Annotated in this window: 72 protein-coding genes, 1 tRNA gene and 1 pseudogene; 32 read left to right on the forward strand and 42 right to left on the reverse strand. The window is 60.6% G+C overall.

All coding sequences use genetic code 11. The features are described 5' to 3' along the window. Both MOV61_RS04900 and MOV61_RS04905 read right to left on the reverse strand, forming a co-directional pair. Positions 1-365 (reverse strand): SDR family NAD(P)-dependent oxidoreductase (locus tag MOV61_RS04900; RefSeq protein ID WP_247135782.1); only part of this gene is annotated, 365 nt, incomplete at its 3' end. Positions 366-375: 10 nt separating this feature from the next. Next, a complete protein-coding gene (locus MOV61_RS04905) occupies positions 376-1,506 on the reverse strand; it encodes an acyl-CoA dehydrogenase family protein (RefSeq protein ID WP_247135783.1) in 1,131 nt (376 codons plus the stop codon). Positions 1,507-1,692: 186 nt separating this feature from the next. Here MOV61_RS04905 and treZ point away from each other — a divergent pair, with 186 nt between their 5' ends. The 4 genes from treZ (at position 1,693) to MOV61_RS04925 (ending at position 8,007) form a co-directional block, all read left to right on the forward strand. Next, positions 1,693-3,504 carry a malto-oligosyltrehalose trehalohydrolase gene (treZ, locus tag MOV61_RS04910; protein WP_247135784.1) on the forward strand — a complete coding sequence of 604 codons (1,812 nt, stop codon included), beginning with the start codon at positions 1,693-1,695 and terminating at the stop codon, positions 3,502-3,504. Then, positions 3,501-6,044, forward strand: a complete 2,544-nt coding sequence (gene treY, locus MOV61_RS04915; protein WP_247135785.1) for a malto-oligosyltrehalose synthase — start codon at positions 3,501-3,503, stop codon at positions 6,042-6,044. The genes treZ and treY overlap by 4 nt, the downstream gene beginning before the upstream one ends. A 353-nt stretch (positions 6,045-6,397) precedes the next feature. Continuing rightward, positions 6,398-7,726, forward strand: coding sequence for an NAD(P)/FAD-dependent oxidoreductase (locus MOV61_RS04920; protein WP_247135786.1), 1,329 nt, complete (start codon positions 6,398-6,400; stop codon positions 7,724-7,726). Beyond that, positions 7,723-8,007: a hypothetical protein gene (locus MOV61_RS04925; protein ID WP_247135787.1), complete on the forward strand. Its 285-nt coding sequence runs from the start codon at positions 7,723-7,725 to the stop codon at positions 8,005-8,007. The genes MOV61_RS04920 and MOV61_RS04925 overlap by 4 nt, the downstream gene beginning before the upstream one ends. A 73-nt stretch (positions 8,008-8,080) precedes the next feature. Here MOV61_RS04925 and MOV61_RS04930 read toward each other — a convergent pair whose 3' ends face one another. From MOV61_RS04930 to MOV61_RS04940, 3 genes are all read right to left on the reverse strand, one after another. Next, positions 8,081-8,938: an SDR family oxidoreductase gene (locus MOV61_RS04930; RefSeq protein ID WP_247135788.1), complete on the reverse strand. Its 858-nt coding sequence runs from the start codon at positions 8,936-8,938 to the stop codon at positions 8,081-8,083. A 121-nt stretch (positions 8,939-9,059) separates the two neighbouring features. Beyond that, positions 9,060-9,308 (reverse strand): hypothetical protein, encoded by a 249-nt coding sequence (locus MOV61_RS04935; RefSeq protein WP_038544728.1) that lies wholly within the window; start codon positions 9,306-9,308, stop codon positions 9,060-9,062. Positions 9,309-9,409: 101 nt separating this feature from the next. Then, entirely contained in the window at positions 9,410-9,823 is a 414-nt protein-coding gene (locus tag MOV61_RS04940) for a DUF983 domain-containing protein (protein WP_247135789.1), read from the reverse strand. 205 nt (positions 9,824-10,028) lie between these two features. Here MOV61_RS04940 and MOV61_RS04945 point away from each other — a divergent pair, with 205 nt between their 5' ends. Beyond that, a complete protein-coding gene (locus MOV61_RS04945) occupies positions 10,029-10,883 on the forward strand; it encodes a glycerophosphodiester phosphodiesterase family protein (RefSeq protein ID WP_247135790.1) in 855 nt (284 codons plus the stop codon). 6 nt (positions 10,884-10,889) lie between these two features. Here MOV61_RS04945 and MOV61_RS04950 read toward each other — a convergent pair whose 3' ends face one another. Beyond that, positions 10,890-11,192, reverse strand: a complete 303-nt coding sequence (locus MOV61_RS04950; RefSeq protein WP_247135791.1) for a hypothetical protein — start codon at positions 11,190-11,192, stop codon at positions 10,890-10,892. 164 nt (positions 11,193-11,356) lie between these two features. Here MOV61_RS04950 and MOV61_RS04955 point away from each other — a divergent pair, with 164 nt between their 5' ends. The 6 genes from MOV61_RS04955 to MOV61_RS04980 all read left to right on the forward strand — a co-directional run bounded on the left by MOV61_RS04955 (position 11,357) and on the right by MOV61_RS04980 (position 17,052). Continuing rightward, positions 11,357-12,718 carry an amidase gene (locus MOV61_RS04955; RefSeq protein WP_247135792.1) on the forward strand — a complete coding sequence of 454 codons (1,362 nt, stop codon included), beginning with the start codon at positions 11,357-11,359 and terminating at the stop codon, positions 12,716-12,718. A gap of 204 nt (positions 12,719-12,922) precedes the next feature. After that, positions 12,923-13,699 (forward strand): SDR family oxidoreductase, encoded by a 777-nt coding sequence (locus MOV61_RS04960; RefSeq protein ID WP_247135793.1) that lies wholly within the window; start codon positions 12,923-12,925, stop codon positions 13,697-13,699. Between the two features lie 87 nt (positions 13,700-13,786). Further along, positions 13,787-14,857 (forward strand): LLM class flavin-dependent oxidoreductase, encoded by a 1,071-nt coding sequence (locus MOV61_RS04965; RefSeq protein WP_247135794.1) that lies wholly within the window; start codon positions 13,787-13,789, stop codon positions 14,855-14,857. Positions 14,858-15,262: 405 nt separating this feature from the next. Then, entirely contained in the window at positions 15,263-15,814 is a 552-nt protein-coding gene (locus tag MOV61_RS04970) for an AraC family transcriptional regulator (RefSeq protein WP_247135795.1), read from the forward strand. Positions 15,815-15,901: 87 nt separating this feature from the next. Then, positions 15,902-16,093: a hypothetical protein gene (locus tag MOV61_RS04975; RefSeq protein WP_247032353.1), complete on the forward strand. Its 192-nt coding sequence runs from the start codon at positions 15,902-15,904 to the stop codon at positions 16,091-16,093. A gap of 200 nt (positions 16,094-16,293) precedes the next feature. After that, a complete protein-coding gene (locus MOV61_RS04980; protein ID WP_247135796.1) occupies positions 16,294-17,052 on the forward strand; it encodes a GGDEF domain-containing protein in 759 nt (252 codons plus the stop codon). Between the two features lie 55 nt (positions 17,053-17,107). Here MOV61_RS04980 and MOV61_RS04985 read toward each other — a convergent pair whose 3' ends face one another. The 7 genes from MOV61_RS04985 to MOV61_RS05015 form a co-directional block, all read right to left on the reverse strand. Beyond that, the gene (locus MOV61_RS04985) at positions 17,108-18,214 is read right to left on the reverse strand and encodes a glycoside hydrolase (RefSeq protein WP_247135797.1); all 1,107 of its coding nucleotides are present in this window, start codon (positions 18,212-18,214) and stop codon (positions 17,108-17,110) included. Positions 18,215-18,236: 22 nt separating this feature from the next. Beyond that, positions 18,237-19,409: a polysaccharide pyruvyl transferase family protein gene (locus MOV61_RS04990; RefSeq protein ID WP_038544743.1), complete on the reverse strand. Its 1,173-nt coding sequence runs from the start codon at positions 19,407-19,409 to the stop codon at positions 18,237-18,239. Positions 19,410-19,462: 53 nt separating this feature from the next. Beyond that, a complete protein-coding gene (locus MOV61_RS04995) occupies positions 19,463-20,641 on the reverse strand; it encodes a polysaccharide pyruvyl transferase family protein (protein WP_038544745.1) in 1,179 nt (392 codons plus the stop codon). 39 nt (positions 20,642-20,680) lie between these two features. After that, positions 20,681-23,359 (reverse strand): glycosyltransferase, encoded by a 2,679-nt coding sequence (locus MOV61_RS05000; protein ID WP_247135798.1) that lies wholly within the window; start codon positions 23,357-23,359, stop codon positions 20,681-20,683. Next, entirely contained in the window at positions 23,349-24,830 is a 1,482-nt protein-coding gene (locus MOV61_RS05005) for a DUF6212 domain-containing protein (protein ID WP_247135799.1), read from the reverse strand. Before MOV61_RS05005 ends, MOV61_RS05000 begins: the two co-directional genes overlap by 11 nt. Positions 24,831-25,035: 205 nt before the next feature. Next, positions 25,036-26,259, reverse strand: a complete 1,224-nt coding sequence (locus MOV61_RS05010) for a glycosyltransferase family 4 protein (protein ID WP_247135800.1) — start codon at positions 26,257-26,259, stop codon at positions 25,036-25,038. 44 nt (positions 26,260-26,303) lie between these two features. Next, entirely contained in the window at positions 26,304-26,816 is a 513-nt protein-coding gene (locus MOV61_RS05015; protein WP_046600977.1) for a MarR family transcriptional regulator, read from the reverse strand. Positions 26,817-27,072: 256 nt separating this feature from the next. Here MOV61_RS05015 and MOV61_RS05020 point away from each other — a divergent pair, with 256 nt between their 5' ends. The 9 genes from MOV61_RS05020 (at position 27,073) to MOV61_RS05060 (ending at position 39,936) form a co-directional block, all read left to right on the forward strand. Continuing rightward, positions 27,073-28,833, forward strand: a complete 1,761-nt coding sequence (locus MOV61_RS05020; protein ID WP_038544756.1) for a type I secretion system permease/ATPase — start codon at positions 27,073-27,075, stop codon at positions 28,831-28,833. Positions 28,834-28,850: 17 nt separating this feature from the next. Next, complete coding sequence (locus tag MOV61_RS05025; RefSeq protein ID WP_247135801.1) at positions 28,851-30,251, forward strand: HlyD family type I secretion periplasmic adaptor subunit; 1,401 nt, start codon at positions 28,851-28,853, stop codon at positions 30,249-30,251. Positions 30,252-30,522: 271 nt separating this feature from the next. Continuing rightward, on the forward strand, positions 30,523-31,182 hold the full coding sequence (locus MOV61_RS05030) for a calcium-binding protein (protein WP_038544758.1): 660 nt from the start codon (positions 30,523-30,525) through the stop codon (positions 31,180-31,182). Positions 31,183-31,247: 65 nt separating this feature from the next. After that, the gene (locus tag MOV61_RS05035; protein ID WP_247135802.1) at positions 31,248-33,503 is read left to right on the forward strand and encodes a glycosyltransferase family 2 protein; all 2,256 of its coding nucleotides are present in this window, start codon (positions 31,248-31,250) and stop codon (positions 33,501-33,503) included. Then, on the forward strand, positions 33,500-34,339 hold the full coding sequence (locus MOV61_RS05040; protein ID WP_247135803.1) for a class I SAM-dependent methyltransferase: 840 nt from the start codon (positions 33,500-33,502) through the stop codon (positions 34,337-34,339). The genes MOV61_RS05035 and MOV61_RS05040 overlap by 4 nt, the downstream gene beginning before the upstream one ends. Further along, on the forward strand, positions 34,336-35,598 hold the full coding sequence (locus tag MOV61_RS05045) for a glycosyltransferase family 4 protein (RefSeq protein ID WP_247135804.1): 1,263 nt from the start codon (positions 34,336-34,338) through the stop codon (positions 35,596-35,598). Before MOV61_RS05040 ends, MOV61_RS05045 begins: the two co-directional genes overlap by 4 nt. Continuing rightward, the gene (locus tag MOV61_RS05050; protein WP_247135805.1) at positions 35,595-36,326 is read left to right on the forward strand and encodes a hypothetical protein; all 732 of its coding nucleotides are present in this window, start codon (positions 35,595-35,597) and stop codon (positions 36,324-36,326) included. Before MOV61_RS05045 ends, MOV61_RS05050 begins: the two co-directional genes overlap by 4 nt. A 17-nt stretch (positions 36,327-36,343) precedes the next feature. Beyond that, on the forward strand, positions 36,344-38,620 hold the full coding sequence (locus MOV61_RS05055) for a hypothetical protein (protein WP_408962352.1): 2,277 nt from the start codon (positions 36,344-36,346) through the stop codon (positions 38,618-38,620). Continuing rightward, the gene (locus MOV61_RS05060; protein WP_247135806.1) at positions 38,617-39,936 is read left to right on the forward strand and encodes a glycosyltransferase family 4 protein; all 1,320 of its coding nucleotides are present in this window, start codon (positions 38,617-38,619) and stop codon (positions 39,934-39,936) included. The genes MOV61_RS05055 and MOV61_RS05060 overlap by 4 nt, the downstream gene beginning before the upstream one ends. 81 nt (positions 39,937-40,017) lie before the next feature. On the opposite strand, the gene MOV61_RS05065 is transcribed toward MOV61_RS05060, so the two are convergent. Further along, the gene (locus tag MOV61_RS05065) at positions 40,018-40,971 is read right to left on the reverse strand and encodes a hypothetical protein (RefSeq protein WP_247135807.1); all 954 of its coding nucleotides are present in this window, start codon (positions 40,969-40,971) and stop codon (positions 40,018-40,020) included. 376 nt (positions 40,972-41,347) lie between these two features. Between MOV61_RS05065 and rfbC the strand changes: the two genes are divergently transcribed. From rfbC to rfbA, 3 genes are read left to right on the forward strand one after another with little or no spacing between them, the layout of a single operon-like run. Beyond that, positions 41,348-41,914 (forward strand): dTDP-4-dehydrorhamnose 3,5-epimerase, encoded by a 567-nt coding sequence (rfbC, locus tag MOV61_RS05070; RefSeq protein ID WP_247135808.1) that lies wholly within the window; start codon positions 41,348-41,350, stop codon positions 41,912-41,914. A gap of 7 nt (positions 41,915-41,921) precedes the next feature. Beyond that, on the forward strand, positions 41,922-42,869 hold the full coding sequence (gene rfbD / locus MOV61_RS05075) for a dTDP-4-dehydrorhamnose reductase (protein ID WP_247135809.1): 948 nt from the start codon (positions 41,922-41,924) through the stop codon (positions 42,867-42,869). Continuing rightward, positions 42,866-43,729: a glucose-1-phosphate thymidylyltransferase RfbA gene (gene rfbA, locus MOV61_RS05080; RefSeq protein ID WP_038544776.1), complete on the forward strand. Its 864-nt coding sequence runs from the start codon at positions 42,866-42,868 to the stop codon at positions 43,727-43,729. Before rfbD ends, rfbA begins: the two co-directional genes overlap by 4 nt. 57 nt (positions 43,730-43,786) lie before the next feature. Here the strand turns inward: rfbA and MOV61_RS05085 are convergent, their stop codons facing one another. The 17 genes and pseudogenes from MOV61_RS05085 to MOV61_RS05160 all read right to left on the reverse strand — a co-directional run bounded on the left by MOV61_RS05085 (position 43,787) and on the right by MOV61_RS05160 (position 61,517). Further along, positions 43,787-44,788 (reverse strand): GlxA family transcriptional regulator, encoded by a 1,002-nt coding sequence (locus MOV61_RS05085; protein WP_247135810.1) that lies wholly within the window; start codon positions 44,786-44,788, stop codon positions 43,787-43,789. Next, positions 44,785-45,348 (reverse strand): isochorismatase family protein, encoded by a 564-nt coding sequence (locus tag MOV61_RS05090; protein WP_247135811.1) that lies wholly within the window; start codon positions 45,346-45,348, stop codon positions 44,785-44,787. Before MOV61_RS05090 ends, MOV61_RS05085 begins: the two co-directional genes overlap by 4 nt. Before the next feature lie 130 nt (positions 45,349-45,478). Then, positions 45,479-45,583: pseudogene (locus MOV61_RS30565) on the reverse strand (LysR family transcriptional regulator); the annotation flags it as partial. Positions 45,584-45,715: 132 nt separating this feature from the next. After that, positions 45,716-47,818 (reverse strand): SUMF1/EgtB/PvdO family nonheme iron enzyme, encoded by a 2,103-nt coding sequence (locus MOV61_RS05095; RefSeq protein ID WP_247135812.1) that lies wholly within the window; start codon positions 47,816-47,818, stop codon positions 45,716-45,718. Positions 47,819-47,832: 14 nt separating this feature from the next. Further along, positions 47,833-48,213, reverse strand: a complete 381-nt coding sequence (locus MOV61_RS05100; protein ID WP_247135813.1) for a VOC family protein — start codon at positions 48,211-48,213, stop codon at positions 47,833-47,835. 32 nt (positions 48,214-48,245) lie between these two features. Further along, positions 48,246-49,631 carry an ABC transporter substrate-binding protein gene (locus MOV61_RS05105; RefSeq protein ID WP_247135814.1) on the reverse strand — a complete coding sequence of 462 codons (1,386 nt, stop codon included), beginning with the start codon at positions 49,629-49,631 and terminating at the stop codon, positions 48,246-48,248. 8 nt (positions 49,632-49,639) lie between these two features. Then, on the reverse strand, positions 49,640-50,479 hold the full coding sequence (locus MOV61_RS05110; RefSeq protein WP_247135835.1) for an ABC transporter permease: 840 nt from the start codon (positions 50,477-50,479) through the stop codon (positions 49,640-49,642). Positions 50,480-50,481: 2 nt separating this feature from the next. Beyond that, the gene (locus MOV61_RS05115) at positions 50,482-51,492 is read right to left on the reverse strand and encodes an ABC transporter permease (RefSeq protein ID WP_038544787.1); all 1,011 of its coding nucleotides are present in this window, start codon (positions 51,490-51,492) and stop codon (positions 50,482-50,484) included. Between the two features lie 124 nt (positions 51,493-51,616). Beyond that, positions 51,617-53,179: an ABC transporter substrate-binding protein gene (locus MOV61_RS05120; protein ID WP_247135815.1), complete on the reverse strand. Its 1,563-nt coding sequence runs from the start codon at positions 53,177-53,179 to the stop codon at positions 51,617-51,619. 250 nt (positions 53,180-53,429) lie between these two features. Beyond that, a complete protein-coding gene (locus MOV61_RS05125) occupies positions 53,430-54,287 on the reverse strand; it encodes a sulfurtransferase (protein ID WP_247032272.1) in 858 nt (285 codons plus the stop codon). A 303-nt stretch (positions 54,288-54,590) separates the two neighbouring features. Then, positions 54,591-55,292 carry a GntR family transcriptional regulator gene (locus tag MOV61_RS05130; RefSeq protein WP_244447431.1) on the reverse strand — a complete coding sequence of 234 codons (702 nt, stop codon included), beginning with the start codon at positions 55,290-55,292 and terminating at the stop codon, positions 54,591-54,593. A gap of 225 nt (positions 55,293-55,517) precedes the next feature. Further along, positions 55,518-56,636 carry a Gfo/Idh/MocA family protein gene (locus tag MOV61_RS05135; RefSeq protein ID WP_247135816.1) on the reverse strand — a complete coding sequence of 373 codons (1,119 nt, stop codon included), beginning with the start codon at positions 56,634-56,636 and terminating at the stop codon, positions 55,518-55,520. Between the two features lie 13 nt (positions 56,637-56,649). Continuing rightward, positions 56,650-57,648, reverse strand: coding sequence for an inositol 2-dehydrogenase (iolG, locus tag MOV61_RS05140; protein ID WP_247135817.1), 999 nt, complete (start codon positions 57,646-57,648; stop codon positions 56,650-56,652). Positions 57,649-57,710: 62 nt separating this feature from the next. Then, a complete protein-coding gene (locus MOV61_RS05145; RefSeq protein ID WP_173426755.1) occupies positions 57,711-58,514 on the reverse strand; it encodes a TIM barrel protein in 804 nt (267 codons plus the stop codon). Positions 58,515-58,533: 19 nt separating this feature from the next. After that, a complete protein-coding gene (locus MOV61_RS05150) occupies positions 58,534-59,334 on the reverse strand; it encodes an ATP-binding cassette domain-containing protein (protein ID WP_038544798.1) in 801 nt (266 codons plus the stop codon). A gap of 2 nt (positions 59,335-59,336) precedes the next feature. Next, complete coding sequence (locus MOV61_RS05155) at positions 59,337-60,458, reverse strand: ABC transporter permease (RefSeq protein ID WP_247135818.1); 1,122 nt, start codon at positions 60,456-60,458, stop codon at positions 59,337-59,339. A gap of 111 nt (positions 60,459-60,569) precedes the next feature. Beyond that, on the reverse strand, positions 60,570-61,517 hold the full coding sequence (locus MOV61_RS05160) for a sugar ABC transporter substrate-binding protein (protein WP_038544801.1): 948 nt from the start codon (positions 61,515-61,517) through the stop codon (positions 60,570-60,572). A gap of 214 nt (positions 61,518-61,731) precedes the next feature. Here MOV61_RS05160 and MOV61_RS05165 point away from each other — a divergent pair, with 214 nt between their 5' ends. Next, positions 61,732-62,724 carry a LacI family DNA-binding transcriptional regulator gene (locus MOV61_RS05165; protein WP_247135819.1) on the forward strand — a complete coding sequence of 331 codons (993 nt, stop codon included), beginning with the start codon at positions 61,732-61,734 and terminating at the stop codon, positions 62,722-62,724. Between the two features lie 113 nt (positions 62,725-62,837). Here the strand turns inward: MOV61_RS05165 and MOV61_RS05170 are convergent, their stop codons facing one another. The 4 genes from MOV61_RS05170 to MOV61_RS05185 all read right to left on the reverse strand — a co-directional run bounded on the left by MOV61_RS05170 (position 62,838) and on the right by MOV61_RS05185 (position 67,414). Further along, positions 62,838-64,037: a mandelate racemase/muconate lactonizing enzyme family protein gene (locus tag MOV61_RS05170; protein WP_247135820.1), complete on the reverse strand. Its 1,200-nt coding sequence runs from the start codon at positions 64,035-64,037 to the stop codon at positions 62,838-62,840. Between the two features lie 17 nt (positions 64,038-64,054). After that, complete coding sequence (locus MOV61_RS05175) at positions 64,055-65,416, reverse strand: mandelate racemase/muconate lactonizing enzyme family protein (protein WP_247135821.1); 1,362 nt, start codon at positions 65,414-65,416, stop codon at positions 64,055-64,057. Between the two features lie 66 nt (positions 65,417-65,482). After that, positions 65,483-66,649 carry a mandelate racemase/muconate lactonizing enzyme family protein gene (locus MOV61_RS05180; RefSeq protein WP_247135822.1) on the reverse strand — a complete coding sequence of 389 codons (1,167 nt, stop codon included), beginning with the start codon at positions 66,647-66,649 and terminating at the stop codon, positions 65,483-65,485. Positions 66,650-66,703: 54 nt separating this feature from the next. Continuing rightward, positions 66,704-67,414: a GntR family transcriptional regulator gene (locus MOV61_RS05185; protein ID WP_247135823.1), complete on the reverse strand. Its 711-nt coding sequence runs from the start codon at positions 67,412-67,414 to the stop codon at positions 66,704-66,706. A gap of 207 nt (positions 67,415-67,621) precedes the next feature. On the opposite strand from MOV61_RS05185, the gene MOV61_RS05190 reads away from it, so the two are divergent. From MOV61_RS05190 to MOV61_RS05220, 7 genes are all read left to right on the forward strand, one after another. Continuing rightward, positions 67,622-69,100, forward strand: coding sequence for a sugar ABC transporter substrate-binding protein (locus MOV61_RS05190; RefSeq protein WP_247135824.1), 1,479 nt, complete (start codon positions 67,622-67,624; stop codon positions 69,098-69,100). A 73-nt stretch (positions 69,101-69,173) separates the two neighbouring features. Further along, a complete protein-coding gene (locus MOV61_RS05195) occupies positions 69,174-70,133 on the forward strand; it encodes a carbohydrate ABC transporter permease (protein WP_247135825.1) in 960 nt (319 codons plus the stop codon). Further along, positions 70,130-71,020 (forward strand): carbohydrate ABC transporter permease, encoded by an 891-nt coding sequence (locus MOV61_RS05200; RefSeq protein WP_038544815.1) that lies wholly within the window; start codon positions 70,130-70,132, stop codon positions 71,018-71,020. The genes MOV61_RS05195 and MOV61_RS05200 overlap by 4 nt, the downstream gene beginning before the upstream one ends. 10 nt (positions 71,021-71,030) lie before the next feature. Next, the gene (locus MOV61_RS05205; protein ID WP_247135826.1) at positions 71,031-72,128 is read left to right on the forward strand and encodes an ABC transporter ATP-binding protein; all 1,098 of its coding nucleotides are present in this window, start codon (positions 71,031-71,033) and stop codon (positions 72,126-72,128) included. 32 nt (positions 72,129-72,160) lie between these two features. Next, positions 72,161-73,324 carry a mandelate racemase/muconate lactonizing enzyme family protein gene (locus MOV61_RS05210; RefSeq protein WP_247135827.1) on the forward strand — a complete coding sequence of 388 codons (1,164 nt, stop codon included), beginning with the start codon at positions 72,161-72,163 and terminating at the stop codon, positions 73,322-73,324. Between the two features lie 21 nt (positions 73,325-73,345). Then, entirely contained in the window at positions 73,346-74,092 is a 747-nt protein-coding gene (locus MOV61_RS05215; RefSeq protein WP_247135828.1) for a ribonuclease activity regulator RraA, read from the forward strand. 294 nt (positions 74,093-74,386) lie between these two features. Beyond that, a complete protein-coding gene (locus MOV61_RS05220; protein WP_038544821.1) occupies positions 74,387-74,599 on the forward strand; it encodes a hypothetical protein in 213 nt (70 codons plus the stop codon). A 183-nt stretch (positions 74,600-74,782) separates the two neighbouring features. Here the strand turns inward: MOV61_RS05220 and MOV61_RS30290 are convergent, their stop codons facing one another. From MOV61_RS30290 to MOV61_RS05255, 6 genes are all read right to left on the reverse strand, one after another. Then, positions 74,783-75,421: a 4'-phosphopantetheinyl transferase superfamily protein gene (locus tag MOV61_RS30290; RefSeq protein ID WP_309493763.1), complete on the reverse strand. Its 639-nt coding sequence runs from the start codon at positions 75,419-75,421 to the stop codon at positions 74,783-74,785. Continuing rightward, positions 75,418-79,458, reverse strand: a complete 4,041-nt coding sequence (locus tag MOV61_RS05235) for a Pls/PosA family non-ribosomal peptide synthetase (RefSeq protein ID WP_247135829.1) — start codon at positions 79,456-79,458, stop codon at positions 75,418-75,420. Before MOV61_RS05235 ends, MOV61_RS30290 begins: the two co-directional genes overlap by 4 nt. Before the next feature lie 511 nt (positions 79,459-79,969). Then, positions 79,970-80,046, reverse strand: a tRNA-Met gene (locus MOV61_RS05240). A 135-nt stretch (positions 80,047-80,181) separates the two neighbouring features. Continuing rightward, complete coding sequence (gene mnmA, locus MOV61_RS05245) at positions 80,182-81,378, reverse strand: tRNA 2-thiouridine(34) synthase MnmA (protein ID WP_247032229.1); 1,197 nt, start codon at positions 81,376-81,378, stop codon at positions 80,182-80,184. A gap of 144 nt (positions 81,379-81,522) precedes the next feature. Continuing rightward, positions 81,523-81,801, reverse strand: coding sequence for a hypothetical protein (locus MOV61_RS05250; RefSeq protein WP_247135830.1), 279 nt, complete (start codon positions 81,799-81,801; stop codon positions 81,523-81,525). A gap of 68 nt (positions 81,802-81,869) precedes the next feature. Next, the gene (locus MOV61_RS05255; protein WP_247135831.1) at positions 81,870-82,991 is read right to left on the reverse strand and encodes a mechanosensitive ion channel family protein; all 1,122 of its coding nucleotides are present in this window, start codon (positions 82,989-82,991) and stop codon (positions 81,870-81,872) included. 119 nt (positions 82,992-83,110) lie between these two features. Between MOV61_RS05255 and MOV61_RS05260 the strand changes: the two genes are divergently transcribed. Beyond that, the gene (locus MOV61_RS05260) at positions 83,111-83,530 is read left to right on the forward strand and encodes a DUF1810 domain-containing protein (protein ID WP_247135832.1); all 420 of its coding nucleotides are present in this window, start codon (positions 83,111-83,113) and stop codon (positions 83,528-83,530) included. Here MOV61_RS05260 and MOV61_RS05265 read toward each other — a convergent pair. Further along, positions 83,527-84,311: Tim44 domain-containing protein (locus MOV61_RS05265; protein WP_247135833.1), on the reverse strand; the 785-nt coding region annotated here is incomplete at its 5' end. The two genes, MOV61_RS05260 and MOV61_RS05265, sit on opposite strands and share 4 nt — an antisense overlap.

The following is an 84,311-nucleotide window of genomic DNA, read 5'->3' on the forward strand; positions in this document are numbered from 1 at the left end:
ATCACGTTGAACGTTCCGATCGTGTTGATCTCCAACGCGCGGGCAAAATTTTCGAGCGCATGGACGCCTTGCTTTCCAAGCACTTTTTCCGACGGCGCGATGCCGGCGCAGCAGACAGCCCCGCGGATCGGCCCGTTGGCGGCCTCCGCCCTGGCGACCGCGTTCTCGACCGCCTCGCCGCTGCGCACATCCGTCTTCACGAAGATCGTGCCGCGGCCGAGCTCTTCGGCTCTCGCCTGACCGCCGGCCTCATCGAGGTCGAGCAAAGCCACGCAACCGCCAGCTTCGGCAAGCATTTTAGCTGTCGCGAGCCCAAGGCCGGAAGCGGCACCGGTCACCAGAAAATTTCCGCCTTCGATCCACATCCCGTTCTCCTCAGTTCGCCAGGCCGCGGGCGATAATGATCTTCTGGATGTCGGATGTGCCCTCGTAGATCTGGCAGACGCGGACATCGCGATAGATCCGCTCGACCGGGAAATCGGAAATGTAGCCGTAGCCGCCGAGCGTCTGGATCGCCGCGGAACAGACCTTTTCAGCCATCTCGGACGCGAACAGTTTCGCCATGCAGGCTTCGTCGAGACACGGCGCGGCGCGATCCTTCAGCCGCGCCGCATGCAGGACCAGTTGCCGGGCCGCTTCGATCTGGGTTTTCGCATCCGCCAGCCGGAAGGCGACCGCCTGGTGGTCGAGCAGCAGCTTCCCGAAGGTCTTGCGTTCCTTGGCATAGGTGAGCGCCACGTCGAACGCTGCCTGCGCCATGCCGACGCATTGGGCGGCGATGCCGATCCGGCCCGCTTCCAATCCCGACAGCGCGATCTTCAAACCGGCGCCTTCCGCCCCGATCCGCTGGCTTTCCGGAATGCGCAGGTTGTCGAACATCAGCGCCGCGGTATCGGACGCCTTCTGGCCGAGCTTGTCCTCGATCTTGGAAATCGAAAATCCGGGCACATCGGTCGAGGTGACGAAGGCGGAGATGCCGCGTTTTCCGGCGCTCGGATCGGTAACCGCAAAAATGATCACCGTGCCGGCGATCTTGCCGGATGTGATGAACATCTTGGAGCCGTTGACGACATAGTCGCTGCCGTCTCTCACGGCGCGGGTGCGGATGGCCGCGGCATCCGAGCCGGTATCGGCCTCGGTCAGCGCAAAGGCGCCGATATGACGGCCCTCGGCGAGCGGCCTGAGAAACCGTTCCTTCTGGTCGTCGGACGCGTGCATGTCGAGGAGGGAGCAGACCGGGGAATTGTGGACGCTGACCAGCGTCGAGACCGCGCCGTCGCCGGCAGCGATCTCCATCAGCGCGCTGGCATAGGCGACATAGGAACAGCCGACGCCGCCCCATTCCTCCGCCGTGTGCATGCCGAGAAACCCGAGTTCGCCGAGTTGTTTCAGAACGTCCGGCTCGATCGCGTGCGACTTGTCGCGCGCGGCAGCTCCGGGCTTCAGCACCTCCCGGGAAAACTCCGCGGCAGTCGAGCGGATAAGCTCTTCTTCCTCAGTTAGCATGCACTGATCTCCTCCCCGAAACCGCCTGCATGAGTGCTAAATTAGGACCGAACCGGCCCGGCGACTACTCCTTTGAACTTGTTATTTGTTACTCGCGCGCGCAATTTTATTGCGCCTGTGCCCCACAATGGAACTCGAAGCCTCTTCGGCCGTTTGCCGGTCTCTCTCAACCAGGGGCTGGTCAGCATGCCGGAACTGAATGCCGTCACCGAGTTTCGCGCGTTTCCAAAGACGTGGGGCGCCGAATATGTCGCCGCCGGCGAAGTGCGGTTCCGGCTTTGGGCACCCGGCCAGGAGACCGTGACGCTGAGGCTGAACGGCGAAGATACCGAGATGAGCCGCAGCGAAGACGGCTGGTTCGAACTGCTCGCAACCGGCATCACCCCGGGCGCCGAATATGCCTATGTGCTCGCCGATGGCATGGTCGTGCCCGATCCCGCCTCGCGCGGCCAGAAGGACAGCGTCAACGGCCCGTCGCTGGTGATCGACCCGACCAGCTACACTTGGCAGCATCCGGAATGGCAGGGCCGGCCCTGGGAAGAAACGGTCGTCTATGAAATCCATATCGGCACGTTTACGGAAGAAGGCACCTTCCGCGCCGCGATCGACAAGCTGCCTTACCTCGCCGATCTCGGCATCACCATGATCGAGGTCATGCCCGTCGCCCATTTCGGCGGAACCCGAGGTTGGGGGTATGACGGCGTGCTCCTCTATGCGCCTCATGCCGCCTACGGTCCGCCAGAGGATTTCAAGGCCTTCATTGATGCCGCCCACGGGCACGGGCTGACGGTGGTGCTCGACATCGTGCTCAACCATTTCGGCCCGGAGGGTAATTACCTGCCGCTTCTGGCACCCGCCTTCTTTCACAGGCAAAAGATGACGCCCTGGGGCGCCGCGATCGCCTATGACGTCGAGCCGGTGCGGCGCTACATCACGGAATGCGCGCTCTACTGGCTGGAGGAATTCCATCTCGACGGACTGCGTTTCGACGCCATCGACCAGATCAACGACCCGTCCGAAAAACACGTACTGATCGAGATCGCCGAACGTATCCGCGCCGAGATCCCCGAGCGCGCCATCCACCTGACCACCGAGGACAGCCGCAACGTCACGTTCCTGCATCCCCGCGACGAGCAGGGCAAGGCGCCGCTCTTCACCGCGGAATGGAACGACGACCTCCACAATGCCGCCCATGTGCTGGCGACCGGCGAGACGCATGCCTATTACAAGGACTTCGCCAGGGAGCCGGAAATGCTGGTGGCGCGGGTGCTGGCGGAAGGTTTCGCCTATCAGGGCGAGGTCTCGCCGCAGACCGGTAAAAAGCGCGGCGTTTCCAGCCGCGATCAGCCGCCGGTCGCCTTCGTGGATTTCATCCAGAACCACGACCAGGTCGGCAATCGCGCCCAGGGCGAGAGGTTGATCGAGCTTGCAGGCCCCGACAAGGTGAAGCCGCTGCTCGCCATGCTTCTCCTCTCGCCGCATATCCCGCTTCTCTTCATGGGTGAGGAATATGGCGAGACCAACCCTTTCCTGTTCTTCACCGATTTCCATGGCGATCTTGCCAAGGCGGTGCGGGACGGGCGCCGCAAGGAGTTCGAAGGGCATGCGGGCCACGAGGGAGAGACCGTCCCCGACCCCAATGCCAGAAAGACCTTCGATGCCTGCAGGCTCGACTGGAAGAAGCTGAAATCGGCGGACGGCAAGGACTGGCTGGAATTTACCAAGACGTTGCTGAAGCTGCGGCGGGAGATCGTGATGCCCCTGCTCGGCTCAGCAGGCGGGCGCACCGGCAAGGTGCTGAGGACCGACAAGGGCTTCCTCGCGGTCTCCTGGGTCTTCCCGAAAGGCACGCTCTCGATGGCGCTCAACCTTGGCGAAAAGGCGCAGGCGCTGCCGGACATGCCAGGCAGCGTGATCTTTGCATGGCCGGAACAGGCGAAGGACCTGCACCCAAACTCCGTCCTTGTCCGTTTCGAAGCCGTCGGAGACGCCGCATGATGATCCCGACCGCCACCTATCGGATCCAGTTTCGCAACGGCATGACCTTCGATCGCGCCAGCGGACTGGTGCCCTATCTGAAGCGGCTCGGCATCAGCCACCTCTACGCCTCCCCCATCTTCACCGCCACGACCGGCTCCACCCACGGCTATGATGTGACCGACGCCAATGAGATCGACCCCGCGATCGGCGGCCGCGACGGTTTCGAACGCATGGTGAAGGCGTTGAAGGCCGAGGGCCTTGGCCTGATCCTCGATATCGTCCCGAACCACATGGCGGCGTCGCTTGAAAATCCCTGGTGGCGCGATGTCGTCGAAAACGGCGAGAACAGCCGATATGCCTGCCATTTCGATATCGACTGGACCAGGCGCCTGACATTGCCCTTCCTCGGCGATACGTTGGAGAAGGTGCTGAAAGCCGGGGAGATTTCCCTCAAAACCGATCCGAAAACCGGCAACCCGGCCTTGGCTTACTACGACACGTTTTATCCGCTGGCCCCGGCGAATTACGCCGGCCGCGAGACGGAAGTGCTGAAGATCACCGATCGCGCCGCGATTGCCAGACTGCACGACCAGCAGCCCTACCGGCTGACGTCCTGGCGGGACGCACCGCGCGACCTCTCCTATCGCCGTTTTTTCGAGATTACCGGGCTTGCCGGCGTGCGGGTGGAGGATGGCGCCGTGTTCGACGATACGCACCGGCTGATCCTCGAACTCGTCCATAGCGGCATGGTCGACGGTCTGCGCGTCGACCACGTCGACGGCCTCGCCGACCCCAAGGGCTATCTCGAACGACTACGACAGGAGGCCGGGCCGGATTGCTACATCACCGTCGAAAAGATCCTCGGAGAAGGCGAGCAGATCCCGGCAGACTGGCCGATCTCCGGCACGACCGGTTACGAGTTCATCGCAGCCGTCAGCGATGCCCTGGTCGACGGCCGCAAACTGGACGAACTGCGTAGCGCCTATGAAAGGATCGCCGGCCAACCGGTCGACATGGAAGCCGAACTGCGCGCCGCAAAGCTCCTGATGGCCGACAACAATTTCGCCGGCGAGGTTTCGACGCTGCTGAATATCGCCATGCAGATCCAGCCTACCGAGGACCGCGAATCCGCTCTGTCGGAAACAGCCGTGAAGTCAGCGCTGCGGGAACTGCTCGTCGCCTTTCCGGTCTACCGCACCTATGGCACGAAGCAGGGGCTTCCGAGAGAAGGCCGGGAGATGCTGGACAAAGTTCTGGCCAAGGTGCGCAGCGACTTGAACCCGCCGGACGACGCGGCGCTCGCCTTCGTGGAACGCATCCTGATCGGCGATGTCGAGCAGGCCGCAGCGAGCAGCGCGTCGATCTTCCGCACCCGTTTCCAGCAGCTCACCGGTCCGCTGATGGCGAAATCCGTGGAGGACACGCTGTTCTTCCGGCAGCACATGGCGCTGGCGCTGAACGAGGTCGGAGCCGAGCCCCTACCCCGCCCCTTCTCGCTCGATCGTTTCCACGCGGAAATGCAGACGCGGCTGGAAAGGCAGCCCGACGCCCTGTCTGGCACCTCGACCCATGATACCAAGCGCGGCGAGGATGCCCGCGCTCGACTTTATGCGATCACCGAGGCCCCGGACCTCTGGGCCGATGCCGTGGATCGCTGGCGCAGGATCAACAGCCAAGCCGTCCGCGCGCTGGACGACGGACCCGCTCCGGAACCTGCGGTCGAATGGATGCTCTACCAGGTGCTCGCCGGCGCCTGGCGAAACGATCTCCACACCGAAGAAGCAACAGGCCTCAAGGCGCTGGAGACACGTTTCCTCGGCTATGTCGAAAAGGCACTGCGCGAGGCGAAGCTGCGCACCAATTGGGGCGATCCAAATGAGACCTACGAGAAGGCGGTCCTGGAGTACGCCCGCACGCTTCTGTCACCCAGCAATCAGGCTTTTCTGACTGACTTCACCAACACGCTGCGCCCCTTCATCCGCGCAGGCCTGGTAAACAGCATCACCCAGACGATCATCAAGCTGACGGCGCCGGGCGTACCCGACATCTATCAGGGCAGCGAGGGCCTCGACCTCAGCCTCGTCGATCCGGACAACCGCCGCGAGCCGGATTTCGCCACGCTGCAGCGACGGTTGACGGAGAAGGAAAAACTCGCCTCCACCGAGGAGGACGAATGGCAGACCGGCCGGCTGAAACAGCATGTCATCGCCACCCTGCTGCGCGTTCGCCAAGAGGCGCCGACCTTGTTTCGCCGGGGGGAATATCTGCCTCTTAGAGCGTCGGGCAAGCGCGCCGACAACGTCGTCGCCTTCGCCCGCGCCGACATGGACGACGCCTTCATCGTCATCGCCCCGCGGCTTGTATTCAGCGCGCTGCATGCGGGCCTTGCTCCGTCTCGATCCGAACGCTGGGCGGAAACGGAGATAATTCTGCCCGAAAGGCTGGGACACCGCCGCTATCGCGATGTCTGCACCGGCAAGGCAATCGATCCCAAGGATCGCATCGCCGTCAACTTGGTGTTCGCAGACCATCCCTTCGCGCTTCTCCTTGCGGAATGACCCGCTCGCACCCTCGAACCGGCCTTTTACAAAGCGAAGACGCCGATCCTTGGGGGACGGCGCCTTATCAATATTCTTCAGCTTGGGGTTCACGGATACCGGTGGAAGCAAGGCTTCCGATTGGATTCATTGAAAAATCAAGCAAACCCGACAAGATTAAGCACAGCGATGACGATGACCACCGCGCCGACCAACCAAACGATGCTGTTCATGACTTTCTCCTTTTGATGTCGTGAAATTGAACGACGACAGGCTTAAAAGGTTCCGGTAAAAACATGCCCGGAACAAACGGGCCTGACGTGGGTTGAACGAACGTCTAGCGGGGTCCTGCCCCGCCAAATGGGTGGGGCAATATGGTCGATGAAACTTTGCAGAACGGCATGACGGGCGGAGAAACAAAACCACCGCGCGTCGTCATTGTCGGCGCCGGTTTCGGCGGGCTTGCGACGGCCGGAGCGCTCGGCAACAGCCCCATCGACGTGACCGTCATCGACCGGCGCAACCATAATCTCTTCCAGCCGCTTCTCTATCAGGTCGCGACCGCCGCACTGTCTCCCGCCGACATATCGGAACCGATCCGCCGCACGCTGGGGCGCTTCAAGAACATCAACGTCATGCTGGCGGAAGTCACCGGCGTCGATGCGGCCGCCAGGACCGTGATGCTCGACAACGGCACCTCGGTCCCCTACGACCGCCTCGTCATCGCCACCGGCTCGGACTACAACTATTTCGGCCATGACGACTGGCGCGCCTGGGCGCCTGGCTTGAAAACCATCCACGAAGCAAGGCTGATCCGCCAGCGCCTGCTGCTCGCCTTCGAGAAGGCCGAGCTGTCCCATGATCCGGAAGAAAAAAAGGCGCTGCTCACCAGCGTCATCATCGGCGGCGGCCCGACCGGCGTCGAAATGGCCGGCGCGATCGCCGAGCTCGGCCACTTCATGATCACCCGCGATTTCCGCAAGCTCGAGCCGGATCACATGCGGGTCATCCTCATCGAAGCCGGCCCGAAGATCCTCGCCACCTTTCCCGACAACCTCACCCAATACGCCCTGAAGGCCCTGGAAAAGGCCGGCGTCGAGGTGATGACCAATCTGGCAGTGGAATCCGTCACCAGGGACCAGGTCATCGCCGGCTCGCAGCGTTTCCGCACCAGCTGCGTCATCTGGGGTGCGGGTGTCAAAGCCTCGCCCGCAGCCAGATGGCTCGGCATCGAAGGCAAGGCGGGAGGGCGCATTCCGGTCGAACCGGACCTCTCCATCACCGGCTTTCCGGATATCTTTGCGATCGGCGACACGGCGCTGGGGCTTGCGGAAGATGGCAAGCCGCTGCCGGCGCTCGCCCAGGTCGCCAAGCAGCAGGGGCAATATCTCGGCAAGGCGCTGCGGGCGAGACTGCTGGACGGCAAGGCGCCCCAGCCTTTCCGGTTCCACAATCGCGGCAACACCGCCGTCATCGGCCGCGATGCCGCGATCTTCGACTTCGGCAAGTGGACGCTGAAGGGTCGGGTCGCCTGGTTCCTCTGGGCGCTCGTCCACGTCTACCTGCTCGTCAATTTTGAAAAACGCCTGCTGGTTAGCGTACAATGGATCTGGCGTTACTTGACCCAGCAGCGCGGAGCGCGGCTGATCGATGAAAACGCCGCCACCTCGGTTCCGTCTTCCACGCAAAGGACAGAGACATGAACACCGCCAATCCGCAGCTCGAAGGCCTCTATCTCGCCGTTGCCGCAATCAACCGGCTTCTGGTCGAAAAGGGTGTCGTCTCCCATGCCGACATTCAGAGCGCCCTGCAGGCGGCCGAACGCACCGTGCTTGCCGACGACAAGCCGCTCGCAGTCTCGACGTCCCATCAGAAGGCGATCGCATTTCCGATCCGGCTGCTGCTTCTGGCAAACGAAGCGAACGAGCAAGGCACCAAAATCTGTTTTGAGGATCTGGCACGGGAAGTCGGCCGCCGCACCTGAGAAAATGTACCCGCCAAACATGAACGGCGGCGTGAGCCCACGCCGCCGCTGTTTTCGTGGGAGGAGAGCTTAACTACAGGATGGGCTTGCCGCCGGTGACGGCGATCGTCGTGCCGGAAACGTAGCTGGAGAGCGGATCGGCGAGCATCACATAGGCCGTCGCAAGCTCGGCCGGCTGGCCGGGACGTTTCATCGGCACCTGCTTGCCGAATTCCTTCACCCGGTCTTCCGTCATGGTGGAGGGAATGAGCGGCGTCCAGATCGGCCCGGGTGCGACCGCATTGGCGCGTATGCCCTTTTCGGCCAGCAGCTGTGCGAGGCCTGCCGTGAAATTCTGGATCGCGCCCTTGGTGGTCGCATAGGCGAGCAGCGTCGGGCTCGGACTGTCGGAATTGATCGATGCCGTGTTGATGATCGCACTACCCGGCTTCATGTGGGGAACTGCCGCCTTGGTGAGATAGAACATCGCATGGATGTTGACCTGGAAAGTCAGTTCCCATTCCTCGTCGCTGATGTCGCCGATGTCGGAAAACGTCGCCTGATGAGCGGCGTTGTTGACGAGGATATCGATCCCGCCGAATTCCTGGACCGCCTTGTCGATGATCGCCCGGCAATGCGCCGCGGTCTTGATGTCGCCCGGCACCAGAACCGCCTTGCGGCCGGCCTCCTCGACCAGGCGCTTGGTATCCTCGGCATCCTCGTCTTCATCCAGATAGGAAATCAAGAGATCGGCGCCCTCGCGCGCGTAAGCGATCGCCACGGCCCGGCCGATGCCGCTGTCGCCGCCTGTGATCACCGCCTTCTTGCCGGCCAGCCGGCCGGAACCGCGGTAGGAACGCTCGCCGTGATCCGGAACCGGATCCATGCGCCCGGTAAAGCCCGGCATCGGCTGCTGCTGTTCGGGAAACGGCGGAGTGGGATACTGGGCCATCAAAATCTTCCTTGTTGTCGAGGTCGCGAACTGATCGCCCCAACTGGCCTCGTCTGGAGTTGTTCCCAATCAAAATGCACAATCAAAAAAGAGAAAATGCGACGCGACCCCACCTTTCGGCTCACGCCCCAGGGGTGATTGCTCCGTCGCCCCGCCGCAGGCGTTTCAGCTGATTGACGATCCGCAGCGAGCTTGCAGCCCGCGCCGCCGAAAAATCCGAGCTCTTCGACAGGATTTGCAACATGTCCTCCGCCTCGTCTGCCGAGATGGTGCCCCGGGCGGCCAGACCGTCAATCAGCATCAGCATCGCTCCCTCGACCGCGAGCGACCTTCGGCGCGTTTCCATTTCGATTTCATCGGCATCGGACATTGCAGGCTCCTTGAACTGTCACCTGCCGAATGGTTTGCGGAGAAGATTGTTCCTCATCTTCCGGCTCGGTTTTAACGCGAGCCCCGAAGTCCTTCCGTCGGTCAGCCGCCGTTCTCGCCGTCAACAGGCGATGATGGCTCCCGGTCGACCTTGCCGGGGCCTGCCTTGTAAAAATACTGGCTCGCGACCAGCCAGCCCTTCAGCGGCCGCATCGGCGCAAGGCAGGTGAGGAGCAGGAAGGGAAGCGAGATCAGCAGATGCACCCAGAATGGCGGCTGGAAACTGGTCTCGATCCAGACAGCAAGCGCAATGCTCGGAATGCAGCCGAAGCACATCACGAAAAAGGCGGGACCGTCTCCGGGATCAGCGAAGGAATAATCGAGGCCGCAGACCTCGCAGGCCGGCCGCATCGACAGGAACCCGTTGAACAGATGCCCCTGGCCGCAACGCGGGCAACGGCCACGCGGGCCGGTGCTATAGGGAGGAAGAGGCGCCCAGTTCGCGTCATGGGACATGGAAATCTGCCTTTCGTGACAGGAGACAAAATGTGTTTTCCGGATAGTTATCCGGCAGACCTTTATAACAAGTCGTTCCCTGCCGGGCACAATCTCGGCTTTTGAGGCTCGGCACGAAACTTCTGTCATCGATCTATGGCAGGCAGCTCCAAAACAATAGTCTGGCGTCGATCGAATCGTTGCCCTTCACCTTAGACGGAATTTCATGGCTTCAGAATTTTCAGGCCTCGGCATCGCCCATCAGGGTCATTTCACCCGGTTGAAGTGGCATCGCCTGCGCCGCAGCTTCAAGGACCCGCTGTTTTCCGCGCGCGTCATGGTGGAAGGTTTTCGCCTTGGAGCATCGACCGAACTCGACCTGCGCGTCCGCGCCGATGGCGGCTTTGTCGTGCTGCACGACGAGGAGCTCGACGGTGAAACCACCGGCCACGGCCTCATCCGTGATGCTTTGCCCGAAACTATCCGCGGCCTGTCGCTTCTGCAGGGCGGCCATCCGCCGATCCTCAGCGAGGATCTCGCGACAATGCTTGAAACGGCTCATCCGGACGCACTGCTGCAGTTCGACATGAAGGACGGACTTGAGGCGATCGGCGCACGCGGCATGGACCACCTCGCCGATCATTTCGGCAATGACGGCTCCTCGATCATCGTCAGCGGTGCCGATCTCGATCTTGTCGTCGCCATCAAGCAGAGACTGCCGGGCCTCAAGCGCGGCATCGACCCGACCGGCAAGCTCATGGAGATCTATCACCACCAGGGCCTCAAGGCCGTCGAAACGGATCTGCGCGCCGATATCGCCGGCCCGACCGAGCCTGACACCATCTATCTGCACTGGCCGCTGGTGCTGCAGGCAGCCAAAGACGGGCTCGACCTGATCGGCCTCTGCCATGATGCCGGCAGGCTGGTGGATGCCTGGACCTTCAATCTCAAGAACCCGGACGCCGGTTTCGACGAGACCGAAGCCCGCAGCTTCTCCGCCCTGATGGAGCTGAAGCCGGATCAGATCACCACCGACGAACCGGTGGCTACCGAACGTGCCTGGGCGGCGATTTCCGGTTGAAGTTCATCAATCGTCCAACCCGAACGGATCGCGAAACACCCGCCGGTTGACCAGCTTGAGACTGCGGTCCGGCTGGATGATGTAATTTTCCTCGACCCGCTGGCCAAGTTCGTTGCGGAACTCGTGCGGCACGACGCTGCCGATCGGCGCCTTGGTGAGCTTGGTGCGCGGCTGGCCACGATAGATGATGCTGCCGGGGATCGGCCGGATGCCCGGCCCGATATCGATTGCTCCGGTGGTTCCGTCGCCGTCCGTGCTGCAGCCGGCAAGCGCGATCACGAGACCGGTTATGGCGATGATGTTTCTCATGGGCTGATCCTTCCCGATGTCCCGCCGATGCGGTGGACTCACTGAACTTCGCGGATATGCGGGAGGTTCCATACCACCTGGCGAGCCGATAAATCCTCTACCCATCGCCAAAATATCCGATACATCTGTGGGCCGCCAGTAACGCAATGGGGAGAATGACAGCCGTGACGAAAACCTTTGGAGCGATGTCGATCGCCGAGCTTTCCGCGCTCATCCAGATGGGCAAGGTCGATCCGATCGAGGTCACGGAATCGGTCCTCTCGGGTATCAAGGCCTATCCCGACAAGGCCGTGTTCATCTCGCTTCTCGAGGATCGCGCTATGGCGGAAGCGCAAGGCTCCTCCAAGCGCCTTAAGGAAGGCCGCTCGCTCGGCCTGCTCGACGGCATCCCGATCGCCTGGAAGGACCTCTTCGACATCGAGGGCCTGCCGACCACCGCCGGCTCGAAAGTGCTGAAGAAGGCCGCTCCCGCCGCGAAGGACGCAGCGATCGTCGACCTGCTGAAACAGGCGGGCATGGTCGCGGTCGGCCGCACCAATATGAGCGAATTCGCCTTTTCCGGCATCGGCATCAATCCGCATTACGGTACGCCGCACAATCCGCATGGCAAGGATGCGCCGCGCATTCCCGGCGGCTCCTCCTCCGGTTCCGGCGTCGCGGTCGCAGCCGGCCTCGTGCCCGTCGCGATGGGCACCGATACCGGCGGCTCGATCCGCATCCCGGCGGGCTTCAACGGCATCGTCGGTTACAAGGCGACCCGCGGCCGTTATGCGATGAACGGCGTCTATCCGCTGGCGACCAGCCTCGATTCGCTCGGCCCGCTCTGCCGCACGGTGCAGGATGCGGTCTGGGTGGATGCCGCCATGCGCGGGCTTGCTGCACCGCAGACGGCCCGCCAACCGGCCCGACCGCTCGATATCGTGATCCCGACCAATATCGTCCTCGACGGCGCCGAGCCGGGCGTGGTGGCCGCCTTCGAAGCGGCGATCGAGCGCCTTGCAAAGGCCGGAGCCAGGATCACCCGCCTCGCCTTCCCGACCTTCGACGAACTCCCGAAGCTGATGGTGAAATACGGTCCGATGGTGACCGCCGAAGCCTTCGCCCTGCATCGCGAGAAGCTGTCGGGACCGGATGCGGAGGAGATGGACCACCGGGTGGTCGCCCGCACCCGCCTCGGAGAAAAGACCAGCCTGTCCGACTATATTGCCATCGTTGAAAACCGCGCCCGGATGATTGCCGAAACCGAGGCACTGGTCGGCGACCGCTTGGTCGCCATGCCATCGGTCGCCCATGTGGCCCCGCCGATAGCACCGCTCGTAAAGGACGACGAGCTGTTCTTCGCCACGAACGGCAGGACGCTGCGCAATACCGGCTTCGGCAACTTCCTCGACTGGTGCGGCGTCTCCATCCCCTGCGGCACCGGCGATGCCGGCATGCCGGTTGGCTTCCTCCTGTCGGCCAATGCCAATTGCGATGAAACACTGCTGCAGGCCGCGATGGCTTATGAGGAAATCATCAGAGGGTAGGAATGGCGGAGCCCGGATCGGCTCCAGCAGACATCAGCGCCCCCGCAAATTGCGCCCAGGTGCGCCGCATGGAAGAGTTGCCTCCCTGGACAGCTAACTAAGGAACCGTTTCCCCGTAACCGGGATCACGGCAGTTGCCTTTTGCTTGTTCCGATATCCTCGAGAGCCTAGCCTCTCCCCTGGATTTTGAGGAAAGCGGCCACCATGCAACTCGATTTGAACGGCAAGACGGCACTGATCACGGGCGGCTCGAAGGGCATCGGCCTCGCCTGCGCCCAATCTCTTCTGTCCGAAGGCGCGCGCGTCGTCATCTGTTCGCGTTCCCAGGCGAATATCGATGCGGCTCTGGCAAAACTGCCCGGCGCAATCGGCTTTGCGGCCGATCTGATATCGGAAAACGAGGCGCTGTCGCTCGTCGACAAGATCGAAGCCGACGTGGGAGCGCTGGATATTCTCGTCAACTGCGCAGGCGCCGCGCGCCGCACACCGCCCCAGGACCTGAGCCCGGCCCACTGGCGGGCCGCGATGGACGCCAAATATTTCTCCTACATCAATGTCATTGATCCGGTGGTCAAACGGATGGCGGCCCGCCAGGCGGGCGTGATCGTCAATGTCATCGGCGGCGGCGGCAAGGTCGCATCACCGATCCACCTTCCGGGCGGGGCCGCCAACGCGGCGCTGATGCTGGCGACCGTCGGCCTTGCAAACGCCTATGCCGCCAGCGGATTGCGGATCATCGGCATCAATCCCGGCAATACCGAAACGGAACGGGTAACCGAGGGCCTTCGGGCAGAGGCGGCACTCCACGGCATCAGCGAGCAGGCGGCGCTCGAAAAGCTGGTCCAGCGCATCCCTCTCGGCCGCATGGCGACGCCTGACGAGATCGCCAACGTCGTCACCTTCCTGAGTTCGCCGAAGGCAAGCTACGTCACCGGCGTCGTGATCGGGATGGACGGCGCCCTCAACCCGATCGTCGTCTGACGGAACCTCTCGGACCCCGGCCGGCGTGCGCCACGCTGCCTTCCACTCATTTCCCTATTTCAGTCATTAAAGATGCAGGTCGATAACATGAGCAGCAATTCCGAGTTCCTTTGGTATATCCCGAACGATGTCAAAGCCGGCCATCGCGGCGATTCCTCCGCCGAGAACCACAACAGCCTGGAGACGCTGACCAACCATGCCAAGGCGCTGGAGGAGCATGGCTGGAAAGGCGCGCTCGTCGGCACCGGCTGGGGCCGGCCGGATACGTTCACCATCGCAACCGCCCTTGCCGCCCGTACCACCACCTTCGAGCCGCTGATCGCCATCCGCCCGGGTTATTGGCGGCCGGCCAATTTCGCCTCCGCCGCGGCCACGCTCGACCACCTGAGCGGCGGCCGGGTGCGGGTCAACATCGTCTCGGGCCAGGACAATCTGGCCGCCTATGGCGACAGCGAGGGCGATCAGGCGCATCGTTATGCGCGTACCAAGGAATTCATGCGGCTGGTGCGTCGGCTTTGGACCGAAGAAAACGTTACGTTCAGGGGCGAGCATTTCCAGGTCACCGGTTCCACGATCGAGCCTCGCCTCCAGCCCCGCGACGACCGCAAGCACCCGAAACTCTATTTCGGCGGCGCTTCGGAAGCCGCCGAACGGGTGGCCGCGACGGAAGCCGATATCCAGCTTTTCTGGGGTGAACCGCTCGACGGCGTGCGGGAGAGGATCGAACGGCTGAAGGCGCTGAGCAGGCAGTTCGACCGCGACCTTCCTCCGCTTCAATTCGGGCTGCGGATCACCACTCTCGTCCGCGACACGACGGAACAGGCCTGGGCCGAGGCCGAGGCGAAGGTCGCCGAGATGGCCAAGGGTAAGGCCGGCAACTGGAACGACCACGGAAAGCCGGTCGCCGTCGGCCAGCGCCGGCTGCTCGAACTGCACGAGCGCGGCGATGTCCTCGACGACAACCTTTACACGGCGCCCGGAAAATTCGGCGGCGGTGGCGCCGGCACCACCTGGCTCGTTGGTTCAGCGCAAGACGTCGCCCGTTCGCTGCGCAGATACGAGGATCTAGGCATCACCCATTTCGTGCTCTCCGACACGCCTTATCTCCAGGAGATCAAGCGGCAGGGCGACCAGTTGCTCCCGCTTTTGCGCCGCTGACGCGAAACGCCGGTTTATCGCGGAACCAGTCGGTCTCTCCTCCGCAGTCAGGCCTCCAGACCAACGTTATCTCATCGAAGACGACGGGCATTCTTCGACTGAAGCGGCGCCGCCGGCACTTCACCGACTGCCAAAGAAAGCAACAGCTCCGGAACCATCGACCCGGAGCTTTTTTGATGTGGTGCGGGGCAGACACGCAGGCTTCCGAAGGTGGCAAGACAATTTCCGTGCGTCCCGGTCATACCTTTGGATAGGGGGAACAGTCCCCTTGTTCAATAGTCTCACCGCCTGCCTCGGCGTTAAAATTCCGATCATCGATACGAGCCGAGGGGCATCCCCCCATTTGCCTCCCTTCGACGTCGCGCCGACCGAGATCAAGCACAATAGCAGTGAAGGAGACTTAGGATGCACTCCCCACAGCCCGCGAAGGCACAGTCCGCCGCCCCCCTGACAAGGCGCGACGACATTTCAAGGTTTTGGGCGTCCGATATCGACCTTGAAGGACTTGTCACCAGGCCGCCCATGGGCGATCCGGATCACTCCGGATCCGATCCGGCGCTCCGCCAGATCGCTGCCGGCGGCCTCACCCCCTGGCAGATGCGCAATGTGCAGACCTATGTCGACATGTATCTCCGCTCGACAATCCGCATCGAGGCCTTGGCAGGTCTCTGCAACGTGAGCAGCGGCCACTTCCAGCGCGCCTTCAAGGCAAGCCTTGGCGAGACACCGCACAAATACGTCACCCGCATGCGCATGGAAACGGCCTGCCGGATGATGACCGACACGAACGAACCGCTCTGCCAGATCGCCCTGGAATGCGGCATGACCGACCAGGCGCACCTCACCAACAGTTTCCGCCGCCTGTACGGAATTGCTCCTAATGCATGGCGAAAACAGATGCTGCGCGAAAGGTCCGGACACAGCAGCCACGAGCCGGTCACTGTTGCGCTGAACTGACCGAAATCATTCGAATTCGCGGCGGCGCGGCTGCCAAGCCGATCAAAGGTGCCCCTGGCTGACGGCATTCCATCACAGGAGAATATCATGGCCCAGGAGCACCTGGATGCGGTAGAAGCGGCAATCGAAAACCTCGTGAAGCGCAGGCGCGAGCTCGTCGCAGCCCTTGTATCGAGCATCACGCAGACCCATACTGACGAGCTTCTGAGGGCGCAAAGCGCCTTGGAAGCGCTCTATCACGCAAAGGCTGACGAACATCAGCGGATGCCATCCATCTAGGAAACTGGCGGCATCAAGGAAATCTGAACCAATGCCGGCTCTGCGCCAACGGCATCGGCGATAGGCCTCCCAGGCTAGTGATCCGGTTGATCGTGGCGATCAAATTCTTCGTACCCTGTTAAAATACCATAGGATTTATTCACCCGGTATTTCACGGAATATCTCAAAGATAGAGACCACCACAAAAGCTCCGCCAACCGATGACCCTGTATTCCCGTTTTCGCCAAGCTTTACTCATACCGCATATCAAGACGGCAATGCTCCGCACCCTCGCGGCTGCGATTGGAGCGATCGCGATTGTTTGGGTATTGAGCCTGCTTGTTCCCCAACGTCCGTTCTGGGTGGAACTGACAGCCGTGGCGTTGATATCGGCTGCTGTTACATTTCCGCTTCAATTGGCGCTTTATCTCCGTAACGAAGCGCTTCGTGATACCCAAGAAGAGCTTCGGCAGGCGCTCGGTCGTGCCCCCGTCACAGGCACGATGCGCGCCGGCGAATTTGCGAATTCGGTCGAGCATGCGATAGAACGCAGACGCATAAGCAGCACGGAAAGCTCCGATGGTGTCTTGCTCGTTCTCAGGATTGATGATTTCGATGCGATCGATCGCCGTTACGGTCCACAATGGGCTGATACACTGCTTCAATCGATGGTCCGGATCGTATATTCTTCCGTGCGTTTTGGTGATCTCGTCGCCCGCCTTGCCTCGGACGAACTCGGCATCTATCTGCCCGGCACGTCAACGGAAAATGCCGGCAAGATCTGCGAGCGTATCCGCATGCAGGTAAGGGAAACCACGTTCACAGCCGGACAGGAGCGGCAGATATCGGTGACGGTGCGGCTTGGCGGCACCAGGGTCGAGCACCAAACCGACTTTCAGGCGCTGCGCGAGGCTGCCAACCGAGCCGCCATCGCGGAGGAGGAGGCCGGCTCGCCCCTGTTCCGGGAACGGTTCTCTTGAACGGGAAACCCTAGCGTCTGCCCCGCATATTCGGCCTTCGAGGTCGTGGATTTTCCTACCTCGCGTCGCCGTTACCCGTTTTCGTGGCCGCGACGCCGGCCGGGCTTAAGGCGCCGCAGCGCCAGACGCTATAGACCGGTTGGGTGTCCCAGTCATAATAGAAGGCCGCTCTCAGCCTTCCTTCGTCCATCAGCTCTTCAAAGCTGCGGCGCATCGCACGAACCGCCACTTCCCGTTGGCGATCGTCGACCGGGCAGGAAAGTGCGGTGTTGGCAATGCCCCATTCGGTTACCCAGCACGGCTTGCCTTGACCTTCAGGCCGGCAGAAGTTGAGAAGCTTTCTGACATAGCGTGTCAGCGCCGCATCGTCCTTGCGCCCCGGATAGAGATGAATTCCATAGCCATCGACCAGCGCATCGATCCCTCGGGCCTGCAGGAGTGGGATGAATTCGCCGGGGTCGAGCCGCTCCATGCCACGGCTATCGGCCTCGCTTATGCCGACATCGGAAAGCCCGGCCGAGATCAAAAGCGCCTCGCGGCTATGGACCGTCGCCCGCAACTCCTCCCGCGTGATGCGAACGGCACCGACATAGGCGTCAAGCCCGCGCCCGAACGCCGTGCGGTCTGCGACTTCCGAGGCGTTGCGCGGTGTCCGTCGCCCGGGCTTTTCGTAGACGACGAGGTCGCCGTTGTAGGCGCTGTAGTTTATCTCGTTTCCGGGCTCGACCGCGTCGATGCGAATGCCCATGCCGTCGATGCGGCGAAGGGCCGAGCGCAATTGCGACCGGTAAAGGTCAAGGTCGAGATCTGAAAGCCGCTGAACATCCCAGATACGGCCGAAACCGGTGCGGGGACGCACCCCCTGGGGATAATAATCCTTGTTGCCGAACTGGATCTCGAGAAGGATTTTCAGCCCGAGCCGGTCCGCGATTTCGAGCGCATCGATGCTCCTGTCCACCGGCATTGACAGCGAAAGCCGGACATGGGTGATGCCACTCGCCGCGATTTCCTTCAGGATGCGCTCCTGATCGGCGCGAGAAAGCCAGGCGAGGTTTACCCGGTTGACGCCGATGCGATCGATAGCCACATCGCGCGCGCCCGCCGGCGGCACCGGAGCAAACGCCCAGAACACCGCCAGCGCGCAGGCAAGGATCGCGCGCATCCGCACCGCCGCCTTCATCCGCTCAAAGTCCGATCTGCCCCAGAGCACTGCGGAAATTCGCCTCGCACGCGGAATAACGGTCGATCACGGCCTGCGTGTCGATCTTGCCGAGGAAATTGGCGAGATAGGCGCGCTTGTCCGTCTCCCTGTTCCAGGTGGAGGCCTCGATATAAGGGAAGCCGATGAATTCCAGCATCTCCCGCATCCGGTCGTCGACGGCGATCATCAGGGCGGGCGTGCCGGCCTGCATGCCGATGATGCAGCCATGGAAGCGGCGGCCGAAGCAGAGATCTCGCTCCGACATTGCCCCGCGCCACTGGTTCGTATCGAAATAGACCAGCAACTCGTATTTCCGCTGCCATTTCTCCGAATGCTTGTATTCCGTGCCCCCGGTGATGCGCGCACTCGACCGGTCATAGGCGATGTCAGTGTCGCTGCCGGTCAGCGAAAGGTTGTAGGCAACAAGTTCGTCCTGCACGACATAGCTTGCGACACTGTCGGGCTTGAGCAGTGCGTGGGCGTCAACGATGGTGTCGGCGACGCTGCCGAGATAGCCGCCGAAGGCGATCTTCTGGGCTTCCGCCAGCGCCGGGTTGGCGAGCGCGGTCAGCGAACGTTTCATATCATTCGGCGAGAAATAGAGTGACGGGCAGCCCGTCGGCTTGACGAACTTCATCCCCTGCTCCCGCAGGAATTCGGCTGTGAAGTAACCGCGCGTGAGGAAGAAACTTTCCTTGTTCCGCAACACGTCCAGGAACTTGAGCGTACCGGCCGGCAATTGATCCTTGAGGCCCTCCTTGCGCTGGATGCCGATGCCCATCACCACGACCGGCATCGTCAGCTTCGCGAAGATTTCCGCCTCGAGATCGGCGGAATAGCCGGGCCGCAGCAGATTGGCGGAGGCGAAGACGCAGAGATCGAACTCGCTGTTCACCTGCTCGAAAATCTCGTTCGACTCCCGATTGTTGGCCAGATGCCAGAACGGCAGATAGGTGACGTTATGGCCGCGCAGGCTCTCGGCCGCTCCCTCGCCGATCAGGTAGTTGCCGGTATTGGCGATCTTCCTGACCTGCGCGATCAGATCCTTTTTTGTCCTCGTCTCGTCGAAATAGGGCCGATGGATAACGGTCGTGCCGGAGACGTCCGCAATCGTCCGCTGCAGATAGGATGGAATGCCCGTAAGCAAGATACGCATGACTGTCCTCTGAACCGAAGGGTGATGGCCCGCGGGCCCTGGATAGGGCCTCGCTAAAGGCCGATGCCAATTTCGCGAAGCGTGGTGCGGAAGGCGCTCTCGCGATCGGAATACCGGTCGACGAGTTCGCTGGTGTTGAGCTGCGTCAGATGGTCGGCCACGAACTCGGCGCGATTCTCCGCCTTGTCGACCTCCGTGATGTCGACAGCCGGCAGGCCGGTGAAGCCCAGCATCTCGCGCATGCGGTCGTCCACCGCCACCATCAGACTGGGCACGGCCGCCTGCATGGCGATGATCGAACCGTGAAAACGCCGGCCGAAATTGAAATCCATCGAGGAGGCCCAGCCGCGCCACTGGTTGTTGTCGAAGAAGGTGCGAACCTCGAACCGCTGCTTCTCCCGTTCAGTGCCGGGATAAGTCAGATCGCCGATCATCCGGCCCGACGCGGAATCATAGACACGTCCCTCGTCATTTGGTTCCACCTTCATATCGAAGTGAAGGAACTCGTCCTGCACGACGTATGGCGGTACGGTATCCTCAGGAGCGAGCGCGTTCGCATCGAGGATCGCGTCCTGATTGCCGCCGAGATAACCCGAAAAAATGGTCTTCGCCTTGCCGATCTTGACGCTCGGCAGCTTCTTCATCGACCGGCGCATGTTGTCCGGCATGAAATAGACGGAAGGGCAGCCGGTCGGGCGCACGAAGGAAAAACCCTGATCCTTCAGGAAGCCCGCGGACTCGTAGCCGCGTGTCAGGAAATAGTGCTCTCGCTCCTTCAGGACGGCCAGAAGCCGCTTCGTTCCTTCCGGAAGATTGTTTTCCAGGTCCTTGCGGTTCTGCAACCCGATGCCCAGCATGACGATCGGCATGTTGAGCCGGCTCAGCACATCCGCCTCGGCATCCGCGGAAAGCCCCTTGCGCAACAGGTTGGCGCAGGTGAAGACGCAGATATCGAAATTGGCGTTGAACTCATCGAACCCGCTGCCGCTCTTGCTCAGATTGTAGAGATGCCAGAAGGGAACCTGCTTGGCATGCGGCGCGAGCGCCCGCAGGGCGCCTTCGCCGATCAGGTAGTTCCCGGTATTGCTGATGTTGCGCAGCTCCTGCAGGAACTCCTCTTTCGTTTCCGGCTGCTTCTGCCGCTCCGAATAGGAGACGGACGAACCATGGGCGCCATTGGCAAGGCGCGTGTAGTGACCGGGAATACCCGTCACGAGAATTCGCGGGCGCATTCGACAAGACCTTTCTGTTTCAAAGGAGCGGCCCGGCAATCAGCCAGCTGCCGCGACCACGGGATTTGCCGCCGCCTGCTCGCGAAAGACCGCGGCGCGGGACAGTGACGAATTTTTCACGGACCGATCGCTCCACGCGATGAACTCCGAGAAGGAGGAAGTCCATGACCGGTGTGCGGCGGTTCTGATGCAGCCCTCCATGAGCGGTGCAAGTTTTCCGCGATTGCGCGCAACCTCTTCAATGATGCGTGCCATCTCCCTCACCATCTGAGGATCGGAAGCCGCGTTGATGAGTATGCCGTCCTCGCCGTCGCAAATGAGCTCGTCCACCGCGCCGACCGCGGTCGCGATGGGCACGCAGCCGAGTTGCTGTGCCTCGGCGATCATCAACGGCGCGCCCTCCCACCGTGACGGCATGAGGAGAACATCGGCCCAGCCGAGCGCCTTGATGAGATCCTTGCTCGCAAAGACCGGCGGGCGCACGTCCACGCCGAGGTCCTTCAGCCGTTCACTCCAGGAGACCCTGGAATCGGCAAGAATTTCTCCCCCGATAGCCCGGGCGTCGAAGGCGACGTTGGAGGCCCGCAATTCCGCAAGCACCGCCGCCAGCCTGTCGATGCCCTTCTGCTGGTCAAACCGGCCCATGTAGAGAATCCGCAAGCGGTCATCCTTGCGCTCAATCCGCCTGACGGCCAGAACCTCCGCCAGGGCTTTGGGCGGCACCGAAAAGCTCGCACCGTTCGCAACGGCGAAAACCTTCTCGTGCGGGACACCGTAGCTGTGCAGATAGATCTTGAGCTGTTCGGAGCAGGTCAGGAAGGCATCATAGCAATGCTCGTGGGCAATCGCTGCGAAGGGCTGACCGGCGGGTCTCTTGAAGCCCGTGTTGTCCACGACGTGCAGATAGCAGGCGGTGCGCGTGCCTTCGGAGCGCAGTCGCGCGATGAGGGGATGGACGGCCATCACGTGGTTGTTGATCACCAGGTCGAAACCGGAAAGCTGCCCTTTGAGCGCCTGCCAGTCGACAGAATGCTCCTCGGCGATGAAATCCTGTCCGAGGAAAGAACCCGAACCTCCCCAGGCCGGAATTCCTGCCTCCCAGAAATGGATGTAGTCGAAGCTGGCATCGAATTCGTCGATCACGTCCATCCGGGACGTGCCGAGCACGAAGAGGTGGGTCTCGTAACCGGCCGCCTTCAACTCCCGGGCCGCGGCATAGACGACCTTTTCAGCCCCGCCGAACGAGGCGTTCGGCACGAGCAGCGCCACGGTGCGTTTGCCCTCGTTGTGTCCGAGCGGCAGGATCGGCGATCCTCCGATCTCCTTGCGCAACGCTTTGTGGAGATCGGTATAGGGCACGAGCCGCGCCGGACGCCAGGTCCACCGCCTGCCCGCCGTCTCGCGGAGGGGGCTCGAAGCAATCGCGTTGAGGCAATTGATCATCACCTGTTGAGGCGTGATGAGAGAGCGGCGCGGAAGGCTTCTTGGAAAAGGGAAGCGCACTTTCAGAACGGCCGATGTCGGCCATACCTGCTGGCTTGCGATCGAGGCGAACCAGTCGACGGCATTGTTCTGGACCACGTCCTGGACGATCCGGGTCGACAGGAAAACGAGATCGGCGGGGCCGATTTTTTGCGCGCCCGGCCCATGAATGACCGGCTCGATCTTGCGCTGGGAGGCATCGTTGGCGAGCTGGACGAAGACGACGTTGCTCACCTCGCTCAGACGCTCGAGATGAGCAAGCACGTTCGGCAGCATGCGCGAGCGTCGCAGAAGATCGAGCGCCGCGCCGCTTCCGGCGACCAGGAATGGCGGAAAATGTTCATTGTCCGGTTCGCCGATATTGCCCCAGAAGGCCGGGATAATGTCGTCGAGGCGAAGCATCGTCGGTGGTTTGGTGGGATCGGTGAAGAAGGAGATCGCCGTATCTTCCGTCCGCGCAAACAGGTAGCGCGGGCAATCCTCATGCTCGAAATCCACCAGCATCGGGCGCTGGAACAACGGCATGTGGCGCTTGCGCAGGAAACTGACCGACGTGGCGCGGTCGCGGTTCGCCTCCTTGAAGCGGCTTTCCGCCCTCAGCCTGTATTCGAAGACGGTGTCGTGGCAGGGGATGCCGACGAAACCGTGCTCGATGCACGACAGCCAGAATTCCCAATCCTCGAAACCGTTCTGCCGGTCGTCATTGAAGCGGACGCCGTCCTTAAAAACCTCGATCGAGATCATCGATCCCGTATCGCAGATATTGTCGGTGATGCAGTGCACCAGCCGCGAATAGCGATTGCCGTAATGGGCGCGCCAGCTGACCGAAAATGTGTCGATATTCGTATAAACCCACCCGCAGCCGCTGGCGACGAGCTGCCGGTAAAGCGTTTCGATCGTGCCGGGAAGGATGCGGTTGTCGGCATCGAGGAAATAGACGGCCTTCGCCTCGGGAAAGTGCTCGATGACGAAATCGATGGCGCGATTGCGTGCGCCGCCCGGGCCGGCGTTCCGGCCGAATATGACATGGATGCAAGGATGGGCCGCGGCGTAGAGCAGCAGCTGATCGAACGTCTCATGCCGCGGATCGCCGTCGACGGAGACGACGATGACGATCCGGCAGTTGCCGGGTTTCGAGGCAAGCACCGACTCGATCGCCTCAAGAGCAAGTGCCGCGTGACCGTAGAGAGGCATGGCCACGGCGATCAGGTCCGCTGGCTCCCTGTTACCGGACATCGGTGGCCTCCGTAAATTGCTTGACCATCCTGAAGCCCGACACTTTAAGCCAGGAGAAGTCGACGGAATCCGTCACTGCGCGGCTGAGGATCATCAGATCCATCGGGCCGCGTACCGGCTCGTCCAGCTGAATGTTGATATTGACGACCTCGCTGGAAGTGACTTCGCGCCATCCGCTGAAGAATGCCGATGGCCTGGCCGTGCCCTTTCGCGCGATCTCGGCCACTTCGGAACGCGCATTCGAATTTGCCGGCGCAAGCAGGAAGCTGACCGCCGCGGGCTTGCCTTCCGGATGATCGATAAAGGCCGTCACCGAAAAGGATATCGTTCCGGGCTCGACGGCGCGGCTGACCGCGCCGGCCGATATGCCGCTCGGCAATGGATGGCAGACGATGGCATGCTCATGCTCGAGGAATCGCACCGTCTGGAATTCCGGGACGATGGGCGTGACCGAAACGTCGGCGATCTGACTCAACGTAGCGACAGCCAAGCGATAGTCGACAGTGTACTGGCCTTCAAGCAGGTTGCTCGGCGCGATCATGTTGGGGGTTCTGGTGGGCTTGACCCCGGGCAACCCCGTGAACACCTTGAACGCCAGCGGGCGCAGGTCGAGATCCGGATGCGGAAGTTCCGAGCGCGCCGAATAACGCTCGCCGGCGATCGGATAGCCGAGCGAAAGGCCGATAGTCTCCGGCCCGGTCGCAGAGATCCGCAGCCGCAACGTGCGCGCAGCTCCCCCACAGGCGCGGGGCAGCGAGAAGAAATTCCAGTTCGGCACGAGCTGCGCATAGGGGACAGTCCACTCGGCAACCCCTTCGCCGCTCTCGAGATAGCTCAACGCGACGACAAGCTCTCCGCTGACTCTGGGCACCGAGTGAAGGTGAAGGGCAAACCCCGCCACGCCAAGGCTGGATACCGGCAGAAGTTGCTCGATAAAGGCTGCGGCAAGTAGCGGCCCGATGCCCTCGTCCTTCGGATCAGCATACGGATCGTGGGAGAAAATCTCCGAAACCGGCTCCCAGTTTCGCGCCTGGAACGCATCTTCGAGCGCCCGGTAGTTTTCCAGCAGCGTTTCTCGTTCCCTTCGCAGGATCGCAAGCTCCGAAGTGATCGAGGCGCTGTATCGCGCAAGCCGGCCGACGCTGCCTTCGGTCAGAGCCTGCAGAAGCGGGAGGCTTTCCGGCCTGTTTGTGGGATCAAGCCGGCGGATGGGAACGGCGGGGACCGTGCCCAACGGTCCAAGCAGCGCCAAACCCGCCTGCAGATCCGCCTCTCCCTCGTCCGAATAGGCGACAGCGACCAATGGAAAAGCATTCTGCAATGTCACCGGAGGAAGGCCATCGGCATCGAGGAAAACGACCTGATGCTCGATATCGCTTCCTTCGAAGCAGGACCGATCCCGGACAGATGCCGCGATCAGCTTTCTCGTCACCAGTTGTTTCCCAATGCCGGAAGACGTCAAATTTAGCACGCACCGCCCCTGAAGAATTACCCTGCAACAAAGAACAAATATCCCGGATAACCAAACTTTATCAAAGTCATCCGGCGCCTTTGATGAGAAGCCTAACAACTAACATTGCAGCGCACAATAACAAAATTCAACCGATATAAAGAAATGAACTCAAAATATACTTTAAAAATTGAAGTAATAATCATGCAGCCGCTCCTTGAATGCCTCAAAACGGTTTTCCGGTCAGCTTTTCAATAATATTCTGTTGACGATTAAGGCATTCCGCTAGCCGGAAACGCCTCTCGACTGTCCGGCGCGCTGCAACGCGCATCGCGAAATGACGTTCCGGATTCGCTAGGGCGCCGAGAATGGCCTCGGCGAGTGCATCCGTATCGAAGAACGGCACCAGAAGGCCATTTTTGCCGGACCGTATGACCTCCTGAACGGGCGCGGTATCCGATCCGATGACCAGCGCGCCACACGCCATAGCCTCCAGCACCGACCAGGACAGGACGAAGGGATAGGTCAGGTACAGATGCGCGGACGAGATCTGGTAGATCTGCCGTAAGACCGAATGCGGCACCGGGCCGGGAAAGACGATATTCTCCTGCGGTATGTCCAGCGACTTGAGGAGGTGATCCTTCCACGCCCCGCCACCCGGCGGCGGCACGCCATAGCTGACACCGTCTCCTCCGACGAACACGAACAGAGCATCGGCCCGTTGGCGCACGACCTTGGCGGCCGCCTCGAGAGCCTGCGGGAATCCGCGATACGGCTCGAGATCGCGCGCGACAAAAGTGACGATGGGAGGACCATCGGCACTCAGCACGCGTCCATCTGGAAGCGTAGCCGAAGCTGTCGGGTCGGGTCGAAACCGCGCCGTATCGATCCCCTCGTGACACACTGAAATGCGCCCCCGGGCGTCGGCGGGATAGAGACTTCTCTGCCAATGGGTGGGGCTGATGCCGGCCTCGATGGCCTCGAGGGACAGGAGTTGCGCGACATTGCGCAGCCGCAGTCTCTTGCGCGTCTCCAGATCGGGCCGATCGTCGGGGGAGAACCCGATATCTGCCCCTTCCGACCGGTAGAAGAACTCGCAATACCCCAATGCGGGCACCTGCGGGAGCACATCCTTCAGGAACATCATGCTTCCCCAGCCGATATGGCCAACGACGACATCGGGAACCATCCCCTGCCGCACCATGGCATCGAGCGTCTCGGCGACGCGATGACCGATTCGCGCATGGTGATCGGGAGTCCCCATATGTCGGGCCATATGGGGATCTGCACGCGGCCCCGCTTCCGCTCGATGTCGAACGACTCGAACGGAAGGGATCTTCTGATCTATGGTCTCGGTGATGAGGCTGACCTCGTTGCCCGCCTGTGCGAGTTGAGCGGCCAGGGCAGCGAACTGACCGAAACCCCGTCGATGAACAAACGCCACGTGCATCGCGTCTATTCCCCCACGGCCAGGGGCACGCCCTCACCCACCATTCAAACGCCGTACCGTGGGGTGCTGCCCCAAGCCAGCTCGAGCTGATGCAAAGTCTGGAATGCCGTTTCAAGCATCCGTTGCTCCTGGTCGCCACGATTCACCGCGCGCTCATAAGCCATCGCCGCGTCACGGAGATTTGCCCTGAGCTGCCGCCCCTTCTCAGTCAGCTTGATGCGTGCGGACCGCTTGTCGCGCTGGGAGGCAACCCGATCGATGTAGTCACCATCGCCAAGCTGTTTCAGATAATAGGAAACGTTGGAGCCGACATAATGCCCCCGATCCAGGAGCTCGGCGACCGAGAGTTCCGAATCGCCGATTGCCAGCAGAATCATCGCCTGTGCCGGTCCGATATCGTCGACCCGAAGCTTGGTCAGCTCCGCACGGATCAGGCCCGAGAACCGACGGCTTGCCCGCTCCATGAGGCGAGCGAGCTCGAAATATGTAACCTGTTGGAGGTCCCCCAACTCTGCATCCTGAGGATGCTTGGGGTCTGTCTGTGCCGTCTGGCCCATTTGAACTGTCAGTTCGCCGTTCAGATCAACAGGCAAATTAAGCACAACTTCTTCTTTCATCCCACTCTCCATTTCAGGAAAATACTTCAAAAATTGAAGTAATATTCAACTACGCCCATTCCCCCCAATTGCCATGAGCTTGCATAAGCCCTCCGTTATGTGCCAGATTGGAGGAAGCAATACTATCCTTCGGTTTAGCTATAACGAAATACGTCCTCCGACTGATTGATCTAACGTTAACTTGAGGCAAATTGCCATGCGCGATACTGTTCAAAATGGGACAACAATCAAGGGGCAAATCCGGGGAGGTCGAAAACAAAGCAGCCCAGGGTTGCTGGTATCGCAAGCAAAACGTGTATTTCTGTCGGGATTATTTTATGCCGCGGCACTCAGCGTGTGCCTGAATTTGTTACAACTGACGATGCCTCTGTTCATGCTGCAGGTCCATGACCGGGTGCTCAACAGTCAGAGCATGGACACGCTTGGAATGCTCATCATTCTGGCCGTCGGCGCCCTTGTCGTGCTCGGTGTTCTGGAATTCATCCGCGCCCTCTCGTTCCAGGCCATGGGAGGTGCGCTTGTGCGCCGACTGAACATGCCCGTCCTGGCCGCCGCCGTTCAGGCCTCGGTCGACCAGGGCCTGTCGCGCGCCACCCAGTCGCTTCGGGACATCTCGGAATTGCGAAGTTTCCTGACCTCGTCAGCAGTCACTGCGCCCCTCGATGCGGCGTGGTCGCCGATTTTCCTTGGCGCCCTTTTCCTTTTGCATCCGCTTTTTGGTCTTATCGGAGCCGTTTCCGCCGCTCTGCTCCTCTGCGGCGGGCTGATTACGGACATTTTGACCCGCCAACTCACCAAGGAGGCGAATCAAACGAATATCGAGGCGGTGTCCAAGATCGGTGCTTCGCTGCGACATGCCGAGGCAATCGAGGCAATGGGCATGCTGCCGGCCCTGGCGGCCCGTTGGCGCGCCCTGCAACTGGAAGCCCTCAGCGCCTTTGAAACAAGCGGGCGCAGGAGCAAGGCGATGTCGTCCATTACCCGCAGCCTGCGCTATTCCATCCAGATCATTACCCTGTCGGCCGGTGCATTTCTGGTGCTGCAGCAGGAAATCACGCCCGGCGCGATGATGGCATCGAGCATCCTGGTTGGGCGCCTCCTGATTCCCTTCGATTCGCTCATCGACAATTGGCGGCAGTGGGTGCTGGCGGCCGGGGCCTGGCATCGTCTGGAGGCCATCCTCACGGCGGACGTTGCGATCCGCCAGACGATGCCGACGCCGCATTCGTCGGGCGACATCGTGGTCGACAAGCTCATTTACGCAGCCCCCGGCCTGGATGTGCCGATCATCAAGGGCATTTCTTTCTCCCTCTCTCCGGGCGAGGTTCTGGGCGTGATCGGCCCTTCCGCCGCGGGCAAATCGACACTTGCGCGCCTGCTGGTCGGCGTTCTGCGCCCCACATCCGGCGGTGTCTTCCTCGACGGCAACAATACCTATCTCTGGGAGCGCAGCTCGTTCGGCCAGATAGTCGGATACCTGCCGCAATCCGTCTCGCTTCTGGAAGGCACTATTCGGGAAAACATCGGGCGAATGGCGGACAGCGATCCATACAAGGTACTGGAGGCGGCGCGGCTGGCCGACATTCATGAAATGGTCGGGCGCCTGCCGCTCGGCTACGATACGCCGGTCGGCGACGGACATCTGACCCTTTCCGGAGGGCAGCGGCAGCGTATCGCGTTGGCGCGCTGCCTCTACAACCAACCTCGCCTCATCGTGCTCGACGAACCGAACGCGAATCTGGATGCGATCGGCGAGCGAGCCCTTATCCGCGCGATCCAGCGCGCCCGCGAGAGTGGCGCCATCGTCATCATTATCGCTCACAGGCCGGCCATCATGCAGGTCGCCGACAAGCTGCTCGTGCTTGAAAACGGCCGCATCACCCAGTTCGGACCGCGTACGTCCGTGGTTCCGGCCACGATGCCGGGCGAAACAGCCCGGGAGGTAGCCGCAATATGACCGGGCACAAACCCCTCATGATTGAGAAAAAGCCACTCGCGATCCGCGCCGATCTCTCCGAGCGCCAAATCCAGCGATATCAACCGGCCTTGCCGGATGCCGGCCCATCGAACCTGGAGTTCGACCAGTTTGACAGCCGTTCACCGCTACGCGGTCTCGTCATTGCGGGGCTCGCCACGATCCTCGTGTCCTTCGGCGGATTTTTTGCCTGGGGGTTTTCGGTCGAGCTCAGCAGCGCGACGGTCGCCAACGGCACGGTCATCGTCGATTCGAAACGGAAAACCATCAGCCATTTCGAAGGCGGCGTGATGAACCGATTGCTGGTCCAGGAGGGCGACAAGGTTACCGTCGGTCAGGCCCTGATCGAACTGGAGGATACGCGCGCCCGTTCCAGCCTCCGGTCGCTTCAGGCCCGGCGCATTGGCCTGATCGCCAAACTGGCTCGACTGAAAGCTGAACAGAATGACGCGCCGCAAGTCAGTTTTCCAAGCGATTTCGGCGACGCCTGGGGTGTTACGATCGACGACTCCGTCAGGGCGGAAACGATATTTTTTGAAAAGCGGCGCGAGACCAAGCTCGGACGCGTCGAGGTCCAGAGAAAGACGATCGAGGAACACCTCGAACTGGCAGCGTCATACGACATCCAGATCGAGGCGACCGACCGGCAAATCGGCTTCATCAAGGAGCACCGCGCGGCGATGGACTCATTGGTGAAGATAGGCGCCGCACCGCGTACCCAGATCATCGAGATCGACTCCAGGCTCAGTGAGCTTGCGAGGCAACGGGGCGAACTCGTCGGCAACAAGGCCCAGTCCGAAAAGGCCGCAGCCGGCGCGCAGCTTGCGCTGACTGGGATCGAAAGCGACTTTCAGTCGACGATCGCCGGCGAAATCGCCACCGCACGGGTCGATCTCGCCGACGTCGAACAACAGATCACCGCTTCGAAGGACGTGCTGCGGCGCCTTGAGATCCGCTCTCCGCAGGATGGCATCATCAGCAACATCTTGGTGCGCACCCCCGGCAGCGCAGTCACGCCCGGCCAACCGTTGCTTGAGATCGTTCCGGAGAATGAGCCGCTGCTGGTCGAGATGCGCGTCAATCCTCGCGACATCGACAGCATCGCCGTCGGCTCGCATACCCAGGTCCGGCTGACGGCCTATAATCAACGGTCCCGCCTGCCGATGGAAGGTACGGTCATTTATGTCGCCGCGGACCAGTCGGTCGACGAGAAATCAAACAGTGCGTTTTTCGTCGCGCGCGCCAAACTCGACCCGGCATCGCTCAAGGCGAACCCTGATGTGCGCCTCTATCCCGGCATGCCGGCAGAAGTGCTGATCATCCACCAGCCACGCCGCGCGATCGACTACATCACCTCCCCCGTCCTCGAAAGTTTCAATCGCGCTTTCAGGGAAGATTAGTATCTGAATGGAAAGAAATGCTGCAAAGCAGAAATTGTTTCAAATATTGAATTTGTTTCAAAGTAAAATACGGAAATTTTAATTTATATAACTGGAGATTATCGGGGTAATGTGCCAGTAATATTCAATTCATGAAATATATTTCCCAACATATGGCATTTTTGTCTCAAGACATGCTTGCGCTTCGGTTTTTTGCAGTGCACATTTCAAGCGCGAAATCGTCGCACCCGCGCCGACAACGCACTCGTACAAACCTGAAGAGGAGAGGCAGATGGCCACATTGGAAGGCGGAGCATACGACGATGCCCTGTTCGGTTCCCGCTTCAACGACTTCATCCGCGCCCATGGGGGCGATGATTTCGTAAACGGCGGTAACGGGCACGACATCGTGTTCGGCGGTGAAGGTGACGACATCCTGTTCGGCGGAAAGGGACATGACACCCTGTTCGGCGACGAGGGCGACGACTTGCTGAACGGTGGAGATGGCAACGACAATCTTGTCGGCGGCTGGGGTGATGATCTTCTTTACGGCGACAAGGGCAATGACACCTTGCTCGGCGGACATGGCAATGATCTCCTGTCCGGCGGCAAGGGTGCTGACATCCTCTACGGCGGCGACGGCAACGACATCATCGATGGCGGCGCTGGCAACGATATCCTGGTCGGCGGTGCTGGCCATGACGTCTTCGTGTTCGGCGGCGGCGGCGGCAATGACGTCATTCTCGACTTCACCGCTGGCGAGGATATCCTGCAGATCTCGAAGGGCATCAATGGCCTCGACGTGACCTCGCCGGACGATCTGGCCTCGCGCGTCACCCAGGTCGGCGGCAATGTCGTCGTCGATCTCGGCCATGGCGATACGCTGACATTGGTCAATGTCGACGCTGACGACATTCATGCCAATCCCGAGAACTACTTCACCGTTCACTGAGCATGATTTCTGCGCGCCCTGCCTCCTCCCGCGGGGCGCGCAACTCCGATTCAGAGGGGCCGCGTGTGACGTTCGACGAAGCGATAGACGCCACGGGCGTTTTCAGAAACGCAAAAATCTTTCGGCTCGGCGCGGATTTGGCAATCCTTGTCTGGGATCTCCCCTCGCCCCTTCCCGCAACCACCAAGTGCCTGTTGTCGATGGATCGGTCACCGGTACCGCTGGTCAGCATGATGCTTCCACTCGGCCACGGAAGACAGCGCATGTTCTGGGCGATGCGACCGGAACAACAGCCGGTAAACGCGGACATCTGCACGGAACACGGCGACATCGTCGAAACCGTCGTGATGCAGCCGGCACACATGCTCACACCCCCCGATGTGGAAGCGCTGTTTACGGATCTTGCACCGGGTTCCCGCATCAAGTTCGTCAACAACCTGCTGACCGTCTGGCGAAGCGCCTTCCGCATCGCCGGCGACCATCTTTTCCATATGATCGTCGAAGACGCCCTTCATGCGCTCGTGCCCGAACCGCAGGCCGCCAGCATCGTCTGCCAGGTTGCCCAAGGACGCCATCTGATCGAGACGGCGATCAATCCGGACCTCGGCGACATTATAGCGATCTATGCGATCGGCGCGACTTCGATCGCACGCATGGCCGTAAGGCCTGTCCTCGGACGCAGAGCGAAAAGCGGTCTTCAACCGTGCCATTTCATCGCAGAGGCGCCTTTTCCCTCTCCTCCGTTTCTCATCGTCCTCCTGAGCAAGAATGGTGCCGCAATTCGCCAGCTTGCTGACGACAAGCCTCGCCATCCCAGCCTTCAGAGCTGGTGGAGCAAAAACCGTGAGGCGGTGGAGCTGCGCGAAATGATCGTCCGTTGCCTCGCCGCCTTGCCGGAAGGCAGCGCCGCGACGGCGATCGACCTTCAGGTCAACGCCCCGCTGCCTGCAACCCGGATTGCCAAGTCGTCGATGCATCCGTCCGGGGAGGTCGATCTCGCCCTGGCGCTCGACGACGGCCTTCTGGCAGGCGGCTGGTTCCATGCGCCGTCATCCGCCTTCGCCGGCATCGACTACGTCAGGGAGGACGGCACGGCCGTACCGCTTGACGCAAACAGCTACAAATTCCCGGCATGGGCGGAAGGCAAGGACGAGAAGAGCAAGACCGATGTGACCGGCTTCGTTGCCTGGATCCCGCTGCCGGAATCCACCGGTCCGCTCCTGCAGCCGCGATTTCAGTTGCGCCTTGCTTCGGGAGCGGTCAGGCCGCTGATACCGAAGCCGCAGCCTTTCGAGCCCGCAACGCAACGAAACCATGTCCTGCGCGCCGTGCCGCCGCAGCATGCGGTCGATAGCGCCTTCCGCACGATCCTCGCGCCCGCCCTGCAGGACATAGAACGGCGATTGGGAAAGACCATAGAGGTCGATTCCACGAAGGACTACAGCCTGTCCGAAACCACACCCCTCGTTTCGATTGTCATACCTCTCTACAAGGTCCTCGATTTCCTGCGCTTCCAACTGTCGGGAATGGCCACCGATCCGTGGCTCGTCGCCAATGCCGAGATCATCTTCGTCCTCGATTCACCGGAAATCCAGGATGAGACGGAGCACATGCTGGGCGGCTTGCACCTTCTGCACGGGCTGCCGATGAAGCTGGTCGTCATGAACCGCAACAGCGGCTACGCGCGGGCCTGCAATGCCGGCGCACGTTTTGCCCGCGGCGCCATTCTGGTCATGCTCAATTCGGATGTCGTGCCAAAGGGACCCGGTTGGCTTCAGGTGCTGTCGCGCCCGCTGTTGGAAAACAGCAGGCTGGGCGCCATCGGCCCGAAACTGCTCTTCGAAGACGGATCGCTGCAGCATGCCGGCCTGTATTTTGGCCGCGACCAGCGCGGGATCTGGTTGAACCACCATTTCAACAAGGGCATGCCCGGCGACTATGCTCCCGCCCAACAAGCTCGCGAGGTTCCCGGCGTCACCGGCGCCTGCCTCGTGACCCGCAGGGTCACCTACGAGCGTGTCGGCGGCTTCACCGAGGACTACGTGATCGGCGACTACGAGGACAGTGACCTCTGCCTCAAGATCCGCCGTCTCGGGCTCCAGATCGCCTATGAGCCGGCCGCCTGCCTGTATCATTTCGAGCGCCGATCGATCCGCCGCAGCGAGGACTATATGCGCGGCGTTGCCAGCCAATACAATTCATGGCTGCACACGCAACGCTGGGAAGACGACATCACCGACTTGATGGCCAACCCATTCGACAAAGATCAAGATCGCCCCGCCGCCACAAACGGGAGAGCCCGGGAAAGGAACGCAGCGTGACACAGATAGCACTCGCGCGCCCTCCCAAGCCGGCTCGGCTGGTCGACGAGGACCGTGTTCGCTGGCTGCTTGAAGCCGTTCGGGGCAATCGTTTTCTGCCACAGCCGGAACCCACCAATGTCTTCGTGGGCGACGGTGATTTTCGCGCGATAGGCGCGGAATTTCTCGGGCACTTCATCCGTATCGGCGGCCTGCGCGAAGAGGCCCGCGTGCTCGACATCGGCTGCGGTATCGGCCGGATGGCCGTGCCGCTCACCCAGTATCTCGATCCGCAGACAAGCCGCTACGACGGCATCGATCCGGTCGAGGGCGGCATCGACTGGTGCCAGCGGACGATCACGCCCGCCTACTCCAATTTCGCCTTCCAGCGATTGGATATCGCGCACGAACTCTACAATCCGAACGGCAAGGTCAGTGGCAGGGCCCTGAGGCTTCCCTTTCCGGATCAACATTTCGACTTCGTCATCATGACGTCGGTGGTCACTCACCTACCCCCTGCGGAAGTCCTCGTTTACCTCGCTGAGGTTCGCAGGGTCCTGTCAGTCGGCGGCCGATTGTTCATGACAGCCTTCGTGGTCGACCGGATCGCGGCGGCAGACGAGCACGGGCGGCGCGATCCGCGCCTTGCGTTCCGCCGCTATGGCGAAAGCCCGTGCTGGTTCGTACCCAACCAGGCGCCGCTTGCGGCGGTCGGCTTCGAAGACGGCTTTCTCGACAAGGCGCTCGAACGGGCCGGCCTCTCCGTCGCCTTGAAATCGCTTGGCCATTGGCGCGGCACCAAAGCGGCTCACCATCAGGATTTCATTGTGGCGAAGCGCCGGGGAAATGGCCGATGAGCAAGCGCATTCTGGTCGCTGCCCACAACCATCCGTCCCTTCACCCGGGCGGAACCGAGATATTCGCTCACGACCTGTTTCGCGCCTATCAGCGCGAGGGCCACGAAGCTCTGTTTCTCGGTGCCACGAACCACATTCATCGCGAAGCAAGACCTGGCACGAGCTTCCAGAGCATCGGCTCGGCAGGAGACGAAATCCTGTTGTGGTCCGGACATTTCGACCGCTTCTTCATGAGCCAGATCGACCTCTACGGTGTCGTGCCTGACATAGCGGATCTCCTGCGCGATTTCCGGCCGGATGTGGTCCATCTCCACCACATGCTGCTGCTTGGCGCCGAGTTCCCCCACATCGTCCGCCGCACCCTGCCCGATTGCCAGATCGTCATGACACTCCATGACTACTACCCCATCTGCCACCATGACGGCCTGATGGTGCGCACTGGCAGCAAGGAGCTTTGTCATCAGTCCAGCCCGGACCGCTGCCATGCCTGCTTCAAGGATATTCCGCTCGATCGCTTTGCCTTGCGCGAACGCCACCTGAAGGCCCTGTTGAGCACGGTCGACCACTTCGTCTCGCCAAGCGCCTTTTTGCGGGATCGCTATGTGCAATGGGGACTGGACGAAGATACGATCAGCGTCATTCCCAATGGCATTCCTGCCCGCAAAGCCGGCCTGCGAAGAGATCTGCTTCAGGGCGGGAAGCCGGTCTTCGGATATTTCGGCAATCTCAACCCCTGGAAAGGGGTGACCGTATTGCTCGAGGCGGCGCGTCAGCTTCTGGCCGACGGCATGGATTTCGAACTTCGCGTCCATGGCGGCGCGCCTTTCCAGAGCGAGACGTTCGTCGAGGAGATCAATCGACGCTTTGCCGAAACATCAGGATCCGTGCAGGCCCGAGGGCCCTATCGACGCGAAGATATCGGCGATCTGGTGGCTGCGGTCGATTGCACCATCGTTCCGTCCGTCTGGTGGGAGAACGCACCGTTGGTCATTCAGGAAGCCCAGGCGCAAGGCCGTCCGGTCATCGCCAGCAATATCGGCGGAATGGCTGAAATGGTCGAGCATGGCGTCAACGGCCTGACCGTCCCACCCAATGATGCCCGGGCGCTCGCCGCGGCGATGCGCGACATCCTGGAAGACCCGAAACTGCTGCACCTGTTTGCGCAAAACGCCCGCAAGCCCGACGACATCGACACGACTGCCCGCCGCTATCTCAAGTGGATGGAGACGGCACAGGTTCAGGCATTGGAGAGCGCATGACCAGTCCCGCCGAACGACCGGATGCCGCATCCGAACAGGACAACGTCAAGCCGATGAACGGCCGCGTGGACGCCGTCGACATGGGTACGATCTTCGGCTGGGCATTCGACCCGATGGCGCCGGACCAGCGTCTGACCATCCGTGTCCTACTCGATGGCAAGGTGATCGCAGAGACTGTTGCCGATCGCAACCGTCCAGACCTGCGACGCAACGGTATCGGCGACGGCAAGCACGCATTCGAAATCGCGCTGCCCGATCCCCTCCATTCGCGGGCCAACGATATCGTCGTCATGGCGCGCAATGGAAGCGGCTCCGAACAGGCGCTTCGCGTTCCGCAGCCGAACGAACAGGCGGCCGAAGCGCTGATCGCCGCGCCGCTGGCAAAAGTGCTCGACAAGCTTGATGTGCTGATGGCGTCGCAGCGGCAGTTGCAGGTCTCGCAGCGCTCCCTGCAGCGCGCACCGGAAATCGATGCGGACAAGACCGAAACCACCGACCTGACCGAAATCGGCAACGCCGTCGAAAACCTCAAGGTGGAGGTCAGCCAACGGCTGAATGACCTCGATGTCCACCTGATGCGGCTGGACGGGGTCGTGGCTGGGATGGAGAAGAACCTGAATGCATTGAAGAAGCGGGCGAACGCCGAATTCAAACCCATGCTGTTGCTGCTGTTCGTTCTCGTCGGATTTGCCGCGGGCGCCGGCCTTGCGCTGATTTTCAGGATTTGACCGAGGGAGGGCAAGGCATGCTGGTTACGGAACAGTCCCCCACGGTTACCAACCCTCCGGTCACCGGCCCCCTGGTCACCAAACCAACGCCCGCCAAGCAGGGGGCGAGCAGGGCGATGCGCTCCGGAAGGGTTATCGGCTGCCGCGTCGACGAGGCAACCCTGCTCATTATAGGCCTCGGCCAAGTCCCGGCCGGCGACGTGACGGTTGGCGTCGGCGAAAATCAGGCCGATACGCGAAATGCATTTGTCTCGGAATGGCGACTGACCGCATCCTCACCGCGGGCCAAGCACGGCTTTGCGGCGCTCCTTCCGGCAGGGGACACGGACCTTGCCATGACCACGATACGCTTCGGAGAGACGGAGAAGGAGACGGGCACGCCCTACATCTTTGCGCCCCGTCTTGCCTCAACGGAGGAAGCGGCCGCGCTCATGCTCGAGTCCGCCGGATCTCAGTCGGCCGCCGTCATAAACCGGCTCGTAGACGCTCTGATGACCGGCAATCTCAGCCGCCGCAGGCTTCTCACCATAACCACGCTATTACAGGCGACCCACGCCACTGATGGCTTCGTCGAGGTGATCGGCGAGAGCCATGATGGCGTGACATTCCTGCAGGGCTGGAGCCGCGGCATGGCACCGGGGCCTTGCCGGATGTCCCTGATCGGAAGGGCAACGCCGGTGGTCGCGGAATGCGGTATTGCCACGTTTACACGTCCCGACGCTCCCGATGGCGCCGCTGGTTTTGTCGGCCTTCTCGAGACGGACGAGGCCGCCCGCGTTGCCGACATTGAAGGTCTGATCTTTCGAGGGCGCGCCGGTTGGAGGCATGTTGCGGTCCACCCTCGAAAGCGCATCGCCGATCCGCAGGAAACCCCCGAACATATCCGGTCGGTCCTGATGCGCACCCACAGCACGCCGGACGTGCTCCTGTCCCTGCGGGCCGCCGCCAATAGCTTCGAGGGCAAGGAAACCGTCTCAAGCCTGCCTTATCTCGTCCGAATGGGGATAGACAGCATATTCGAGGCCGATGCGGGAAATCTCCTCATCTCCGGCTGGCTGTATGACCCCGATGGCCACGTCGCGACAGTTAAGCTGCGCCGACGCAATGCTGCAATCCGCCTCGACGAACACTGGACGCGCTTCGATCGCCCCGACGTCGCGGACAGTTTCAACGACCAGACGCACCTTGTGCCGGGTCTGCGGGGAGATCAGCGCGCCCACGGCTTCGTTGCCCACGCCCAGTTATCGGGCGAAGATCCAGGCGCGTCCCTTTATTTTGAACTGACGCTGCAGGATTCGCGCCGCGCGTTTCTGCCGGTCAAACCGACGCGCCTTTCGGCACGTTCGGCGGCATTGCGCCAGATCGGCTCGATCGATCCCGTCAACAGCGCGCTGCCGGCGATCGTCGATACACACGTTGTTCCGTTCCTGACACGATCATCAGGAAGATCAGCGCCGGCCATCGAAACGATCATCGACGCTGGATTCTTCGATGAGGAAAACGGTCTCCCGATCATCATCGGCGTAGGCGAGAGCGAGGAAGACATTTCCCCGCTGCTTGCCCTGCTCGCACTCGATCCGGAAACCCGGGGCGCGCCAATCGTGATCGCCATGCCTGCCGAGCGGTTTCGCAGGCAGGCCGCCCGCCTCAAGGAGCTCGCGCGTTTCTATCGCCTTTCGGTCAGGTTGGTATCGACGAAGGGAACGGGCGACGTCTACGACATGCTGGAAGCGGGCACGCAGGCGCTTTCCTGTGAAACGGTCGTGTCGCTCTCCGCCTCACTGATCCCGCATGGGAGAGGCTGGTATGGCAAGCTCGTCGCCGCTGCTTCCACGATGAAGGGAAGCATCATCTCGCCCGTCCTGGCTTACGAAGACCATTCTGTTCGCTGGGCGGGAAGTTGGATCGACGACGGCAATGACGACCAGCCGGTCGTGGGCCGCTACGCCGGATATCCGCTCAAAGCGGTTACCGACATGAACGTGACCCACATCGCAGCGGCCTCGCTCGAATGCTGCATCATGCCCCGCGACGCCCTGTCGGGCGCTGGCAGCTTCTGCGGTGGCTATCTCGGTGCGCAGGAAAAGGGTGTGGATCTAGGCCTCCGCCTCAGTCGGTCCGGATTCGACTCCTATTTGCTGCCGTCCGTGCAGATGTGGGGCTGCGACGACGCCCGCGCCGGCGATAGTCCTGCGATGGCGGCCTTGGTGGAAGAGATTGACCGGAAGATCTTCAAGAGCCAATGGCTGCCTATCCTCACCGTTGAAAAGCACCTGGAAAAGAGGCCCGCATGAACGAGCAGCTTCGCGTCCTTGTCGTCTCGCATGCACATCCGTCGGTCTCGCTCGGCGGGGCGGAAATCGCGTCCCACAACCTGCATCTCGGCCTGAAAGCATTGCCGAACGTGGAATCGGTTTATCTCGCTCGGATCGGTCACCCGGTGCCGCGGCACGCCGCATCCGCGCTGATGAGCCTGCGCCTCGTCGAGGACGAATTGCTGTTCCACACGGACGATTACGACCATTTCTTCCTGTCGAACGGCGATACCCGGGCGATCAGCCAGGACCTCTTGCGTTTTGCGCGCGATCTGAGGCCCCATGTCATCCATTTCCATCATGTTCTCGGTATCGGCCTCGAAGCACTCTATGCTTTGCGAGAAGCGTTTCCGCACGCCGCCATCATCGTCACATTCCATGAATATCTGTCGATCTGCCACAATCACGGGCAGATGGTGAAGCGGCCTTCCGGCCAGCTCTGCGAAACCGCGTCCCCGGTCGCCTGCCACGGCTGCTTTCCCGAGATCCCCGTCTCGCGTTTCCTGAAGCGCGAACTGTTCGCCCGCGGCATGCTCGACCTTGCCGACGCTTTCATCTCCCCCAGCCGGTTCCTGGCGGATCGCTACGCCGCATGGGGTATCGAAAGAGACAAGATCAGCGTGATCGAAAACGGCATCGCCATGGAAACAGCGGCGCCAGCGCGCGAGGTTCAAGGTCTCAAGCCGCGCCGCAATCGCTTTGCCTATTTCGGACAAATGACTCCATTCAAGGGCGCCGATATCCTGATCGACGCCGTCTCGCGTATCCCGAAGGAGATATGGGGCGAAGACTCCTGCCTGATGATCTTCGGTGGCAATCTTGAGCGACAGCCGGTCGAATTCCAGGAACGGATCAAGAAGCTCATCGCCGACGCCGGCAACCGCGTTCGCTTCTATGGCGCCTACCAGAACGCGGACGTGCCACGTCTCATGCGTTCCGTCGACTGGGTGGTTCTGCCGTCCGTCTGGTGGGAAAACTCGCCCGTGGTCATTCAGGAAGCGCTGCTCCACCGCAGGCCGATGATCTGCTCCGATATCGGCGGAATGGCCGAAAAGGTGCGTGACGGAAAGGACGGGCTGCACTTTCGCGCAGGCAGCAGCCAGGATCTCGCGGATCGCATCGTCGAGGTGCTGGGCGATGGCAAAATCTGGGAACGGCTGCGCGTTTCCCTGCGCCAACCCGCCGACCGCGCCGCCTGCGCGCGGGAACACGTCAAACTCTATCGCACATTGCTGCGGCGGAAACTCGATGCCGCGATCGCCGAGAGCCCCAAGCTTCTGTCGCCCGCGCTTTAAGACGCTCGCCTCAGGAAACGCCAAGAGGACCGTCCTTCTTCAGGAAGGTCGCCTTGTCGGGCGGGCCCGGCAACATTGGGATTACGAATGCAAGGCACCGGCCGCTCTGAGCCGCGCGATACGGCCGTCCAGTTCCTCTAGCCGACGGCCGAAGCCGAGATTGTCCGGCTGATACGCCATGGCGTCCGCAAGCATGGCCCGCGCCGTCACAAGCTCACCGTCGCGAATATGGCGATTGGCCCGGTGGTAGAGGAAGTTTGCCTGCTCGACAGGAGAGAAATTTGGGCCAAAGCGCGCGTGAAACCTGTCGGCCCAGGCCCGATGCCGAGCTATCGCCGTCATGGCGATCTGATAGGGCCGCATTGGCGCGGTCACGCGCGCTGCGCGGGCGAGACCGCGCAGACCCGGAAGATCGTCTCCGCGGCAGGCCTCGATCACCGAGAGCGCGCGCGCCGTCCCGGTAAAGGCGCGAACGGTGCCATGGCCGGTCATATGGACAGGCACCAGCTGGGTCCTCTCCTGCAGCGCCGCGATCCGAACCGCGTGCTGATGATCGACGGTGTGAAACGGATCGAAGAACAGATAGGCCCGGCCGGCCGCGTGATCAGGCGCGATCCCCATATTGGCATGGAGATCGGGCGAGAAATGGCGCGTAAACCTGCCGTCGAAAGGAACGGCCTTCGGATCGATCGAGACTTGCGGGCAAAAGGCAACAGCCACTGTGGCGTTGAAGCGCCTCCGATACCGCAACGCTGCATAACCGCCCTGCGAGTGCCCGTAGAGGATCCGCTCCGATGCCGCGTGAAGGATAGGCGCGGCGGCCTCGACAGCCTTGACGACGCTCGCCGCCGGAAACCAGTTCGGCCGCCGGCTGATGAAGCCAAGCGCTGAAATGTCGGCCTTCTCGCACAATCGCTGCCCCCAGAAACGACTGCCGTTCGCCCTCATTTCCATTTCGTTAAATGTGACGAGAAGATAGGGAGACGACCCAGAACGATGTATCACCTCCAAGTTTTCGTCTGAAAATATGATCATACGGCCACCATTAAGCGGTTTTTGAATGAAAGTAATTCAAATTTTGAACTACAGTTGTTCCATAACGCAATCATGCGCAAAATGTTGCTTAACATCAATAACAGATTTACACGAATGACTGGAATATATATTCATTAAGCTCCCTATTTCTGGCTATAGGGTTTTATCGGGGCTTGGAAAAACCAAATCACGCCCCAACGTTCGCACAAGATGTTTCTCGCCTGCATTCGTTACCCTCGAGACAATGAGACCGGCTTCGTTGCAACGGCACAAAACGAAAAAGCCCTTTGGAGATGTCACGAATGATCCAGTGAACGCGGCTGGATGTGTCCATCACGTAGTTGAGATGACCTGGCGGTCTGAGTGCGAGGAAGACATGCAATTTGAACGAACGAAAATCCCCGACGTCGTGCTGGTGACGCCCCAAAAAAATGGGGACCATCGCGGATACTTTTCAGAGACTTTTCGGTCTGACGTCTTTGGTCAAAACATCGGTGCCTTCAATTTCGTCCAGGATAACCAGTCGCTTTCGGTAGAAGCTGGAACGGTGAGAGGACTGCACTTTCAGATTGAACCTCGCGCTCAAGGAAAGCTGGTCCGTTGCATCGCCGGTGCCATCCTCGACGTCGCAGTCGACATCCGGAAAGGCTCACCAACTTTTGGGCAATATGTCCAGGCGGAACTGACCGCCGAGAACGGTTGCCAGGTCTGGATTCCCGCCGGTTTTGCACATGGGTTCTGCACTCTCCAGCCCAACAGCATCATCTCCTACAAGGTAACGGACTACTACAGCCGCGACCATGACCGTGGAATATTGTGGAACGATCCCGAGCTCAACATCAGGTGGCCGGTGACAACCGAAGGCGCCGTGCTTTCGCAGAGAGATCGGATGCAACCACGTCTCGCCGAGCTTGAGACGACTTCATTCACAATAGCCGGTTAGGAGGCAAATGATGGCACGGAGGTATGTGGTCACCGGGCGTTTCGGGCAGGTCGCGCAGTCTCTGATCGAGCGAGCCGAGCGCCACGGCGAGATAGAGATTATTCCGCTCGCAAGACCCAATCTCGACCTTGCCGATATCGGAACGATCGAAAAAGCTCTTGTGGACGCGAGACCTGAACTGATCATCTCCGCTGCCGCCTATACTGCCGTCGACCAAGCGGAAAGCGACGCCGCCAAAGCTTTTGTCGTCAATAGTGCGGCCATAGATGAGATCGGTCGCGTCGCGACCAAGCTCAACGTGCCGATTATCCACTTGTCGACGGACTATGTCTTCGACGGCAGCAAGACTTCGCCTTATCATGAGACCGACCCCGTCGCGCCCCTCAATGTTTATGGTCAATCGAAGCTTGAGGGCGAACGTCGTCTGGTCGCGTCGGGAGCAGATTACGTCATCCTCAGGACCGCGTGGGTCTACAGCCCCTTTAACAAGAACTTTTTGCGCACAATGTTGCAGCTTGCTGGAAGTCGCGACGAACTCGATGTCGTCGCCGATCAATACGGCAATCCAACATCTGCACTCGATATCGCCGATGCCATATTAACGGTTGCCGACAATTTGCTGTCGTCACGGGACGGACGCCTGCGCGGTATATTTCACTTGGCGGGAAGCGGTGAGGCCAGCTGGGCAGACTTTGCTTGCGAGATCTTCCGCATATCCGCCGGGATGGGTGGCGCGTCCGCGATCGTCCATCCGATTCCAACTGCGCAATATCCGACACCGGCTCGCAGGCCAAGCAATTCGAGGCTGGATTGCAGCAAACTCGAAAGGGTTCACGGTGTCCGTCTGCCAAACTGGAAAATCGCGACTGCGACTACATTGCAAAGGCTCTTGGCCGGCGATGCGCCGGAAAAACAGGCCGGCATGGAAAAGGCATCCGAGGAGAATTGTCGATGAAGGGTATCATTCTGGCTGGGGGCAACGGGACGCGTCTGCATCCGATGACGCTCGTCACGTCGAAACAACTGATGCCGGTCTATGACAAGCCGATGATCTATTATCCCCTCTCAACGTTGATGCTGGCCGGAATACGCGATATCCTGATCATATCCACACCGCATGATCTGCCCGATTTTCGCAACCTGTTAGGTGACGGTTCGGCTTGGGGAATCTCGCTCTCCTATGCAGAACAGCCTTCGCCTGCAGGTCTTGCTCAAGCTTATATCATCGGTGCCGATTTTGTCGGATCGGATCAGTCCTGCCTCATCCTCGGTGACAACATTTTCTACGGCCATGGCATCACCGAGCTTTTTGAAAGTGCGGCGGCGCGCAACGATGGTGCGACGGTGTTCGCCTATCATGTCCATGATCCGGAACGTTATGGCGTCGTGGAGTTCGACAAGGCAATGAAGGCGATCTCGATCGTCGAAAAGCCGACGGTACCGAAATCCAACTGGGCGGTGACCGGGCTCTATTTTTACGACAAGGACGTCGTCGACATTGCCGCAAACCTCAAGCCGTCGCTGCGCGGTGAACTGGAGATCACCGATGTCAACCGGGTCTATCTCGAACGCGGCAAGTTGAACGTTGAACAGATGGGCCGCGGTTTTGCGTGGCTCGACACCGGCACACCCGAGAGTTTGTTGGAAGCAGGCAATTTTGTCGGCACCCTGCAGAAGCGGCAGGGCATCAAGATCAACAGCCCTGAAGAGGTCGCCTGGCGCAGGGGCTTTATAGATGACAACCAGCTGGAAGCCGTTGGCAAGAAGCTGGGCAAAAGCGAATATGGCAGATATCTACAAACGCTTTGTAGGTAAGTTTGGTATTCGTAACACCAATTTACCGGATGCATCGAGATCACACGCGGGATGCAGTCAGACCTTGCCGACTCGCACACGCGCAGGCGAGGCATCATGCAGCCTGCGCCAGGCCCGCCGAAATTGCCTTGCCGATGAAAATCCGGCCCGTTCAGCAACGCTTTCCATATCCAGCCTTGAGCCGACAACAAGCTCCCTGGCGAGGGCTATGCGCATACGGTTGACATAGTCGATCACGCTCATGCCGGCATGCTCGTTGAAAAGCCTCGACAGGTTGCGGGGACTGGTCGCGGCGACCTGCGCCAGCGTTTCCAACGACCAGTCGCGCGACGGGTCCGAACCGACCGCATCCTGGGCGCGATGAATGGCAGGATGAATATGATTGCGCCCTTCGAGCCAAGGCGAGAGCTGCGGGTCGGCGCCTGCCCGGCGCAGATAGATGACGAGGTTGCGTGCAACGGCCAATGCTGTCGCATGACTTACGTCGCGCGCAATAACGGCCAGCATCAGGTCGATGCCCGCTGTGACACCGGCACTCGTCAATCTCTCTCCGTCTTCAACATAAAGCCGGTTCTCCCGGACACGCGCCGTTGGCGCAAAACGGGTCAGGTCGGCGAGCAGGCTATAATGCGTGGTGCATTCATGGCCTTCTAGCAAACCGGCGCGCGCGGCAAGCAGCGCACCGGAGCAGATCGTTGCGAGACGAATGCCAGGCCGCACGCTTCGCCTCAACCATTCGACGATTTCGGTTTCCAGCGGGGCATCGGTGTTTCTTGTGTCAATGATCGCACCCAGCGGCTCGTCAACCGCGCCCGACACGACGACGAGAGTTCCATCTGGAAGATCCGCAGGCAAAGGATTGATGCCGGTCAGGCCGAGTCCGGTCGAACTGAGAATGTCGGCGGACGGTCCGATATAGGTGATGGAGAATCGAACCGCTGCCTGCTCCAGGTTGGCTCTTCGCAACACCTCCATTGGTCCGGCGATGTCCAGCAACAGAGTGCGCGGCGGCACAACCACATAGACAGGGACGATCCGCCGCCGCTCTTCTTCTGTCATGCTGCGGCGCGCTTCGGAGCTTGAGCCAGCGCCTCCTCGACGGTCGCAATCCGGGCGAAGCGATCGGCCAGCACCAATTCGGTGCGGGCACGGATTTCCGCGGCGCTCCATTCGCGGCCCGTAACATCCGTCATCGGAAAGGTTAGCGTCGCCTCGCCGACATAGTCGACCGCATAGCCGAGATCGGAAGCATGCCGGGTCGTGGTTTCGCAGCATTGCTCGGTGCGGATACCGGAAACAATGAGGCTACGGATGCCATGCCCCGTGAGCCAGACATCAAGTCCGCTGCCGACAAGCGCGCTATGCCGGCGCTTGCGGAAGACGGCGTCCGCGTCGATGCGGAGCGGCGCAAACGGGCGAACGAGGCCGGAGGCTTCGGAAAATGCTCCGGAATCCTCGACGTGAAAAATCTGGATGACGGGAAAGCCGAACGCTTTTGCACCATCGATCAGGGCCTGTTGGCGTTCGACATAAAGCGCGACGCCCTCCTCACGGAAGTAGGGGCGATGACGGAAGGATTCCTGAGCGTCGATGACAAGAAGTGCGGTGCTGGCGGACATTTTTGTTATCTCCAATGATGAGTATGAAGATAGTTCTAGCGCCTCATTCATAAATGATAATGTCGGTTACGGACAGATAGCGGACATATCACGCCAACGCGTTGTTTGGCCTGTGAGCTTTCTCCGGCGACTATGGGTTTCCACTCGGTGCACCCTCGGCCCAGGTTCCAATTAACATCGTCATAAACCGCTCGGCCGCCGGAGAGAGGGTGCCTCCACGGCGGCGAACGATCCCTCCTGATCATCGACAGGATCCTCGACGTGATCGAGAGCAAGCTCATCAAATGGCGGCCAAACGCGGCGGAAGAGCGGCCGGCATGATGCATTGGAGGCCGGCTCATGCCGGCCTATCTCCAATACGCAATTGCTACCCCAAGAGGCGTTCGGAAAAGCCAGGATCGACCGTTGCATCATGACGCGTCACCTTGGCGACGACGATCCGGAAACCGTTCCCGCGCCAGAAACCGTCGGGCTCGAGGCTACCGCGATAGGTGCAGCAGGCCTTTAGCTTGCCGCTGGAGAAACAGCCGCCGCGCAACACTCTGCGGACGGACGGTGCGGCGTCCGTCGCCTCGCGACCATCGTCCGCATAAGGATATTTGAAACTCGGCGTCCCCATATCCTCACCCCAGAGCGTTGTGCCCCATTCCCAGACCTGACCGGCCATGTCGTAGCACCCGTAGGGGGAACGCCCCTTGCGAAAGAGGCCGACCGTGCAGGTATTGTTGAAACCCGCTTCCTCGGAATTTGCGGCATCGTCGACCCATGTATTGCCCCAGGGATAAACGATGATTTCGTCGCCCACATCCGGCTGATCGCCCCGCGCAGCGCGCTCCCATTCCGGTTCCGTCGGCAGACGAACGGTCTCGTCTGCCCCGATCCGGCCTCCGGCACGCCAGCGCGCCGTCAGCCAGTCGCAATAGGCTCGCGCATCCCGCCACGTCAGGTCAGCGGCCGGCGCATTGCGGCGATCCTCGGCAAAGCCGTCCGGGCTGCGCCATAACCGTCCGGTTTCCTCGACGAAAGCGCTATAGGCGGCGTTCGTCACGGGATAGAGACCTATCCGGAAGGCCTCGACAGACACCTGATGCGGCGGCGCAGAATTGGGATGAGTGTTGGAGCCGAATGTGAAGGTGCCGCCCGGCACATCCGCCAGCGCATCGAGATCGCGCGGATCACCCCAGACCGACAGTTTGCGGCCCGCCTTTTCGCGCTCCGGCGCGGACAATGCGCCATCCCGGACAATTGCCAGAAGGTGATTTGCGACGAGATCCCGCAGCGAGCCAGGTTCCGTCAGCAGATCGGCCGCAAGGAGCGCACCGCGCCGCACCTCGTCGCCGTTACCCTCGATGAGAGCTTCGATCAATGCGCTTGCCTTTTCCGAGCCGGATAGTCGCAGAGCAAGACTCCTGAGCACCGGTGTCCAGAGATCGGGGCGTTGACGGAAAGGCTGGACGGCTTCTTCTGCAGACCGCGAGGCGAGATGGCGTGCGGCAAGCAGCTGGCGCACACGCGTGACCGGCAGAACCGTGGGATCGTCAAGCTTCCCAGTCAGCGCGTCGAACGCCAGCCCGGAGAGGAACGCCGCCGTCCCGGCATCGCCGCATACTTTTATAAGCCAATCATCAGTAATCGCTTCGGCAGTCTCGCCGGCATTTTCCCCATTAATCGCCATGGCGAACAGTGCCGGATTGGCCGCGGCATCTCCCAGCGCTATGCCCGTTGCATCGAGATCGAGCCCGGCAAGCCGTCTGGCCGCATCACGGCGCTGGACCTTCAGCAGCGGCAGGAGGTCGTAACGCACGAAGCCCGATGGAAGCGCCCACCCCTTGACGACGGAAATCTCGCCGAGCGCCAGCAGGCGAATGCGTGGATGGCGCGCCTGAAAGAGCTGAGCTTCGCTCAAAAGTGCAAGGCCGTCGGCACCCGCGGCATCGATACCATCGAGCATAACCAGCAAGGTGACATCCGAATTCGCCCATGCCTCGGCAGACAGGAGGGCCTCGTTCTCCGGCAACACGACTTCCAACAATTCGGCGAACGTTTTGCCGGCAGTCACCGACACATAAAGCGGCAGGACGTCTTCCAGCTCCCAGATTTCATCATGCACGGCACCGAGATCGTTACGCGACAGAGGTGCCGCTACAGGCCCCTCGCCCGCGAGCCGGAAGGCGAGATGGCGCGCGAAGCTCGTCTTGCCGCTGCCCGTTTCGCCCGCCAGCAGCAGCGCGGGATGGTCGCGGGCCATTTCCAATGCCGAAAAATAAACGACCGGTTCCGGCTCCGCCTGCTCCTTCAGCTTGCGCAGGCCCTTGGCGGCCTTGTCCTCGAAGCTGAAATTGACGAGCAGCGGGATATAGCCGGCCTGCAGATCGGCCACCGAACCGTCCGGCAGCGATAGCAACGGTGCCTGTCCGAATTCACGAGCCTTCGAGAACAGCGTGTCACGCATCACGGTCGGTACGGTCATCTGATCGTCCCCCATCAGAACAGTTTTGCGACATCCGGGTTATGGAAACGCTGGATTTCGATTGCGTAGCCGGCCGGGTCCTCGAAGAAGAAGTGTTCGCAATAGGTGCCGCGCAGCATATCCGACAGGCCTTTCACCCCGGCTTCCTTCATGCGCTTGTGCCAGCCTTCGACATCCTGCGCGACGATGGTCAAGAGGACCGCGCTCTTTTCCTGATGTTTCAGGTGGCCGCGGTTGCCGTCGACAATGCCGAAATAGCACTTGCCGGCGATGCGATAGATGCGCGCCAGGCCCTGGTCCAGCACCAGTTCGAAGCCGAGCACCTTCTCGTAGAAGGGAGCGACGGCGTGGATGTCTTCGTAATAGAAGAAGGTGATCGAATAGTCTTTTTCCATCGTCTTATCCTTGGATCGGCGAATGTTGGGGCTCAGCGAATGTTGAGCGTGCCCTTGTGATCGATCGATAGTCCGCCGATGCCTTTACGCGCCGCAAAGACATCGATGGGATGAACGAGATAAAGCCAGGGCGGGTTCTGATGAAGTCTGGTCAGGCAGCGCGCATAGGCCAGTTCCCGGTCGGCGTCATCGACTGCGTGGTTGGCCGCTGCGATCAGCGCCTCGGTCTCCGGGTCGTCGAAACCCTGCCACCATACGGCTTGCGTCTTGGCTGAAATCTTGTCGTTCAGGATACGGTAGGTGCTGTGCGGCGAGGAATCGAAGATCGCCATGTCGCCCATTTCCTTGCGGCCGATCTGGCGCGCATATTCCGGCCGGTCGAGCTCCGTCTCGACGTTAACCTCGAGCCCCACCGCCTCCAGCGAAGCCGCCACGAAGCGGCTCACTTCCGGCGAACGTTCGGGCATGAAGGTCGGCGTGCGCAGCCGGATCGGTCCGCCCGCATCGACGCCGTCGAGCAGCCGTTTCGCCTTTTCCGGGTCATGGCCGATGGGAGCAAGGTTCGCCTTGCCGGCTCCGAGATGGAAGGGGCTGACGATGGTCGAGGACGGCACGGCAAGACCGTGGAAAATCTCTTCGGCAATCGCTGCGGTATTCACTGCATGGTTGACAGCAAGTCGCGCTTGAGCCGAGCGGAAGACGCCCTGGCTGCAATTCAGATAGTACATGACCGACAGCGTATTGATCGCCCTGCCCCAGTCAAAGGCAGTGTCGAACACGAGGCGGCCTTCCACCCGTTCCAGATTGAGTGCTGCATCGATACTGCCGTCCCTGAGCTGAGCATAACGCGCTTCCGCATGTTTTTCCGCCAGCGCCAAGATGCGCTGCGGTCCAGCTTCGCCGTTCACCCGCTCCAGTATGGCGCGCTTCAGCTGTTCGAATTCCACCACCCGATAACGCCCCGTACCGAGGATGGGCCGACCGTCGGCATTGAAACGGCAGATGTAGAATTCGGAAAAGATGTCGAGGATATCGGCGATAGGATCGGGATTTTCGACACGTACGACATCCGGGCCTTCCGCCGTGATGCGCGCATCCTTGAGGTAGCGCGCATAGGACCATTTCATGCCGAACGTATCGACGGCTTCCAGGATGCCATCGAGGAAGCCGATGATGTCTTCCGCCACGCAGGGCTTGCTGTCATGGAAGATCGCGCCTTCGCGGATATGGAAACGCCATTCGCGGCCGTCAACCGAGTGGGTCCAGCGGTCGAACAGCGCCGGCCGCACGAAACCGTCGTCCCATTTCAGCAGCGGTTCGAAAACGAGGTTCTTCAGCGTCAGCACGCTGGTATCATCGGTGACCCGCGTTGGCGGCAGGAAATCCACTTTTTCCAGACTGATGGTAAGCGTGCTCACGGGTAACCTCAATCGAGTTCGCTGCGGCGACGCGGATTGAACCAATCCGCCAGGCTATCGCCGATCAGGTTGAACGACAGAACGGCCAACAGGATCGCCATGCCGGGAGCGAGAGCCACCCAGGCGGCGCTGCGGACGAATTGCAGGTTGGCGGAAACGTCAGCACCCCATTCGGCCAGCGGGGGCTGGGCACCGAGACCCAGGAAGCCGAGGCTGGCGGTTTGCAGGATGGCACTGCCGAGCGCCAGCGTCGACTGCACCAGCAAGGGCCCAAGCCCGTTGACGAAAATGTAGCGCAGCAGGATTCGATGGGTCGGCAGACCAAGTGAAACTGCGGCCTCAACATAGGGTTTGACGGAAATGCTCAGCGCCTGGCTGCGCGCGACCCGCGCGAACTGAGGCGCCAGTGTGATGGCAACAGCAAGCATGGCATTCTGGAGGCTCGGCCCGAAAGCCGCAGCAAGCGCAATCGCCAGGACCAGCGCCGGGAAGGCCAGAATGGCGTCGACGATACGCATGATGATGCTGTCGGGCCAACCTCCCACGAAGCCTGCCAGCATCCCGAAGAAAACGCCGATCACGAAGGCGATGGCGACCACGCCGACGCCGATGGCCAGCGTCGCTCGGCCACCATACATGATGCGGGTCATTACATCGCGGCCGAAGGCGTCGGTACCAAGCCAGTGAGCAAGTGTCGGCGCGTCCAGCTTGTGGAGGATATCGAGCTTGGTCGGCGTATAGGGCGAGACCAGTGGACCGATGGTGATCAGGCCTACGAGGGCGACTAAGATGACGAGGCCGACCACCGCCAGCTTATTGCGTCGCAAGAAGATCAGCAGTTCACGCATGATCACCCCATCTTCCGGCGGATGCGCGGATCGAGGACTCCATAGAGCAGGTCCACGATGATCGATGTGAGGACGAACATCAGGGCGAAGACCAGCGTCGTGCCTTGAATGACCGGATAGTCACGGTTCTTGATCGCTTCGAACATGTAGCGGCCGATGCCCGGCCAGGCGAAGATCGTCTCGGTCAGGATCGCACCGCCGAGCATTTCCGCGAATTTCAACCCGATAACGGTGATCGCCGGCAGCAGCGAATTGCGCAGGCCGTGGTTCAGCACGACACTCGAACGCCGCACCCCCTTGGCCCTGGCGGTGCGGATGAAGTCCTCACCCATCACGTCGAGCATGGTATTGCGCACGAAGCGGCCGAGCGTGGCGGCGAGAAACGAGGCGAGCACCGCAGTCGGCAGAATGAGATGTTGGACCGCACTCCATGCCGCCGCGAAATTACCGGTAATGATGCCGTCGAGAACGGCAAAACCGGTCACGGTTTCTACCGTCAAAAAAGAACTCATCCGTCCCGATACCGGCAGCCAGCCGAGATAGGTCGCAAAGATCAGCTGCAGGATAAGCGCCAGCAGGAAGGCAGGCATCGACACCCCGACCAGCGAGACGACCCGGGTAACGTGGTCGAAGATGGAGTTGGGCCGGACGGCCGACAGCACCCCGATCGGGATGCCAAGGATGATGGCGACGATGACGGCCAGAACCGAAAGCTCGATCGTCGCCGGCAGGCGCGTCAGAATTTCGCCTGTCACGGGCAGGCCTGACTTCAGGGAGAAACCGAGATCACCCTTCAACAGACCAAATACGTAGTTGGCAAATTGCAGGACCACAGGCTGATCGAGATCGAGTTGGGCACGCAGCGCGTCGATCTGCTCCTTCGTCGCACCCGGACCGAGCAGCGTCACGGCCGGATCGCCGGGTATCAACCGGACCAGTGAAAAGACAATCACCAGCACGATGCACATGACGGGTATCAGCGCGATCAGGCGGCGTATGATGAAACTCGCCATGCTCTCCAACTCATTGCAAAGCCGCCCGCACCGGCGGATAGACACCTTCCCGTCGTGCCAGAACAGGGAAAGCAAGGAGGCGGGCAGCCCGAAGACTGCCCGCCTTAGTCTTGGGAGAAGACTATCACTTCTTGGAGACGGACCAATATTCGTTGAGTGGGGGCGCGCTGTTGACCACAAGGCCCTCCACATTGGCACGCTGGAAAACGATCAGCTTGGGGCTGAACAGATAGGCGCCCGGGACTTTCTTGGCGATCTCTTCCTGCACCTGGAAGTAAAGCTGCTTGCGGGCTTCCAGGTCGGAGGTCTGCTGAGCCTTCAGGATGAGATCGTCGAGCACCTTATCCTCCGGCATGCGGAAGGTCATGGCCGTGTTGGCGAGCGGCGAGAGGTAACCGATGGTGATGTGGGCGTCCGGGTCGTTGTACCACGGCTGGCGTCCGTCGAGCGCAACGTCGAACTGGCCGGAAGTCTGCAGCGCCCGCAGCGCCGGGAACTCGGTCTGCTGGATTGTGGCGTTAATGCCGATATCGGCTAGGTTCGCCTGCACGAAGGTGGCAACGGCACCCCAGAGCGGCCCCTGGAAGCTGTAGAGCTTCAAATCAAGGCTCGACGGATCGACCTTGGCCTCCGCCAGCAGCTTCTTAGCGAGCGCCGGATCGTATTTCGGAGCCAGTTCCTTCATCTTGGGGTTAAAGGCCCAGCTATTGGTGGTCAGCGGACCATAGACGCGTTCGGCCGTGCCGCCGAAAACGCCGTTCAGCAGGCCGTCGTAGTCGATCGCATGCGTAATCGCCTGGCGTACCTTGACGTTGGCGAACGGGCCGTCCTTCTTGTTGTTGTTGAATTCGAGCTGACGAATGATCTGGCTCGACGTCTCAAGGATCTTGATATCCTTGTTCTTCTTCAGCGCCTCGATGTCCTCGGCGGCGATTGCAGACAGCTGACCCTGCTGCTGGACGATATCGACACCGCCGCTCTCAAGCTCCAGACGGCGGGTGGAGGCGTCCGGAATAACGCGATAGATGATCTTCGAAAGTTTTGGGGCACCACGGAAATAGTCCGGATTGGCTTCCAGAACGACATTCGTATCGGCCTGCGCCCCTTTGAAGACGAACGGACCGGTACCGACCGGATTGGCGGCGAACTTGTCGCCGAATTTTTGCACGGCCGCGGGGCTGACGATGGCCGATTGCGGCTGGGCGAGAATGGACAGGAAGGCCGGGTAAGCAGCGGAAAGCGTGATCTTCACCTCGGTCGGGGATATGACGGCGATATCCCTGATCAGGTCGAACGTCGCCTTGACGTAGGAATTGGTAGCCTTGGTGCGCTCCAGCGAAAACTTCACCGCCGCCGCATCGAAAGGTGTGCCGTCCTGGAACTTGACACCATCCCGCAACTTGAAGGTAAATTCCTTGCCGTCGGCGGAAATGGTCCAGTTCGTCGCCAGACGACCTTCGAGCTGCTTGAATTCCGGCGACGTCCAGGCGACCAGCGTATCGAAGACGTTGAGGATGATTTCGCTGCCGACAGGCTCCGCCTTGTTGCCGCCGGGCTCGAGGCCGACCGGATCGGAAGGAACCGCAACAACAAGCGTCTTCGACCGATCTTGAGCCTGCGCGTATGTGCCCGCCGATATCAGCGGCACGGCGACCACCGCTGCCGCAAAACCCTTCCAGATATTCATGCTACGACCCTTCTCTGGCCATGGGCTCTTTGGAACCCGTTCCCGTATATCGCATCAATCAGCGCCTGCGCCCAGCTGATATACTACGAGATATATCAATCGAATTTAAGCCTGTAAAGTCGAAGTGGCGCTGCTTTAGACAAAGAATATCTGCGCATATTTTTTGTGCCGAATGAGCGGTCCCCTCTCTACAACCGGCCACAATAGGAGAATTTCACGCCAAAAACGCTCGCCGTTTGAGCATCCTTCATCAGAAAGGATCGGCACCCGTAATCACGGGACGCGTCGTATCTGAAACCCATGCGGACCACGATCCGGGATACATCGCCGCCGGTAGTCCGATGGCGGCAAGCGCAAGCACGGTATGTGCGGCCGACATGCCGGCACCGCAATAGACGCCGACGTCGCAAAAGCCGTCGACGCCGAGAGCGCGATACATCTCCCTCAGCGTAGCGCTGTCGGCGAAGTTGCCGTAGTCGGTAACGTTATCTGGGGCAGGCGCGCTGATCGCATGCGGAATATGGCCCCGCGCAGGCTGACCCTCCGCAACGGGACCACCGATGTAATTAGGCCGAATGCGCGCATCGAGAAGGATTCCCTCTTTCCCGAAGCGAAGAGCATCGCTGGCGTCAAACTCAGGCATGTGCCCCGGCGACAATACAATCGTGCTCGGCTGGACAGCGGTAACGGCGTCCGTCGTCGGAAGCCCGGCCGATACCCAGGCCGGAAACCCACCGTCTAATACGCGGACATCCGGCAGGCCCGCCCATTTCAGCACCCACCAGGCGCGGGCAGCCGTCATGCTGCGGTCCCCGTCATAGATGACGATCGTGCTTTCCGGCCGCAGCCCCCATCGGCGCGCCTTTTCCTGCAGGATATCGATCTCGGGAAGCGGGCGCTGCCCACCCTCCGCGGAGGGTGGCGATTGAAAATCGGAATAGGCTTCCGTATCGACCGCGCCTTCGATCCGCTGTCCCTTGAAGGACGGCTGGCCGGTATAAGGGTTGATCGAATGGACTGCCAGAACTGTCACATCCGCGCCGGATTTGCGCAACCCATTCAGGTCGAGCGGCGTAAGAAGAACTGATTTGCGAATGTCATCGGCCATGACACCATCTCCCGGAAATGGTCACTCCTTGAAATTATCCTCCTTCATTCGAACCTCCTTGGCAAGATGAAATATCTTACGTAATATCTTACAGCGCCGATATGCTCGGAGCCGCTCGCTTCTACTCCACGAAGCCCCGGGGAGTTGGGTCACTTGGCAGATATGGCCGTAGTGGAACGTGCCAGCCATCGCGTGGCGGTCGTGTATCTGGGAGAGATCGTCGAAGTAGGCTCGCGCGTGCAGATCTTCAGCAGCCCGCAGTCGTGAAGCAGAACTGACATCTCAAACGTCAGAAACAGCCCGTTAAAGCGAGATGCCTGGCTGCGGATTGGCGACCATCGCCGCAAACAGCCCCTTGCGGGTATTCTCGTTGTGCTCGATCATCGCAAGCCGGGCCTTCTCGCCGTCACGCTGCCTGAGAACCGCCACGATACGATGGTGGTCGTTAATCGTCTCCGGATTAATGTCGCGGATTCGTGTTCCCATGTAGAAAAGCCGGGCGCATTCCTCCAGGTGACTCATCACCAGCGAATGCAGACGCGGATTGCGCGACCCCTGCGCAATCGCGGAATGAAACATCTCGTTCGACGTCACGAACGTTTTGGTGCTGACATCTTCACCGACGACGTAACTGGCATCCGCCAGCCGATCGAGCGCATCGAGTTCGTCTTCAGTCAGGCTTTGCGCGGCCAGAGCCGCTGCGGTCCCTTCGAGAACGCCCCGAACTGCAAAAAGGTCGTCCATATCCTTCAGTGTCACCGGAGTAACCCGATAGCCGCGACGGGGAAAAGCCTCCATCAACCCTTCGACGCAAAGCCGCGCGAGCGCTTCCCGCACCGGCGTCTTACTCATCTGCAGTTGATCGGCCAGTTCCGGCTCGGAAACGTCCACACCAGGCGGAAGTACACCCGTTATTACGCGCTCACGCAGTATCGCATAGGCCTGCTCCGTCAGCGATTTCCCACGCTTTTCAGATGAAACCGCCGACCTGCCAGTCCTGTTCACATCTCTCTCCATACCCCCGCGGGGCCCAACGCCTCTGCCTGGCCATGGATTTGTCTCCAGTGCCGAAAAGACGGGCGATGATTTCTAACATGGAATTCGATTGCGCCAATCCCGACCAGCATGTTTCGATACATGCCACGCCAGTAGTATACTACGTGGCATATCTATTTTGCGCAACACGCCCCTCTGGCGCCGAAATCGCTGCACGCTTTCGGGCGATCTGCATTAGCCGAATGTGCTGGTCCACTTGCCGCTGGCATGTGATTGGGCCATGGCGTGGACCACTCTCTCGATCTGGATGCCGTCCGAGAAATCCACGAGCCTCGCGGGTTTGCCACTCAGCGCGTTCAGGATCTCGTAGGCCTCGATAACCTTGAGTTCGTTAAAGCCAAGGCCATGGCCGGGTGCGGGTACGAAATGATTGTACGGAGCGTGGATGGGCGCGATCAGGACGGTCCGGAAACCCTGTATTTCTGCTTCGTCCGAGCGTTGGTACAGTTGGAATTCGTTGGCCCGCTCCTGATCGAAAAGAATGGACCCCTCTGTTCCGAGAATCTGAAGTGCAATCCGTCCCTTGCGCCCCCAGGCAGACCGATTGACGATCAACGTTCCTGTTAGCCCGTCCCGAAAACGCATCAGCGCAGAAGCGATATCAAAGGTCTCCACCTTCTTATCAACGCCGTGAGCGTCCTTCAGCGTCTCGTAGGGACGCGCCGCATCGGCCATGACCTCCACAGGAAGACCGCACAGGCGCTGCAGCAGAGACAAGGGGTGCACGGCAAAATCGTCGAGTGCCCCATGACCGGACTCCGCCCGATGCTTGAGCGAATGCAGCATGTCCGGCGCCGCCATGAAGTCCTCGTCCATCTCGACGCGGATATTGGTGACACGCCCGATCCGCCCATTCTTCACCAGCGTTTCGATCTGCCTGAATGCCGGGCTCTGAATGTAGTTGTAACCAAGGACGCAAAGACGATCGGTGCGCTCTGCAGCCATCAGCATGGCCTCGGCGTCTTGCAGCCCAGTGGACATGGGCTTTTCGCACCAGACATGCTTTCCCGCATCGAGCGCCGCAGTCACCATATTTTTGTGGAACTGGTTCGGCGAGGTGATTGAAACGATCTGAACGTCGGGATCATCGATTACGGCACGCCAGTCACCCGAGGATTTCTCAAAACCGAATTCGGTGGCGCGCTGTTTCGCAAGGGTCTCATTGACCTCGCCGAGATGAACGAGGCGCGGTCGGATGTCCGTGCCGAAAGTGGCCGCGACCGAGTTCCATGCCAATGCATGGCACTTCCCCATATACCCGGTACCAATCAGTCCGATGCCAAGTGTGTTCACGTTAAATCCTCGCCTAGAGTATTTCGGCGAGGCTGACGGATTGCCCCGACGCGAGTGACCGTGTCGCCGCTTCCGCCAATGCAAGCGCATTGACGCCGTCATCCAGCGAAACCGGCAGTGCCGATCCGGACGTGATGGCATCGACAAACGCATTCCACTCAATGGAATAGGCGCGCATATAGCGCTCGAGGAAGAAGAATTCCGGCTTGGCGCCCGTCACGCCGTCCCGGGTGGACTTGGTGATGGTGTTCTCCAGGATGTTGCCGGCGGACAGCAGTCCGTCGGAGCCCAGCAACTCGATGCGCTGATCGTAGCCGTAGACCGCGCGACGGCTGTTCTTGATCACGGCGATCCGGCCATCGGCGAACTTGAGTGTGACGGCGGCGGTATCGACATCGCCCGCCGCACCGATCGCGGGATCGACGATCGAGCTTCCGATGGCCGTCACCGTCTCGGGCGCGCCGCCGAAGATCCAGCAGGCCATGTCGAAGTCGTGGATCATCATATCCCGGAACAGGCCGCCGGAAACCTTGATGTAGGACACCGGAGGCGGCGCCGGATCGAAGGAGGTGATCGACAGCAGTTCGGTCTTGCCGATATCGCCCCGGTCCGCGGCAGCTTTGAGCGCCGAGAAGTTCGGATCGAAGCGGCGGTTGAAACCGATCATGACCGGTCTGCCCGTAGCCGCCGCCGCGATCTGGCAGGCGCGGGCCCGTTCGAGGCTGAGATCGACGGGCTTCTCGCACAGCACCGCCTTGCCGGCCTTCGTCGCCGCCTCTATCAAGTCCGAATGGGTGTCCGTCGATGTGGCGATGAGCACAGCGTCGATGGCGGGATCGTTGATGATGTCGAGGCTGGAAGCAGCCTCTGCTCCATACTGAGACGCGAGCTTTGTGGCGGCGTCCGTGTTGACATCCGAAACCGCGACCAGCGCGCTTCCGGGATTGGACGTGATCGCTTTGGCGTGGACGTTTCCAATGCGCCCTGCACCGAGAAGACCAACTTTCAGCATTTTCATTCCTTCTGACATGTGATCGCACGTGCCTGACAAACGGCCGCGCAGAGAGGAGAGTGTTAAAGGGTAAAGGCTTGGCGGAAGCGGCTCAGCGCCAGCTCGTCGTCCTCGGCCGGCCAGGCCTCAAGCCCGATGACGCCGGTGTAGCCCATGGCATTCAGCGCGCGGGCGATGGCCGGGTAATTGATCTCTCCGGTGCCGGGCTCCATGCGGCCGGGCACATCCGCCACCTGGATTTCGCCGATGAATGGCAGCGCCCGACGGCAGAGCTCGATGAGATTCCCTTCGCCGATCTGGGCGTGGTAAAGATCGAGATTGAGCTTCAGCGACGGACGATTGATCGCAGAGACCAGGGCGATCGTGTCGGCGGCCTTGGCGAAAGGCGTTTTCGGGTGATCGACCGCTTCGTTGAGGTTCTCAAGAACGAACGTCACGCCTTCTTCCTCACCGAGATCCGCGATGCGATTGAGGGTGTCGCGTGCCTTCAGCCACATCGCGCCGGTGACGCCCTCCGACTTGAGCACCGGCAGCCCCTGCCCGTCGAGACCCGTCCCGTGCAAATTGAGCCGGGGGCAACCGAGTTCCTTGGCAACGGTGATAGACAGACGCGCCGTCCTGATGAGTTCATCGGCGCCCTCATCGTCCGCGAGCGTGCCGGTGATGTACCCCGTCATCGACGAGAACGTCGCGCCGGACCGGGCAAGAGCAGGAATATCATGCTTGGTCCAGTCCCAGATCTCGGCGACGAAGCCAAGCTCGGTGATCCGCTTCAGCCGCTCCGTGAACGGCAAAGAGCGGAAAACCATTTCTGCACAGACGGCCAGCGTGAAGGGCCCCGGATGTGCATGCTCTTCTGTCATCATTACAATCCCGTTTCGTGAATTAGATGGTGCCGCCGAGCTCGTTGGAGAGCGCCTGCAATTCTTTGCCGCCGGCCATCATGTTTTGAAGCTCATCGATGGAAATCTCGCTCTTGGCATAGGTGCCCAGCGTCTTGCCGCGGTTGAGGATGGTGAAGCGGTTGCCGACCGCGAAAGCGTGGCGCACATTGTGCGTGATGAAGATGACCCCAAGGCCCTTCTGCTGCACATGGTTGATGTATTTGAGAACCATGGACGTCTGTGCCACGCCCAGCGCAGATGTCGGCTCGTCGAGGATGAGAACCTTCGCCCCGAAATAGACCGCACGCGCGATCGCCACGCATTGCCGTTCGCCGCCGGATAGGGTTCCGACCGCCTGGTTCGGATCCCGAACATCGATCCCGATCTTGTGCATCTCCTCCCGGGTCACGGCATCACAATGTTTGAAGTCGATGTAGCGGAAGGGCGGGATACCCTTGCGTGGCTCGCGCCCCATGAAGAAGTTGCGGGTTACGGACATGAGCGGAATCATGGCCAGATCCTGGTAGACGGTGGCGATGCCGGCATCGAGCGCATCACGCGGGCTGGAGAACGTGACAGGCTTTCCATCGACGAGCAGTTCGCCACCGGAAGGCTTGACCACGCCGGACAGCGTCTTGATCAGCGTCGACTTGCCGGCGCCATTGTCTCCGAGCAGGCAGAGAACTTCGCCTTCCAGCACCTTCATCGAGATCCCCGAGAGCGCAATGACGGAGCCATAGTGCTTCACGATGTCCCTGGCTTCGATGATCGGGGCCGGCGAATTGGATTGGATGTCGGCCATGCTCAGCGCTCCCCTGTAACTTTGCGGCGAATGAAGTTGTTGAAGAGGACGGCAAGCAGCAGCATGGTGCCGAGAAAGACCTGAAACCAGTCGGAGTCGAACTTCGTATAGGTGAGGCCGATGGAGACGAGGCCGAAGATGATTGCTCCGAAAAAGGCACCTATGGCCGAGCCGTAACCGCCTGTCAGAAGGCTTCCTCCGATGACGGCTGCGATGATGGCTTCGAACTCCTTCTGGAAACCGCGTCGTGCGTCCGTCGATCCGGCATCCAGCACCGTGATGATGGCGACGAGAGCAGCCGCGCATGCGGTCAAGGCAAAAAGCCCGGTCTTGACGCGATCGACGGGTACACCGGAGTTTCGAGCGGCATTGGCATCACCTCCGACGGCAAAGATCCAGTTTCCGACCCGGGTGCGCAGCAGGACCCACGTCGCAACGCCGGCAACCCCGACGAACCAGACCACGGAGACAGGCACCCCCGCGACCTTCGGCATGCCATTGTCGAATTTCTCGATCAGGTTGTTTTCGGCAAGCCAGGCAAAGAAACCCTGGAAGGCGAGGCCTGAAAACAGGCCCGCAATGGAGGTGTCTCCAACAGCCTCGCTGATACCGCGAAGCTGCGTAGATCCGCCGGTCGCCCATTTGAGGCCGACCAGTGTCAGTCCGCGCAGGATGAACAGGAAAGCCAGCGTGACAATGAACGAGGGAAGCCGGGTGCGGATGACGATCTGACCGTTCACGGCGCCCAGCAGAGCTGCGAAGAGCAAGGTAAATAGGATCGCGATCCAAAGTGGCTGACCAAAATTGACCAGCAGGCCACCGAAAATCAGGCCGGCGAAGGCCACCATCGAGCCGATGGAAAGATCGAACTCTCCGCCGATCATCAGCATGGACGCCGCAATGGCAAGAATCCCTAGCTGGGATGCCGGCGCCAGGATGGTCATCATTCCCGACAACGAGAACATCGAGGCATCGGCGGTAAAGAAGAAAAAGATCACCACCATGACGAGGCCCGCGACCGCGCCAAGTTCGGGGCGCCGCATCAGGCTTGTCAGGACACTGACCTTCTTGAGGCGCTCGTCGGATTTTATCGATGCGGCTGGAGTTTTGCTAATTTCAGTCATGGTTCCTCCCGTGGGCGTCGCACGCCACAGCCATGCAGACAACGCGTAGGGTTGGTCGGCAGCCCCTCCTGCTGAAGGAGCGGCCGACACGCTAACGCGACAGGGGGTGGATCAGCGGATGCCCTTCGCCGACAGCTCGACGACCTGAGCCGCCTTATCCTTGGTGATCAGATTCGGACCCGATGGAACGTTGCCGCCGGGGATGAGGCCATATTTCGCGTTATTGGCCAGGAAGACGGTCGACAAATAGCCCTGCAGGAACTGTTGCTGGTCGATCGCGAAGGCAGCTTCGCCGGCGGCAACCGCTTTCAGGAAATTGGCCGAAAGATCGAAGGTCGCCACATTGACCTTGCCGGTCTTGCCAGCGTCCTTGACGGCTGCGAGCGAAGGTTCGCCGGCGGTGCTTGCACCGAGAGCCATGATGGTATCGATAGCATTGTTGGCGCTCAGTGACGCTTTGACCTTGGCGCGAACTTCGGCCGGATCATTGGACACCGGCAACACGGTAACAGTACCGCCGAAGCCATCCGAGAAGCCCTTGCAACGCAGGTCGAGCGAGACGTTACCGACCTCCTGGTTGACGCAGATGCCGGTCTTGCCACCCATCTGTTTCAGCTTTTCACCGGCAGCCTTACCTGCACCGTACTCGTCCTGACCGACATGCAGCAAGGCACCGAGTTTCTTGGAAACATCGGACCCGGAGTTGATGGAAATCACCGGAATACCGGAAGCCACCGCCTTTTCGATCGAGCGTCCGAGAGCCGAAGCATCCGGGATCGACACGATCAGCCCGTCCGGCTTCTGGTTCACCGCAGCGTCGATCAGCTGGCTCATAGCCACCATATCGAATGTCTCAGGCGCGCGATAATCGACCTGAACGCCGGCATCCTTGGCGCCGGCTGTCACGCCATTCTTGACCACCGACCAAAAGGGATCGTTTGCTTGGCCATGCGTGACGGCGATGATCTTGATATCTTTTGCGTATGCGAGACTGTCAGCACCCGCAACGGCTGCAACGATCGAAACGCCGAGCGCGAGTTTCTTGATAAGCGATTTCATGCTCTTTCCTCCCATTGACGCGGCTAAGCCTGCGTCGCTCCTCTATCCGACGTGGACCTCCCCCCGCCGTTTCCATTGCTAGGCCGCAATAGATTTTGCTACCGGTAGCAACCGTAAAATTCATATCAGTTGGCTTCAATATGTCAACTCAATAATTCCAATTTTCGGCACAACGGAATATCCATTCCACGCGATAGGTCAGGGTGAGGTCAGTATGGCGAAGCGAGTAACAGCGGAAGATGTGGCGCGATCTGCAGGTGTCTCGAAGTGGACCGTCATTCGCGCGTTTACGCCGGGGGCTTCGATCGCCGAGAAAAGTCGATTAAGGGTTCTGGAGGCTGCGGAGAGCCTGAACTACCGGCCGAACTTGCTGGCACGCAGCTTGGCGACCAACCTGACACACCAGGTCGCGATCCTGGTCGATGATTTTAAGAACCCACACAAACTGCCAGTTCTCGAGATTTTGACTTGGCAACTTCAGTCGGAAGGCTTGTTGACGGTCCTTATCAACATCAATGAACATTTCGACCACGTGCAGGCGCTATTGGATGCCGGTCAGCGTCAAGTCGATGCCATCATCTTGTTCGGCACGGCGTTCCGACCGGAGATGCTGGAGGACGACCGGATACAGGGCGGGGCTCCGCTTTACGTTTTAGCCCGCGATAGTCAGATACCGAATGTCCCCGCGATCACATGCGATACGCCGCTGGCGATGCGAGAACTATGCGAGTATTTTTATTCTAAAGGATACCGACGTCCCGCTTTTCTGTCCGGCGCCAAAACCCTTTCCACCGCGTTGGGCCGACGCCGCGCGTTCAACGCTTTCTGGGAAGCCCATGGCGCTAAGCCTGTGCTTGGTGTTTCGGCGGCGTCCTACAGTTCAGGACACGGATTTGAGGCCGCAAGGATCTTGTTCCAGGAGACCCCACGCGAGCAATGGCCGGATCTTCTCATGTGTGAAAACGATGCTCTGGCCTTCGGCGCGATCGATTACGTCCGCAGTACCCTAAAACTCCGTATTCCGGATGATATTGCGATTGCCGGTTTCGACAATGCTCCCCTCGCCGCCTCCCCTGCCTATGACCTGACGACATACGAGCAGCCCGCTATCGAAATGGTAACGGCAATCCTGTCTATGATACTCGGAAGGGAGCCACGAGAAAACAAAACCTTCAGGGGAAAACTTATCTCAAGATCAACTGCTTAGCATTCGACAAATGCGACCTCGCGACAGGATCGGAATGGCAGCCTCGAACGCCGGCGATCCCTGGTCGGTCAGTTCACCGACGGTCTGTGCCATGCCGGCAAGTGGAGCGAGGCTCAGTCGAAAAAGCCCGCATCCTCTTCCCTGAGATATTTCCTGGCCCCTTCAGGGTCGATATCGAGGCCCAGACCCGGCGCTTCCAGTAAGTCCACCATGCTGTCCTTGACGATCTGCGGCGGCAAGCCGATTACCAGGTCTTCCCACCAGGGGTCGGAGGCGGTCGGATATTCGAACGCGACGTAATTTGCCGGCAACGTGGCGCAGACATTGATCAACGCGCCAAGCCCCAGCAGGCCGTTGGCGGTGCCGTGCGGTGCCATTAGGATCGAGTGCATGTAGGCGTGCTCGGCGACCCATTTGAGCTCGGCAATGCCGCCGATATCGGCTGGATCTGGGCCGATGACGCGCACCGCCTGCGTCTCGATCAGTTCCTTGAAATTGTGCCGCAGGTAGATCTGTTCCCCAGTGTGAATTGGTGTCGAGGTTGAGGTTGTCAGCTCCCGATAGGCCTGCGGATTGACCCACGGCACGTAGTCGCCGGTCAGCATGTCCTCGAGCCACATCAAATTGTACTTCTCGACCGCGCGAGCGAACTTGATCGCATCGGGCAACATCCAGCCCGGGCCGCAGTCGAGCGCCAGGCTGACCTTGTCGCCCAGCACTTCCTTCATCGCGATCACGCAGTCGAGCATGTGATTGAATCCGCGCTCGCTGATCACGCCCTGATCCATGGCACCGTGATAGCCGGCCTTCTTCTGCGTCACGCCGTAGTGGAAGTCCTCGATGGTGTCCTTCATGTTGGAGTGGAACGAGATTCCTTGCTTGACCATGAAGAAGTTCTGGGGCTGCTCCATCATCCATTTGACGTCGGCGGCGTAATCCTCCGGCCGGTCGCCCGTGCGTGTCCGACGGACCGAGCCGTTGTAGACGCGCACCTTGTCCCGCACCTTGCCGCCGAGCAGTTTATAGACGGGCACGCCCGCGGCCTTGCCGGCAATATCCCAAAGCGCATGCTCGATAGCGCTCACCGCCGCGCCGTACGGCTTGAAAGAGCCGCGTTGGCGGATCTTCAGCATGACTCTCTCGACGTCGGTCGGGTCCTCGCCGATCAGCGCCTCGCGGAAATGCAGCACCCAGGGCTTGAGGTAGGGCTTGGTAAATTCGACTTCACCCAAGCCATAGAGGCCCTCGTCCGTAACGATGCGGACGATCGGATGTCTGCCGATAACGGCGCAGCGGAGATCCGTGATCTTCATCTTCGTTCCTTTTCGCCTCAGCTCCAGGTGCGATCCCAGGAATACTCATCGTCCCAGCGATCCGTAGGTTGCCAGATGCCGGTGACGCCCGGCTGCAGATGCTGCGAGATCACCTCGTCGACGACGTCGTCAATCCCCAGGCCCGGCTTGTCCGAAACGGTGATAAAGCCGTCCTTCACCAGCGGTTTGGGAAGGCCGGTGACGATATCGTCCCACCAGTCGACATCGGCGGAATGGTATTCGAGCGCCATGAAATTTTCGGTCGCGGTCGCGACATGTGCCGCAGCCATTGCTGCGATCGGACTTTCCGCCATGTGGATGGCCATGGCGACACCACGGTCCTGCGCCATATCGCCGATCTTCTTGGTCTCGAGAATACCCCCACTGGTGAGCAGGTCCGGGTGGATCACGGAGACGCCGCCGCTGTTAAGCAGAGGCTCGAAGCCTTCCTTGAGGTATATGTCCTCGCCGGTGCAGATTGGCACCGTGGTGGCGTCCTGCAATTGTCGATATTGCTCGGTATACTGCCATGGGATCACATCCTCGAGCCAGGCTGGCACGTACTTTTCAATACGCCTGGCAAGGCGAATGCCATTCTGCATGGAGATATGGCCGATATGGTCGATCGCAAGCGGCACATCCATGCCGATGACCTCACGAACCTCGGCAATGTATTGCTCGAGGAAGTCGAGGCCCTTGTCGGAAAAGTGGAGGCCGGTAAACGGGTGCGGGACGTTATGCAAATCATATACCGCGTTGCGGAGGCGCCGCTCCTCCATCGTCTTCAGCGGACCGCGGTCGGGGTGGTGGCGGTACCCTTCAAGTGAGCCGGCAGGAGACACGACCGCACCGGGCACATCCGCGATCTGCATCAATCCCAAGTCCATCTTGAGGAAGGTGAATCCGAGCTCCATGCGCTGCTTGAGGCGTTTACCGGTCTCGGTACCGCTCGGCACGGTCGCGTCGGTATCGCAATAGACGCGCACTTTCTCCCGAAACCGGCCGCCGAGCATCTGGTAGACAGGGACGCCATAGGCCTTGCCGGCAAGATCCCACAAGGCGATTTCGACCGCCGACACGCCGCCGCCTTGCCGGCCGTGCCCGCCGAACTGCTTGATCCGGCGAAACAGGCGATCGATGTCGCAAGGGTTCTCGCCAAGCAACCGGCTCTTCAGCATCAGCGCGTAGGTGGCGCTGGCGCCGTCGCGCACCTCGCCAAGCCCCACGATGCCCTGGTTGGTGTAAATCTTCAGCAGCACCGAGGTGAACGGCGCGCCGACAATTTCGGCTACCCGCATGTCGGTGATGCGAAGGTCGGACGGCTTGGAACGCGTGTTCACCCGATTGAGCGCCTCGTCGGCTCCATCTGCTTCTGGCATGATTTATCCTCGTTCTGGTCGGGGGCTCGTCGTCGCGCACGTTGAGGCGGCGTAGAGCGTTGCTCGCTAGTGCAGCTCTATCTCGTGATGTTGAAGGTAGTCGCGGTTCATTTCGACGCCGAGACCAGGCCTAGGCGTAAGCTTGAGGCTGCCATTCGAAACATCGAGTGGTCTGTCGATGAGGTGATCGTATTTGCCCAGGTTCCACTCCGACGTTTCAAGTTTGTAGAAATTGGGAACGGTCATCATCACCTGCGCTCCCGCAACCACGTTGATCGGCCCAGCGGCGTCGTGCGGCGAGACCGGGATGTAGTAGGCCTCGCATAGGGCGGAAATCTTCTTGAGTTCGGTAATGCCGCCGGTCCAGGTGACGTCCGGCATGATGTAGTCAGCGAGCTTGTTTTCGAGCACCGGCACGAAATCCCACTTCGTGTGGCCGCGCTCGCCCCACGAGATGGCGGCGCTGACCTTCTCACGGACCTGTTTGAGAGCGCTGAGGCTCTCCGGTGGACAGGGCTCCTCGAACCAGTCGATCTGACCAGCGTCCTCGAGGCTCCGACAAAGGCGAATGGCGGTGGGAACGTCGAACCGGCCATGCGCATCGATGAGGATGTCCACATCAGAGCCCGCCGTTTCGCGGATCAGTGCAGTGAGTTCGGCGGCTTCGCGCTCATCCTTGCGGGTCATGCTGCCATCGAGGTAGCCGTCCCGTTGTTCGCGAGATTGTCCATCGGCGGTGCGGCCCTGGTGGGGGAAAGGATCGAACTTGAGCGCAGTGTGGCCGGACTCGACGATGTCCCGAATTTCCCGAACCACAGCCTCTTTGCTGGTAAACTTGGCCTGGTTGGGATGGGTGTAGAGCGCGATTTCATCGCGCACCGGCCCGCCCAACAACTCGTAAATCGGCTGACCCAGAACTTTGCCTCGGATGTCCCAAAGGGCTATGTCGATGGCACTTACGCATTCGACTGCGGCGCCACGACTGCCCATGTAGGTGAAGCTGCGGAATATCTTGTGCCACAGATACTCGATACGTGCCGGGTCCTCGCCTGTCAAAGCGTCACCGATCTGCCGCAGGATCGTGCAGAGGGCGCGATTGGCGAGCTTTGTCGTGGTGGTGATCTCTCCCCAGCCGCTCACCCCCTCGTCGGTCGTCACTTCGACGAACAGATACTCTCCCCAATAAGACGCATCGGATCTGATTAGCCACGGCCGAACGCTGGTGATTTTCATCTCAACTGCCTTTATCTGAAGTGGTCGTCATGACGATGTTCAAGGCTATGTATTCTATCCTGCCCAGGCGGCGTTACGCGCACGCATGTGTTCGAGGATGTGCCGGCCGGAGCCCTCGACATGGCGTGCGATGAGTTCGGCCGCCTCGTTCGCATTTCCCGCTTTGACATGTGCGATGAGCTCGCGATGTTCGCTAAGGATCGCGGCACGCCGGGCAAGCGTGAAGTTGAAACGCCGGCTCACGGCTCGAAGCACTTCGCGATGTTTCCACCAAAGCTCGGCGGCATGGTGGTTGTAGTGCTTCTGGTACATCACGGTGTGAAAGGCGGTGTCCAACTCGCTGTGCCTAAACGTATCGGCGAAGTCGTTCTCTTCAATCAGGCCTTGGATGCGTTCGAGTTCAGCAATGTCCTCGACGGTGGCCATATTCACGAACCATCGCGTCAGTGCCGGCTCGATCAGGACTCCTATCTCGTAGATGTCCCGAACAAAATCCTGATCTATAGGCCGGACGCGCGCTCCACGGTTGGGAACGAAGGTTACGAAGCCCTCCCCGCGCAGCAGTTGCAGAGCCTCGCGCACGGGGTTGGTTGAGGTACCGTGGCGCCGGGCAAGATCGGTGACCACAAGCCGCTCGTTGGCAGCGAGCCGCCCTTCGATAATGTCGTCCCTGATCAGTTGATAAAGCGACGCGCCTTCGCTGGAGGCCCCGATGGCGTCGATCCCTTCGGGTGGCTGCGCTTTAAAATCACTCGTAACGGCCAAAGCTATCCCCAATCAATACACAGATTGCTCGGATATCACGCAAGGCTTCCATAAACAATGTACGATTTCTTTAGTTGACAGGTAATCTGTGATCTGAAAACGTATGATATGGTCGAAGGGATACATTGGGTGGAAAGTCCCACGGCCGGGGAGCAAAGACCGCTCGCTTCACACAGAGCGGCATGGGAGAAATCTGGGAGGATACCTATGACGAGTATTTCACTCGGCGGTGCTGTCGTGCGCGGCACTGTGTCCACTGCTTTACTGGTATCGCTGATGTCCGCGTCTGCGCTGGGTGCGCCGGTCGACTTGAGCAAGTGGTCGCCGCAATATGTGCGCTCCATTGCCGGTACACAGGATTTTGACACGGCGGCCGACTGCGCTAAAGTCACCCCGCTCGACTACAAGGGGCGACTGACGTTCTGGTATCAGGGTGTGTTCGAGGGCGACCCCGACCTCTTGCGCCAGTATTACAAGGACTTCTTCGCGACCTTCCGCAAAACCTATCCGAACATCCAGCTCGAGGATCAAGCCCTCACCTATAACGACCTGCTGGACAAGTTCCGGACCGCGCTCCTTGGCAATGCGGCGCCCATGGCGGTTCGCCTGCAAATCCTGGGCGGCACCGAATTCGCCTCGAAGGGCTATCTGCGGCCGCTCAAACCCGAGGATATCGGGTACGCGACCGATGATTTCTGGCCCGGTGCAATGAAGGCCGTGACCTGGGAGGGCGTGACCTACGGTATCCCGACCAATAATGAGACGATGGCGTTCATCTGGAACGCCGACATCTTCAAGCGCGCGGGCCTCGATCCGGACAAGGCTCCGGCAACATGGGACGATGTCGTCAAATATTCCAAGCAGATCCACGACAAGCTCGGCATTGCCGGTTACGGCCTGGTGGCGCGCAAGAATGCCGGCAATACACCGTACCGTTTCATGCCGCAGCTGTGGGCTTATGGCGGCGGCGTTTTTGACGAGGCCAACGCGAACCCGACTTACAAGCAGGTCGAGCTGAACAGCGCGCAGAGCAAGGCGGCGCTGCAAGCCTCCTATGACATGTATGTTCGCGACAAGTCGGTTCCGGTTTCGGCGCTTACCAATCAGCAGGCGGATAATCAGCCACTCTTCCTCGCTGGCCAGCTCGCCATGATGGTCTCGCACCCGTCCGACTATAACGTCATGCTCGACTTGCAGAAGAAGACGACGGGTACCGACAAGGACAAGGCGCAGACCGTCATCGACAACATGCGCTACGGTCTGATCCCGACTGGCCCGAACGGCAAGCGTGCCGTCGTGTTTGGCGGCTCGAACATTCACATCCTCAAGCCCGAATATGTCGAGGGCGGCAAGGTAGACGAGCCGGCTGCAAAGGCTATCGGCTGCATGTGGGCGAGCCCCGAATGGTCGCTGAAGATGGCCTATGCCGGCTCAAACCCGGGAAATCTCAACGGCTTCAAGACCAAATGGATGAAGGAACGCTTGGACAGTATCAAGTTCCTTGATGTCACGACTTCCATGCTGCCTTACGGCATCCCGTTCCCGGCGCTGCCGCAGTCGCCGGAAATCATGAACATCATCGTCCCGGACATGCTGCAGAATGCGCTGACCGGCGCCATGACCGTTGACCAAGCAGCGGAAGACGCAGCCAAGAAGGTAAAAAACCTGACGGCCGGCGGACTTTAGTCCATGCCTGACGATCTGACCGGCCGCGCTGAGGCTGCGGCCGGTTTGTTCCGAAAAATGGGGGCATGGCACCGTGACGATCTTGACTGGTAAGGCCGAGACCCGCCGCAGACTGCGACCCGAAGGGTCCGGTCTGCTGCGAAAGATTTGGGCGCATCGCGCCGACTACGCCTATGTGCTCCCTGCAATCGCCGTGATGCTCATCGTCATAGCCTATCCGATCTACTACACGATCGAGCTTTCGTTCTTTAATACACCGCCTGGCCTGCAGCTCCGGGACAAGATTTTCGTCGGCCTTAACAACTACACCGCCATCCTCACAAGTCCGGTGTTCTGGACGGTCACCCGGAACACGCTTGTCTGGACAGTGGGATCTACTTTGATTTCATTTGTCCTCGGATTTGCCAGCGCACTGGCGCTCCATCGTGACTTTGTCGGCCGTGGCATCCTGCGCGCCATCCTGATCATTCCCTGGGTCATCAGCGCGGTCGCCGCGTCCTATATCTGGAAATGGATCTACCATTCGGACTTTGGGATTATCGGTGCGGTGCTGGTCGGCCTAGGATTGGCCGACCGACCGCCGAATTTCATCGACAGCGTCAACACGGTGCTGCCCTCCCTCATCGTCGTCAATATCTGGCGGGAGTTTCCGTTTGCCATGATCATGATGATGGCTGGCCTGCAAACAGTACCCGATCAGTTGTTGCGTGCGGCAAAAGTCGACGGAGCCAATGCATGGCAGCGGTTCTGGCACGTCACCTTCCCGCACTTGAGAAACGTCTCGACGGTGACGATCCTTCTGCTGGCAGTGGCCAACTTCAATTCTTTCATCATCCCCTGGATCATGACCGGCGGCGGGCCATCGAACGCATCGCATATCTGGATCACCCACATTTATGAGCTCGCCTTCGGTCGCCAGCGCTGGGGAGTGGCATCGGCCTATTCAGTGCTGCTGTTCCTGATCCTGATGTCGCTCGGCTACTTCTACGTCCGTGCGCTAAGCGGCAACGAGCGGAAGGATGGGAGCGCATGAGCACGATTGCCGAGACTGCTCCTCGAAGCCAGGCCCGTCGCCGTGTGCGCATCGACGGATGGCGGTGGGGCGGACGCATCTTCCTCGCGTTCATGCTGCTTTACACCGCGTTGCCGATGATCTGGATGCTGATCACCTCGATCAAGTCCGGCTTCGCAGCCATGCAATTCCCGCCGCAATGGTGGCCTGACCAACCGACCCTTGCCAGCTACGAGAAGCTCCTCGACCCGCAAAATAGCGTAGGCCAGGACTTCCTCCGTTTCTTCTGGAACAGCCTTTTCGTCTCCACGACCACGACCATCCTCTCGGTGATCGTGGCAGTCCCTGCAGCCTATGCCTTTTCGCGCTTCACCTTCCCCGGCCGGAACTTTCTGTTCTTCGCCGTCCTGCTGCGCAACATGTTCCCGGCTGTGATCTTTCTCGTGCCGCTGTTCATCCTGATGCGCGCGATCGGCCTGGTGAATACGCATGGGTCGCTCATTCTCACCTACCTCACATTCGGCCTGCCGCTGGCGATCTGGCTCCTCAAGGGCTTCTACGACAATATCCCTGTGCAGCTCGAGCAGGCCGCACGCATCGACGGGGCAACGCGGTTCCAGGCCTTTGTCCTGATCGTGATGCCGCTCTCGACGCCGGGCATCATCGCCACGGCGATCTATTCCTTCATCGGTGCGTGGAACGAATATATCTACGCCTACACATTTCTCTCCAAGAACGAACAGTTGACCCTGCCGGTCGGCATCCAGCGCTTCTTCTCGGAAAATACCACGGACTTTCCGGGCCTGATGGCGGCCAGCTTCATGATGAGCGTGCCCGTTGTGGTCCTGTTCCTCCTCCTCCAACGATATTTCGTACGCGCCCTCACGGAAGGCGCAGTCAAGCACTAGGGAGTTGCCTGTGGCCCACGTGGTCCTCAATGATCTCGTCAAGACCTATGGCAGCTTCAAAGCTGTCAACAATGTTTCGCTGACGGTCAACGACGGCGAATTCGTTGCGCTCGTCGGCCCTTCAGGCTGCGGCAAGACAACCACCCTCAATCTTGTGGCGGGGCTCATCCCCATCACATCTGGCGACATCGTCATCGGCGACAGGGTGGTCAACGACCTCGACCCCAAGGACCGGGACATCGCAATGGTGTTCCAGAACTACGCGCTCTATCCGCAGAAATCGGTCTACAAAAATCTGGCGTTCCCGCTGCAGATGCGCAAACTGCCAAGGGACGAGATCGACAAGAAGGTCAGGGAAGCAGCGCGCGTGCTCGACATGACGCAGCTGCTCGAGCGCAAGCCACGCGAACTTTCGGGCGGGCAACAGCAGCGCGTGGCGCTCGGCCGTGCCCTCGTCCGCGATCCGGCGGTCTTCCTGATGGATGAACCACTCTCCAACCTCGACGCAAAGCTGCGCGTGCAGATGCGTTCGGAGATCAAGCGTTTCCACCAGGACCTCAAGGCAACGATCATCTATGTGACGCACGACCAGCTCGAAGCCGTGACCATGGCGGACAGAATGGCGGTGATGAACGGCGGTTACCTTCAGCAATACGCTTCACCGGCGCAGGTGTTTGCACATCCGGTGAACATGTTCGTCGCCAGCTTTGTCGGCAGCCCGGCGATGAGCCTTGTTCCGCTGGAGGCATCAACGGCGAGCGGCGACACCGTGTTGACCAGCGCAGAGGGCTGGCGCCTCGAACTCTCACCACACAACGCCCGGAAGGTCGCGACGGCAACCACCAAGAAAGTCGTGCTCGGCGCACGTCACTCGACGATCAAGCTGCACAAGAGTGCGGTGCCGGGAACCGTTCCTGCCAAGGCCTACACGGTGGAGCCGACCGGAGACGTCACTTTCGTACAGGCGTTCCTGTCTGGCGCCATCGTCAACGTCAGCGTGCCGCCGACCATTGCCGTCGCGCCCGACGAACCGATCTGGCTCGAGTTCGACCAGGAGCGGATGCATCTGTTCGATGGCGAAACAGAAATGGCCCTCATGGCCAGCTGAGACAGGCCAGATACGTGTGAAACAGGGTGTAGATGACTACGAAGCTTAAAATCACCGCTATCAAGCCCTATCCGGTATGGATCGGAATACGCAACCAGATGCTCGTCAAGGTCGAGACCGACAACGGCATCTTCGGATGGGGCGAGAGCGGCTTGAGTGGTCGCGAGAAGGCCGTGGCCGGTGCGATCGAGCACTATCGCGAGTTTCTCATCGGCCGCGACCCGATGCAGATTGGTCGGATCTGGCAAGAAGTTTATCGCAGCCAATATTTCGAAGGCGGGCGCGTTCTGCAGGCGGCGATTTCCGCCATCGACATTGCCCTTCACGACATCAAGGGCAAGGCGCTGGGGGTGCCGGTCTACGAACTGCTGGGCGGCAAGCAGCGCGACCGCATTCCTACCTTCGCTTCGACCGGTGACGAGGCCGAGGGCGATATTGCCATCGAACGGGCCTGCGAACTACGCGCGCAGGGGTGGCAGGCGATCCGCTTCTTCCCCATCGGGCAAAGCAGCAGGGACATTTTTGAGCCCCGCGAGTCGATCGGCGCGACCGCGACCATGCTAAACAAGGCGCGCGAGGCACTGGGCGGCGACGTCGTTCTCGGCATCGACTATCATCATCGGCTGTCAGTGGCAGAGGCGGCGAGCTTCTGCAACAAACTCGGCCGCGGCGTGCTTGATTTCCTCGAGGAGCCGATACGGGACGAGGCACCGGAGGCCTACGAATCCTTGCGCACGATGACCGACATCCCGTTTGCCATCGGCGAGGAATTTGCCAGCAAGTGGCAGTTCCTGCCCTACATCGAGCGCGGCATCCATCAGTTCAACCGGCTCGATGTTTGCAATGTGGGCGGGCTCACCGAAGCGATGAAGGTCGCTGGTTGGAGCGAGGCGCATTATGTGGACCTGATGCCGCACAATCCCCTCGGCCCGGTGTGCACGGCCGCGACCATCCATTTCGCCGCCGCGGTACCGAACTTCGCTTGGCTCGAGACCAGGGCGCCCGAAGTAAAGCTGGGCTTCGATAATTCCGACTTCTTCCCCGTGCAACCGCGGCTCGTCGGCCCCGACTATCCGGTCAGCGATCTGCCGGGGCTCGGCGTCGAAGTCAACGAAGAGGCGGTCAAGGCGGAGAGCTTTCGTTTCTGGGAAGCGCCTCACCTGAAGCGCCGCGACGGTTCTGTCACAAACTGGTAGTTTCATCCACCGGAGCCTAAAATGACGCAGACACCCGATATTACGCGACCGTCCAAGGACCTGATCGACGCACTGAAGGAAATCGGCGCCGCGACGGTTGCCGGCACGCTTGGCCACATGGGCTTCCGCAATCCGCACATGGTTGGTCCCGTGCCGCAGAATCGCGGGAAGTCGATCGTCGGGCCGGCCCTGACGCTTCAATTCATGCCGCAGCGGCCGGATCTCTTCAACGAAGGAGAATATGCCGATCCGGAGACGCAGTTGCACCGGCATGTGCTCTATCACGCGCAGGAGGGCGATGTAGTCGTGGTCGATGCGCGTGGCGATATGAGTTCCGGGGTCTTCGGCGATATGATGTCGACCTATTTCAAAGGCAGAGGCGGCGCTGGCATCGTGATCGACGGGTGCATGCGCGATCGGCCCAATGTCGAGAAACTGGATCTCCCCCTTTGGCTGCGCGGCTGGACGCCCAACTACCATGTCCAGACGAGCATTTACCCCAATGCCGTCAACGTTCCGATTGCCTGCGGCGGTGTCACGGTCATTCCCGGAGACATCATCGTCGCCGACGATGACGGCGTGGTGGTGCTTCCAGTCTCAATGGCCTCAAAGGTAATCGAAGAGGCACAAAAGCATCACGAATGGGAGGAATTCTCGCGCGAGAAGCTGATGGAGGGCGGATCGTTGCAGCGCTACTATCCGCTGCATGACGATGCCCGCGGAGAGTACGAAGAGTGGCGCAAAACAAACCGCTTGGGACCAACTTAGCCAATGGATTACCCCAGGCGGGCGGCGAATTTTCCGGGGTGTCACCAGGCCCGGCCATGCGCATCGGCCATTCGGAAAGTAATCTCGTGTTGGCGCAAAGATCGAACGCGGAACTGGATGATCTCCCCTAAGCTCGATAGGCTTTTATCGAAGCGGCCGCCGAGGCCGGTATCAAGGTTCGGGATCAGTGAAACACCATCTTCGTCCGCTTCCGTACAGATCCCGTGGGTTTGGCAATATCTGTGGAAAGGGCATCTCCCATCACCTATAGTTGCCCCTTCAAAGGAGGTGGATATGACATATCACAATCCTTTCCCAGCTCGTGCAATGACGATGGGAGACATTTCTCTCCTCAGACACGCAGTCATCGTCGCGGCCGAAAGCTCGGAACGTAGTGCGGAAGCGGTCGCGCCCATCGTGTACGATCTCTACTGCCGCGGGCTTAAAGATCCGGAGAAACTTGCCGAGGCCGCGGGCTTGCTCGCCGCGTCTCGTTCCTTGAACTGACCATTACCCAGGGCGGGCCGGCGGCCGGAACCTGTCATTGCACAGTTCCGGTCGCAACTCCCAGCGGAACCTTATAGCCCCACAAGGCGGCGGCCCTTTCGTGCCAACCGATATCCTTGGTTAACCGCCTAAACGAGCGAGTTCGGTGAGATAGAAGTTCAGGGACCCCGGCGTCGCCTGCCGCTAACCGTTTACCGCAGCGGCAAGGACGACAACACGAGGCAACGTGCAAAAGGACAGCCGCATCCTGCGGCCGCCTGCGGTCACGGCCTCGCGGCGAGCAAGATCGACATTTATATGCTCGTAACCCAGAATTTCCCCATCAAGCGGGTACGCGGCTTTGTAGGCCGCCTCCTTCGCGCTGTAGAGAACGCGCGTCGCAAAACGCGCGTCGATCCCCGAGAGGACATCCCCGGAAGTCAGTACAAGGGCGGCGATGTCGTCCGGCAGCGGTTCGGCCGGCTCGACATCAATGCCGAGCGAGGGCACGTGAACGCTTCTGGCAATGGCTGCGACCGCCATTTCCGCATCATGCGCGAGAGAGCCGACGAAGCCCCGGGGCCAGAGCGGTGCTCCGGCGGGGGAACGCCCTATGGGGCCCTCTTCCGCATCTTCAAGCGCCAGTAGACATCGGACAAGCGAGCGGGCGGTACCGCTCGCTCGCCGGGCCGCAGGTTGCCTGGAGGTAATGGCGGCCACTTCGTCAGGCAGGAGCAAGGCTTCGTCATTTGGGCCGATCATGCGACAACCGAGCCGGACAGTCGGCGGGGCAAGCCGCTTCATCTCCGTCAATAGCGCAGCTTCTGCCGCTCCGCCGTTCATTTGCCCGCAACTGACTTGAGAAAACCGCCAGGCTTTGCGGGGTTGCCGCGCCAGATCGAGTTCGGCTGAAGGATTTCGCCTTTCATCACAAAGCAATCAACGTCGGCGAGTGCTCCATCTCCCATCGTTACGCCGTAATGAATGAAGGCCGCGGGGCCGAGGGTGCAGCCGTTGCCGATGCGGATGAAATCCGACTTGAACGCGCCTTCCTCCAGCGAGTGCGCCTGGATGACGCAGCCTTCGTTGAGCGTCGCGTCGTCGCCGATCTCCACCAGCGATCTTTCTGTCAGGTTCGCGCCGCCATCGTAGACGCGCCTGCCAATCTTGACCCCTAACGCTCGCAGTATCATTGGACGGAACGGCGTGCCGGCGAAGAGCTGCACAACCGGCGAATCCGATAGCTTCCAGTGACGCTCGTGACGCCAGAAGGCAACATCGTAGATGGTATTCATCTGCGGCTGAAGCTTTCGGAAGCGCAGGCTCGCCCACTCCAAGAAGATATGGAACGGAATGGCAAACGCTGCCGTCAGTACGACCGCGACGAACAGAGCCATCTGGGCCCACTCGGTGTAATAGTTCAGCGCCCGGTCCCAAATCGCCAATGTAATGAACAACACTGTCCATTGCGTGGCGATAAACATCAGGGCGGTCGTGAGATTGTGCCTGTTCTTGTGCGGGAGACAGCCGCGGCGTTCGGCGTCGCTGACACCTTGAATGAGTTCTTTATCGCGCTTGACAATTCGGGGGATCTCGAAAGGCGGCGAACCGAGCAGGCCCACGTTTTCGCGTAACGGTCCATCGATTGGTACCATTACTTTTGTGCCAAGCAGCACGTTATCCCCGGTCCGGCTATCCGGCGGATAGAAGATGTTGTTCCCGAAGTAATTGCGCTCGCCGACCTTGGTGTGCTCCAGCCTGAAGGCAGAAGCCGACTTGTGGACGTTGATCATGTAGAGCCCGTCCGAAACCATCGTTCCGGAACCGATCTCGCAGAACAGCGGATTGTCCTGCTGCTGATTGCTGCCGAAGTTCGAGCCGGTTTGCACCACCTTGTTAAGGTTCCAGCCAAGTGCCCGCATGTAGTGGACGATGGCGGAGCTGTCGCCGAATATCAGGTTGAGAAAGCGAGCATTGGTGGAAGCCTCGACGATAGACTGCAACCAGAAATGAAAGCCATAGAGTCGGTAGGTGCGCCCGGGCTTCAGCATTAAGCTGAACAGGCGCGGCAGCACGAGCGCGACGAAAAGCAGCGCGCTGGTGAGAGCAAAGAGCGTCGCGGTCGTGCCGACGGCGACGATACCGATAGACTCCTGATAGTCGTCGCTGACATTTTGCCAGTAGCTGTGGAACCACAGGGGGAACGGGGTGACGACAGCGAAAAGTGTGATGAGCTGTACAGCCTCGTAACTAAAGCGTCGCGTCTTCGAAAGGCTAAGGGTCGGGGCTTTGCAGTAATCCGCCGTGGTCGGTATCGCCGGGGATCCGTGCCAGTGGGCATCGTCTGGAATGTGCTCTCCTCGCTGCAGCGAGGACGCATGGCCGAGCTGTGCTCGCTCCCCAACGGATGTATCAATATCAATCACCGAACCTACGCCGACGAAGGCGTCGCGGCCGATGGAAATCGATCCCGTATGAATATAGCCGGCCTGAGCGCGATAGCCGAGAATCATGGATTCCTTGCGCAGTATGGCGTTGTCCCCGATGGAGATCAGGTCGGTGCAGACCGGGATCGTGCGGGACTCGATGGTAGCGTTGCGACCGAGACGGGCACCGAGCAAGCGAAGATAGAGGTTGTAAAGCGGGCTGCCGCGAAAGAGGACGACCGGCGCCGAACGTATGAGCGTTTTGACCACCCAGAAGCGGTAGTAGCGAAGACCCCAAATCGGAAAGCTCTCTGCTTTCCAGCGGCCGATGAGCAGCCACTTCATCGCAACGGCAAAGCCTGACATACCGAAAAAAACTGCTGCCGACAACATCGCGCAACGCAGGTAGAGCTGAACCGGGTCGTCGAGCATGTCATAGACCCAGTTGAGCCCATAGTTCAGCATCCAAAGATCGAAATAGCCGAAGAGGCAATAAAAGGCGAGCTGCGCGGCGCCGCTGGTCCAGTAGGCGAGGTTCGAGGCGCGATGATTGATGACAGGCTCCTCCACGGGTATCGCCTTGTCCTCAGGGCCGCGCAGGTGTCGCGCCAGAGCGGCGACCGTCGGATTGAGATAGATGTCCCGCATCGAAGTGCCTGACCACTCCTGGCGTGCACGCAGACGGGCACAGAAGCGCGCCATCAGCAATGAGTTCGCGCCGAGATCATCAAAAAAATGATCCTCAACGGAGATGTCGTCCATCATCAGCACTTCGCCCAGCGCCGCCACCAGATAGCTCTCGTCATCGGTGGAGGGGAGGACTTCCTTGCGCCCTGTGCTGACCCGGAGGCCCATCGGCTTTGGCAGCCTCCCCGTATCCACCTTATCGGAGACTGTCATTGGCAATGCCGCAAGCTCCTCAAGGAATGAGGGTACCATGTACTCCGGTAGGCGCCGGCGCAGTTCTTTAGCAAGATGGGCGCGAGAAAGAGCTCCGGTACCGGATTTTAGCGCATAATAACCGACCAGCTCCAGGCGGCCGGGCTCGACCTCCCAAGTGGTGACGGCGGCCTGCGCTATATCGGGCTGGTCGAGCAAGGCCGTCTCGATTTCACCCAGCTCGATGCGATAGCCGCGAATCTTCACCTGTGTATCGATTCGGCCGTGATATTCGATTTCGCCGTCTGTATTTATGCAGCCGAGATCGCCGGTACGGTAGATGCGTTTTGAGGGATTATTAGGCAGATCGAGAAAGTCAGGAATGAATTTCTGTGCCGTCAGATCCGGCCGATTGAGGTAGCCGACCGCAAGGCCGATGCCGGCAATGCCGATTTCTCCAAGTTCCCCGGCCGCCGCCAATCGCGGCGCTTCGGCATCAAGGATCACGATAGAATAAGAGGGCAGCGGCGACCCGATGGTCACGCGGCGCTCGGGCGTCAGGTAGCCCATGGTCGCGGTCACCGTCGCTTCAGTCGGGCCGTATGTATTAAGGATGCGGCGGCCCGGTTTCGACCAGCGGGTCACGAGATTCTGCGGACAGGCTTCGCCGCCCACGAGTATGGTGTGCAAGCTCGGCACATCGCTTTCCAAGGATGACAGCAGCGTCGGCGAGCAGGCCATGCAGGTAATGGCGTTAGCGCGAAGGAAGTCGCCGAGTTCCTCGCCTACCAGCGTCATGCGGCCGGGCGCGGGGACGATCGTGGCACCGGCGACAAATGGCACCCAGATCTCTTCGGTGGAGAAGTCGAAGGCGATCGTCATGCCCTGATAGACACGGTCGCCCGGTCGATAGCCATATGCTGCGGCGGCAACGTCAACGAAATTGCAGATGCTTTGGTGGCGCACCGCCACGCCCTTGGGTCGGCCGGTCGTCCCGGATGTATAGAGGATATAGCAGATATCGTCGTCGGATCCGACGATATTGAGCGGGCTGTCCGATTGACGGGCGGTCTCCGGACAGTTGGCCGCAATCACGATATGTGGAACGGAAAGCGCCGCCGCGCGCGCCACATGCTCGGCCATTGTGACGACGAAACGAACATCAGCGTCCTCGATAATCAAAGACATGCGCTCTTCGGGGAAGGCAGCTGCAAGCGGTACGAAGGCGGCCCCTAACTTCATGACAGCGAGGATCGCTATATACGTCTCGGCCGACCGCTCGAGCAGCAGGGCTACCCGGTCTCCGAGCTTGACGCCGCGCAGGGCGAGTAAGCGCGCAAGGCGGTTCGCTTCAGCGTCAATTTCAATGTAGGTCCACATGCGCCCGCCGTCTATAACGGCTGGCATCGCGCCGTAGCGCTCGGCACAGCGCTCGAACAGGCTGGAGAGCCGTTCGCCCGGCAGGGAAACGTTCCGTGGATCAGGGCCACATAGGATCTGCGGCACCGCACCGCGCTCCGTCACCTCCGAATGGCCCGAATTGAGACCGCGCACATGGATCCCCGCGTCGTTCATGTCTAATATCCTGCTTGTACTGTATCCAGCGACGTGACGTTGGCGATCTCGCTTCCTTGCCGATGCAGGGATCGCCTGTGGCGCCGGCGTACAGTTTGCGGCCGTCGTCATTGTTAGCTTCGCGCGCCTTACGCGAGATTCCGTGAAAAGAAAAGCAGCTTTGTTGGGCGCGTCAAAGCAGGTCCCACTGCTATGAAACGAACTGCGTCAAGAGCGCTCCCTGGACTGAGACTGCCGCCCAGCAGACAGATGTTGCGCAAGTGAAGATCGGGGCCTTGCCCGCCAGCGCCCGCCGGTTGAGACGTTCGCTGTGTTGCACGAGCCGGGACCGGAAGATCTCCCTGAGTTTCGGCACGTCTCCCGCGCCGAAGACATGGCTGGTCGCAAGCAGAGACTGAGACGAGGAAATCGCGGAACCCCAGACGCCGCAGACCTGAGATATCCGCTAATCGACGTAAATGCCGACGCCATTCCGAGAATGCGCCGCTGAGATTGATTTCGCTGGACTGAATGGTAGCGGGAGGCAGAATTGAACTGCCGACCTCAGGGTTATGAATCCTGCGCTCTCACCAACTGAGCTACCCCGCCACAGGGACTGCGGAAGTTCCGGCGTGGCCGGTTCCGCTTTGGTCGTGCGGCTTATAAGTCCCCCGTCACCAAAGTGTCAAGCAGGGTCTGGGCAAAAACCGACGGCAATTTCGTGAGCCCCGGTTAGTGCACGTTTCAGGCAGCGACGGGTGTCGAAAGCAGAGCCTTCAGGGCGATTTCGGCCTCGGCTGCGCGTTCCGAACGCTCGATGAAACCGCCGCCATAGACGCGCGCATCCGCACCTTCGGCCGAATAGAGCACACACGCCTGGCCTGGCGCGACACCGGCCTCGCCGATCGCCAAATCCACATAGACGCCGTGTTCGTTGGAATGCAGGATCGCCGGCGTCGGCGGACGGGTCGAGCGCACCTTGGCGAAACAGGCAAATCCGCCCTTGGTGTCCTCGCCAAGCGCACCGTCGCCGATCCAGTTGACGTCGCGCAGATAGACGCGATGGGTATCCAGCGCTTCCTTCGGCCCGACGATCACCCGGCGCGAGCGGGCATCGAGATAAACGACGTAGAGCGGATCGCCGGTGGCGATGCCGATGCCGCGGCGCTGGCCGATCGTATAATGCACGATGCCTTCGTGGCGGCCGAGCACGCGTCCGTCCATATGCACGATATCGCCGGCGAGTGCCGCGTTCGGCTTCACCTTGCTGATGATATCGGCATATTTGCCCTGCGGCACGAAACAGATGTCCTGGCTGTCGGCCTTCTTGGCGACGACAAGGCCCATCTCCTCGGCCAGCTCGCGCACCTGCGCCTTCGACATGCCGCCGAGCGGGAAGCGCAGGTAGTCGATCTGCTCCTGGGTCGTTGCGAACAGGAACCAGCTCTGGTCGCGATCGCTGTCGATCGGTCGGAACAGCGCACGGCGGTTCGGATTGCCCGGCGACGGATTGGCGGACGAACGGATGTAGTGACCGGTCGCCAGCGCATCGGCCCCCAGTTCCTTGGCCGTCGCCAAGAGATCGGCGAACTTGACCGTCTGGTTGCAGGCAACGCAGGGGATCGGCGTTTCGCCCATCGCATAGGCTTCGGCGAACGGGTTGATCACCGTTTCACGGAACCGCTTTTCGTAATCGAGTACGTAATGCGGGATTCCGAGGGTTTCGGAGACACGGCGCGCGTCGTCGATGTCCTGGCCGGCGCAGCAGGAGCCGGCGCGGTGCACGGCCGCGCCATGGTCATAGAGCTGCAGCGTGATGCCGAGCACGTCATAACCCTGGCGTTTGAGCAGACCGGCAACGACGGAGGAATCCACTCCCCCCGACATGGCAACGACAACACGTGTGTCTTCCGGCCTCTTGTCAAAATCCAGCGTGTTCACGGAACTCTCTCGGTATCTCGAAGCCACCCGTCCAGATGATAGAAGCGGCGTGTTGAAGACCTGCGGCGGGATCGGCCGTCGAAGGCAATTGTTGCCGGATATAGAAAGGATTTGTGGCCTGCGCAAGGAGGAGCGCGAATCGGCTCATCGGCCAGGCAGTTTTTCAAGCCAGGCCCAGAGGCTCCTAGTCATCCGCCCGAACTCCGTCTCGGGCACCAGGCTGCCGACCACGAAGATGCCGGCAAACAGCGTGCAGAGGGCGATAAGGCCGAAATAGAGCCTGACAAGGGTGCTGTGCTCCGCATAACGCAGGAACAGGCCACCATCGCCGAACAGAAAAATTTCCTGCCCGGCCATTGCCGAGGCAACCGCATAGGCCAGGTATCCGGTGCCGCCAAGGAAGACTGCCCAGTTCAGTACCATCACCCCATCTCCACGCCGAGATCGGCTATTCTAGGCCGCCGGCATGAACAAACGGTCAAGGCCGCAATTCAAGACTGCAGCACGCCATGCCGTACCGCCTTCCCGGCAGCTGTCCTGACGCTGCTGGCCGCACCTTCCGCCCGCACCCGCGGCAGGCTGGCGGGATATTCGCGCTGGATGAAATCGATGATCTTCTCGCGGACCTCGCATCTGAGATCGAAGGTTCTCGGCGCATTGGAGGCCGAGACGAGAATGCGGATCTCCATGACATTTTCCCGAAAATCCGTCACCTGCACGGCAACCACCCGCTTGTCCCAGAGTTTTGACGCTGCGGCAATTTCCTCGACCTTGCGGCGCACCGCACTCACCGGAACCGAATAGTCGAGATAGATCATCACCGTGCCGATCAGCGCCGTACTGTCGCGCGTCCAGTTCTGGAACGGCTTTTCCATGAAATAGCTGAGCGGCAGGATCATCCGCCGCCAGTCCCACAGTTTTACCACCACATAGGTGGAGGTGATCTCCTCGACATTGCCCCATTCGCCATCGACGATCAGTGCGTCGTCGATGCGGATCGGCTGGGTGATGGCGAGCTGGATGCCGGCAAAGATGTTCTTCAGCACCGGCTGCAGCGCAAGGCCCAGCACGACGCCGGCGACCCCGGCCGATGCGAGCAGGCTGACGCCGTATTGCTGCACGGCCGGGAAGGTCATCAGCATCGCGGCGATGGTGACCGCCACGATCATGAAGCTCGCAATCCGCTCGGCGATCCGCGACTGGGTGACATGGGTGCGGGCAAGCAGATTGTCTTCCGCATCGAGCTTGAAGCGGCGCAGATAGACAATCATCCATACATGCAGGGCGATCTTCACCATCCAGCCGACGACGATGATGAAGCCGAGCAGCAGCAGGTGACGTATCACCTCCGCCTGCCCGGCACTCAGCGGGGCAATGGTCGCGCCGAGCGACAGCGTCCAGGTGAGGATCGCCAGCCGCATCGGCCGCCGTGTACGCGATACCAGCGACCGCCAGAACAGGTCCTTGTTCTCGACCAGCCGCGTCAGAAAGCGAAATCCAAAACGCTGGATCGCAAGCCCGATCAGAAATGCAACGGCCATGACACCGCAGCTGACAAGCCAGTCCGGCAGCCAGGCCGTATCATTCCGGAATTCCTGAATGAAGCGTTCCATACCTCCTCAGCTAGGGTGCGATGCAGCATCGGAAAGAGCGGCCGCAAAAATTTCATGATTTGAGAGTCTTCTTGGCCTGGGGTGATTTGTGGCAACAGGGCGATCAGGACGGAGAGACAATGCAATTCGACCTCATGCGCTTTGTCGACGCGCAAGCGCCGGTCTATGGGCGCGTCATCGGCGAGCTGCGCGATGGCAAAAAGCGCTCCCACTGGATGTGGTACATCTTCCCGCAGGTGGAGGGGCTTGGCTTCTCGATCATGTCCCAGCGCTTCGCGATCGGCTCGAGAGCCGAGGCGACAGCCTATCTCGAACATCCTCTGCTGGGACCCCGGCTCACCGAATGCACCGAAGCGATGCTGTCCCATCCGGATCTTTCGGCGCACGTGATCCTCGGCTCGCCTGACGATATCAAATTCAAGAGTTCGATGACGCTGTTCGAGGCCGTCAGCAAAAAGGGCTCGCCTTTCGGCAAAGCCCTTTCGCAGTTCTTTGATGGCGAGCGTGACGAAAAGACCGTCGCGCTGCTTCGAAGTTAAGCGGCTGCCTGGATCGCCGAGAGCTGCCAGTCGTTGGCGGGCTTGCGCACGAAGGTCCAGACTTCGACGGTTTCGGTCACCGCGTTCGGATCGCCTTCGGCGACTGCGCCGGTCTTGCGGTCCTTCATGTAGTCGACGCTCGAATAGCGCATCGCGACGGTCGCATAGTCCTGGCCGTTTTCGCGCCAGGCTTCGGCGAGGTCGCCCTGCAGCAGCTTCACGTCCTTCACCTCGTTCTTGACGCCTTTGGTAGCGTTCTCGCCGAGTTCTTCCGCCAGATAGGACATCGCCTCCGGCGTGGTGAGGCTGCGCAGCTTGGCATAGTCCTCTTCGCCATAGGCAGACTGGACGTTGGTCAGCAGCTTCTCGAACTGGTCGAGGTCGCGGTTGGTGATGCCGATCTCGTCGGTTTCCGGCCCGGCCTGACGCGGAGCGGCATTTTGGCCGCCACCAAAACCGCCCTGCCCGCTGCCACCCAGCGACCCGATCTTCGGGATCTGGAAGGACGAGGTGTTCTGGCTCGGCGCATCATAGGCGTTGCGCTGCTGGCCGAACCCGGTGTTCATGCCCCCTGCCGGACCGCCGGCCGTCTGCTGACGGCGGGCGAACCAACGGAAAGCCAGCATGGCGAGACCGCCGATCAGCGCGATCTGCAGCAACATGCCAAGCATGCCGGCCATGCCGCCGAAACCGGTGCCCATGAACATGCCGATCAGGCCGCCAAGCGCGAGACCGCCGAGCAGGCCGCCGAACATACCCCCGAAGAGGCCGCGACGAGGCT

The sequence above is a fragment of the Neorhizobium sp. BETTINA12A genome, from assembly GCF_023006485.1.
Taxonomy (GTDB): domain Bacteria; phylum Pseudomonadota; class Alphaproteobacteria; order Rhizobiales; family Rhizobiaceae; genus Neorhizobium.

Bases quoted from the DNA above. Each gene is read 5' to 3' on its own strand.
- MOV61_RS04905 (WP_247135783.1), bottom strand. From the start codon at position 1,506: ATGCTAACTGAGGAAGAAGAGCTTATCCGCTCGACTGCCGCGGAGTTT.
- treZ (WP_247135784.1), top strand. From the start codon at position 1,693: ATGCCGGAACTGAATGCCGTCACCGAGTTTCGCGCGTTTCCAAAGACG.
- treY (WP_247135785.1), top strand. From the start codon at position 3,501: ATGATGATCCCGACCGCCACCTATCGGATCCAGTTTCGCAACGGCATG.
- MOV61_RS04920 (WP_247135786.1), top strand. From the start codon at position 6,398: ATGGTCGATGAAACTTTGCAGAACGGCATGACGGGCGGAGAAACAAAA.
- MOV61_RS04925 (WP_247135787.1), top strand. From the start codon at position 7,723: ATGAACACCGCCAATCCGCAGCTCGAAGGCCTCTATCTCGCCGTTGCC.
- MOV61_RS04930 (WP_247135788.1), bottom strand. From the start codon at position 8,938: ATGGCCCAGTATCCCACTCCGCCGTTTCCCGAACAGCAGCAGCCGATG.
- MOV61_RS04935 (WP_038544728.1), bottom strand. From the start codon at position 9,308: ATGTCCGATGCCGATGAAATCGAAATGGAAACGCGCCGAAGGTCGCTC.
- MOV61_RS04940 (WP_247135789.1), bottom strand. From the start codon at position 9,823: ATGTCCCATGACGCGAACTGGGCGCCTCTTCCTCCCTATAGCACCGGC.
- MOV61_RS04945 (WP_247135790.1), top strand. From the start codon at position 10,029: ATGGCTTCAGAATTTTCAGGCCTCGGCATCGCCCATCAGGGTCATTTC.
- MOV61_RS04950 (WP_247135791.1), bottom strand. From the start codon at position 11,192: ATGAGAAACATCATCGCCATAACCGGTCTCGTGATCGCGCTTGCCGGC.
- MOV61_RS04960 (WP_247135793.1), top strand. From the start codon at position 12,923: ATGCAACTCGATTTGAACGGCAAGACGGCACTGATCACGGGCGGCTCG.
- MOV61_RS04965 (WP_247135794.1), top strand. From the start codon at position 13,787: ATGAGCAGCAATTCCGAGTTCCTTTGGTATATCCCGAACGATGTCAAA.
- MOV61_RS04970 (WP_247135795.1), top strand. From the start codon at position 15,263: ATGCACTCCCCACAGCCCGCGAAGGCACAGTCCGCCGCCCCCCTGACA.
- MOV61_RS04975 (WP_247032353.1), top strand. From the start codon at position 15,902: ATGGCCCAGGAGCACCTGGATGCGGTAGAAGCGGCAATCGAAAACCTC.
- MOV61_RS04980 (WP_247135796.1), top strand. From the start codon at position 16,294: ATGACCCTGTATTCCCGTTTTCGCCAAGCTTTACTCATACCGCATATC.
- MOV61_RS04985 (WP_247135797.1), bottom strand. From the start codon at position 18,214: ATGCGCGCGATCCTTGCCTGCGCGCTGGCGGTGTTCTGGGCGTTTGCT.
- MOV61_RS04990 (WP_038544743.1), bottom strand. From the start codon at position 19,409: ATGCGTATCTTGCTTACGGGCATTCCATCCTATCTGCAGCGGACGATT.
- MOV61_RS04995 (WP_038544745.1), bottom strand. From the start codon at position 20,641: ATGCGCCCGCGAATTCTCGTGACGGGTATTCCCGGTCACTACACGCGC.
- MOV61_RS05000 (WP_247135798.1), bottom strand. From the start codon at position 23,359: ATGTCCGGTAACAGGGAGCCAGCGGACCTGATCGCCGTGGCCATGCCT.
- MOV61_RS05010 (WP_247135800.1), bottom strand. From the start codon at position 26,259: ATGCACGTGGCGTTTGTTCATCGACGGGGTTTCGGTCAGTTCGCTGCC.
- MOV61_RS05015 (WP_046600977.1), bottom strand. From the start codon at position 26,816: ATGGGCCAGACGGCACAGACAGACCCCAAGCATCCTCAGGATGCAGAG.
- MOV61_RS05020 (WP_038544756.1), top strand. From the start codon at position 27,073: ATGCGCGATACTGTTCAAAATGGGACAACAATCAAGGGGCAAATCCGG.
- MOV61_RS05025 (WP_247135801.1), top strand. From the start codon at position 28,851: ATGATTGAGAAAAAGCCACTCGCGATCCGCGCCGATCTCTCCGAGCGC.
- MOV61_RS05030 (WP_038544758.1), top strand. From the start codon at position 30,523: ATGGCCACATTGGAAGGCGGAGCATACGACGATGCCCTGTTCGGTTCC.
- MOV61_RS05045 (WP_247135804.1), top strand. From the start codon at position 34,336: ATGAGCAAGCGCATTCTGGTCGCTGCCCACAACCATCCGTCCCTTCAC.
- MOV61_RS05050 (WP_247135805.1), top strand. From the start codon at position 35,595: ATGACCAGTCCCGCCGAACGACCGGATGCCGCATCCGAACAGGACAAC.
- MOV61_RS05055 (WP_408962352.1), top strand. From the start codon at position 36,344: ATGCTGGTTACGGAACAGTCCCCCACGGTTACCAACCCTCCGGTCACC.
- MOV61_RS05060 (WP_247135806.1), top strand. From the start codon at position 38,617: ATGAACGAGCAGCTTCGCGTCCTTGTCGTCTCGCATGCACATCCGTCG.
- MOV61_RS05065 (WP_247135807.1), bottom strand. From the start codon at position 40,971: ATGATCATATTTTCAGACGAAAACTTGGAGGTGATACATCGTTCTGGG.
- rfbC (WP_247135808.1), top strand. From the start codon at position 41,348: ATGCAATTTGAACGAACGAAAATCCCCGACGTCGTGCTGGTGACGCCC.
- rfbD (WP_247135809.1), top strand. From the start codon at position 41,922: ATGATGGCACGGAGGTATGTGGTCACCGGGCGTTTCGGGCAGGTCGCG.
- rfbA (WP_038544776.1), top strand. From the start codon at position 42,866: ATGAAGGGTATCATTCTGGCTGGGGGCAACGGGACGCGTCTGCATCCG.
- MOV61_RS05085 (WP_247135810.1), bottom strand. From the start codon at position 44,788: ATGACAGAAGAAGAGCGGCGGCGGATCGTCCCTGTCTATGTGGTTGTG.
- MOV61_RS05090 (WP_247135811.1), bottom strand. From the start codon at position 45,348: ATGTCCGCCAGCACCGCACTTCTTGTCATCGACGCTCAGGAATCCTTC.
- MOV61_RS05095 (WP_247135812.1), bottom strand. From the start codon at position 47,818: ATGACCGTACCGACCGTGATGCGTGACACGCTGTTCTCGAAGGCTCGT.
- MOV61_RS05100 (WP_247135813.1), bottom strand. From the start codon at position 48,213: ATGGAAAAAGACTATTCGATCACCTTCTTCTATTACGAAGACATCCAC.
- MOV61_RS05110 (WP_247135835.1), bottom strand. From the start codon at position 50,479: ATGCGTGAACTGCTGATCTTCTTGCGACGCAATAAGCTGGCGGTGGTC.
- MOV61_RS05115 (WP_038544787.1), bottom strand. From the start codon at position 51,492: ATGGCGAGTTTCATCATACGCCGCCTGATCGCGCTGATACCCGTCATG.
- MOV61_RS05120 (WP_247135815.1), bottom strand. From the start codon at position 53,179: ATGAATATCTGGAAGGGTTTTGCGGCAGCGGTGGTCGCCGTGCCGCTG.
- MOV61_RS05125 (WP_247032272.1), bottom strand. From the start codon at position 54,287: ATGGCCGATGACATTCGCAAATCAGTTCTTCTTACGCCGCTCGACCTG.
- iolG (WP_247135817.1), bottom strand. From the start codon at position 57,648: ATGCTGAAAGTTGGTCTTCTCGGTGCAGGGCGCATTGGAAACGTCCAC.
- MOV61_RS05145 (WP_173426755.1), bottom strand. From the start codon at position 58,514: ATGATGACAGAAGAGCATGCACATCCGGGGCCCTTCACGCTGGCCGTC.
- MOV61_RS05150 (WP_038544798.1), bottom strand. From the start codon at position 59,334: ATGGCCGACATCCAATCCAATTCGCCGGCCCCGATCATCGAAGCCAGG.
- MOV61_RS05155 (WP_247135818.1), bottom strand. From the start codon at position 60,458: ATGACTGAAATTAGCAAAACTCCAGCCGCATCGATAAAATCCGACGAG.
- MOV61_RS05160 (WP_038544801.1), bottom strand. From the start codon at position 61,517: ATGAAATCGCTTATCAAGAAACTCGCGCTCGGCGTTTCGATCGTTGCA.
- MOV61_RS05165 (WP_247135819.1), top strand. From the start codon at position 61,732: ATGGCGAAGCGAGTAACAGCGGAAGATGTGGCGCGATCTGCAGGTGTC.
- MOV61_RS05170 (WP_247135820.1), bottom strand. From the start codon at position 64,037: ATGAAGATCACGGATCTCCGCTGCGCCGTTATCGGCAGACATCCGATC.
- MOV61_RS05175 (WP_247135821.1), bottom strand. From the start codon at position 65,416: ATGCCAGAAGCAGATGGAGCCGACGAGGCGCTCAATCGGGTGAACACG.
- MOV61_RS05180 (WP_247135822.1), bottom strand. From the start codon at position 66,649: ATGAAAATCACCAGCGTTCGGCCGTGGCTAATCAGATCCGATGCGTCT.
- MOV61_RS05190 (WP_247135824.1), top strand. From the start codon at position 67,622: ATGACGAGTATTTCACTCGGCGGTGCTGTCGTGCGCGGCACTGTGTCC.
- MOV61_RS05200 (WP_038544815.1), top strand. From the start codon at position 70,130: ATGAGCACGATTGCCGAGACTGCTCCTCGAAGCCAGGCCCGTCGCCGT.
- MOV61_RS05210 (WP_247135827.1), top strand. From the start codon at position 72,161: ATGACTACGAAGCTTAAAATCACCGCTATCAAGCCCTATCCGGTATGG.
- MOV61_RS05215 (WP_247135828.1), top strand. From the start codon at position 73,346: ATGACGCAGACACCCGATATTACGCGACCGTCCAAGGACCTGATCGAC.
- MOV61_RS05220 (WP_038544821.1), top strand. From the start codon at position 74,387: ATGACATATCACAATCCTTTCCCAGCTCGTGCAATGACGATGGGAGAC.
- MOV61_RS30290 (WP_309493763.1), bottom strand. From the start codon at position 75,421: ATGAACGGCGGAGCGGCAGAAGCTGCGCTATTGACGGAGATGAAGCGG.
- MOV61_RS05235 (WP_247135829.1), bottom strand. From the start codon at position 79,458: ATGAACGACGCGGGGATCCATGTGCGCGGTCTCAATTCGGGCCATTCG.
- MOV61_RS05250 (WP_247135830.1), bottom strand. From the start codon at position 81,801: ATGGTACTGAACTGGGCAGTCTTCCTTGGCGGCACCGGATACCTGGCC.
- MOV61_RS05255 (WP_247135831.1), bottom strand. From the start codon at position 82,991: ATGGAACGCTTCATTCAGGAATTCCGGAATGATACGGCCTGGCTGCCG.
- MOV61_RS05260 (WP_247135832.1), top strand. From the start codon at position 83,111: ATGCAATTCGACCTCATGCGCTTTGTCGACGCGCAAGCGCCGGTCTAT.